The organism is Peptococcaceae bacterium 1198_IL3148, from assembly GCA_036763105.1.
Lineage (GTDB): Bacteria > Bacillota > Desulfotomaculia > Desulfotomaculales > Desulfohalotomaculaceae > JBAIYS01.
The window spans coordinates 1-102,734 of sequence record JBAIYS010000013.1; the positions used below are offsets into that span (position 1 = coordinate 1).

General features: G+C 44.6%; 109 protein-coding genes, 6 tRNA genes, 1 rRNA gene, 1 other RNA gene and 2 other annotated features. Of the genes, 110 read left to right on the top strand and 7 right to left on the bottom strand.

Translation table 11 applies throughout. The features are described from left to right. The first annotated feature begins 1 nt into the window (after position 1). The 24 genes from rrf (at position 2) to V6C27_11995 (ending at position 16,627) form a co-directional block, all read left to right on the top strand. Positions 2-115 (top strand): 5S ribosomal RNA (gene rrf, locus V6C27_11880). Between the two features lie 179 nt (positions 116-294). After that, positions 295-518: a binding site (T-box leader), on the top strand. Between the two features lie 72 nt (positions 519-590). Further along, complete coding sequence (locus tag V6C27_11885; GenBank protein MEG6617114.1) at positions 591-1,742, top strand: alanine--glyoxylate aminotransferase family protein; 1,152 nt, start codon at positions 591-593, stop codon at positions 1,740-1,742. Next, positions 1,742-3,325 (top strand): phosphoglycerate dehydrogenase, encoded by a 1,584-nt coding sequence (gene serA / locus V6C27_11890; protein MEG6617115.1) that lies wholly within the window; start codon positions 1,742-1,744, stop codon positions 3,323-3,325. Before V6C27_11885 ends, serA begins: the two co-directional genes overlap by 1 nt. 92 nt (positions 3,326-3,417) lie before the next feature. Continuing rightward, a complete protein-coding gene (gene serS / locus V6C27_11895; protein MEG6617116.1) occupies positions 3,418-4,698 on the top strand; it encodes a serine--tRNA ligase in 1,281 nt (426 codons plus the stop codon). A gap of 101 nt (positions 4,699-4,799) precedes the next feature. After that, positions 4,800-4,889, top strand: a tRNA-Ser gene (locus V6C27_11900). A 7-nt stretch (positions 4,890-4,896) separates the two neighbouring features. Then, positions 4,897-4,991, top strand: a tRNA-Ser gene (locus V6C27_11905). 62 nt (positions 4,992-5,053) lie between these two features. Continuing rightward, a tRNA-Arg gene (locus tag V6C27_11910) sits at positions 5,054-5,130 on the top strand. Between the two features lie 55 nt (positions 5,131-5,185). Then, positions 5,186-5,261: transfer RNA gene (locus V6C27_11915), tRNA-Arg, on the top strand. Between the two features lie 29 nt (positions 5,262-5,290). Beyond that, positions 5,291-5,743, top strand: a complete 453-nt coding sequence (gene tadA / locus V6C27_11920) for a tRNA adenosine(34) deaminase TadA (protein MEG6617117.1) — start codon at positions 5,291-5,293, stop codon at positions 5,741-5,743. A gap of 14 nt (positions 5,744-5,757) precedes the next feature. Then, positions 5,758-5,850, top strand: a tRNA-Ser gene (locus V6C27_11925). A 278-nt stretch (positions 5,851-6,128) separates the two neighbouring features. Continuing rightward, positions 6,129-6,644 (top strand): XRE family transcriptional regulator, encoded by a 516-nt coding sequence (locus V6C27_11930; GenBank protein ID MEG6617118.1) that lies wholly within the window; start codon positions 6,129-6,131, stop codon positions 6,642-6,644. 13 nt (positions 6,645-6,657) lie between these two features. Continuing rightward, the gene (locus V6C27_11935; protein ID MEG6617119.1) at positions 6,658-8,346 is read left to right on the top strand and encodes an AMP-binding protein; all 1,689 of its coding nucleotides are present in this window, start codon (positions 6,658-6,660) and stop codon (positions 8,344-8,346) included. 165 nt (positions 8,347-8,511) lie between these two features. Further along, positions 8,512-8,602 (top strand) — tRNA-Ser (locus tag V6C27_11940). Between the two features lie 18 nt (positions 8,603-8,620). Then, an RNA gene (gene ffs, locus V6C27_11945) (signal recognition particle sRNA large type) lies at positions 8,621-8,886 on the top strand. A gap of 133 nt (positions 8,887-9,019) precedes the next feature. Next, positions 9,020-10,681: a DNA polymerase III subunit gamma/tau gene (gene dnaX / locus V6C27_11950; protein MEG6617120.1), complete on the top strand. Its 1,662-nt coding sequence runs from the start codon at positions 9,020-9,022 to the stop codon at positions 10,679-10,681. A gap of 28 nt (positions 10,682-10,709) precedes the next feature. Next, positions 10,710-11,030 carry a YbaB/EbfC family nucleoid-associated protein gene (locus tag V6C27_11955; GenBank protein MEG6617121.1) on the top strand — a complete coding sequence of 107 codons (321 nt, stop codon included), beginning with the start codon at positions 10,710-10,712 and terminating at the stop codon, positions 11,028-11,030. A 655-nt stretch (positions 11,031-11,685) separates the two neighbouring features. Next, positions 11,686-12,288 (top strand): recombination mediator RecR, encoded by a 603-nt coding sequence (gene recR / locus V6C27_11960; protein MEG6617122.1) that lies wholly within the window; start codon positions 11,686-11,688, stop codon positions 12,286-12,288. A gap of 73 nt (positions 12,289-12,361) precedes the next feature. Next, positions 12,362-12,631: a pro-sigmaK processing inhibitor BofA family protein gene (locus V6C27_11965; protein MEG6617123.1), complete on the top strand. Its 270-nt coding sequence runs from the start codon at positions 12,362-12,364 to the stop codon at positions 12,629-12,631. Between the two features lie 209 nt (positions 12,632-12,840). Continuing rightward, on the top strand, positions 12,841-13,506 hold the full coding sequence (locus V6C27_11970; protein MEG6617124.1) for a hypothetical protein: 666 nt from the start codon (positions 12,841-12,843) through the stop codon (positions 13,504-13,506). Positions 13,507-13,560: 54 nt separating this feature from the next. After that, the gene (locus tag V6C27_11975; GenBank protein MEG6617125.1) at positions 13,561-14,646 is read left to right on the top strand and encodes a transketolase C-terminal domain-containing protein; all 1,086 of its coding nucleotides are present in this window, start codon (positions 13,561-13,563) and stop codon (positions 14,644-14,646) included. Between the two features lie 45 nt (positions 14,647-14,691). Further along, positions 14,692-15,453, top strand: a complete 762-nt coding sequence (locus tag V6C27_11980) for a thiamine pyrophosphate-dependent enzyme (GenBank protein MEG6617126.1) — start codon at positions 14,692-14,694, stop codon at positions 15,451-15,453. Beyond that, positions 15,454-16,014 (top strand): 2-oxoacid:acceptor oxidoreductase family protein, encoded by a 561-nt coding sequence (locus V6C27_11985; protein MEG6617127.1) that lies wholly within the window; start codon positions 15,454-15,456, stop codon positions 16,012-16,014. Positions 16,015-16,034: 20 nt separating this feature from the next. Then, on the top strand, positions 16,035-16,313 hold the full coding sequence (locus V6C27_11990; GenBank protein ID MEG6617128.1) for a ferredoxin family protein: 279 nt from the start codon (positions 16,035-16,037) through the stop codon (positions 16,311-16,313). A gap of 122 nt (positions 16,314-16,435) precedes the next feature. Then, positions 16,436-16,627: a sigma factor G inhibitor Gin gene (locus V6C27_11995; GenBank protein MEG6617129.1), complete on the top strand. Its 192-nt coding sequence runs from the start codon at positions 16,436-16,438 to the stop codon at positions 16,625-16,627. Here the strand turns inward: V6C27_11995 and V6C27_12000 are convergent. Beyond that, complete coding sequence (locus V6C27_12000) at positions 16,582-16,851, bottom strand: hypothetical protein (protein MEG6617130.1); 270 nt, start codon at positions 16,849-16,851, stop codon at positions 16,582-16,584. The genes V6C27_11995 and V6C27_12000 overlap by 46 nt on opposite strands. Before the next feature lie 160 nt (positions 16,852-17,011). Between V6C27_12000 and V6C27_12005 the strand changes: the two genes are divergently transcribed. The 6 genes from V6C27_12005 (at position 17,012) to rsmI (ending at position 22,108) form a co-directional block, all read left to right on the top strand. Further along, complete coding sequence (locus V6C27_12005) at positions 17,012-18,463, top strand: aminotransferase class I/II-fold pyridoxal phosphate-dependent enzyme (protein ID MEG6617131.1); 1,452 nt, start codon at positions 17,012-17,014, stop codon at positions 18,461-18,463. A 2-nt stretch (positions 18,464-18,465) separates the two neighbouring features. Further along, complete coding sequence (tmk, locus tag V6C27_12010) at positions 18,466-19,089, top strand: dTMP kinase (protein MEG6617132.1); 624 nt, start codon at positions 18,466-18,468, stop codon at positions 19,087-19,089. Beyond that, the gene (gene holB, locus V6C27_12015) at positions 19,082-20,065 is read left to right on the top strand and encodes a DNA polymerase III subunit delta' (GenBank protein MEG6617133.1); all 984 of its coding nucleotides are present in this window, start codon (positions 19,082-19,084) and stop codon (positions 20,063-20,065) included. The genes tmk and holB overlap by 8 nt, the downstream gene beginning before the upstream one ends. 63 nt (positions 20,066-20,128) lie before the next feature. Further along, complete coding sequence (locus V6C27_12020; protein MEG6617134.1) at positions 20,129-20,974, top strand: stage 0 sporulation family protein; 846 nt, start codon at positions 20,129-20,131, stop codon at positions 20,972-20,974. Next, positions 20,937-21,269, top strand: coding sequence for an initiation control protein YabA (locus V6C27_12025; GenBank protein ID MEG6617135.1), 333 nt, complete (start codon positions 20,937-20,939; stop codon positions 21,267-21,269). The genes V6C27_12020 and V6C27_12025 overlap by 38 nt, the downstream gene beginning before the upstream one ends. Further along, complete coding sequence (gene rsmI / locus V6C27_12030) at positions 21,269-22,108, top strand: 16S rRNA (cytidine(1402)-2'-O)-methyltransferase (protein ID MEG6617136.1); 840 nt, start codon at positions 21,269-21,271, stop codon at positions 22,106-22,108. Before V6C27_12025 ends, rsmI begins: the two co-directional genes overlap by 1 nt. Positions 22,109-22,240: 132 nt before the next feature. Here rsmI and V6C27_12035 read toward each other — a convergent pair whose 3' ends face one another. Beyond that, positions 22,241-22,498, bottom strand: a complete 258-nt coding sequence (locus V6C27_12035) for an AbrB/MazE/SpoVT family DNA-binding domain-containing protein (protein ID MEG6617137.1) — start codon at positions 22,496-22,498, stop codon at positions 22,241-22,243. A 196-nt stretch (positions 22,499-22,694) separates the two neighbouring features. Then, positions 22,695-22,935: a binding site (T-box leader), on the top strand. 53 nt (positions 22,936-22,988) lie between these two features. Here V6C27_12035 and metG point away from each other — a divergent pair. From metG to V6C27_12080, 9 genes are all read left to right on the top strand, one after another. Next, positions 22,989-24,533 carry a methionine--tRNA ligase gene (gene metG / locus V6C27_12040; protein ID MEG6617138.1) on the top strand — a complete coding sequence of 515 codons (1,545 nt, stop codon included), beginning with the start codon at positions 22,989-22,991 and terminating at the stop codon, positions 24,531-24,533. A 53-nt stretch (positions 24,534-24,586) separates the two neighbouring features. Next, positions 24,587-25,375: a TatD family hydrolase gene (locus V6C27_12045; protein ID MEG6617139.1), complete on the top strand. Its 789-nt coding sequence runs from the start codon at positions 24,587-24,589 to the stop codon at positions 25,373-25,375. Beyond that, entirely contained in the window at positions 25,359-25,904 is a 546-nt protein-coding gene (cobO, locus tag V6C27_12050; GenBank protein ID MEG6617140.1) for a cob(I)yrinic acid a,c-diamide adenosyltransferase, read from the top strand. Before V6C27_12045 ends, cobO begins: the two co-directional genes overlap by 17 nt. A 145-nt stretch (positions 25,905-26,049) precedes the next feature. Continuing rightward, a complete protein-coding gene (locus tag V6C27_12055; protein MEG6617141.1) occupies positions 26,050-26,814 on the top strand; it encodes a 3D domain-containing protein in 765 nt (254 codons plus the stop codon). A 128-nt stretch (positions 26,815-26,942) separates the two neighbouring features. Continuing rightward, entirely contained in the window at positions 26,943-27,197 is a 255-nt protein-coding gene (locus V6C27_12060) for a hypothetical protein (protein ID MEG6617142.1), read from the top strand. Between the two features lie 113 nt (positions 27,198-27,310). After that, positions 27,311-28,195, top strand: a complete 885-nt coding sequence (gene rsmA, locus V6C27_12065; GenBank protein MEG6617143.1) for a 16S rRNA (adenine(1518)-N(6)/adenine(1519)-N(6))-dimethyltransferase RsmA — start codon at positions 27,311-27,313, stop codon at positions 28,193-28,195. A gap of 14 nt (positions 28,196-28,209) precedes the next feature. Then, on the top strand, positions 28,210-28,680 hold the full coding sequence (locus V6C27_12070) for a ribonuclease H-like YkuK family protein (protein MEG6617144.1): 471 nt from the start codon (positions 28,210-28,212) through the stop codon (positions 28,678-28,680). Between the two features lie 123 nt (positions 28,681-28,803). Beyond that, entirely contained in the window at positions 28,804-29,673 is an 870-nt protein-coding gene (gene yabG, locus V6C27_12075; protein ID MEG6617145.1) for a sporulation peptidase YabG, read from the top strand. Between the two features lie 502 nt (positions 29,674-30,175). Then, positions 30,176-30,484 carry a hypothetical protein gene (locus tag V6C27_12080; protein MEG6617146.1) on the top strand — a complete coding sequence of 103 codons (309 nt, stop codon included), beginning with the start codon at positions 30,176-30,178 and terminating at the stop codon, positions 30,482-30,484. A 4-nt stretch (positions 30,485-30,488) separates the two neighbouring features. On the opposite strand, the gene V6C27_12085 is transcribed toward V6C27_12080, so the two are convergent. Beyond that, a complete protein-coding gene (locus tag V6C27_12085) occupies positions 30,489-30,635 on the bottom strand; it encodes a hypothetical protein (protein ID MEG6617147.1) in 147 nt (48 codons plus the stop codon). A 68-nt stretch (positions 30,636-30,703) separates the two neighbouring features. On the opposite strand from V6C27_12085, the gene V6C27_12090 reads away from it, so the two are divergent. The 6 genes from V6C27_12090 to V6C27_12115 all read left to right on the top strand — a co-directional run bounded on the left by V6C27_12090 (position 30,704) and on the right by V6C27_12115 (position 37,539). Continuing rightward, a complete protein-coding gene (locus V6C27_12090) occupies positions 30,704-32,209 on the top strand; it encodes a recombinase family protein (GenBank protein ID MEG6617148.1) in 1,506 nt (501 codons plus the stop codon). A gap of 173 nt (positions 32,210-32,382) precedes the next feature. Beyond that, complete coding sequence (locus tag V6C27_12095; GenBank protein MEG6617149.1) at positions 32,383-33,393, top strand: hypothetical protein; 1,011 nt, start codon at positions 32,383-32,385, stop codon at positions 33,391-33,393. A gap of 610 nt (positions 33,394-34,003) precedes the next feature. Continuing rightward, entirely contained in the window at positions 34,004-34,933 is a 930-nt protein-coding gene (locus V6C27_12100) for a CAP domain-containing protein (GenBank protein MEG6617150.1), read from the top strand. Positions 34,934-35,095: 162 nt separating this feature from the next. Next, entirely contained in the window at positions 35,096-36,637 is a 1,542-nt protein-coding gene (locus tag V6C27_12105; GenBank protein MEG6617151.1) for an SPOCS domain-containing protein, read from the top strand. 37 nt (positions 36,638-36,674) lie between these two features. Further along, positions 36,675-37,220 carry a hypothetical protein gene (locus V6C27_12110; GenBank protein MEG6617152.1) on the top strand — a complete coding sequence of 182 codons (546 nt, stop codon included), beginning with the start codon at positions 36,675-36,677 and terminating at the stop codon, positions 37,218-37,220. Between the two features lie 16 nt (positions 37,221-37,236). Next, a complete protein-coding gene (locus V6C27_12115) occupies positions 37,237-37,539 on the top strand; it encodes a YbaB/EbfC family nucleoid-associated protein (protein ID MEG6617153.1) in 303 nt (100 codons plus the stop codon). Between the two features lie 62 nt (positions 37,540-37,601). Here V6C27_12115 and V6C27_12120 read toward each other — a convergent pair whose 3' ends face one another. After that, positions 37,602-37,799 (bottom strand): hypothetical protein, encoded by a 198-nt coding sequence (locus tag V6C27_12120; GenBank protein MEG6617154.1) that lies wholly within the window; start codon positions 37,797-37,799, stop codon positions 37,602-37,604. Positions 37,800-37,803: 4 nt separating this feature from the next. After that, complete coding sequence (locus V6C27_12125; protein ID MEG6617155.1) at positions 37,804-38,037, bottom strand: hypothetical protein; 234 nt, start codon at positions 38,035-38,037, stop codon at positions 37,804-37,806. Positions 38,038-38,183: 146 nt separating this feature from the next. Between V6C27_12125 and V6C27_12130 the strand changes: the two genes are divergently transcribed. The 6 genes from V6C27_12130 to V6C27_12155 all read left to right on the top strand — a co-directional run bounded on the left by V6C27_12130 (position 38,184) and on the right by V6C27_12155 (position 41,731). Beyond that, on the top strand, positions 38,184-38,486 hold the full coding sequence (locus V6C27_12130; protein ID MEG6617156.1) for a YbaB/EbfC family nucleoid-associated protein: 303 nt from the start codon (positions 38,184-38,186) through the stop codon (positions 38,484-38,486). Between the two features lie 394 nt (positions 38,487-38,880). Continuing rightward, positions 38,881-39,084, top strand: a complete 204-nt coding sequence (locus tag V6C27_12135) for a hypothetical protein (protein ID MEG6617157.1) — start codon at positions 38,881-38,883, stop codon at positions 39,082-39,084. Between the two features lie 111 nt (positions 39,085-39,195). Then, positions 39,196-39,768, top strand: coding sequence for a hypothetical protein (locus V6C27_12140; protein ID MEG6617158.1), 573 nt, complete (start codon positions 39,196-39,198; stop codon positions 39,766-39,768). Between the two features lie 16 nt (positions 39,769-39,784). Then, complete coding sequence (locus V6C27_12145; GenBank protein ID MEG6617159.1) at positions 39,785-40,888, top strand: S8 family peptidase; 1,104 nt, start codon at positions 39,785-39,787, stop codon at positions 40,886-40,888. Positions 40,889-41,021: 133 nt separating this feature from the next. Further along, the gene (locus tag V6C27_12150) at positions 41,022-41,237 is read left to right on the top strand and encodes a heavy-metal-associated domain-containing protein (protein MEG6617160.1); all 216 of its coding nucleotides are present in this window, start codon (positions 41,022-41,024) and stop codon (positions 41,235-41,237) included. A 41-nt stretch (positions 41,238-41,278) separates the two neighbouring features. Next, entirely contained in the window at positions 41,279-41,731 is a 453-nt protein-coding gene (locus V6C27_12155) for a DMT family transporter (protein ID MEG6617161.1), read from the top strand. 49 nt (positions 41,732-41,780) lie between these two features. On the opposite strand, the gene V6C27_12160 is transcribed toward V6C27_12155, so the two are convergent. Then, the gene (locus tag V6C27_12160) at positions 41,781-42,488 is read right to left on the bottom strand and encodes a L,D-transpeptidase family protein (GenBank protein ID MEG6617162.1); all 708 of its coding nucleotides are present in this window, start codon (positions 42,486-42,488) and stop codon (positions 41,781-41,783) included. A gap of 172 nt (positions 42,489-42,660) precedes the next feature. Between V6C27_12160 and ispE the strand changes: the two genes are divergently transcribed. The 6 genes from ispE to V6C27_12190 all read left to right on the top strand — a co-directional run bounded on the left by ispE (position 42,661) and on the right by V6C27_12190 (position 47,956). Then, complete coding sequence (gene ispE, locus V6C27_12165) at positions 42,661-43,506, top strand: 4-(cytidine 5'-diphospho)-2-C-methyl-D-erythritol kinase (protein ID MEG6617163.1); 846 nt, start codon at positions 42,661-42,663, stop codon at positions 43,504-43,506. Between the two features lie 82 nt (positions 43,507-43,588). Next, complete coding sequence (locus tag V6C27_12170) at positions 43,589-44,287, top strand: GntR family transcriptional regulator (GenBank protein MEG6617164.1); 699 nt, start codon at positions 43,589-43,591, stop codon at positions 44,285-44,287. Continuing rightward, complete coding sequence (locus tag V6C27_12175; GenBank protein MEG6617165.1) at positions 44,284-45,048, top strand: nucleotidyltransferase family protein; 765 nt, start codon at positions 44,284-44,286, stop codon at positions 45,046-45,048. The genes V6C27_12170 and V6C27_12175 overlap by 4 nt, the downstream gene beginning before the upstream one ends. A 130-nt stretch (positions 45,049-45,178) precedes the next feature. Beyond that, entirely contained in the window at positions 45,179-45,448 is a 270-nt protein-coding gene (gene spoVG, locus V6C27_12180; protein ID MEG6617166.1) for a septation regulator SpoVG, read from the top strand. 164 nt (positions 45,449-45,612) lie between these two features. Then, a complete protein-coding gene (gene glmU / locus V6C27_12185; GenBank protein ID MEG6617167.1) occupies positions 45,613-46,980 on the top strand; it encodes a bifunctional UDP-N-acetylglucosamine diphosphorylase/glucosamine-1-phosphate N-acetyltransferase GlmU in 1,368 nt (455 codons plus the stop codon). A gap of 22 nt (positions 46,981-47,002) precedes the next feature. Continuing rightward, positions 47,003-47,956 (top strand): ribose-phosphate diphosphokinase, encoded by a 954-nt coding sequence (locus V6C27_12190; GenBank protein MEG6617168.1) that lies wholly within the window; start codon positions 47,003-47,005, stop codon positions 47,954-47,956. Positions 47,957-47,998: 42 nt separating this feature from the next. On the opposite strand, the gene V6C27_12195 is transcribed toward V6C27_12190, so the two are convergent. Beyond that, complete coding sequence (locus V6C27_12195; protein MEG6617169.1) at positions 47,999-48,853, bottom strand: PRC-barrel domain-containing protein; 855 nt, start codon at positions 48,851-48,853, stop codon at positions 47,999-48,001. A 123-nt stretch (positions 48,854-48,976) separates the two neighbouring features. Between V6C27_12195 and V6C27_12200 the strand changes: the two genes are divergently transcribed. The 53 genes from V6C27_12200 to lysS all read left to right on the top strand — a co-directional run bounded on the left by V6C27_12200 (position 48,977) and on the right by lysS (position 102,364). Beyond that, the gene (locus tag V6C27_12200) at positions 48,977-49,648 is read left to right on the top strand and encodes a 50S ribosomal protein L25 (GenBank protein MEG6617170.1); all 672 of its coding nucleotides are present in this window, start codon (positions 48,977-48,979) and stop codon (positions 49,646-49,648) included. 81 nt (positions 49,649-49,729) lie between these two features. Then, the gene (pth, locus tag V6C27_12205; protein MEG6617171.1) at positions 49,730-50,284 is read left to right on the top strand and encodes an aminoacyl-tRNA hydrolase; all 555 of its coding nucleotides are present in this window, start codon (positions 49,730-49,732) and stop codon (positions 50,282-50,284) included. 18 nt (positions 50,285-50,302) lie between these two features. Continuing rightward, entirely contained in the window at positions 50,303-50,704 is a 402-nt protein-coding gene (locus V6C27_12210) for a hypothetical protein (protein MEG6617172.1), read from the top strand. Positions 50,705-50,840: 136 nt separating this feature from the next. Beyond that, entirely contained in the window at positions 50,841-54,368 is a 3,528-nt protein-coding gene (gene mfd, locus V6C27_12215) for a transcription-repair coupling factor (protein MEG6617173.1), read from the top strand. A 44-nt stretch (positions 54,369-54,412) separates the two neighbouring features. Next, a complete protein-coding gene (locus V6C27_12220; protein ID MEG6617174.1) occupies positions 54,413-55,435 on the top strand; it encodes a peptidylprolyl isomerase in 1,023 nt (340 codons plus the stop codon). 131 nt (positions 55,436-55,566) lie between these two features. Continuing rightward, positions 55,567-56,127: a stage V sporulation protein T gene (spoVT, locus tag V6C27_12225; GenBank protein ID MEG6617175.1), complete on the top strand. Its 561-nt coding sequence runs from the start codon at positions 55,567-55,569 to the stop codon at positions 56,125-56,127. 79 nt (positions 56,128-56,206) lie between these two features. Then, positions 56,207-57,022, top strand: coding sequence for a nucleoside triphosphate pyrophosphohydrolase (mazG, locus tag V6C27_12230; GenBank protein MEG6617176.1), 816 nt, complete (start codon positions 56,207-56,209; stop codon positions 57,020-57,022). Between the two features lie 89 nt (positions 57,023-57,111). After that, the gene (locus tag V6C27_12235; protein MEG6617177.1) at positions 57,112-57,390 is read left to right on the top strand and encodes an HU family DNA-binding protein; all 279 of its coding nucleotides are present in this window, start codon (positions 57,112-57,114) and stop codon (positions 57,388-57,390) included. Positions 57,391-57,449: 59 nt separating this feature from the next. Next, positions 57,450-57,722 (top strand): RNA-binding S4 domain-containing protein, encoded by a 273-nt coding sequence (locus tag V6C27_12240; GenBank protein MEG6617178.1) that lies wholly within the window; start codon positions 57,450-57,452, stop codon positions 57,720-57,722. A 73-nt stretch (positions 57,723-57,795) separates the two neighbouring features. Further along, on the top strand, positions 57,796-58,737 hold the full coding sequence (locus tag V6C27_12245) for a SpoIID/LytB domain-containing protein (GenBank protein ID MEG6617179.1): 942 nt from the start codon (positions 57,796-57,798) through the stop codon (positions 58,735-58,737). 130 nt (positions 58,738-58,867) lie between these two features. Beyond that, positions 58,868-59,014 (top strand): hypothetical protein, encoded by a 147-nt coding sequence (locus V6C27_12250; protein MEG6617180.1) that lies wholly within the window; start codon positions 58,868-58,870, stop codon positions 59,012-59,014. A gap of 14 nt (positions 59,015-59,028) precedes the next feature. After that, on the top strand, positions 59,029-59,322 hold the full coding sequence (locus V6C27_12255; GenBank protein MEG6617181.1) for a hypothetical protein: 294 nt from the start codon (positions 59,029-59,031) through the stop codon (positions 59,320-59,322). A 138-nt stretch (positions 59,323-59,460) separates the two neighbouring features. Next, positions 59,461-59,739 carry a sporulation protein YabP gene (gene yabP, locus V6C27_12260; protein ID MEG6617182.1) on the top strand — a complete coding sequence of 93 codons (279 nt, stop codon included), beginning with the start codon at positions 59,461-59,463 and terminating at the stop codon, positions 59,737-59,739. 44 nt (positions 59,740-59,783) lie between these two features. Continuing rightward, positions 59,784-60,275, top strand: coding sequence for a spore cortex biosynthesis protein YabQ (gene yabQ / locus V6C27_12265; GenBank protein MEG6617183.1), 492 nt, complete (start codon positions 59,784-59,786; stop codon positions 60,273-60,275). Between the two features lie 196 nt (positions 60,276-60,471). Further along, entirely contained in the window at positions 60,472-60,699 is a 228-nt protein-coding gene (locus V6C27_12270; protein ID MEG6617184.1) for a sigma factor-like helix-turn-helix DNA-binding protein, read from the top strand. A 3-nt stretch (positions 60,700-60,702) separates the two neighbouring features. Then, a complete protein-coding gene (locus V6C27_12275) occupies positions 60,703-61,110 on the top strand; it encodes a septum formation initiator family protein (protein MEG6617185.1) in 408 nt (135 codons plus the stop codon). A gap of 40 nt (positions 61,111-61,150) precedes the next feature. Continuing rightward, positions 61,151-62,059 carry a Ppx/GppA phosphatase family protein gene (locus V6C27_12280; protein ID MEG6617186.1) on the top strand — a complete coding sequence of 303 codons (909 nt, stop codon included), beginning with the start codon at positions 61,151-61,153 and terminating at the stop codon, positions 62,057-62,059. A gap of 73 nt (positions 62,060-62,132) precedes the next feature. Further along, complete coding sequence (gene spoIIE / locus V6C27_12285) at positions 62,133-64,601, top strand: stage II sporulation protein E (GenBank protein MEG6617187.1); 2,469 nt, start codon at positions 62,133-62,135, stop codon at positions 64,599-64,601. Positions 64,602-64,738: 137 nt separating this feature from the next. Further along, entirely contained in the window at positions 64,739-66,145 is a 1,407-nt protein-coding gene (gene tilS / locus V6C27_12290; GenBank protein MEG6617188.1) for a tRNA lysidine(34) synthetase TilS, read from the top strand. 85 nt (positions 66,146-66,230) lie between these two features. Continuing rightward, positions 66,231-68,120 (top strand): ATP-dependent zinc metalloprotease FtsH, encoded by a 1,890-nt coding sequence (gene ftsH, locus V6C27_12295; GenBank protein ID MEG6617189.1) that lies wholly within the window; start codon positions 66,231-66,233, stop codon positions 68,118-68,120. 2 nt (positions 68,121-68,122) lie between these two features. Further along, complete coding sequence (gene ndk / locus V6C27_12300; protein MEG6617190.1) at positions 68,123-68,572, top strand: nucleoside-diphosphate kinase; 450 nt, start codon at positions 68,123-68,125, stop codon at positions 68,570-68,572. A gap of 118 nt (positions 68,573-68,690) precedes the next feature. Further along, a complete protein-coding gene (locus tag V6C27_12305) occupies positions 68,691-68,900 on the top strand; it encodes a hypothetical protein (protein ID MEG6617191.1) in 210 nt (69 codons plus the stop codon). A gap of 556 nt (positions 68,901-69,456) precedes the next feature. Beyond that, on the top strand, positions 69,457-72,462 hold the full coding sequence (locus V6C27_12310; GenBank protein MEG6617192.1) for a CoB--CoM heterodisulfide reductase iron-sulfur subunit A family protein: 3,006 nt from the start codon (positions 69,457-69,459) through the stop codon (positions 72,460-72,462). A gap of 16 nt (positions 72,463-72,478) precedes the next feature. Beyond that, complete coding sequence (locus V6C27_12315; GenBank protein MEG6617193.1) at positions 72,479-72,904, top strand: hydrogenase iron-sulfur subunit; 426 nt, start codon at positions 72,479-72,481, stop codon at positions 72,902-72,904. A 3-nt stretch (positions 72,905-72,907) separates the two neighbouring features. After that, a complete protein-coding gene (locus tag V6C27_12320; GenBank protein MEG6617194.1) occupies positions 72,908-73,861 on the top strand; it encodes a 4Fe-4S dicluster domain-containing protein in 954 nt (317 codons plus the stop codon). A gap of 11 nt (positions 73,862-73,872) precedes the next feature. Next, on the top strand, positions 73,873-74,892 hold the full coding sequence (locus V6C27_12325; protein MEG6617195.1) for a 4Fe-4S dicluster domain-containing protein: 1,020 nt from the start codon (positions 73,873-73,875) through the stop codon (positions 74,890-74,892). A gap of 3 nt (positions 74,893-74,895) precedes the next feature. Next, on the top strand, positions 74,896-75,741 hold the full coding sequence (locus V6C27_12330; protein MEG6617196.1) for an FAD/NAD(P)-binding protein: 846 nt from the start codon (positions 74,896-74,898) through the stop codon (positions 75,739-75,741). Positions 75,742-75,805: 64 nt separating this feature from the next. After that, positions 75,806-77,044, top strand: a complete 1,239-nt coding sequence (locus V6C27_12335) for a (Fe-S)-binding protein (protein MEG6617197.1) — start codon at positions 75,806-75,808, stop codon at positions 77,042-77,044. 170 nt (positions 77,045-77,214) lie between these two features. Then, the gene (locus V6C27_12340; protein MEG6617198.1) at positions 77,215-80,220 is read left to right on the top strand and encodes a CoB--CoM heterodisulfide reductase iron-sulfur subunit A family protein; all 3,006 of its coding nucleotides are present in this window, start codon (positions 77,215-77,217) and stop codon (positions 80,218-80,220) included. A 16-nt stretch (positions 80,221-80,236) separates the two neighbouring features. After that, positions 80,237-80,662, top strand: a complete 426-nt coding sequence (locus tag V6C27_12345) for a hydrogenase iron-sulfur subunit (GenBank protein MEG6617199.1) — start codon at positions 80,237-80,239, stop codon at positions 80,660-80,662. A 3-nt stretch (positions 80,663-80,665) separates the two neighbouring features. Beyond that, positions 80,666-81,619, top strand: a complete 954-nt coding sequence (locus tag V6C27_12350; protein MEG6617200.1) for a 4Fe-4S dicluster domain-containing protein — start codon at positions 80,666-80,668, stop codon at positions 81,617-81,619. Between the two features lie 11 nt (positions 81,620-81,630). After that, positions 81,631-82,650: a 4Fe-4S dicluster domain-containing protein gene (locus tag V6C27_12355; GenBank protein ID MEG6617201.1), complete on the top strand. Its 1,020-nt coding sequence runs from the start codon at positions 81,631-81,633 to the stop codon at positions 82,648-82,650. 3 nt (positions 82,651-82,653) lie between these two features. Then, the gene (locus V6C27_12360) at positions 82,654-83,499 is read left to right on the top strand and encodes an FAD/NAD(P)-binding protein (GenBank protein MEG6617202.1); all 846 of its coding nucleotides are present in this window, start codon (positions 82,654-82,656) and stop codon (positions 83,497-83,499) included. 192 nt (positions 83,500-83,691) lie between these two features. Continuing rightward, the gene (gene folP / locus V6C27_12365) at positions 83,692-84,888 is read left to right on the top strand and encodes a dihydropteroate synthase (protein MEG6617203.1); all 1,197 of its coding nucleotides are present in this window, start codon (positions 83,692-83,694) and stop codon (positions 84,886-84,888) included. After that, on the top strand, positions 84,881-85,720 hold the full coding sequence (folK, locus tag V6C27_12370; GenBank protein MEG6617204.1) for a 2-amino-4-hydroxy-6-hydroxymethyldihydropteridine diphosphokinase: 840 nt from the start codon (positions 84,881-84,883) through the stop codon (positions 85,718-85,720). The genes folP and folK overlap by 8 nt, the downstream gene beginning before the upstream one ends. Before the next feature lie 234 nt (positions 85,721-85,954). After that, entirely contained in the window at positions 85,955-86,230 is a 276-nt protein-coding gene (locus tag V6C27_12375; protein MEG6617205.1) for a 50S ribosomal protein L7/L12, read from the top strand. A 110-nt stretch (positions 86,231-86,340) separates the two neighbouring features. Continuing rightward, positions 86,341-86,634 (top strand): CPCC family cysteine-rich protein, encoded by a 294-nt coding sequence (locus V6C27_12380; GenBank protein MEG6617206.1) that lies wholly within the window; start codon positions 86,341-86,343, stop codon positions 86,632-86,634. A 48-nt stretch (positions 86,635-86,682) separates the two neighbouring features. Then, the gene (locus V6C27_12385) at positions 86,683-88,122 is read left to right on the top strand and encodes a YcdB/YcdC domain-containing protein (protein MEG6617207.1); all 1,440 of its coding nucleotides are present in this window, start codon (positions 86,683-86,685) and stop codon (positions 88,120-88,122) included. A 136-nt stretch (positions 88,123-88,258) separates the two neighbouring features. Then, a complete protein-coding gene (locus V6C27_12390; GenBank protein MEG6617208.1) occupies positions 88,259-88,636 on the top strand; it encodes a VOC family protein in 378 nt (125 codons plus the stop codon). A 301-nt stretch (positions 88,637-88,937) separates the two neighbouring features. After that, the gene (locus V6C27_12395; protein ID MEG6617209.1) at positions 88,938-89,822 is read left to right on the top strand and encodes a Rossmann-like and DUF2520 domain-containing protein; all 885 of its coding nucleotides are present in this window, start codon (positions 88,938-88,940) and stop codon (positions 89,820-89,822) included. Next, a complete protein-coding gene (panB, locus tag V6C27_12400; protein MEG6617210.1) occupies positions 89,815-90,648 on the top strand; it encodes a 3-methyl-2-oxobutanoate hydroxymethyltransferase in 834 nt (277 codons plus the stop codon). The genes V6C27_12395 and panB overlap by 8 nt, the downstream gene beginning before the upstream one ends. A 19-nt stretch (positions 90,649-90,667) precedes the next feature. Beyond that, the gene (gene panC, locus V6C27_12405; GenBank protein ID MEG6617211.1) at positions 90,668-91,516 is read left to right on the top strand and encodes a pantoate--beta-alanine ligase; all 849 of its coding nucleotides are present in this window, start codon (positions 90,668-90,670) and stop codon (positions 91,514-91,516) included. Position 91,517: 1 nt separating this feature from the next. Continuing rightward, a complete protein-coding gene (gene panD / locus V6C27_12410; GenBank protein ID MEG6617212.1) occupies positions 91,518-91,901 on the top strand; it encodes an aspartate 1-decarboxylase in 384 nt (127 codons plus the stop codon). 83 nt (positions 91,902-91,984) lie between these two features. Continuing rightward, positions 91,985-92,908 carry a quinolinate synthase NadA gene (gene nadA / locus V6C27_12415; GenBank protein MEG6617213.1) on the top strand — a complete coding sequence of 308 codons (924 nt, stop codon included), beginning with the start codon at positions 91,985-91,987 and terminating at the stop codon, positions 92,906-92,908. A gap of 18 nt (positions 92,909-92,926) precedes the next feature. Continuing rightward, entirely contained in the window at positions 92,927-94,513 is a 1,587-nt protein-coding gene (gene nadB, locus V6C27_12420; GenBank protein MEG6617214.1) for an L-aspartate oxidase, read from the top strand. A gap of 11 nt (positions 94,514-94,524) precedes the next feature. Further along, positions 94,525-95,370, top strand: coding sequence for a carboxylating nicotinate-nucleotide diphosphorylase (gene nadC / locus V6C27_12425; GenBank protein MEG6617215.1), 846 nt, complete (start codon positions 94,525-94,527; stop codon positions 95,368-95,370). A gap of 114 nt (positions 95,371-95,484) precedes the next feature. Continuing rightward, positions 95,485-96,450 (top strand): biotin--[acetyl-CoA-carboxylase] ligase, encoded by a 966-nt coding sequence (locus V6C27_12430; GenBank protein MEG6617216.1) that lies wholly within the window; start codon positions 95,485-95,487, stop codon positions 96,448-96,450. Positions 96,451-96,555: 105 nt separating this feature from the next. Further along, the gene (locus V6C27_12435; protein ID MEG6617217.1) at positions 96,556-97,110 is read left to right on the top strand and encodes a biotin transporter BioY; all 555 of its coding nucleotides are present in this window, start codon (positions 96,556-96,558) and stop codon (positions 97,108-97,110) included. A gap of 88 nt (positions 97,111-97,198) precedes the next feature. Further along, a complete protein-coding gene (locus tag V6C27_12440) occupies positions 97,199-97,963 on the top strand; it encodes a type III pantothenate kinase (protein MEG6617218.1) in 765 nt (254 codons plus the stop codon). Between the two features lie 4 nt (positions 97,964-97,967). Further along, positions 97,968-98,921, top strand: a complete 954-nt coding sequence (dusB, locus tag V6C27_12445) for a tRNA dihydrouridine synthase DusB (protein ID MEG6617219.1) — start codon at positions 97,968-97,970, stop codon at positions 98,919-98,921. A 149-nt stretch (positions 98,922-99,070) separates the two neighbouring features. Continuing rightward, positions 99,071-100,144 carry a shikimate dehydrogenase gene (locus V6C27_12450; protein ID MEG6617220.1) on the top strand — a complete coding sequence of 358 codons (1,074 nt, stop codon included), beginning with the start codon at positions 99,071-99,073 and terminating at the stop codon, positions 100,142-100,144. Positions 100,145-100,362: 218 nt separating this feature from the next. Beyond that, positions 100,363-100,833: a transcription elongation factor GreA gene (gene greA, locus V6C27_12455; GenBank protein MEG6617221.1), complete on the top strand. Its 471-nt coding sequence runs from the start codon at positions 100,363-100,365 to the stop codon at positions 100,831-100,833. Positions 100,834-100,870: 37 nt separating this feature from the next. Continuing rightward, positions 100,871-102,364 carry a lysine--tRNA ligase gene (gene lysS / locus V6C27_12460; protein ID MEG6617222.1) on the top strand — a complete coding sequence of 498 codons (1,494 nt, stop codon included), beginning with the start codon at positions 100,871-100,873 and terminating at the stop codon, positions 102,362-102,364. The last annotated feature ends 370 nt before the right edge of the window (positions 102,365-102,734 follow it).

Genomic DNA, 102,734 nt, shown 5'->3' on the forward strand with positions numbered 1-102,734 from the left:
TTCTGGTGGCTTTGCCGCAGAGGGTACACCCGTTCCCATACCGAACACGGAAGTTAAGCTCTGCAGGGCCGATGGTACTTGGGTTTATCCCTGGGAGAGTAGGTCGCCGCCAGAATTAATTTTTAAAGCCTGAGGATATCCTCAGGCTTTTTTGCACTGTCAGAAAGCATAACAACCTTTAAGCTAAGGTTAGTACTGTATATTGTATATTTTTACTTTAATATAAAATTAATGCAAAAAAGGCTTGAAAAAAAATTGGGGTTGTTATACAATTCAAAACATACTTTGAATAATCAAAACCTGATGCTGGGGGCAAGTAATAGGTATCTTTTTTCAGAGAGCCGGTGGTTGCTGTGAATCGGTAAAAGCTATCTGTGAAATCCACCCCGAAGGGGACCTGCCGAAAGTTTAAGCAAGTAAGTGGGTACGGGTAATGCCCGTTATAGCGTGTTGAGAGGACTAAATTTTTTAGTCAATAAGGGTGGCAACGCGGGAGAAATATATCTCTCGTCCCTGATGGATAAACCGTCAGGGACGAGAGATTTTTTGTTTCCTGGCGGTAAATACAAAAAAATCTGGAGGGATATTGTATGAAAGACAAATTATTTTTGATGATTCCTGGACCAACTCCGGTCCCACCGCCTGTTGTTGCTGCTATGTCTAAACCGATTATTGGACACCGCAGTGCAGAATTTGCAGATTTAATTGGGCGGACCACAGAAAAATTAAAAAAGGTTTTTCAAACCCAAAATGACGTCTTTGTATTAGCTAGCTCGGGAACTGGTGGTTTGGAAGCTGCAGTGGCCAATACGGTAAACCCTGGGGATAAAATTTTAACCTTAAATACCGGTAAATTTGGTGAACGCTTTGGAGAACTGGGTAATAAGTATGGCGCCCAAGTGGATGAAATTAAATTTACCTGGGGCTATGACGTTGATTTAAAGGTGGTTGAAGAAAAACTAAATGCCGATCCAGATATTAAAGCGGTATTTGCAACCCATAACGAGACTTCAACGGCGGTTGTTAATAATATTCAGGGCCTAGGTGAAATAGTTGCTAAGCATCAAGCAATTTTAGTGGTGGATGCGGTAAGCAGCATGGGTGGCATGGACATAAAAACCGATGCATGGCAAGTTGACATTATGGTCACCGGTTCTCAAAAAGCATTGATGTTGCCTCCGGGTTTAGCCTTTATCAGTGTCAGTGAAAAAGCATGGCAGGTCATTGAGCAAAATCAAGCACCAAAATATTATTTTGATTTATTAAAGGCTAGAAAATCTTTAGCAAAAAACAACACGCCCTTTACATCGGCTGTTTCCCTTTACTACGGGCTGGAGGCAGCATTGGATATGATTTTGGAAGAAGGATTGGAAAATGTCTTTGCTAGACATCGCCTGCTGGCAAAGGCCACCAGAGCAGCAGTGATGGGCCTGGGGTTGGAATTGCTGCCTGCTCTTGAATATGCGTCAGATACCGTTACCGCTGTACAGTGCCCGATGACTGTAGATGTTAACAAGTTAAGAAAGGTACTGCTGGAAAAATATCGAGTGATGATTGCTGGCGGTCAAGGTGAGTTAAAGGGTAAAATTTTTAGAATCGCTCATATGGGATATGCCACTAAAGCTGATGTGCTACTGACCATTGGGGCGTTGGAAATGGCGTTAAATGAATGTGGTTATAAAGCTGAATTAGGTGCCGGTGTCCGGGAGGCACAATTAGTATTTTTGGGGGAGAGAGAGTAATGATGAAAGTATTAGCCACAGACGGCGTATCGGAAAAAGGATTAACCGCTTTATATAATAACCCTGAGATTAAAGTGGATCTTTTAAAAACAATGCCAGAGGATGAATTGCTAAAAATTATTGGCGACTATGATGGTATGATTGTGCGCAGTGCCACCAAAGTGACCGCGAGGGTTTTAGAACATGCCCATAAGCTCAAGGTGGTTGGCAGAGCCGGGGTGGGGGTTGATAACATCGACCTGAAGGCAGCCACCAATAGAGGGGTGATTGTGGTCAATGCCCCAGATGGCAACACAATTGCGGCGGCTGAACACACCATGGCGATGATGCTGGCGTTGGCCCGCAAAGTACCCGCTGCCACCGCTAAATTGAGAGCAGGGGTTTGGGATAAAAAAGCCTTCCTAGGGGTTGAGTTGCGCAACAAAATCTTAGGGGTAATTGGACTGGGACGGATTGGCTCAGCAGTTGCCAAGAGAGCAATGGCCATGGAAATGGAAATTTTAGCCTATGACCCCTACATTTCGGCAGAAAATGCAGCAAATTTGGGTGTTAAATTGGCAACACTGGAAGAAATATATAGAAATGCTGATTTTATTACCGTTCACATGCCCTTGACAAAAGAAACCCGACACATGATTAACCACGGGGCCATTGGGATAATGAAGGATGGCGTAAGAATCATCAACTGTGCCCGGGGCGGAATTGTTGATGAAGAAGCGCTGTATCAAGGCCTTAAATCGGGGAAAGTGGCCGGCGCGGCCTTAGATGTATTTGAAAAGGAACCCAACACCGAAAGTCCGTTATATGAGTTTGAAAACTTTATTGCCACTCCTCACTTAGGTGCATCAACCATCGAAGCGCAAATTAACGTGGCAGTAGACGTGGCCAAAGAAATTGCCGATTACTTACAAGGAAATATGGTTAGAAACTCGGTAAACATTCCATCCCTAAGTCCCAAGTCATATGCCAAGGTAAGACCGTTTCTGGATTTAGCAGAAAAATTGGGCCAGTTCCAAGCCCAGTTGTTATCCGGTCGCATTCAGCGGATTGAAGTGATCTATGGTGGAGAAGTGGCCAAATATGAAGTTAACCCCATAACCACCATTATTGTTAAAGGAATTCTGGATCCTATTTTGCAAGAGACCGTTAACTTTGTAAATGCCAATCTGGTGGCTAGAAATCGTGGTATTGAAGTGTTACAAACGACTCAGGACATTGATCAAAACTACAGCAATATTATTACCGTTAAAGTTGTAACCGACCAAGGGGAGCGGACATTGAGCGGCACATTATTTCTTGGCAATGACCCCAGGGTTATCAGCATAGATGGTTACCGCATCGATGCTAGACCCACTGGGCATATGCTGGTGGTGCCCCACACCGATAAACCGGGTATTATCGGTAAGGTGGGCACAATTTTAGGGGAACATAATATTAACATTGGTGGCATGCAAGTGGGACGCCAACAACAGGGTGGCGTAGCGGTAATGGTAATGTCTGTTGACACCGCAATGTGCCAAGATACCTTAGATAAAATCGGACAAATTGATGGTATCATTGAAGTTAAATTAGTGAGCCTTTAAGGGACCAATATTTTACAACGTTAGCCCACTGTAGTATAATACTAAAGGATTAAGTCTATAACTGGCAAACATTGTAACATGGGGGCGAAAAAATGTTAGATATAAAACTGGTAAGAAGTAATCCAGAATTGGTAAAAGAGGCGCTTAAAAATCGCGGTGTAAATGTTTCTTTGGATGAATTTTTAAAATTAGATGAAGAGCGCAGAAAAATATTGGTTGAGGTTGAACAGCTTAAAAATAAACGGAATGTGGTATCTGAAGAGGTTGGCCGGCTAAAAAAGGCTGGCCAACCGGCAGATGATATAGTGGTAGAAATGAGACAGGTTTCTCAGTCTATCAAAGAAATGGATGAAAAGGTTAAAGATATCGAAGAACAGTTACAAAAAATATTACTGACAATACCGAATATTCCCCATCAGTCGGTGCCGGTGGGCAAAGATGAAAGTGATAACCCAGAGGTAAGGAGATGGGGTAAAGTAAGGGAATTTACCTTTACGCCCAAGCCCCATTGGGATTTGGCAGAGGACTTGGATATCCTTGATTTTGAACGGGGCGGCAAGGTGTCTGGCACTAGATTTTCATTCTTTAAAGGTATGGGGGCGCGGTTAGAACGGGCGCTAATCAGCTTTATGATGGACCTACATAGCACAGAGCACGGCTACACAGAAATATTGCCACCCTATATCGTTAACGATGAGAGCATGATTGGCACTGGACAATTACCTAAATTCGCCGAAGATATGTTTAAAATTGAGAATACTAACTATTATTTAATTCCCACCGCCGAAGTACCGGTTACCAACTTGTATCGAGGGGAAATCCTTAAGGGAGAAGATCTGCCAATTTATCATTGTGCCTACAGCGGTTGTTTTAGAGCAGAGGCAGGGGCAGCGGGCAGAGACACCCGGGGGTTAATCAGACAGCATCAATTTGATAAAGTAGAGTTGGTTAAATTTGTAAACCCCGATAATTCCTATGAAGAGTTAGAAAAGTTATTGCAAAATGCGGAAAAAGTATTGCAATTGTTGGGTATACCCTATCGGGTAATTAACCTTTGCACCGGTGACATTGGTTTTTCTGCCGCCAAAACATACGATATTGAAGTGTGGTTACCAAGTGCCAATACCTACCGCGAAATATCTTCCTGTAGTAATTTTGAAGATTTTCAAGCCAGAAGGGCCAATATTAAATTTAGACGGGCACCCAAAGCCAAGGCTGAATTTGTGCATACACTTAATGGCTCTGGATTGGCCGTTGGCCGTACATTTGCTGCCATTTTAGAAAATTTTCAAGAGGAGGACGGCAGTATTTCCATTCCTCCGGTATTGCAACAATATATGGGTGGCGTGAAAAAAATTACTGCCAACAAATAGGCATAAATTAAATTGACTCGATAAAAAATGTATGTTATAGTATTACTTGCGTCGGGGGTACGCCCTTCGACGCCGGTAATAATTTAAGCATGATTTAAAACGGAGGGGTGTCCGAGCGGTTTAAGGAGGCGGTCTTGAAAACCGTTGAACTCTTGCGGGTTCCGTGGGTTCGAATCCCACCCCCTCCGCCATGGATGTGGAGAGTTGGCCGAGTCGGCTGAAGGCGCTCGCCTGCTAAGCGAGTATACGGGCTTAAACCTGTATCGAGGGTTCGAATCCCTCACTCTCCGCCATTCAAAATAATTATTGACATATTTCGTTCAGTATAGTATAATTATTTTTGTGTTAAATACATGTGCCTGTGGCTCAATTGGATAGAGCACCTGACTACGGATCAGGAGGTTAGGGGTTCGAGTCCCTTCAGGCACGCCACTGAAATTGTTAGCTTAATATTTTGAGCTAACAATTTTTTATATGCTAACCAGTTGCCCCCGTAGCTCAGAGGATAGAGCAGCGGTTTCCTAAACCGTGTGTCAGAGGTTCGATTCCTCTCGGGGGCACCATTATCATTAATAAAGGGGATTTCAGTCCTTTGGATCATAATTACTATATGGGTCTGGCTTTAGAAGAAGCTAAAAAGGCCTATCAAATAGGCGAAGTACCCATTGGTGCGGTGGTGGTGGTTGACAATCAAGTGGTGGCTGCTGGGCATGATTTGCGTGAACTTTTAAACGATGCCAGTGCCCATGCAGAGATGTTGGTGATGAGGGAGGCGGCCCAAAGTTTAGGGGATTGGCGCCTGAGTAACGCCACCATGTATGTAACGGTAGAACCCTGTGCCATGTGTGCCGGGGCGATAGTTCAATACCGTTTAAGACGGTTAGTTTACGGTGCTCCAAATAGTAAGTCTGGTTCCATTGATAGTATTTTGAATATTGTGCAAGAGGCGCGATTTAACCACCGGGTTGATGTTATCGCCGGTGTATTGGAGAATGAATGCAAACAAATAATGAGAATGTTTTTTAAAGAACTGCGTAAAAAGTAAATTGGAATAGATGTGGAGAGGTGGCCGAGTTGGTCGAAGGCGCTCGACTCGAAATCGAGTAGACGCCAACAAGCGTCTCGTGGGTTCGAATCCCACTCTCTCCGCCATAGACATATAACCAAGGGATTCTTGCTGTTGAAGGTGAGAATCCCTTGGTTTTTTAACGTAAATGCTATTAACTCTGGGTTAAATAATTAAATTTTACTTAAATAATTCATAATTTTCTATAAAATTAAAGGTGATTTATTTAATTAGTAGAATATTTAGATTATTTGGCTGTGACAGTGTTTTTGAGGCACGGTGATTATAAAGTAGGACGATTATCAAGGAAGGGGAGATTGTTATTTTAACCGAGCAATTAAAAGATATGGGAGCGCGTTTGTCCTTGCTGCGTGAATCTATGGGCGTGACAGCGGAAAAAATTGCCCAACAGCTTGATGTTTCGCTGGCAGATTACTTGCTTTATGAAGCAGGGGAAAAGGATTTTTCATTCAGTTTTTTGTATAATGTGGCGGGTGTTTTAGGGGTAGATGTGTTGGATATTATTAGCGGTGAAACACCCAAGCTTTCGTTGTGCTGTGTGGTCAGAGCCGGAGGTGGTTATGACATTGACCGCAGAGAGGCCTATAATTACAAACACCTTGCTTACACATTTCGCAATAAAAAGGCGGAACCCTTTTTAGTAACGGTGGAGCCAAACGGCGACACCATACCAGAGCGTCATTCCCACGACGGCCAGGAGTTTAATTATATGGTTTCCGGGTGTATGAAATTTTTTATCGGTGATATGGTTTATACCCTGGCCAAGGGCGATAGCGTCTACTTTGACTCGTCAGTTCCTCACGCCATGAAGACCCACGGCGACAGCCCTGCTAAATTTTTGGCTGTTGTCATCAAATAAAGGAGGAGCCGCGATGATAATTTATGAAAAGTTTATCGGCAGACATCGGGATGAGTTTGTAACACTGGAGGATTTATACAGAAACTATTCTATAAATTGCCCGGAGGATTTTAATTTTGCCTATGATGTGTTGGACAGATTGGCGGAGGAAAAACCTGACCAGCTGGCGATGCTGTGGGTGGGCAATAACGGTGAAGAAAAGAGAATTACCTTTTTAGAAATGAAACGCTGGTCGGACAAAACGGCCAATTACTTTAAATCACTGGGGATAAAAAAGGGCGATTTTGTGCTACTGGTTTTGAAAAGAAGCTATTTGTTTTGGTACGCCATGTTGGCCCTGCACAAAATTGGTGCGGTGGCGGTCCAGGCTACCCACCTGCTAACTGCCAAGGATTACCTTTACCGCTGTCAGGCGGGGGGGATAAAAATGGCGGTTATTACCGGTGATGGAGATTGCACCGACCACTTTGACCAAGCCGCTCCGCAATGTGACACTGTCCAGTTGAAAGCTGTTACTGGTCATAAAGCAGCGGGGGAGGGCTGGCTGGATTTTGAAGCGGGGATTGAAGCGGCCTCTGATGATTGGCAGCGGCCAACGGGAGAAGAAGCAACAAAGGCTACTGATATAATGATTATGGCTTTTTCTTCTGGCACCACCGGCTACCCGAAGATGGTGGCCCATGACTTTTCCTATCCCTTAGGGCATATTATCACCGGGGTCTTTTGGCATAGAGCTGAGCCAGGCGGTTTACATTTTACCATATCCGACACCGGTTGGTTGAAGTCGCTATGGGGTAAATTATATGGTCAATGGTTTGCCGAATCGGCAGTTTTCACATATGATTTTGATAGTTTTAACGGGGCTGACATTCTGGATAAGTTGTCAAAGTATAAGGTTACCACCTTCTGTTGTCCACCCACTATGTACAGATTTATGCTCAAGGAAGATGTGAGTCAATATGATTTATCGGCTTTAAAACACTGTTGCACAGCGGGCGAGGCATTAAACCCCGATGTTTATAATCAGTGGAAGAAAGCCACCGGGTTGCGCATATTTGAGGGCTTTGGACAGTCGGAAACAACCCTTTCCTGCTCCACCTTATATCCGTGGGTGCAACCAAGGCCAGGCTCCATGGGGCTTCCCACCCCGGGTTATGACTTGGTAATTGTGGATGAAAATGGCCATGAGGTTGACCCAGGCGTCACTGGGGAAATTTGTATCAAGGCCGAGAGTATGGAGACCAAAACCAAAGGTCTGTTTATGGGTTACTATCAGGATGAAATCAGTACCCAAAGGGCATGGCATGACGGATTGTATCACACTGGAGACACGGCCTATCGTGATGAACTGGGATTTTTGTGGTATGTGGGCAGGAACGATGACATTATCAAATCTTCTGGCTATCGGATTGGACCCTTTGAGGTGGAGTCGGCATTGGCAGAACACCCCGCTGTTTTGGAATCAGCGGTGACCGGTGTTCCCCACCCCATCAGAGGAGTGGTGGTGAAGGCCACAATTGTGTTGGCCGAGGGTTATCAGCCCAGTGAACAACTGATTAAGGAATTACAGGATCATGTCAAAAGAACCACTGCACCCTACAAATATCCTAGGGTGATTGAGTTTGTGCCAGATTTGCCAAAAACCATCAGCGGCAAAATCCGCCGGGTGGCAATTAGACAAAGGGATATGCGCCAATTATAAATAATAGAAAGAAGTTTTATATAAGTAAAGCACCGCCCCAGTGGTGCTTTACTTATTTTTGTAAATGTGATACTCTTTTTTATGAATCAGAATTGCATTTAAGCTAGTAATTACCTGTTGAGATTGTTAAATTAATATGCTATAATAACAATTGTCTTACGACGCGGAGAGGTGGCCGAGCTGGCTTAAGGCGCACGCCTGGAAAGCGTGTGGGCGGGTAACTGCCTCGCGAGTTCGAATCTCGCTCTCTCCGCCATTTTGTCTTAAATAATGGTCGTGCTAGATGGGGAGGTAGCGGTGCCCTGTACCCGCAATCCGCTATAGCGGGGTCGAATGCCTACTCCCGGGTGTAACTTGTGAAGCCTGTCTGTTGTAAGGGACGTTGAGGACCGGGTCTTGCGCGACGTAAGCTCCCGAACCGTGTCAGGTCCTGGCGGAAGCAGCACTAAGAGATGTCTTGCGGGTGCCGCAAGGGTGCCTAGTCTGAGTTACCTGCAACAGCAACGTTCGGAAGTTATTATTCAAAAGTAAGCTGCACGGCCAGCAAATTTTCAGGGATGATTCTTATTAATAAGAGTCATCCCTTTTATTGTATGATTAATTTACAACTATAAAGGGAAACAGGTATTAAATAGCGAAATTTATAGTAAACTATTTCTGGAGGTTAATAATAATGGGTTATCGTGCCCTTTATCGGGAATACCGACCCCAGAGGTTTGCAGACATTGCCGGACAGGAACATATTACCCGTACGTTACAAAATGCCATTTGTTCAGGTCGGGTTAGCCACGCCTATCTTTTTTGTGGACCTAGGGGGACTGGTAAAACATCAACGGCAAAGGTATTAGCTAAAACTCTAAACTGTGTCAATGCACCGGTTGAAGAGCCCTGTAACCATTGTCAAAACTGTATAGCCACCACTGAGGGCACTTCAGTGGATGTAATTGAAATAGATGCTGCGTCCAATCGCGGTATTGAAGACATTCGCGACTTGAGGGAAAAGGTTAAATATTCGCCAGCCCACGGCAAGTATCGTATTTATATTATTGATGAAGTGCATATGTTGACAACCGAAGCCTTTAATGCGCTATTGAAAACGTTAGAGGAACCCCCCGGCCATGTTATTTTTGTTTTAGCCACCACAGAGCCCCATAAAGTGCCAGTGACAATACTATCCCGTTGCCAACGGTTTGACTTTAGAAGGATTTCTGTGGATGTAATGGTGGCCAGGTTAAAACAAGTGGCGGATAGTGCTGGCTTAACGGTGGAAGAAGAGGCTTTAATGTTAATTGCTGGTGTAGCGGAGGGTGGATTAAGGGATGCCTTGAGTATACTAGATCAAGGGGCGGTATATGGCAACAACAAAATCACGGTGGCCGATGTACATAATTTGTTAGGCACGGTGGGGGAAGAGGTTTTAACCCAGATGGCTGATCACCTGGCCAGTGCCAACACAGCAGCCACTTTAACGCTAATCAACAATCTGTATCAACAAGGTAAAGATTTACGTTTATTTGTTAAAGAACTAAGTACTTATTTAAGATCCTTGATGCTGTACTTGGTATCCAACGGCTTACCAGATACAAATCAGCAATCCATTAAATTGACGGCCAGCAAGTTTAAACCCAAGCAAATTTCCAATTATCTAGAGATATTAACCAAATTGGAATACGATATGAAATGGAGTTCTCAACCCAAGGTGTTGTTGGAATTGGCTTTGGTAAAAATGACGGTTGTGGAAGAGGAAGCAGATAGTCATTATTTACTGGAAAAGTTAAAAATTCTGGAGCAACACTTGCATCAAATCTCAGCAACTGGTAATCTAAATAGCAACAAAGCAAACAGCGCTGCTGAGCAGCGGCCTGGGCTAAATGATGCCACCACCATAGATGGCGCTGCCCGGCATAGGCCAAATTTAAAGCAGCAATCGGAGCCGGTCAAGCAAATTCAGCCCACAGGTTCAGCCAAGAAAATTAAACCGTCATGGAATAAGGTGTTGGAGCGAGTAAAAAAATTAAAACCTTCGCTCTACGGGGTGTTTTGTGAAGCAGAGATTATCGATGCCGAGGAGCAACTTCTGACCATTGGTTTTAAGCCACAGCATAGTTCTTTTCACAAGGTTCGCGCTGAACAAAGTGATAATAAGGCAGTACTAGAACAGGCTTTAAATGATGAATTAGGTGGTAATTGGGGCGTCAAGGTGATAGCCATTGAAAAATTGACGGAACTAGATAATGAAGTAAAAAAAAACGCTGAAATAGAGCACCCGTTGGTTAAAAGGGCTATTGAAATGTTTGGCAGAGATAAAGTAGTGGTTAGTAATCATCATCAATAAATAAGATTGTTAAGGGGGATTTACCGATATGTTAGGTGGCGCAAATATGAATAAAATGATGAAACAGGTACAAAAAATGCAACAGGATATGGCTAAGATGCAAGAGGAACTGGCCAATAGAACTGTGGAAGCCACTGCCGGTGGCGGCGTGGTAAAAGTTGTGGCCAATGGGCGCAATGAGCTGGTGTCGATTGAAATTAATCCAGAGGCTGTGGATCCAGGGGATGTGGAAATGCTGCAGGACTTGGTGCTGGCTGCTGTCAACGAGTCCTTGCGCAAGAGCCAAGAACTGGTTTCCTCCGAAATGTCTAAAATCACTGGTGGGTTGAAGATACCGGGTTTATTCTAAGTTAATTTTGTAGCTGTTTAAGGGCATGGATATTATCTGTGCCTTTAATTTTTTTTGCGCTAGATCTATCTATATATTATTCTAAAACTGTTTTTAGTGATTATGCAAGCCAGTTTTTAGCATCTGTTTGCGTAAAAAGCCGGTGCTTTTGCACCGTTCGCTCCGATTCCTTCGCAGGCCAACACTTAGCGCTCAGTCTGCTGGCTCCGGCGGGTCCCTGGCAAATTCGTCATCCTAACTCAGTTGCCAGCCGCGCACGTCCTATGCGCGGCCCGCCTCCGCCAGCAGCCTTCGCTTAGTTTGGCACTGCTCATCCATATGTCGCTCACTATTGCAAAAGCGCCCGCTTTTTAAAGTACTTTTGGTCGTTATGACTTTTCGCCCCGCGGTGATAACCAACCTTTGCAACATAAAAAAACACAGGTGGCTTTTGCCCTGCTTCCAAAATAAAGGTTACTTTAAATACCCGGTTGCTGCGTAAGTCAAGCGAACGACATATAGTTGAGCAGCGAACCGAACTTAGCGAAGTAGGCGGTCGGAGGCAGGGTGGCGCATAGGACGTGCGCCACCGGTATTATAACGATAATTGACTAAACCCCCAAACTGTTCTACAATTTTTAAGAAGCGATAATTGAACCGATAGGGAGATAAAATAATGAAGTATTTTGCTGGGCCAGTGGCCCGTTTAGTTGAAGAATTGGCTAAGTTACCTGGTATTGGACCTAAGTCGGCACAACGGCTGGCATTTTATATCTTAGGCGCACCGGCCCAGGTGGCCCATGACTTGGCAGATGCTTTAACGGAAGTGCGGGATAAAATTAAACGTTGTAGTGTTTGTGGCAACTTAACGGATGAAGATCCCTGTGCCATTTGTTCTGATGACAATCGCAATCCATCAATAATATGTGTGGTGGAACACCCCCGGGATGTAATGGCCATTGAAAAAACAGGGAAATTCAGTGGTGTGTATCATGTGTTGCATGGGGCGTTGGCACCGATGGAGGGCATTGGGGTGGAGGAATTAAACATAAAAAGTTTACTGCCGCGGCTGGAAGCACACGATGTACAGGAAGTTATTTTGGCCACTAACCCCAGCATCGAAGGGGACACCACCGCCATGTACTTATCTCGGTTATTAAAGCCGTTGGAAATAAAGGTCACTAGGTTAGCCCACGGTTTGCCAGTGGGGGCAGATTTAGAATATACCGATGAATACACTTTAATTAAAGCGTTGCAGGGTAGACACGAAATTAATTAATAACTATAATATCTAGGAATAACAGCGTTGGGACAGCCATATATTTAATGCAAAGGGCTGCGGAGGTGCTGTTATGGAATTGGAATGGACGACCATTCTATTGTGTTTTATTGGTCTATTTGGTTTATATTTAGTGGGTGTATTTGTGGTCAAGCCGCTGAGATTTATCTTTAAATTGGCAATGTATTTAGTTTTAGGCGGCGTATTGATTACGCTGGTAAACATTATCAGCGCCAATTTTGGATTACATATTGCTTTAAACCCCTTTACATTGGTAACCGCCGGGGTGTTACAGGTACCCGGTTTAATATTATTGCTGTTAATGGCATATATGTTGGTTTAAATGTTAATTTTTAGCGGCTAATGTTCTTGACGTGGCTGATTAATTAGGTTTATACTTGTAGCAATGGAAACAACTTAACGCAATAGTTTTTTTTGACATAAGCGGGACAATTTTGTCCCGATTATTCTTTATTAGGGGTAAGTAAGAATTTTCCTAATTGGATAAACTATTGTAAATATACTGACAATAATTAGAGGGGGTGGCGCCTTATAACAAGTCGTATTGTTGAAGCTTATGTTGGAGAATATGCCAGTGGCAAAAGTGAAGTGGCGGTTAACCGTGCATTGGAACTGGGTAAAAAGCAGCACAAGGTTCACTTAGTGGACTTTGACATTGTGGAACCCTGTTATACACTGCGGCCAATAAAAAAACAACTGATGGAACAGGGCATTGAAGTGGTGGCTTGGGAAACCAGGGATACTGTTGGCTTAGGTGAAGCGGGTAATGTAATAAAGCCTGCCGCAAGATGGGTATTACTACGAGAGGGAGACATTATTCTCGATATAGGTTATGGAGTGGAAGGTTCCAAAACCCTTAATTTGTTAGAAGGCGTAGATAAAGAACCTAATTTAAAAATATATGCAGTGGTTAATATCTCACGTCCAATGACATCAAATGTTAAAGAAATTGTAGAATATGTAAGAGATTTGGGTCCCATTCATGGGCTCATTAACAATACTCACTTAGGTGACGAAACCACACCAGAAATTGTACAGCGAGGAGCCCGAGTGGTTACCGAAGCAGCCAAAGAACTTGGCATACCCTTAGTGGCTACCTATGCAGTGCGGGATGTGGCCGCAGCCATGGGAGAACATGATTGTATGGGGAACGTGGTCAGACCTTTAGACCGATATATGCCCTGTACGTTATGGTAAATTAAGTTTCCCCTTTTAAGGGAGTTACATATCATAGGAGGTGCAGTTTTTTCTATGCCAGAGAAGCTTATTACTGAAGAAAAGCGCGTCTTTATGACGGGCAATGAGGTGTGTGCATGGGCAGCAATTGCTGCAGGGGCACAAATTATGTATGGTTACCCCATTACTCCTCAGAACGAAATTATGCACTATTGGACAAGATTAGCTCCAAAGCATGGTCTCAAGTTCTTACAAACTGAGGATGAACTGTCTGCAGGTTTTACCACCTGTGGTGGTGTAATGGCTGGTCTAAAAGCATTTACTGCTACCGCAGGCCCTGGTAACGTTTTAATGCAAGAGCCATTTTCCATGGCTGAGGCGATGAGACTACCAATCGTTTCCATTATTCAACAACGTGGAGGCCCGTCCACCGCTACCGTTATTTACTCACAACAAGAGGTATCACTGACCACCTTTGGTGGCAATGGTGAAGGTTTGCGTATTGTTTACTCAACCGCCACTCACCAAGAATTGTTTGACTACACCATTAAGGCTTTCCAAGTATCATGGAAATACCGCTTCCCAACCTTCGTTTTGGGTGATGGTTATCAAGCAAAAATGCGTGAATCCTTAACTATTTATGATCCAGAACAAAAGGGTATTAAATTTGAGCCTGCCACTAAGTATGTAGGTCAGCCTGGCACACCCGGTGTAGACCGTGAGCCTGGTCACTACCGCAATACCTATAACGTAGAAGAAGAACTGTATGAGGTTCTGCAGGGCTACTTTGCAGATTACGCTAAGATGGCTGAAGAAGTGGCTGAATATCAAGCCTTTGACACCGAAGATGCAGATGTGGTTGTTCTTTCCCATGGGGTTGTTTCCCGCGGTGCTAAAGAAGCAGTTGAAATGCTGCGCAAAGAGGGTAAAAAGGTTGGTTACTTCCGTCCAATTACCCTGCGTCCACTGCCAGAAAAGCAACTGAAGGAATTGGCAGCGAAGGCTAAAAAATTAGTAATTGTTGAATCAGCCCAAGGTCAATTTGCTAAACTGATTAAAGATGTAATCTTTGGTGCCACCTGTGAGATCGTTCCTTTCTTCAAGCCAGGTGTGGGTATCACCACTGATGAAATCTATGCTAAAGTAAACGAAGTTCTCTAATTATAAATTTATTTTCCCCTAATTTGAAAGGAGGCCAATTGATTTATGTCTGTAGTACAACCAGCTATGCCAAAGAGTTGGCGGCCTGAATCAAAACCACATAAATTCTGCCCCGGTTGTGGCCATGGTCTAGTATTAAAGGCACTGGGCGAGGCCATTGATGAACTGGGAATCCAAGATAGAGTTGTATTTGGTTGTGACATTGGTTGTTCCTTGTTGTCATGGGACTTCTTTAATGTTGACAGCGTACAAACTCACCACGGTCGCACCACCCCGGTGATGACCGGAATTAAAAGAGCCAATCCTGATTTAATCACCATTGCTTACATGGGTGATGGCGGCGGTTACGCCATTGGTTCTCAACACTTGGTAAACGCTGCTGCCCGTAACGAAAGAATCACTGTAATATTAGCCCTCAACTGTGTATATGCCATGACCGGTGGTCAAATGGCCCCCACCACACTGCCTGGCATGAAGGCGGAAACTGCGCCTTACGGCCGTGATGTGGAACTAACCGGTGCTCCTACCCAAGGTCCCGAAATGGTGGCAGCCATTGCCGGTGAAGGTGCATACGTTGCCCGTGGTACCACCGCTAACCTGAGACAGTTGAAGGGTTACATTAAAAAGGCCCTACAAAACCAAATGGATGGCAAAGGTTTCTCCTTTGTAGAGGCATTATCAGCTTGTCCTACCAACTGGCGTACCAACGCTGAGAAGACTTGGGCATTTGTGGAAAAAGAAATGCCAAAATACTTCAAAGTGGGCGAAAAGAAAGTTCCTGGTGCTGAGCAGAAGGAGGGACAATAAATGGCTGAATTGACCAAAATTATGTTGGCAGGTGAAGGTGGCCAAGGGGTTCAATCTGTAGCGCAAATTTTGGCCGAGGCTGCTGACAACGAAGGTAAAGAAGCATTATATATTCCTAACTTTGGTGTTGAGCAACGGGGCGGTGTATCCATTGCCTATCTGCAAATCAGCAATGAACGCATTGGTGCTCCTAAATTTAACATCGGTGACATTGTGGTGGCCGTAAGTGAACGGGCTATTTTACGCACCAAGCAATATGTTGGCGAAAATACTATTTTCATATACGATTCCAGCGTTGATATTGCTGAAGAAGAACTGCCCCAAAATGCAGCTAAAATATTAGCTATTCCTGCCTTGGACATTGCTAAGAATGAACTGCATCCACGGGTGTTTAACATAATTATTCTCGGTGTCATTGTGGCAGCAACCAAAGTGGTTTCTCAAGAAGATGCCAAAAAGGCCATTGAGAAAAAATTGGGTTATAAATTTGAGCAAAATCCAAAACTGCGTGAACTGAACTTTAAAGCCATCGATAGAGGTGCTGAACTGGTTTCACAATAGTATAAAGGAGGGAAAATCCAGTGGCTGTAGAATTTAAGCCCCGTACCCTTGAACTAGAGAAAGCTCAGTGGAGTGTTTTTCCCGGCCTGTGCAAAGGCTGTGGTTTGTGTATTGAAAAATGTCCCAAAAAATGCATTAGTTGGTCTAAAGTGCTGGGTGTATATGGTACACCTTCGGTAGAAGCTAATGATGACTGCATTGCCTGTGGTATTTGTCAAATGGTTTGTCCCGATACCGCCATCAATGTGGTGCGTAAAGGCAAAGAAAAAGCAAACAGTGAGTCTGCTCTAGCTGAATAATTTAAAGGGAGCCAATGGAATGCAACCAGCATTTTATTGGCTCCTTTGCTTTTGCTGTTAATATCACCCTTTCAGCCAATGGAGCATATGCTAAATTAGCACAAAACAAAGGGGTGATAGTGATGACAGAGTTTATACCCATTTGCATTTATTGCAATTGGCCTTGGAACCAAGATAACAAAGGTCTTTTTATTAAGGGTAAATATATTTGTGCCACCTGTGAGCAGAAACTAATACAAAGTAATTGTAGTCAACCGGAATATCAGTATTATATCAGTGGCCTAAAAAAGATTTGGCGTTGCTTTGAGGCTTGATCAAGCTCCAGTGACGCTTTTTTTTGTTCCAACCGCTGTCTGCGGTGGGCAATTTCAATTTCCGATTTTATTTTCTTTAGCGTTAACAAATCTATACCGGTGGCAGTGGCAATTTCCACATCGGATTTACCATTTTTCCACCATCTAATTAAACTGGACACGTTGGTGCGATATTTTTTAGATAACTTTTTTTCATCCACCGGCGATTTTTTATTTTTAAGCAAGAAAAGTCCCCCCTTATTATTTTTAAAAAATCAGTGCTAAAATTATTGTTTCTTTTTTACCTCGAGAAATGTTAAACAAAGGTTGGAAAAACTCATGCGCTATGAAAGGATAATAATCTGTGATAAAATTATATATTGGCATAATATATTCAAATTAGGATTGATTAAGTTGAACCAAAAAGAAACACCACTGATCAGCGCTTTGCTAAATTATGTAAAAAAAGGCCATGTTGGCTTGCATGTGCCGGGGCATAGGCAGGGTGTGGCGATACCGGAAGAAATGGCCAATTTAAAAAATGAAATTTTTCAATATGATTTAACGGAATTGCCCGGCCTCGATGACTTGCACCACCCAGAGGAGGCCATTGCCAAAGCCCAAACTTTGGCTGCTCAGTTATATGGGTGCCGAAACAGTTACTTTATGGTCAACGGTACCTCCGGTGGCTTAGCGGCTTTAGTGTTGGCCTGTTGTGGCCCCAATGATGAAATTATTATACCCAGAAATGTCCACCGGTCCATTTTGACCGGGCTGATTTTAAGTGGAGCAAAGCCAGTATATATATACCCGCCCGCTTTAACGGGTTTTGGTTTTACCACCGTGCCCAGTGGTCAACAGTTGAATCATTGTATTTGCCAACACCCCGGGGCCCGGGCAGTGCTGATGGTGCATCCCACCTATTATGGTGTAACCGGGAACCTAAGTGAAATTGCCGACATAACTCACCGAGCGGGTCTACCCCTATTGGTGGATGAGGCCCACGGGGCACATTTGCGTTTTTTTGATCAGTTGCCGGCGGATGCTCTGCAGTGTGGTGCCGATGCGGTGGTACAAAGCACCCATAAAGTTGGTGGAGCGCTGACCCAGGCATCCATGCTGCATTTGAATTCTGACCGGGTGGATCAAACCAGGCTGGAGGCTTGTTTGAAAATGATGCAAACAACCAGCCCTTCTTATCTATTGATGGCTTCATTGGATGCAGCACGGCGTCAGTTGGCGGAAAGTGGCCAGCGGTTAATAAAGCAGTCCTATGAAACAGCCCGCTACCTGCGGGCTAAGTTGAAAGCATTGCCGGGGATTGAAGTGTTGGAGAAACATCACTTAAATGATACCCTAGCAATGGATGAAACTAGATTGGTTATCAACACCAGTAAAATCGGCTTGACTGGTTACCAAGTTTTTGACCTACTATCTGCCGCCGGTGTGCAGGTTGAAATGGCCGATTACCACAACATTGTGGCGGTGCTGGGTCTTAACGCCGACAAGGGTGCGGGGCAGAGCTTGTACAACGGGTTATTAAAGATCGTTAAAAAATACAGTGGCCAAAAGTTGCTCGATGCAACATTAAATCCGCCGGAAGCGGTGGTGATGGTTACCCCCAGAGAGGCATGGTTAGCCAAAACCTTACGAATTCCCTTAGAACAAGCAGTGGGCAAAGTTTGTGGTGACAGTATTTCTGTTTACCCGCCGGGCATACCGGCAGTTTGCCCGGGAGAATTAATTACCCAGGAACTATTGGAGTATCTCTTGGCAGTGCGTACCCATAAACTGCACATCCAATGCTCGGGGGATGCAACTTTAAAAACAATAACTGTAGTTGATTGCGGGGTTTGATTATGTCTGGTAAATTTATCGTATTTGAGGGCATCGATGGCAGTGGCAAAAGTACTCAATTGGCTTTATTGCAACAATATTTAATTCAAAGGGGATATAATGTATTGACCACCAGAGAGCCGGGAGGAACCAAAATCAGCGAAGAAATTCGCAGTCTGCTGCTCAATCCGGCCTACAAAGATTTAGATTATCGAACCGAAGCCTTTTTATACTCGTCCGCCCGGGCTCAGTTGGTATATACTAAGATTAAACCTGCTTTGGCGGCAGGTAAAATAGTGCTTTGTGATCGCTTTGTTGATTCCACCTTGGCCTATCAAGGCTATGGTCGGAGTTTACCCCTTGAATTTTTGCACAGTTTAAACCAATTGGCCACCGGTGGGCTCAGTCCCGATAAAGTGTTGGTTTTTGATTTGCCGTTGGAACAAAGTTTTAGTCGAGTAAAAAATCGCAGTGCCCAGGATCGACTGGAGAGTGAACCTTCACAATTCCATCGTCAGGTAAGGGAAGGATATCTAAAAATAGCCCGGCAGCATGGAGAAACCCATGTGGTTTTAAATGCTACCCTGTCGATAGACGAGCTTCATCAGCAAGTGGTCACAGCGGTGGAGGCGCTGCTAAATGTATAGCTTTCAAGATATAATTGGGCATACTGAAAATATAAACACTTTAATTAAAGCCATTGTTAATAACCGGGTGGCCCATGCTTATTTATTTGTTGGCACTCCCGGGGTTGGCAAAGGTACCATTGCCCATGGCTTTGCCAAAGCTTTATTATGTGAAAACCCGGTGGCGGGAGAAGCCTGTAACCGCTGTCGGCACTGTGGCCAAGTGGAGGGAAACAACCACCCAGATTTGCATGTAACCACCCCAACGGGCGCCACCATCAAGCTCGAACAAATACATTATGTTCAAAAAAATGTAAATTATCGCTCCTATCAAGGTGGTAGACAGGTATACATTATCGAAGATTGTGATGTGATGACGGCGGAGGCAGCCAATTCTTTGCTAAAGACGTTAGAGGAACCACCGGTAAACACCGTCTTTATTTTGATATCTTCCCGGCCATACGCCTTGTTGCCCACCATTTTATCAAGGTGCCAACAATTTTGGTTTAAACCGATGTCGGTGGACCAAATAGTGGAAGGGTTAAACCGACAAACCAATTTAACGGCCGTTGAACAGCAGATGATCGCTGCCATGGCCGGAGGCAGTTTAGGTAGGGCGATATCGCTGGTGAAGGAGAATATTCATACCGTTAGAAATAGCGTACTCAACACCCTGGATAAAATAAAGGCTGGCGATATGGTGCCACTGTTGCAGCAGGCAGCAACTTTAGCCAGTGAAAGAACAGATGCCGTTGAGTGGGTAGAAATGTTACAGCTTTGGATTAGAGATGTGCTAGTTTGGTCCCAAACAGAGGATAAAACGTTGATTATAAATGTAGATTTATTGGACGAGGTTGCTCAGTGGTCCGGCAGGTATAGGCCGGAGCAACTGTTGGCAATGATGGCAGAGGTGGAACAGGCCCGCTGGCGCCTGGAATCCAAGGGTAACACCCGCTTGGTTATAGATGCATTGCTACTTAACTTAGCTCACAATTAGAAAAGCTGGGCTAGCGCCAAGTTTGCTAATTGTTTGTTTGCATAGAAGGAGGACATATTAATGATGTCATATGATGTGGTGGGAATTAGATTTAAAAAAGCTGGCAAAATATATTATTTTGATCCAGATCAGATAGATTTACAGGTTGGCGACGATGCCATTGTGGAGACCACCAGAGGTATTGAATTTGGTAAAGTGGTGCAAGGGCCCAAGGTGGTTAATGAAGAAGAAGTGGTGGCGCCATTGAAAAAAGTAATTCGTAAGGCTACCGAAGAGGACAAACTAAAACTACGGCAGAATAAAATAAAGGAAAAGGAAGCCCATAAAATTTGTTTAGAAAAAATTAAACAGCATGGTCTGCCCATGAAGTTAATTGATGTGGAACAGACCTTTGATGATAACAAAATAATTTTCTACTTTACTGCCGATGGCCGGGTGGATTTTAGAGAATTGGTCAAAGATTTGGCGGCGGTGTTCCGCACTAGAATTGAGCTAAGGCAAATTGGTGTGCGGGATGAAGCTAAAATGTGTGGTGGCTTGGGATGCTGTGGTAGGGAGTTGTGCTGTGGTTCTTGGCTAGGTGAATTTGCCCCGGTTTCCATCCGCATGGCTAAGGATCAAAATTTATCCCTCAATCCCACCAAAATATCCGGTATTTGCGGCCGGTTGATGTGTTGTTTGAAATACGAAAATGATGTTTACGAAGAGGCCAAAGTTAATTTCCCAGAGGTTGGCACCACCGTCAATACCATGCTGGGAGTGGCCAAAGTAATAGGATACAATATTTTTAAAAATACCGTAACTTTAGAAACCAAGGAAAACAAGGATGTGCTAGAACTGCCATTGGCTGAAATTAATAAAGAGATAAAGGGTGAAAAAAGTGGGCCCTCTACCAGGACGGATAGCTAGATTGGAGTATATGGTTAAAGAGTTACTGGCGGAACTGGATGATATAAAAAAAATAGCTCGCTCTTTAGAAGAAGAAAATGATAAATTGCGACGTCAGTTAACCGCTGTTATTAACCAGCCGCCAACAAATAACAAAAAAGAGTTAAGCAGCAAGCCAGACGAACCGACTTTGCTGCGCTTATATAATGAAGGATTTCATATTTGTAATGTTAGGTTTGCCCAAGGCCGAGAAGATGAATGTTTGTTTTGCCTAAGCCTGTTGCGGCGGCAGGATGGTGAGGTGACAGATCAGTAGTGGCGGATATAAAAAAAGGCACGTTATATTTATGTGCAACGCCAATAGGAAATTTAGAAGATATCACCCAGCGGGCGTTACGGTTGCTGAAGGAATGTGATTTAATAGCGGCGGAGGATACCCGGCATACTAGAAAGCTGCTGGCCAACTATGACATTCACACTCCGCTAACCAGTTACCACGCCCATAATGAAAAAAGCAAGGGCGAAAGGCTAATTGAAAAATTAAACCAGGGGCTAAATATTGTGGTGGTTTCCGATGCCGGCATGCCGGGCATCTCGGACCCCGGGGCTGAAATTGTTCAATTGGCGTTGGCCCAGGATATTACCGTGGTGCCCATCCCCGGACCCAGTGCTGGCATTGCCGCATTGGTTGTTTCTGGATTGCCCACCGCCCGCTTTTGCTTTGAAGGTTTTTTGCCGTCAAATAAAAAGGGCCGTCGACGTCAATTGGAGAAGTTGGTCAATGAAAATAGAACGCTAATATTTTATGAAGGCCCCCATCGCCTGCTGGAAACGCTAAGGGATATGTTAAAAATTTTTAGCGATAGAAAACTGGCGGTGGCCCGGGAATTAACTAAAAAACATGAAGAAATCTTTCGGGGTAAAATATCACAGGCCCTAGAGCATTTTGAGATCAATCCCCCCCGGGGGGAGTTTTGCCTAGTGGTTGCCGGATCTGACCAAGATATGAAAACAAATGACTGGGAACATTTGCCGTTGGACCAACATGTCCAGCAAGTGATGGCATCGGGAATGGATAAAAAGGAAGCCATTAAAGAAGTGGCCAAATTGCGTGGTTTGCCCAAAAGAGAAGTATATGCAGCGGTAAATAATTAATCAGGGGACTGTTGCGCAACCTACCGTAGGGGTTGGTTTTCCAGCCCACCCGCCTAAGCAACATAGGTTTGTGCTGGCGGGCAGGTATGGAACCCTGCCCCTACAATTATTTTGCAATAACCCCTTTGCTAGTTAGATAGCCTTTGTGGTTTCGAACATATCCCGGGCACAATCTTTACAAACTTGTTTGCCTTTGAATAATTGGACATCGGCGGCATTGCCACAAAAAACACAGGCTGGCTCATATTTTTTAAGAATAATCTTTTCGCTGTCAACATAAATCTCCAGAGCGTCTTTTTCTTCAATACCCAAGGTGCGCCGCAATTCAATGGGGATAACTACACGGCCCAGCTCGTCCACTTTACGCACAATACCTGTAGATTTCAACATTCTTTCCCTCCCTTGCGTATAACATCTTAGTCGACAGTAAATACTAATATATTACAAGTAAAGAGTACCAACCATTCCATTAAAAGTCAATAACTTTGATAAAATATACCAATTATTTTACATCTTACCAATTGCATAAAAATATCTTAAACTTGACAAAATAAAGTATGTGGGCTAAAATTCCATATTATATAGGCTAATGGTGCTGAAAGAGCGGAGTAAATTACTGGGGGCTGTCCAGAGAGCGGGGATGGTGGGAACCCGTCAGCAAATGGTAATTGAAGATGGCTCTGGAACTGCAGGTCGAATTCCCGTTGGATAGTAGGCTGAGCCGGGGGGTCCCGTTACAGACTATGGTGAATTATACACCTACCGAGGCTTTGGCCGTAAGGCAAAGTGAATCAGGGTGGTAACACGGAACTAAATCCGTCCCTACTGGGGGCGGATTTTTTATTTTACTATCAGTATAAAATTATAGGGGGCAGTTGAATTGAGTAAACCAACATTTTATATTACTACACCAATTTATTATCCCAGTGATAAACTGCATATTGGCCATGCCTATACCACAGTGGCGGCCGATGCCATTGCGCGGTATAAAAAAATCACTGGACATGACGTTTACTTTTTAACCGGTTCAGATGAACACGGTCAAAAAATTGAACGGAAAGCAAAGGAAAATGGGCAAACACCAAAGGAATATGTGGATAAAATAGTGGCCAGCTTTCAGCACCTTTGGCAAAAGCTGGACGTAAACTATGATGACTTTATCCGCACCACCGACGATCGCCACCAGCGGGTGGTGCAGATGATATTTGAGCAACTACACAAGCAAGGGGATATTTATAAATCCTCCTATGAGGGCAAGTACTGCACCCCTTGTGAAACATTTTTTACCGATTACCAGCTGGTGGATGGTAAGTGCCCCGACTGTGGCCGAGAGGTGGAACTGCTGCGGGAAGAGAGTTATTTCTTTAAAATGTCCAAATATGCCGATCGCTGGTTAAAATATATTGAGGATCATCCTGATTTCATTCAACCCACCAGTCGGCGCAATGAGATGATCAGCTTTGTTAAACAGGGGCTGGAGGATCTTTGTGTTTCCCGGACCACCTTTGATTGGGGTATCAAAGTGCCCTTTGATGCTAAACATGTGGTTTATGTGTGGGTTGATGCCTTAACCAACTATATTTCTGCCTTGGGTTATGGCAGTGCAGATGATAGTCTATATCAAAAGTATTGGCCGGCCAATGTGCACTTGGTGGGTAAAGATATTGTACGTTTTCACACCATCATTTGGCCCATTATGCTGATGGCCCTTGATTTACCTTTACCGCAAAAGGTAATGGGTCATGGCTGGTTACTTTTGGAAGGGGGTAAAATGTCTAAATCCAAAGGTAACGTGGTGGATCCGCTGGTTTTAATAGATAAATATGGCGTGGATGCGGTGAGATACTACCTGTTAAGGGAGTTGCCCTTTGGCTCCGACGGTTATTATTCTGAGGAAGCCTTGGCAAAGCGCATTAATATTGATTTGGCCAACGATTACGGCAACCTATTATCCCGCACCGCCACCATGACTGGCAAATATCAACAGGGAGTGCTGCAAAAACCTCAGCCCCAAGGGGAACTGGATGAAGAATTGATTGCTTTGGCCACCGAAACACCTAAATTAGTGGCCGAGGCCATGGAAAAATTAGAAATCTCAACAGCGTTGGCGGCAATTTGGAAATTGATTGCCAGAGCCAATAAATATTTAGAAGAAACCTCACCTTGGTCGGTGGCCAAGGATGAAAGCCAAAGGGCGAGGTTAAATACAATACTGTATAATGTTATTGAAGTGATGAGGTTTGCCACCGTCATGATTACCCCCTTTATGCCTAACATACCGCAAAAGGTATGGCCCCAGTTGGGAATCGCTGATCGGCCAGAACTGCATACTTGGGAAAGTTTGCGCTGGGGTGAGCTACCGGAGGGCACAGTGGTGCAAAAGGGAGATGTATTATTCCCCCGGATTGATCTGAATACGCTGTAAAATTAGGGCGCAATTTAATTTATTGCGCCCTAAATTACTACGGAGGTGTAAGTATGAATTTTATTGATACCCATGCCCATTTAAACGACCAGCGCTTTGCGGCGGATCGGGAACAGTTAATTAATGACGCCATGAAGAGTGGTCTGACAATAATAAATGCCGGTAATGATCTGGAAACATCATCCACTGCGCTGGCACTGGCTAAAAAGTATCCTTTTATATATGCCACCGTGGGAGTGCATCCCCACGATGCTAAAGACGTGCCGGACGATTACCTAAGGCAACTAAAAAATTTGGCCGCTGACCAAAGGGTGGTGGCCATTGGTGAAATTGGTTTGGATTATTATTATGATCTGTCTCCCCGGGATGTCCAAAGACAAGTGTTTGTGGCCCAGTTAAATTTAGCTAAAGAACTTAATTTACCGGTGGTTATTCATTTGCGGGACGCCTATGGTGACTTTTTAGAAATTATGCGCCAAGAAAAGTTAGCACCCATTGGCGGGGTAATGCACTGTTATTCCGGCAGCATGGAGGTGGCCCAAGAGTGCTTAAATATGGGCTTTTACATTTCCTTTGCCGGACCGGTGACCTTTAAAAATGCAGCCAACCTAAAAGAAGTGGCAGCCCAGGTGCCGCTGGAAAAAATACTGGTGGAAACAGATAGCCCCTATCTAACCCCGGTACCCCATCGGGGTAAAAGAAACCAACCGGATTATGTTAAATATGTGGCGGAGCAAATAGCTGAATTAAAACAGATGCCGGTGTCAGAGCTATGGCCGGCAATAATTGCCAATGCCAGCGCATTATTTAAATTGCCAAGGGGTGGTGAAAAAATTGAGTAATGACACCACCGGCTTGGTGCTGGTCTTTACCGGAGAGGGTAAAGGAAAAACCACTGCGGCGCTGGGCACCGCCCTAAGGGCTTGGGGCCAGGGCATGAAGGTTTTATTTCTACAATTTATAAAGGGCAGTTGGCACACCGGAGAACAAAAGGCCTTTGCTAAATTGGGAAATAATATTGAAATTCATCAACTGGGCCTGGGCTTTATAGACTTTAATGATGAAAACCAAATGTTACAACATCGACAGGCGGCACAACAGGGTATAAAGATGGCCCAAGCTGCCATCGCCTCGGGGGAATATCAAATGATTGTATTGGACGAAATAAATTATGCCATTGCCTACCGTCTGGTGGAGGCAACGGCTGTGGTGGAACTAATAAAAACTAAACCCCAGCATTTGCATATCATACTGACCGGCAGGGAAGCCTCGGCAGAAATAATTGATTTGGCAGATTTGGTGACTAAAATGGAAATGATTAAGCACCCCTATCAAAAGGGAATAACGGCCCAAAAGGGGATAGAATTTTAGCCTGTAAATTTTTTCAAATTTTATTCATATTTTCCAAAACAACCGCATATATTTATAAAAGTAATTTGTGCGGGGAGGTGTAGTTATCAGTTTTAGCAAGCCAGAGTTTTTTTGGCAGGATAAATCTTGGCGGTTACTATTTTTAATGATAGTGCTAGCCTTAGCTTTGCTGTTGCTATTAAACTTTTTTGGCAAACAGGTTACCATAGTGGTGGACAACGATACCTACGAAGTTTATACCTTTAAAGCAACAATTGCCCAAGTGATGGCTGAGCAAAATATTACATTGGATGCCAACGACATAGTGGTGCCACAATTGCAAGCTGCCATTAAGGATGGGCAAACAATTAAAGTTGTCAAAGTGGACAAAAAACAGATGACTATACAACAGCAAGTACCCTTTGAAGTTGTACGCCAGGCCGATGACAGGTTGCCTCAAGGTGTGGAAAAAATTCGTCAACAGGGCAGCAATGGAATAAAACAAATGGTTTATAGCGTGGTGTTACATAATGGAATTGAGGTATCCCGTGATCTAATTAAAACCGAAGTGATAAAGGAACCCCAATCTAAAATAGTTGCTGTTGGCAAAAGGCCTGTGGTACCAGTGGTGAGCCGTTCGGCGGTTAATCGGTCAATGGCAGAGGGCCGGTTAACGGCAGTGGCCACCGCCTATACCTTTACCGGTCATAATACCGCCACCGGCATTATACCCCAGCATGGGGTGGTGGCGGTGGACCCAGAGGTGATACCCTTAGGTACAAGATTATATGTAGAAGGCTATGGGGAAGCGGTGGCCCTTGATGTTGGTGGTGATATTAAAGGTAACCGCATAGATGTGTTTTTCCCCAGCAACCAAGAGGCTATAAATTGGGGTAGAAGAACGGTAAATGTGGATATTTTAGGTAAATAACCATAAGGGTGGCGATATGCCATCCTTATTGTTGCTTATAGCAATTATTTGATGTAATTTTTTGGCAGGGAAATTGCGGGTTTAGTAGAATGTTGATATTACTAAAAATATTTTAAGGGGGAGGGCAAATGGGTTGGTCAACCGTTGAATGGCCCCCAAAAAATGGTTCCAATATTAAACCTACACCTAAACTACACCAAAAACTAAAAAAAATAATATTTATTTGTCTAGGGGTAATTGTTATGTTTGCTGTACTATTGGGGCTGGGAGCGCTTTATACCAGTAATAACTTATCCTTTGATAAGGTGACAGAAAAAATAGAACTGATGCAGAAAAATATTTATCATTATTATCAAACTTTGTTTGGTAATTTAATGGAATAAATAATAGGCTGAAATAGGTGCCAGCGGGCACCTATTTATATTTTTCTGGAAGTATTATACCTACTCAGGTTATAATATAAAAAATAACATCAATTGGAAAAGAGAGATGGTTGTTGAAAGATTTATCATCCCCTGCAAAGGTAAGGGAAATATTAGCGCGACATAATTTTAGCACCCGCAAGGCGCTGGGACAAAATTTTCTTATTGACGGTAACATCATCAATAAAATTGTCCAGGCGGCAGAGGTTACCGCTAACGACTTAGTGGTGGAAATTGGCACTGGCATCGGTGTGTTAACCAGTGCCTTGGCAGAAAAAGCCAGCCAAGTGGTGGCTGTGGAGATAGACCAGAAATTAAAACCGATATTAACCGAAACCCTCGGGGATTATCATAATACCGCAGTGGTTTTTGCCGATGCCATGGAAGTGGATTTTGATCAACTGGTGGCAGAAAAGAGTGCCGGCCGGTACGGCAGTAAAGCCCAAAGTTACAAACTGGTGGCCAACCTGCCCTACTACATCACCACCCCGTTAATTATGCACATGTTGACCAACAGATTTAATCTCAATCGGTTAGTTTTAATGACTCAAAAGGAAGTGGCCCAAAGGATGGTTGCCAAACCTGGTCATAAGGATTACGGCGCTTTGACGGTGGCTGTTCAGTATTACACCGAGGCGGACATCGCCTTTAAAGTGCCAAAGACAGTGTTTCATCCTAAACCAGAAGTGGATTCAGCGGTGATATGCCTCAAGGTTAGGGAAAAACCAGCGGTGAAAGTATTGAACGAAAAATTATTTTTTAATGTGATGCGGGCAGCCTTTGGTATGCGGCGAAAAACTTTGCTCAATGCTTTGACTGGGTCAACATTGAATATCGGTAAAGAACAGTGGACAAATATTTTGCATAAAATAAGTATTGATCCCAAACGTAGAGGAGAAACCCTATCGATAGAGGAATTTGCTTTAATAGCTAATGAATTAGCACCGTATAAAAATTAACTAGGAGTCGCCATATGGAGTTTACCAGCCCAACTAAAGGAACCATGACCTTTGAACAAATGATGGAAGATATAATTAAATACATTAGAGGGTTACCTCACTCCAGCTATAAAATAATTATTGGCTCTGATTCACAGGTAAAACATGATACTTGTTATATCACAGCGGTGGTGGTTCACCGCTTAGGTAAAGGGGCCAAATACTATTATCGCAAACAATTGGAACAACGGGTGCGCAGTTTAAGGCAAAAAATTTATTTTGAGACATCATTGAGTTTGGAAGTGGGCGGTTTAGTTACTGGTTATCTGGCGGAAACCGGTTATGATGATTTAGATTTGGAAATCCATATAGATGTGGGTAAAAATGGAGAAACCAAAGATTTAATTAGAGAAGTGGTGGGTATGGTTACCGGCAGTGGCTTTAGAGCAAAAATAAAACCCGACGCCTATGGGGCCTCCAGTGTCGCCGATAAACACAGTAAATAAGAACACATTGGTTTATTTAACCGGTGTGTTCTTATTTTTTACCCGTTGACATACATAGCGGCACCTTTTGGTAATTAACAACATATCATAAAAAAATTGTAATCTGTGTAAGGAGGCAATTTGATGGCGGGATTAAAAAAAGGGGATATCGTTGCCCGTAAATCCTATTCCCGAGATATATTTTTTAAAGTGGTTGATATTTTTGTTAATGATAACAATCAAGAATTTTGCATATTAAAGGGATTGGATGTCCGGCTAACGGCCAGCGCCCCGGTGAATGATTTAGAACGGGTGGATGCTAAGGAAGTGGCCAATCATTGGAAAAATGTAATGAAAAAAAATAATGAGCAAATGAAAAGGGTTTTTCAGCGCCGACTGAAAGATCGGCAGCAATGCTTTAATCGGGCATTAAATACCGGTGCTGATGGGGAAAAAAAAATTGAAGCCTTCGATGTTCCTGGCAGTGTTTTACATCTTGATGGCGATGCCGATTATTTAAATTTATGCTTGACCACCTATAATCAAATGGGTATTCCGGCCCACGGTTATCATGTGGCCGAAGATAAACAGCATCAAGTTGTAATTCAATATCTGGAAGAACATCGGCCGGATATTGTGGTGTTAACAGGCCACGACGGTTTGGTTAAGGGGGCTAAGGATCAGCGCAATGTCAACAATTACTACAATTCCGATAACTTTATTAAATCGGTAAAGGCCGCCCGCAAATATGAAAAAAATATGGACGATTTAATTATTTTTGCCGGCGCTTGTCAATCCTGTTATGAGGCCATTTTAGAGGCCGGTGCCAACTTTGCCAGTTCTCCAAAACGGGTACTGATACACGCCTTTGATCCAGTTTTTGTGGTGGAGAAAATTGCCTTTACTTCAATTTACGATCCGGTGCCATTAAAGGAAGTCATTTCAGGCACCATCACAGGTTTTGACGGCATTGGCGGACTTGATACACCGAATATACAATCCAAAAAACGATAGGTACCTTTGTAAAACTAAGCATTTGGTAATATATGGTGGTGCATGAAAGATAATTTAATTAAACTGCCAAATATAACAGCAAACGGTATTTGGAATTATTTGTTAGCATGATAATTGTTAAGGGGCAAGCCACTTAGTGCCCAAGCTTTGAACAATAACCCAAACAACCAAAATATTAAAAGTAAAAATCAGCAAATACTGATTAGTGGAGGGTTGAGTAAGGGTTATTTTTCAGACAGCTTATCACATAGATTAGTTATAACCAAGTATCTACCATGCCGCTAACACTACTTGAATAATTAAGATGGGATGGGAACTTCCCTTAGGGGTGCACTGGTGGCATGATCAAATAACCACAACTGAATAGAGATTTATGAAAGCATGATTAAACAGAGCATCAAATTAAAAATTACATAGGGTTGGGCTGGATATGAATTAGGCAAGCATTAGGGCAGCAGCCAGCTTGATTTTTGGGCTGTTGCCTTAGAAGGAGTGGTGTGTGATGTTGGCTGTTTTTAATGATATACGGGGTAAAAAGGCGCGACGGGAGCAGAGCATTGTCAAAGGAGTGGCGCGCTTAGGGCAGGACAAAAAAGTCTTTGCTGGTGAAAAGGATGTCGGTGGCAGGGCCAGTTATTTTAGCGATAATATAATGGCGGTGGCCAGGAACAAAAAAAATTATATAAAGGCTGAGCCACAGGGCGGGCGGTGGCGTGGTGGTGCCCGGTTGGGGCCGCCAGCAGGAGGACGCTCCATGGTGAGGGCTGGTCCCATAATGGCAAATAATTTGGGAGGGGGGATGGAATGGTAAATTTTTAATCGGTGTTTTTGTCGTCACTGGGTTGGTCTGGGTTGTTTAATTTAGGTAATGGATCACTTCCGGAAGTGAGTATTTTATATAAAACAGACAGTAATTGTTGTTGGTTTAATTTATCTTGACTAAAGGATTTATGAATAATCATCAGCAATCACCCCGTTAACATTACATTATGCGGGTAAAATAACAACAGACCCTGGGAGGCTTGGTTATTTGAAGGTTGCCATTTATTGCCGGGTGTCCACCGAGGATCAGGCGGAAGCTAAAACAATTGAAAACCAGGTAGAATTTGCCCAAAGGTACTGTCAGTTACACAACCTAGAGATTTATGAATTCTATCTGGACGATGGGGTAAGTGGAACCATTCCACTGCTTAAAAGGCCGGCCGGAAAGAGGATGTTTAAAGATGGAAAAGAGGGGCATTTTAAGGCCGTGTATGTTTACCGCTTAGATCGCTTGGCCAGAACGACGTTGGACATTTTAAATACCCACGATAAATTGGATAAGCTGGGAATAGCATTAAAAAGTATGACCGAGAGTTTCGATACATCAACCCCCAGTGGTAAGTTTTTTATGACTACTTTGGGCGGCATAGCGGAGATAGAAAGATCCACCATCGCAGAAAGGATGCGCTTAGGTAAGGAGCGGGCAATAAAAGAGGGGAGGTGGCCAGGGGGGCCACCTCCATATGGATATGTCATTAAGGATAAGCGGTTAACCGTTAGTCAGCAGGAAGCGGAAATCATTAAACTAATTTTTAAGCTTTATACCGAAGCCGGTATGGACACCGTGGCAATTGCAGATTATTTGACTGCCACCGGCTACGATACCCCCACCGTTAGTCGCAATAAAGATAGTAAAACAGTGAATGTTTGGTATAGTAGCAAAGTATGGGCCATTCTGCAGAACACAGTTTATCGAGGTGAATTTTGTTATGGCAAAAACCGGCCCAAAGAAAAACAGCTAAAATTCACCTGTCCCGCAATTATCGACCAAGACCAGTGGGATCAAGCGCAAAAAAAATTGAAAAGCAATTATTTTAATGCTAAACGCAACGCCAAGCATCAGTACTTGCTGCGGGGATTGATCAAGTGTGGTACTTGCGGGCGGAACTACTGTGGGGATGGTAGCCACAGTAAAGGCAGGTATCACTATTATCGGTGCACCGGTAACTCTTCCTTTCGCGGCAAACTGGTGACTAAATGTCAGTCAAGATCTGTACGGGCAGACCTGTTGGAAAAGGTTGTTTGGCAGGATATTTGGCAATATTTGACCAATAACCAAACTCTGATCAACGAACTGTTGGGACTTCTCAATGCCGATAGAGGGCGCTCAGCAACAGCTGCGGGCATTGAGGAATTGGCACTATTAAACAAACGGATCAGTGATAAAGAGCGGGAAAAGGTTAAAATACTATCCCTTTTTCGTAAATCCCTGATAAATGAAAGGGATATCGAAATCCAGTTGCGGGCAATAAATCATGATTTGGCAATTTTAAACCAACGACAGCGGACGATACAAAATAGGCAGCAGCAAGTCACAGGGCCACCGGTGGAGAGCTTTAGCATGGTAAAGCTACTGCAAGAAAAATTACTTGCTGCGGATATTGGGTTAAAGAGGGAATTGATGGCCATATTGGTAAAAGACATCATTGTTTTTAGTAATGATATGCCAGAGAAACCCCAAGTAACGATAAACTACTGTTTTCCTTTTAAATAATCAAACAGGCAGTGGGTGGCCATTGGGCCTGTCCGTTGTTTGGAATGTACTGCTGTTGTGGAAACCCGTGGTAAGCACCGCTTAGGAATTCCTAAATCTTCATATTAAGAAAGACACCCCTCCAGGGAAGTTTGCATAACATGAAATAGGATTTTCCTGGGAGGGGTTTTTTTATGGATAGATATTTTAACGTGTTGGCAAAATTTCGCAATAAAGCATTGCGACAAAAGAATGTTGTCGGTGTAGGTGTGGGCCATAAAGAAGTGGGCAATATGCGAACCAAACAGTTGTCAGTGGTGGTGTTTGTGGAAAAGAAACTGCCAGCCAGTGAATTAAAAAGGAGTCATGTGGTTCCGAGAAAAATTGATGGGGTAGATACTGACGTTATTGAGGTGGGGCGCATTAAAATGTTGGGTGTCCGCACCCAAAGGATTCGGCCCGCTATGCCTGGGTGCAGTATTGGCCATTATCGCGTCACGGCCGGCACTTTGGGGGCAGTGGTTAAGGATCGCAGCACCGGTGCCCCGCTGATTTTATCCAATAACCACATTTTAGCAAATGGCTCCAACGGCTATGACGGTCGGGCCGTTGTGGGTGATCCCATCCTGCAACCGGGCAAGTATGATGGCGGCAATGAAAATGACCGCATTGGCAGTCTGTTGAGATTTGTCCCCATCAGTCGGGGCTCCGCTGAACAACAATCCTCTTGCCCCTATGCCAGCGGCTTTTCTGCGGTGACCAACGCCATGCTGCATCTGATTAGACCTAACTATGAAATTAAGGTGTTCAAAAAATTGCAACAGAATAATATTGTGGACTGTGCGCTGGCAGCACCGGATAACCCCGAACTAATCAGCGGGGAAATATTGGATTTTGGTTTAATTCAAGGTGTCACCGAGGCTAGGCCTGGTATGCCGGTGAGAAAAAGCGGGCGCACCACCGGGGTTACGTCGGGAACAGTGACCACAGTGGGGACATCACTGAAGGTGGAAATGGATGGTAACGAAATGGTGATGTTTAACGATCAGGTTACCACCAACATGAGTTCCCAAGGTGGCGACAGCGGTTCATTGGTGTTAACGCCCGATAATCAAGTGGTGGGGCTGCTGTTTGCCGGTTCCGACAAAATCACTGTTTTTAATAAAATACAGCACGTTATGGATGCGCTGAACATTGAATTTTAGTATCTATATAAATAAGGGGCAGGTTTCCATGCCTGCCCGTATTACATTCATTATTACATGAAAAATGCTTTTTGTAGGGGCTCAATTCATTGAGCCCACCAAAACGTAACATTTGCACTATCACAAATTTTAATTTGAATACAGCTTTTGTTCGTTCTCAGCTGGTGTCTTTTGCTTGGTTTGATTTTTGTTTACCTGTTGAGATAGGGGTTGCGGTAAACCCAGCGCCTGCTGCACCGCTCACTTTAGGGATAGTTTCGCAGACCGAACTAAGCTCATCCGGCTGTCTCCGGCAGCGTACCCGGCAAATTCGCCGTCCATAGCTCAGTTGCCGGTGGCGCACGTCCTATGCGCCACCCTGCCTCCGACAACCCCTTCGCTAACTTCGGTTCGCTGCGCTACTATATGTCGTTCGCTACCTGCAGCAGGCGCCGGGTTTTGCAATTAACCTTTTATCCAAAAAGCAAAGGCAAAAGGCACCTGGAATTTGGTTATTAAAAATACACCAAGGGGCAATGGTTAGATCTTCCACTATTAATTAAATTTGTACTTTGTTATAGTATTAAGTGGACAACCCTTTTTAAGGGAAAAAAGGAAAGGAGCGAGAATTTTGACGTTACGGAACAAAGCATTGGTCTCCATTCTGGTTACCCTGTTTGTGTTTGCGATGTTGGTTCCCATGGCATCGGCCGAAGCGGCCGATAATACCACCCTGGAACAGCAAGTCGTAGACCAGATCAATCAAGCAAGAGTAGAAAAAGGGGTGGCAAAACTACAGGTGGATCCAGCGATATCCGCCGCTGCCCAAAAGCAAGCCCAAGCGTTGGCCAACAGTTATAGCGGTAGCTATGGTGAAGTCTATAAGCTGATGAACAGTGGCCAATATCAAACCGTTGGGGCAAGTGTATTGCGGTCCTCAAATGTTAGCTACTTAGTTAATTACCAACTGAGGACGGCCAACTTTGCGGGATTGAGTGACAAGTACAATTTGGCCGGGATTGGCATCGCAGACAGCAAGTATTTTGGCAAGGTTTGCGTGGAGATATTTGCCAAGGGTAAAGCCGTTGCTCAACCACAACCGCAACAACCCGAGCAACCAAAACCGAAACAACCAAAACCACAACAGCCACAACAACCTGAGCAACCAGCAGCAAATGTTACCTTGAGTGAGTTTCAACAGCAGGTGGTTGACTTAGTAAACCAAGAGCGGGCTAAAGTAGGGTTAAAGCCTTTGGTTGCCAAGGCAGATTTAACTAAGGTGGCCCAAGTAAAGGCCGAAGATATGGCTACTAACAAATATTTCAGTCATACATCCCCTACTTACGGTTCACCCTTTGATATGATGAAACAGTTTGGCATTAAGTATAGCTATGCAGGCGAAAATATCGCCATGGGTTATCGCAGTCCGGAACAAGTTATGGAAGGCTGGATGAACAGTGAAGGCCATAAGAAAAATATATTAAATCCTAACTTCACCGAGATTGGCGTAGGGTTTACATCAAATGGGTATTATTGGGTACAAGAGTTTGCAAAACGTTAATTAAAAATAAAGAGAAAAATTTATTCACAGAAGAAGGGGGCAACCCCTTCTTTTTAGTTTTTCTGGCGGATTTTCTCGGTGGGTTTTATGTTGTTTTTCGCACAAATAAAGATATAACTCATATATTAGGTAAGAGACAACATTTTTGAAAGGAGATGACCAATGACACCAGTAACGGTAAACAGTCGCGGTGATCCAGAAACCAAAACTGTTCGGGTGAAGAAGTTAATTGGCAGTAATAGAGAACGACTAATTGCCCGCTACGATATGATCTTGCCCCAGCGGCATCCCACCATAGATAAAGTAATCTGCATCAAGGATTTGATGCACAATCACTATGCAGAAACCATTGCGGGACGGGTGTTGATAAAGGGCAGTATCACCTTTGAAATAACCTATCTGGCGGCGGGAAAAAATCAGCACAATTGTTTTTGGACCAGCATAACATATTATGATTTTATAGATATTCCAGAAACAACCCCAGAAATGGTGGCCGAGATAAATGCTAGCATTGATAGCGTTACCCTGATTGGCTTTAATAAAGAAACCAGAATGCTCACCGTTGAAGTGGCCATAGATAATCAAGGGCTGGTTTATGATATTGAAGAAATAAGTTTAATCACCCATTTGCCCGCCGATTACAGTGGTGACTTTGAAGAAATAACCATCAATGACATTGTGTCTGTGGGCAAGGGTTATTTAACCGGGGTAGAGGAAATCTGTATTCCATTAAACAAGCCCCCGATAAAAAAGATAGTTAACTGTAACAGTATGCCGCTACTGCAAAAATACCAAGTTGATTTAGGATCTGTTACGGTATATGGTTGGCTTAACCTATCCCTAACCTACTTAGACCACCATGATCAAAGACGATATTTAGAAAAACTTATCCCCTTTAAAAAGATTTTAGCCACTCCCCAAGCTAACGATCAGCTATTGGCGGAGACTTTTATTATCAGCCATCAGATGGAATACAACTTGCTGTCAGATAAATGCGTGCAGTTGAAACATAACAGTGCTTTTAAGGCCTGTGTGTATGCAGCCCAAACATTGAGGGTGTTAACAGAAAGTAACGGTATGCACACTAAAAAATCAAGTTTGACCTGTGAAGCGTTAGCTGATCTGCAGCGGGTGGACATCATAATTAAAGAGAGCAGCCCCGTTAACCAGGGTCTAGCGGATGGGGAAATTAAGGATCTAAAGCTAGGTCCAATTAATTTTTTAGTCAAACAATTAGTTAATAATAAAGTGTTGATTCGAGGCTATGTGGAGTTTCTGGTGGGGTATACTGAGCCGAAGTTGGCCGGTCATAAGTATTTTTATAGGAAGGGATTTTTTAAGGCGGTGGCTGAGGTTGGCGATGTGCCGTCCGATGCCAGGGTAGAGTTAATACCCACTGTAAATTTTACCAAAGCATATTTTAACTCAGACAAGTTAACAATTAACTGCCAATTGAATATTATTGTTAAAGTTTTAAATTTAAAGCAAATGGAGATAGTTACTGAGATCAGTGGTCCCGATGCAAAGGTTGCCGAGGAGGTATCTTTTACATACGTTATGCAACCAGGGGATGAGGTTGAAACATTGGCCAACCGTTTTGGGACCACAGTGGAAGCCATATATAAATTAAACCAGCAATTAACCCCGCCCTTTGAAAATAAAAAAATACAAATACCTTGCCAAATTAAAAAGGATTCAATCTAACAAACAAACAGAACAGCAGCTCAAAGGAGGTTGTTTAGTGGAAGATAATTCTAAAAAAGGTGGATTGGAACAGACGGTGGTGGATTTGTTACAAGCCCATGCCCAGCATGGCGTAGACCAGACCAATATGTTGCTGATGTTAAGTCTGGTAAATTTAATGGGCATAGTGGATATTTTACAGCACTCCACCGCTGGTGTAGGGTCTAATGTTGCTTTACAGCGAGGTGAAATGTTGCCAGCAGCCAATGGCGTCACTGATAACCCAGATTTAATGAAAGTGGTACAACAGGCAGCGTCTGGGGAAATAGATCCATTACAGCTATTATCCTTATTAAACCAGCCCGGTGGGCAAATGCCAAACACCGCCGCTTTGATGGGCATGTTGTCGCAAATGATGCCTCCACCACCGCCCCGGCGGGATATTAAGCCACCTCCGTCCAATCAACCGCCCCGAGAAAATATTAAACCCCAGCCAGCCGCTGCGAAAGAGTATAAAAATAATCAAGAAAAGGATCAGAAAGAAAGCGAAAATACAACCACCAATAACAAGAGTTACCTTAAGTGGGATCCAAGATTGGGATAAATAAGGGAGGAATATTATGTTCAATAATCTTGGTCAAATGATGTCTCAAATGCAAAAGATTCAAGATGAAATCCAACAACTAACGGTTGAAGTGACCTCTGTCAATGGGGCAATAACTGTGGTGATGTCTGGCAGACAAGATTTGGTTTCGGTGAAGCTTGATGAAGCAATTATTCAAAATATGGACGTCACCAGTGTGGAGGATGAATTTGTACAGGTGTTAAACGAGGCCATTGCTAGGTCAAGGGCGGAAGTTAAAGAAAGGCTATCCCAAGCCACCGGCTTGAACATCAGCGGCCTAATGAACATGTTTACCTAAATGTAAAAAAGCAAATAAAAATGGGCGTGCATATGGCGCGCCCATTTTTTGTTTAACGAAAATTATGTTATGGCTAAGCATCTCTGCTCTCCTACAAACACAGGTGGCTTTTGCCTGTTTTTAAAGAGCAAAATATTAAGAAAACCGCCACCTGCTGCAATAGCGAACGACATATAGTTGAGCAGTGAACCACTAGTGAAGTAGGCCGGCGGAGGCAGGGTGGCGCATTGGACGTGCGCCACCGTTGTTTCAACAGACACAGACTTATTGCCCCCTAGTATTATCGTTTAAAACGCTGGCATGGAATTCATTCATGCCAGAACGCATCATGCGCACTGCATTATGACTGGCTTTCAGTACGTTGGTGATATAACCTAAACGATCATCAAAATCCCTATTTGTACCCAGTACCAATAAAATAAAGATTAAAAATAAAGTATAAGCATTGGGTTCTAACTGGTTTTGCTGATAACCGTCATTGGGGGGTGGGTAATACATATTTTCCCTCCTTCCTGTGATCAATGTGTTTTTATAGTTTACGTGGGGGGGTTAATATTGTTACTTTTTAAAGTCCACAACTGAACAATTTGTCAGGGCGCTACATATAGTAAGGTAGTGTGATGTAAAAATTTGGAGGGATTAAAGTGAGTGGGTTCGATATGACTAAACTAGCCGGCCAGTTAAACCAAATACAAGGGGTTCTCCAAAAAATAAGGGTGGAGGGCAACTCCAATGGCGGTGGGCTTAAAGTTGTGCTAAATGGCCAACAAGATGTATTGGCCGTGAGGATTATGCCGCCGTTACTTGCGCCGGCAAATAAATCCCGCTTAGAAACAGAGTTGTTAATGGCCTTTAACCAAGGTCTCAAAAAATCCAAAGAAAGAGCAACAAGGGAGATTAACCAGCTTGTGGGCATAGACATTAGCCAGCTAAATCAATTTTTTTAGAAACTTTATCTGCATATGTAACAAAAAGGGGTGCTGGTACGTATTTTAGCAGTAACATATTTGTATCGTACCAAGTGAAAGGAGGATAAATAATGCCCCTTGAGGTTGTAAAACAAAAATCTTGCTCGGGTTATTTTAATGTATATACAGTCTGCATTTGTTTGGCGCTGGTTATTCTGGCTGCAATTTTATTGGGTTTAGGGATAGTGGGAGTTGGAATATTTAGCTTTTTAGTGCTAATTGCCATATTACTGTTTATATTTTTCTAAATTACAACCAAAAAAGTTTTACTCAGTTTGTAACAGATTTTGGTACACTCTCATATTGTATGATTAGAACTAATCCCGGGATTTAGTTCTATGGATTAAGCATATTAAGTAAGGAGGAATTTAGAATGGCTAACGTAGTAGACGCCTTTAAGGATTTTGGAGCAAAAGATTGGAGCCCTGGTTTTCTTACTAGATGCTGCTGCTTATTACTGGCTGGATTCATCATCGGTATCGCCCTCTTCTTCTGCGGCCTACTGGATTTCAAACTGTTAGGTGTATGGCTCTTCTTAATGCTGGCAATAGCCTGCTGCTGCATGTGCTGGTGCTAAATGATTGTTAAGTGATGTGTTAGTCTAACCACTAAGGGCTGCACACTGTGTGGCCCTTACAACAACTTAATTAGTTAAGCTAATTCAATCCTTGGGAAAGGAGTGACACTGGTGGATGCTAATCAAAGAAAACTTAATGAAACGTTAGAAAAGTTGATGGATAGAATTGAATCCTATCATCGGGAAAAAGACAGTAATGTCAAACAGGCAGCGGCAGTGTTTGCCAAACTGGATACTTTAGTGCAAAGTGTATCTAGATTAGAGGCCCAGGAAAGTGCTGAGGCAAAGCTGGCCAGTAAAATAGATGAAATGACCAGACATATTGACACCATTATCAAACAACAACAAAAACAAGAAAAACAGGTGGAGTTTGAAGATACTTTGCGCCGAGTTTTGCACGGAGCTAAAATAACCGGTAAAGTCATTGAAAGTGTTGCCAGCAGTGCCGATGTGTTATTTGATAGTGTATCAAGAATGCTCAAGGACGGTTCCAATAACACACCGGGTTACAGACGGGCTGACACAACCGGTGAAAACTTTGATTTATCATCCTTTTTAAAACCACTTAATTCGTTAATTCAAGGATTTGCTTCAGTGGGTGCAAGTAGCGCCAGCAGCGGTTATAGTGCCGGCAGCAGAGAAAAAGAGGTAGAAAAAAAATCCCCTGATGCCGAACTGGAATAGCTAGAGGTGTAATCAGGTGGAGAAAATTATTGTTTTCAAGGCGCCGGTCTTTAACCGACACGGAATGGTTCCAGCACTGTCCCGCTTATTGAGTAGGTCTGGAGCAGAGCGTATACAGTCACTACCATTGATTAACGGTATCCTTTGCCATCTGCCCCAACAATTCAATGAAAAGACAATCAAAGATGCCCCCGAAGTGTTAGCGCTGGAAGATAATGTGCGTGTCAAGCTGAGACCTTTTACGCTGGAGAGAAGGTGGCCGTTTTTTGCAAATCCCTGGAAAAAAGATCAGGTTATACCCTGGGGGGTCGATAGAATTGGTGCCAACAAAGTTTGGAATTACTCCAGGGGTGAAAACGTCAGGGTGGCAGTGCTGGACAGTGGAATAGATTTAGACCACCCAGACCTGGTTAAAAACATAAAGGGTGGGATCAATATATTGAATCAAACCCCAATCCCAGAGGATGATAACGGCCATGGAACCCATGTTGCCGGAACTATAGCCGCTGAAGACAATGCCACCGGTGTGGTGGGCGTTGCGCCGGCGGTTGATATATATGCCGTAAAGATAATTGACAATAACGGCGATGGAACATTGGCCGATATTATTAAGGGCATAGATTGGTGTATTAGAAATAGAATGCAAATTGCTAATTTGAGTGTGGGCACAGATCGCCAGCTAGTCAGTTTAAAAGTTGCCGTGACAAATGCCTATCGGGCAGGTTTAATTATGGTAAGTGCCGCAGGCAACGATGGTATTAATAACTCAGTTGATTTCCCCGGTGCTTATCCAGAGGTAATTTCGGTTGGTGCGGTGGACCAACATAACCAACTGGCACCCTTTTCCAGTCGTGGTCCGGAAGTGACGGTGATAGCTCCTGGCTCGGGTATCTATTCAACATCTTTAAATGGCACTTTTTTAAGATTAAGCGGCACATCGATGGCCACCCCCCATGTTACTGGTTTAATAGCGTTGGCATTAAAAATGAATCCACGCATTACCACCAATAAATTAATTGAAATGTTTAAGCAAACCTGTGACAAGTTGCAGCTTACTAGTAGCGAACAGGGCTTTGGCTTAATTAATGCAGAAAGATTTTTACAGGCGGTGCTTAAGTAATGTGTTTGTAAATTTCTAAGTGGCTTCAACTAAGGAGAACTTAGGAATTTTTGTTTATTGGCATTTGTTTAGAATAATTCTTGCTCCAACGGAAAAAATAGCTATGTAAAAATATATTAGGAGGTGACAAATTTTGCCTCAAGAAACTTTCAAAGTAGGCGGGTTATTTAACCAAGAAGAGAAAGAAGAAATTGAGTCTTACCTAAGTCAGGTTGATGGCGTTAAAAACGTCCAAGCTAGCCTGGCAGATAAAAGTGTCACTATAGACTATGACTCTTCAGTGGTGGAGATGAATTGGTTAAAAAGAACTTTACAGTCTTTAGGACACGATACTAACGTGATCAATTAAGGCAGGCTGTCAAGCCTGCTTTCAGTTTTAGGGGGAAACTTATGGATGGTAAAATACTTGCTCTAATCGTTGCTGCTGTGTCGGGAATGGCCATGGCCTTGCAGGGCACGTTAAACTCGGCCCTAGGCAAAGTGATTGGTTTATGGGAAACCACGCTGGTGGTGCACTTTATAGGTGCTGGCATAGTGGCGGTGTTAATTTTTGGATTTAAAGGGGGCGCCAGCGATTTAGATAAGTGGTTACAGGCACCTTGGTATACATATTTGGGGGCGGTGCTCAGTATTGTGATTATTTATGCCGTTGCCCGTAGCATGCCAGTGGTCGGTGTGGCACCGGCAACAACGGCCATCATCCTAGGGCAAGTGCTTACCGCCAGTATAATTGACCATTTGGGTTTGTTTGGCGTCAGCCGCATTCCCTTTAGTTGGCATCGCATTGCCGGCACATTATTGATGGCTGGTGGAGCTTGGTTATTGCTTTTTAAAGGAAAATAAAGTGGGGCATCCCTGGCAGCAGCTGGGGGTGCCCATTTATTATCAGCCTTTAAAAACTAAATTTTCCTTGGGGTATAAAAATTTTTTGCCCCGGGTAAATTTGGTTTGGGTTTTCCAGCGAGTTGCTATTGATTAATAGTTGTACTGGCATTCCAAAACGCCGAGCTATCGTCCAGAGGGTGTCACCGGGGATAACTTGATAATAAAATCCCCGTGGTGATGCCGCTGGTGGGTCCGGTTCCGGCTGCAGTTCCGGTCCCACCAACTCTTCCATTAATGGTTCTGCCGCTGCCATTGGTTCCGCCATCAAATCCTCAGGTAAATCTTCAGTGCCTTGATCAACGTCATTGGTAATTGCCAAAGGTTGCTCCTGGGTGATAGGTTGATCATCAATGGCCTTTGGTTTCTCCGCCACCACAAAAACCGGAGTATTGATGTTGACTAAAGAAAAAATTTGTTCGATGTCCCCATTGGCCATTTTAATACAGCCAATTGCGCTGCCCAGGGCCGATGGAACATTGGTACCATGAATTCCATAATTATTTTGGGCCACCGACAGACCCAGCCAGCGGGTTCCCCAAACTCCTCCGGGATTGACAATTTTATTAACTATTTTATATTTTCCGGTGGGAGCTGCCCCTTTGCCCAAAGCAATGTTATATGTTTTAACCAGTCGGCTACCCCGATATAAGGCTAAGGTTTTACTGAAAGTGTTAACTAAAATATATTTTCCGGCCTTTATACCAACATCGTTCAATTGCATCCTCCCCCTATATATTTTGGATAAACATGGTTATATTAAGAATATATGTGCGTCATAGTAAAAAATTACTTTTTATTATGAATTCTGTTGTAATCTGTGTTTAGTGCAGGAAATTAGTTGTCCGCCAGCCAATTATTGCATGTAGACTACGGTAGGGGGGAAATAATTGAACATAAGCGTCAAAGCACATGCTAAGATAAACCTTACGCTAAAGGTAATGGGCAAAAGAGCAGATGGTTATCATGAGTTGGAAACCATTATGCAAACCATTGCCTTGCATGATGTATTAACTTTTTCCGCACACCAACACCAAATAAAGCTATCTGTGGCCGGCATGGCGCCGCTGGGTGAAGACAATTTGGTTTATCGGGCTGCTGAGTTAGTTCGAGAATACAGCGGCTGCCAAAGCGGAGTGGAAATTGAGTTGGTCAAAAATATCCCCATGGCTGCTGGTTTGGCCGGGGGATCCACTGACGCGGCGGCCACGTTATTGGGTTTAAACAAACTTTGGCATTTAAACTTGGATTTTAAGCAATTATTATATTTAGCTGAAAAATTAGGGGCCGATGTACCCTTTTGTCTGCTGGGGGGTACAGCTTTAGCTAAAGGCAAGGGAGAAAGGCTTACACCTTTGGGGACGCCTGCCCCCATGGGAGTGGTATTGGTTAAACCTCCCTTTGGGGTTTCCACTGCCGATGTTTTTCAACGGTTTTCCGGTGCCCAACTGGGTAACAGACCCGACACCCAGGCCATGATTGCTGCCTTAAACAAAGGGATGTTGGCAGATATAACTAGACATTTAGCTAATGATTTGGAGTATGTGACGTTGGAAATGTATCCGCAACTGAGGGAGATTAAAGAACAACTGACACTGGCAGGGGCCAGCGGGGTATTAATGTCAGGCAGTGGCCCCACCATATTTGCCCTCACTGGCGATAGGCAACGGGCGGAACAGGTGGCCGCCAAGTTAAAGCTACCGGAGACGCAGATTATTGTTACCACCACCGGGTGATGTATTTCCATTTAAAAAAATGCAGGAATTACAATAATAATAGCTAATTATTACCAAATAATAGTATATAGGAGGTCAATGCATGAGTAATGAACCTAGGTTGGTACCGATAAAGTTAGATAACTATAAACCTTTAAGGGAAATTGTCTTTGAGACGCTGAGGGACGCCATTATTACTGGTAAACTTCGTCCCGGCGAAAGATTAATGGAAATTCAACTGGCAGAGGAAATGGGCGTTAGCCGGACTCCAGTCAGGGAAGCTATCCGCAAGTTGGAGTTGGAAGACTTTGTGGTGATGGTACCCCGTAAAGGGGCTTATGTGGCGGGGGTGTCGTTGAAAGACATTGCCGATGTGTTTGAAGTGCGGGCGGCATTGGAAGGATTGGCCGCCAGTCTGGCTGCCGAGAGAATTACTGATGAAGAACTGGATATGATGGAGCGGTCAATTGTATCTATCAATGAAGTTTCCCAGGGTGAAAATATAGATAAAGTGGTGGAAAGTGACATTGATTTTCACGATTTATTATATCGGGCTGCCCGCAACGAAAAACTGATTAGCATTATTACCAACCTTAAGGAACAATTACAAAGGTTTAGGGCCACTTCGCTGGCCGTTACCGGTCGTACCAAAATTGCGGTGGAAGAACACAAGCAAATCGTAGAGGCATTATCGGAGCGGAACGCAGAATTGGCCAGGGAATTGGCTCAGCAACATATCGAAAATGCAGAGAATGTATTTTTGGCATCTTTAGAAGAGGCGAAGGGATCTGTTGAGGAATGATTGATGCGCTGGTTCTGGCCGGCAGTCCCAATGATGGACGGCTAAAGAGTTGCAGCACTGCTGAATATGAAGCATTAATTCCCATTGGCAACAAAGCCATGGTGGAATATGTGGTATCGGCATTGATAAAATCCCGAAATATCAATCGCATAGTTATTGTAGGCCCGAAAGAACTGGCGTCTGTTTTTAGTGGTTTACCGATTAAAATAGTTGAGTCCCAGGGCAAAATGATGGACAATTTATATTCTGGGTTAACGAACTTGTCAGATAGTGAGCGGACTTTGGTGGTCACCGCGGACATCCCCCTGGTGACTGCCAAAATACTGGATGACTTTTTGTCACTATGCGGAGACAAAAAAAGTGATCTATACTACCCGGTGGTGCCTAAAGCCACAGTTAGTGAAAAGTTTCCTTCGGTAACGCGAACCTATGTCAAATTAAAGGACGGCGTGTTTACCGGAGGCAATGTGTTTTTAGTCAACCCATCGGTGGTACCTAAGTGTCTGGAAAAGGGACAGCAATTTGTTGACCTGAGAAAAAGTCCGGTAAAACTGTGCAAAATGTTGGGGCTGGGGTTTTTAATTAAGTTTCTTAGTCGACGCTTGTCGCTAAAGGAAGTTGAACGGAAGGCCTCATTGTTATTTGGCATTAAAGGCCAGGCAGTGATTTGTCATCATCCAGAGGTGGGGCTAGATATAGATAAGCCCAGTGACCTAACGATGGCGGTGGAAAGCTTGGGTGCTAATGTCAATGTTAATTAGTAATAGCGATGTTAATAAATATAGGAATATTTTTCTAAAAAAAATGGAAAAAAGCAGGAGTTTTTACTTTAATGAAGAAAAGGAAAAATAGCACAAAACATCGGCATATAGAAGGTGGTGAATAAAGAGCATGCATGTAACAGATGTTCGCATTCGTAAGATTCTTCCCGACGGCAAAATGAAGGCCATTGTGTCCGTTACATTAAATGACATGTTTGTCATTCATAATGTTAAGGTGGTGGAAGGTCAAAACGGTCTATTTGTTGCTATGCCCAGCAGTAAAACTCCCAGCGGAGAATATCGTGACATAGCACACCCAATTAATGCTGAGGCTAGAGAGATTATTCAATCAGCAGTCCTGGATGCATATCATTCAGTGAACAATTCGCAAGCAATTTAGATATTTTTAACCTTGAGGGAGCAGATATGCTCCCTTTTGCGTTTTTTACGGATTATATTCCATAATAATGTCAAAATATAAAGGAATATGTTACAATTATGTTGAATTTATTATGGTCTTATTGAAATATTATTATTTTAAAGTAAACTAAAGGAGGATCCCGAATGCGGCTTGCAACTGTTGTTTTGGCAGCAGGTAAAGGTACACGAATGAAATCTGCTTTGCCAAAGGTTTTACACCCAGTGGGCGGTAAGCCGATGTTAGGACATGTGCTCGATGCTGTTGTTAAGGCTGGTTCGGAGAAAACAGTGGTGGTGGCAGGTTTTGGTGCCCAGCAGGTGGAGGAGTATTTAAACGGAGCGGCTGAAGTGGTATATCAACAAGAACAGCTGGGAACGGCCCATGCACTAATGCAGGCTGCGGACACATTGAAGGATTTCCCGGGACATGTGTTGGTGGTTTGTGGGGATACACCGCTAATAACAGCCGAAACCTTGGCGCAACTGGTGAAACAACATCTGGATAACCAAGCAGCGGCCACGGTGTTAACCGCTATGATGGAAGACCCCACCGGCTATGGACGGGTGATTAGAGATGACCAGGGTAGAGTTGACCGGATTGTGGAACAAAGGGATGGTTCGCCCGAAGAGTTGGCAGTTAAGGAGATCAACACTGGTTTCTACTGCTTTGCGGTGCCGGGTTTGTTTGAAACTTTGTCCCAAATTTCATCTAAAAATGCCCAAGGGGAGTACTACCTGACAGATATTATTGAAATATATAACCGTCAAAGTAAGCTGATTACCGCCAGTGTCTGTAATGACCCCGATGAAGTGATGGGTATCAATAGCCGGCGGCAGTTGGCCGTTGCGGAGAATATATTGCGGGCCCAAGTGCTGGGGCGGTTGATGGATGATGGGGTGACAATTATTGATCCCGCCACCACCTATGTGGACAGCACCGTTGCGGTGGAACCGGATACCATCCTATATCCCGGCACAATAATAGAGGGCACCACCGTCATTGGCCAAGGTTCACTGATTGGTCCCCATAGCAGAATAGTTAATACCACCATTGGGGAACACTGCCAAGTACAATACTCAGTGTTGCTGGACAGTGAAGTGGATGCCAGTTGTAACATCGGTCCCTTTGCTTATATTCGTCCCGGCACCAAAATTGGTGTAGGGGTTAAAGTCGGTGACTTTGTGGAGATTAAGAAATCAATTGTGGGCAATAACAGCAAAGTGCCACATTTATCATATATAGGCGACACCATTATTGGAAAAAATGTTAATATAGGTGCTGGTACCATTACTTGTAACTATGACGGAACCAATAAGCACCAGACCATTATTGAGGATGGAGCATTTATTGGTAGCAATGCCAATCTGGTGGCACCGGTTAAGGTTGGAGGCGGAGCCATAGTGGCGGCTGGGTCAACCATTACCCAAGACGTGCCCGGTGGTGCGTTGGCAGTGGCCAGAGAGCGGCAAGTTAACAAGCAAGATTGGGTAAATAATAAAAATAATAAATAAAGCATTTTGGGGGTATTTTTTAATGTCTTCGGGAAACAAACGACTTAAAATCTTTAGTGGCAATGCCAACCAACAATTAGCCAAGGAAATCTGCCAATACCTAGGTGTTGCCCTAGGGGATTCTAATGTGACCCGCTTTAGCGATGGCGAAATTAGGGTTAAAATAAATGAAAGCGTGCGGGGGGCAGATGTATTTATTATTCAGCCCACCAGCAGCCCGGTAAATGAGCACCTGATGGAGCTGTTGGTGATGATAGATGCCATTAGACGGGCTTCGGCCAGACGGATAACCGCGGTAATTCCATACTATGGTTATGCCCGGCAGGACCGAAAGGCCAGGGCCAGAGACCCCATCACAGCAAAATTAACTGCCAATTTGTTACATGCGGCCGGTGCTAGACGGGTAATCACCATGGACTTGCATGCTGGACAAATCCAAGGTTTTTTTGACATTCCAGTGGATCATTTGCCCGGGGTGCCCATTTTAGCGGAGTATTTTATGCAAAACCAAATCGAAGATCTGGTGGTGGTTTCTCCGGATATTGGTGGGGTTACCAGAGCGCGGGATTTGGCCGAGCGTCTAGGGGTGCCATTGGCAATTATTGACAAGCGCCGTCCAGAGCCTAACGTTGCTGAGGTAACCAATGTGATTGGTAAGATTAAAGATAAGCGGGTCATTATGATTGACGATATCATCGACACTGCCGGTACCATTACCAAGGGGGCCACTGCTTTGCTGGAGCGGGGCGCCAAAGAGATCTATGCCTGCTGTACCCATGCAGTGCTATCGGGACCGGCTGTGGAACGCTTGCAAAACTCGGTCATCAAAGAACTGGTGGTTACCAATACCATCCCCCTTACCGAAGAAAAGATGTTTGATCGGGTAAAAGTGCTTTCGGTGGCGCCAATATTGGGAGAAGCAATTATCAGAATTCATGAGGATTTATCGGTAAGTAAACTTTTTGATCATATGTAAGTTAGCAAACAAAGCCAGTAACTGCGGTTACTGGCTTTGTTGTTATTGACGAGGGGCGTCATCTTTGTCCTCTGGCCCAGTGTCTTCCTTGGTGGCATTTTTGTTTTCTGGGGCAACGTCGTCAACTGGTTGTTCATTATTTAGCTGATCAATTGGGGCTTCTGCTGCAACGCTTTTTTGCTGTTCACCATTGTCCTCTGGCAGAACTTTGTTGGGGGTACATTCACCACATTGACAAGGGCTGTCTTTATCTTTATTTTTATCCTTTTCGTTCTTTAAGTTAATCAGTTTTTTGTTAATGGTGCTGGTCAATTCTTTGGTTTTAGATATGGTACTTTCCCAAAGATTGTCACCGGTACATTTAAGGGATTTTACCGTTTCTTTGAATCCACCATTAATTTTTACCAGGTTATCCGGCGCATCATTACTGGTGACAATTAATTCTTTGCCAATGGTACGCACCAATGCCATATCTAAAAAGGCCCGCCCGCTCATTAAACTATTGATAAAGCTGCCCGATACCTCTAAACCGGCAATGTCACCGGTGAAAATATCCACATAATATTCCTCCACCATGCCGATTACCTTGCCGTTCTCGGTCACCACCTTTTCGTTTAACAGTTGGTATTTATCCTTAGTCAATTGAAGTATTTCCGGCAGGCTGGCTCCCTTTTGGATATTGGCGCTTTGCTCAATGGTGATGGCATCATCGCCGACACTGCAGACCTTGCCATAGGGGATAAATTTTTGGTCTTTGAACCAACCCTTTTGCTCAATTAATAATGCGGCAACAGATTTGCTGTGGGGGTCCACAACCAATTCTTTAATTTTGCCAATTTGTTGTCCTTCGGACAAGCTGATTACCGGCATGCCAATAAATTTTTTACTCTTAATCATTATAATAACCCTCCTGAATTCATGGGTTTGTTATCTACTTCATGTTATGCTTGAGAAAAGTTTGATATGACCATTTTCCGGCAATAATATAAATATCTTGAAGTTTTGTTAGGAGGGTTATTGATGACCGAAATTAATTTGGAAGTAGATAATCGGCCGGAGAAGGGTAAACATGCCCGCAATATATTAGCCAAGGAAGGCAAAATTCCGGGCGTGGTTTATGGCAAAGAATTGGGTAATATGTCTATCGCCGTTGATTTAAGTGACATTAAAAAAATTGTCCGGGACTTTGGCACCAGCAAAATCATTGACTTGAGAGTTAAGGGCAGCAAGGGTGGTGATAACCAAACAGTGATGGTAAAAGACATTCAATATGACCCGGTAAGGCGAGAGCTGATCCATGTAGATTTTCAAAAGATAGACATGGCGCACAAAGTTAAAACCAACGTGCGGGTGAAACTGGTGGGTAAACCCGTTGGTGCTAACCGCGGGGGCGCTTTGCAGCAGCAAATGAGGACGGTGGAAGTTGAGTGCCTGCCGGCAGCCATTCCGGAAAGTATTACCGTGGATGTTTCTGCGCTGGAACTGGGAGAGAGTTTACATGTGTTTGATTTATCACTGCCCGAAGGGGTGAAAGTCACCAGCGATCCCGATGCTTTGCTGGCAGTGGTGGCAATCCCCAGAGCATCGGTAACTGAACCGGAGGTAACACCGGCGGAGGTTAAAGAGGCAACGGTGGATAAAGAAACCGTCAAAAAAGAAGCTGCCGATGGAGCAGAACCCATAGAAAGCTAACCCAGCTTACCCCGTTGTTGTATTTGTAGGTCAAAAGGGTTAAAATTGACAGGAAAGCGGCAACAACGGAGGTAACGCAAGATGAAAATGATTGTGGGGTTGGGAAACCCTGGACCTGAATATGCTAAAACTCGCCATAACGTCGGCTTTATGTTGGTGGATAAGCTGGCGGAAAGCTTAAAGGTAACGGTAAACAAGAGTAAAAACAAAGCACTGATTGGCGAAACCCAAATGGGTCAAGAAAAGATATTATTGGTTAAACCGCAGACCTATATGAACCTCAGCGGAGAAGCGGTGGGGGCGCTAGCCCGGTGGTATAAACTAACTGCCACCGACATTATAGTCATCTATGATGATATGGATTTACCCTTAGGTAAATTGCGGATTAGGCCAGCGGGCGGTTCCGGCGGGCACAATGGCATGAAATCAATTATTGCTGCCTTGGGAACCGAAGCATTCCCCCGCATGCGCATCGGCATCGGCAAAAACCAGGCCAATTCCATTAACCATGTATTGGGAAAGTTTAATGCCGAAGAAATGGCCACCATCGATGCCACCATTGAGCAGACGATGCAAGCAGTGCAAACTTGGGTGCGGCAGGATATTAATGCATCCATGAATAAATATAATCGTTAGTTTTAGGGGGCGTATGGCTTGCAGGCCCTGGCAGCACTGGCTGGTTTAGTGGCAGCGGTGGTATCGTGGTTAATTAACGGCAAATTAATCGCTGCCTTTGGCAAAGAGAAAACGGTGATATTTACTGGACCGGCCGTTGAGGAGTTGTTAAAAACGGGATTTGCCTTGGCGCTGGCGTCACCGGTAATTATCAGCCACATCGCCTTTGGTGTGGCAGAAGCAATTTGGGAGCTGTACGCCTATAAAAGAGGTGTGGTGGCGGGATTTTTCGCTGTGCTAACCCATGCCCTTTACGGCGTGGTGACAGTGCTGGCCATTGAAAGGGTGGGGGCCTATGCTGCCCCGCTACTGGCGTATATTGTGCATATGTTCTGGAATTATGGGGTAATTTATTACCAAAAATTAGTTGGCCAAAATTGATTTGTTCCGGCCAACCAACTTGACGGTGGCGCAATAACTGGTCTATAATTAACCTATTATACAGGTGAAATATAAGTTGCCAAGAAGGAGTAAAGGGCTTTAGCCATTGGCTAAAGCTCTTTTTGTGATGGGTATAATGAGCAAAATGGAGTTACAAGGGTTATTACAACCATTAAATGAGACAACTGAATTTGCATCGATAACCAACGGTTTAACCAGGGGCTTTAACCAGCAAATGGTCTTTGGACTGGCTGGTTCCCAGCGGGCATTGGTGATGGCCGGCCTAATTGCCATGGTGTCAGGACCGGTGCTGATTGTCACAGCGGGTGAAGGTGAGGCAACGGCTTTAGCCGATGATTTGAGCGGTCTGCATTTAGGTAGGGAAGTGATGGTTTTTCCTGTCTGGCAGTCGATGCCGTTAGAAGTTTTTTCCCACAGCAATGATCTAGTGGTTCAGCGGTTAAAGGTATTGGAGGCATTGACCGCCGGTGAATCGCCAGTGGTTATCGCTCCCATCGAGGCGCTGATCAGACGATTGGTGCCCGTTGACATATTTAAGGCTGCCCGACGCAATATTCAAGTGGGCCAGCAATTGGACCTGGAAGACTTGCAAAGTTTTTTAGTTAGACATGGTTACGAAAGATTTGATCTCATTGAAGGTGCGGGCCAATTTTCCATTCGGGGTGGAATTATAGATATTTATCCCATGACCGCCCCAAACCCGGTGCGGATAGAATTATGGGATGATGAAGTGGATTCCATCAGGACCTTTGACCCGGTTTCGCAGCGATCGGTGGAGAACATTAAAGAAATTGACATTAAGCCAGCCCGGGAAATAGTGATTGGTGAAGCTGATTGGTCTGCTGGCAGAGAACGTCTTAGCGAAGAGTATAAAAATCACAGCAAGAAACTATATAAAACGGCCAGCGTTGATGCGCAACACCAGTTGACGGGGCAGGTGGAAACCTGGCTCACTAAGTTGGAAAAACCTGTTTACTATGAAGGATTAGAACAATTGCTACCATTTTTTTACCCTCGGACAGTAAACCTACTGGATTACCTTTTGCCGGGGGTACCCGTGTTGGTGGACGACCCATTGCGTATAAAAGAAATGGTGGACAATATTCAAAAGGAGCGCGCAGCAACCCACGCAGATTTATTGGCAAAGGGCAAAGTGTTGCCATCGCAATATGAAATCTATTTAGACTGGCGGCAAACGTTGTCTAAAATGGAAGGGCGCCAAGGCATATATTTTTCATTCCTGCCCCGCAATCCGCAATTTCTTAAGCCCCACAACGTGGTTAATTTTAACGCCAAACCAATGCACTCGTTTTTGGGTAATACCGAAGTGCTGGTGGATGAAATTAGGCAATGGAAAAGGAAAAATCACGCTGTGGTGTTGATGGTGGGCAATGGTCAAAGGGCCAGGAACCTATTGGAGACATTAAAGGAATATAAAGTGGATGCCTTTTACATGTCCAATTTGACCAAAGAAGTGGCGCCGGGAAATGTGGTGATTACCGAAGGTTCTTTGTCGGCGGGATTTGAAATATTGGCCGCCCGTTTAGTGGTTATTACCGAAAAGGAAATATTTGGCCAGCGCAAAAAGGTTAAAACTAATCAGACCCGTTCCGAGCGACGCATGGCCACCAAAGACGATTTAAATGTGGACGACTATGTGGTCCATGTTAATCACGGTATTGGCCGCTACTTAGGGATAACCACTTTAGATATTGGCGATATCCAACGGGATTACTTAATTATCAAGTACAGTGGTGATGATAAGGTCTATGTGCCCACCGACCAAGTGGGAATGTTGCAGCGTTATATGGGTAACGAAGGGGTGGTGCCCAAACTTTCTAAGCTTGGCGGTAACGAGTGGAACCGAGCCAAAAACAGGGTTAGAAATGCAGTAAAAGAAATTGCCCAAGATTTAATCAAACTTTATGCCCAGCGCGAAACACTAAAGGGTCATGCCTATGGACCGGATACCGTGTGGCAAAAAGAGTTTGAAATGTCCTTCCCCTATGAAGAAACGCCGGATCAACTGCGCTCAATTGAAGAAGTAAAACGGGATTTAGAACGCCCGCGACCGATGGATCGATTGCTCTGCGGCGATGTGGGTTATGGCAAAACAGAGGTGGCTTTAAGGGCGGCCTTTAAAGTGGTCAATGAAGGCAAACAGGTGGCGGTGTTGGTGCCAACCACCATTTTGGCTCAACAACATTACAACACCTTTAGAGAAAGATTTGCCCAATATCCTATCAATATTGAAATGTTGTCCAGATTTCGCACCCCTAAGGAGCAACGTCAGATAATAAAGGGTTTAGAAAGTGGCACGGTGGATATAGTGATTGGCACCCATCGATTGGTGTCCAATGATGTCAAGTTTAAAGATCTGGGACTGCTGGTGGTGGATGAAGAACAGCGCTTTGGGGTAACCCATAAAGAAAGGTTGAAACAATTGCGCACCACGGTGGATGTGCTGACCCTTACCGCCACACCAATACCGCGGACACTCCACATGTCATTGGTGGGGGTTAGGGATACCAGTCTGTTGGAAACGCCACCGGAGGATCGTTTTCCCATTCAAACCTATGTGTTGGAGGAAGACCCGGTGATGATTAGAGAGGCCATCAGGCGGGAAATCAGTCGGGGGGGCCAGGTGTTTTATGTCCACAACCGCATAGCGGAGTTGGATGACTTGGCCAATTGGATTGCTGCCTTGGTGCCGGAGGCAAAACTGGTGGTGGCCCATGGGCAGATGAAGGAAGATGAACTGGAAAAAACAATGCTGGAGTTTATGGATGGGGCCTATGATGTTTTGATTTGCACCACCATAATTGAAACTGGCTTAGATATCTCCAATGCCAATACACTAATCATTAAAGATGCAGATAAATTTGGCCTGGCCCAATTATACCAACTGCGGGGGAGGGTAGGAAGAACCAACCGTTTGGCCTATGCCTACTTTACTTTTCGGCGTGATAAAGTATTAACGGAAGAGGCAGAAAAAAGGTTACATGCCATCCGGGAATTTACCGAACTGGGTTCCGGTTATAAAATAGCGCTGCGGGACTTAGAAATTAGAGGGGCCGGTAATATTTTAGGGGCCGAGCAGCATGGGCACATAGCAGAAGTGGGTTTTGATTTATACTGCAAAATGTTGGAAGAGGAGATTAGAGCAGCTAAAGGAGAAACCAAAGAAGCTAGCATAGAAACCATGGTGGAATTGCCTGTTGATGCCTATATACCGGATAAATACATCAGTGATTCCAGTCAAAAGGTGGAGTTGTACAGGCGCATAGCCGCTGTTAAGGATTTGGAACAAATTGCAGATTTAGAAGAGGAATTGATAGACCGTTATGGCGATTTGCCTAGCCCGGTGGAACGATTGCTAATGGTGGCAAGAATTAAAGTGCTGGGCAGTGATTTAAGGCTAAAAAGCATTAACAGACAGAGGGGCATGTTTAACTTTGTATTTGATGCCCAACCCCCTTTGGATGCGGCACAACTGGTGGCTTTGGGAGAAACCTATAGAAACCGGATTAAGTTTAATAATACCGAAGATGGTTTTGAAATTAAGTATAAGGCCAGAGAAGTTTCGCAACTAGACATCAGATTATTGCAAGATCTGTATAAACTATTGGAAAAATTGCGTTAGAACAATTAAAATTTAATGTTAAATGAGGAAGGAGATTTTAAAATATGCCCAAAAAAATTTTTGCAGCACTGATGGGACTACTGCTGCTGATGGCAGTGGTTGCTGGCTGCGGACAAAGGGATGTTGCGGCCACTGTTAACGGTGAGGAAATTTCTTTAGAGAAATACAACAAGCGGGTGGCGGATGTTAAAAAGAACTTTGAACAACAGGGAATTGATCTTTCGTCAGAGCAAGGTAAAGAGATGGAGCAAACCATTAAAGCACGGGTATTGGATAGCATGATCGAAGAGGTTTTAATTTTACAACAGGCCGAAGAAAAGGGTGTTATGCCAGAGAATAAAGAGATCGATGATCAACTGCAACAAATAAAAGACACCTATCAAACCGACGAAGAATATCAGAAGGCATTGAAAGAATTAAATACCACAGAAGAAGAACTGCGGGAAGTTATCACCATAAACTTGGCGGGCAATAATCTTTACCAAAAAGTTACCGCAGATGTAAAAGAGATTAATATTGAGCAAGCCAGGGAATACTACCAGCAAAATAAGGAACAGTTTAGTGAACCTGAACAATTAAATGTACGTCATATCCTGTTTTTTGTCAATGAAGGTGATAATCCAAGTATACCGGTAAAAAGAAGTGGCGCTGACGCTAAAAAACTAGCAGAACAAGTGATAGCTGATCTTAACCAAGGGGCAGATTTTGCTGAATTGGCTAAGGAAAAATCGGAAGATACTGGTTCTAAAGGGGAAGGGGGGACTTATATATTTGCACCAGAGGCAGGATTAACTGATCCAGATTTTACAAAGGCCGCAGAGGCCCTGGCGGTGGGACAATACACAAAGGAACCAGTTAAAAGCCAATTTGGGTATCATGTAATTAAGCTAGAACAACAGATTCCAGCAAAACAAAGTGCCTTTGAAGAAGTTAAAGAAAGTATTGTGCTAGAACAGACCCAAAAGGCCAAGGATGAGCGCTTTATGGAATTTATTAATGGGGTTAAGGAAAAGGCTAAGATAGAGAAAAAAGTTGAAGTATCCCAGGATGATTCGGCAAAAAAATAGACAAACCCCTAAAAGCCGAAATTAATTTTTCTTCTTTTGGTAAAATATGAATAATTGCTAACCTCCTGCTATATACTATCACAGAAAGTTATTTCGCGTAATCATGCAGACTAAAGGAGGGAAGGAAATCCATGAAAGCAACGGGTATTGTACGTCGGATAGATGATTTGGGAAGAGTTGTAATACCAAAAGAGATTCGTAGAACATTGCGTATAAGAGAAGGCGATCCACTGGAGATTTTTGTTGATAGAGAAGGCGAGGTTATACTTAAGAAATATTCCCCCATCGGCGAATTGGGTGATTTTGCTAAGGAATATGCGGATTCATTGCACGAGGCGCTGGGGCATATTTCTTGCATTGCAGACAGGGACACCATTATAGCAGTTTCCGGTGCACCAAAGAAAGAATTATTAAATAAGCCCATAGGACCGGTTGTGGAAAAAGTCATGGAAGAGCGCAAAGTGATTATTATTAATAATCCAGCAGAAGACCCCAACTGCAAGGATGGTTCGATTATTGCGGATAGTGAATGCAAATATACCAGTGAAGTCATTGCTCCCATAATTTCCGAAGGGGACCCAATCGGAGCGGTGATTTTGGCATCTAAAGAAAGTGACATTAAAATGGGTGAACTGGAATTAAAATTGGCTGAAACCGCGGCAGGTTTTTTGGCAAAACAAATGGAACAGTAATAAGGAGGCCAGAGGGCCTCCTTGATTTTATATATACTGGGACAAGCCACTGTTGCGAAGTGGTAAGCGAGGTGAAATTGTGGCTAATTACGAGAACTGTCGTTATCCGTTGGACCCCTTGGTGGATGTGATGGCAAAACTTAGGGCAGATGATGGTTGCCCTTGGGACAAGGAGCAAACCCACGATACGTTAAGACAGTATTTGGTCGAAGAAACCTATGAGGTAATGGAGGCCCTAGACACAAAAGATAAGTATAAAATTTGTGATGAATTGGGAGACTTACTGTTACAAATAGTATTTCATGCCCAAATAGCTGCTGAAGAGCAACGATTTACCATTAACGATGTCATTAATGCCATTACCCAAAAAATGATCCGGCGCCATCCCCATGTTTTTGGTGATACTAAGGTGCAAAATAGCGATGAAGTATTGGTGAATTGGGACAAAATAAAGTCAATGGAGCGGGGCCACCAGCAGGGGCAGAAGTCTTTACTGGCCAACATACCAAAGGGATTGCCTGCGTTAAATCGGGCTACAAAACTGCAGGCTAGAGCTGCCAGGGTGGGTTTTGACTGGCCGGATTACCAAGGGGCGTTAGAGAAGGTGGTTGAAGAGACCAATGAGCTGCGTGGGGCTATTCAGGGTGGCAATTACAATGAAATTTATGACGAGTTAGGAGATTTACTATTTGCGGTGGTTAACGTGGGACGATTGCTGGATATAGATGCGGAGGGGGCGTTGACTAAAACCAACAATAAATTTACCAACCGCTTTCAGTACATAGAAAACCAAGCCGGTGCCCAGCTATCTGAAATGTCTTTGGCAGAAATGGATAGGCTTTGGGATGAGGCAAAATGTTTGGAAATTAAAAAAGATGGTAAAAATAATAAATAAAATGCGGAAAAATTTGCAAACAAGCAGGAAAATTACTGGTTTTATCGAATTTAACAGAGAAGTTTTTAGAAAACAGAGGAGGTATTCGGGTGAATAAAGCAGAGTTAATTACCAGCGTTTCAGAAAAGTCAGAGTTAACTAAGAAAGATGCGGAAAAGGCAGTAAATGCTTTGTTGGAGACAGTTAGTGAAGCGCTGGCTGCTGGGGATAAAATTCAGCTGGTTGGATTTGGCACTTTCGAAACAAGAGAGCGCTCTGCCCGTAAAGGTCGCAATCCCCAAACTGGTGCAGAAATTGAAATTGCTGCCACCAAAGTTCCCGTTTTCAAAGCCGGTAAGGCACTGAAAGATGCAGTAGCTAAAAAATAAGAAATAATCAGACCTTAGGGTCTGATTATTTTTTATATAATTGGATTGGGGTTGTTAACATGAGGTTAGATAAATTTATTAAAGTTTCTCGGATTATAAAAAGAAGGACGGTGGCCAAAGAAGTATGTGACAGTGGCAAGGTTTTATTGAACCAACGGGTGGCCAAGGCTGGCAGTGAAGTTAAACCGGGGGATGTTTTGGAAATCCAATTTGGCAATAAAACTTTAAAAGTAAAAATTCTAGAGGTAAAAGAAAATGCCCCGGCCAAGGAGGCAGCATCGCTATACCAGGTGTTAGAAGAGACCTTTCACCCGCAACAACCGCTTTTTTAGTGATTAATTTTGGTTAGGTGTTATATTAAGTTACCCCACTGCGAAAAATAATGAAAAATAGTGGGGTGGTATAATGAAAAAAACACTAAAGTTACTTTTGCCAGTGGTTATCGCCTTGGCGGTGCTAACTGCCTGTGGAGGCAACGAAGAGAAGAAACCTGAGCAGCAAGAATTTAAAGGGGAGCCAACCATAAGTTTGTTCATCAATGACACCGGTGAAAAGAAGCAAATTAAATTGGAAGAATATTTGGTTGGGGTGGTGGCGGCAGAAATGGAACCCACTTGGCCAGAAAATGCTTTGGCGGCACAGGCCATATTGGCGCGAACATTTACCATGGAAAACATCGCCAGTGGACGGGTAAAAAAGCTACATGGCGCCGATGCCTCCACCAGTGTGGAAGAGTTTCAAGCCTATGACCCGTCCCGTATTAACGATAACGTGAGAAAGGCCGTTGAAAGTACCCGGGGGCAAGTGATTAAATACAACGGTGATTATGTTAAGGGCTGGTTTGCAGCCTGCTGCGGTGGGGTAACGGCCAATGCCGTCGAGGGGTTAGACTGGCGAAAAACCCAAACCCCATATATTAAAGCGGGCCTGCAGGACGGTTGTTTAGAAGTTACCACACCTGAAAACAAAAAGTGGGTGGCCACCATTCCTTTAGATCAAGTGAGGGCCGCAGTGCAAAAAACTGTGGGCCAAGATCCAGGAAACATCACAACTGTAGAAGTTGCCCAATGGGGTCCTTCCGGTAGAGCCCAACAAATTAAAGTGGGCAATGTGCAGCTGAGCGGCCCTGGATTTAGATTGGCGGTGGGCAGTGAGGTAATGCGTTCCACACTGATCAAGGATATCAGGGTGGAAGGTAACAACTTGGTGATCACCGGCCAAGGCTTTGGTCATGGAGTGGGCATGTGTCAATGGGGAGCTAACAAAATGGCCACCGAAGGCAAGTCACCGGAGGAAATCGTTAAATTTTATTATCAAGATGTGACCATTGATAAATTGTGGCAATAAAGTTCAAAACAAAGGGATGCGCAAGCATTCCTTTTTTCTTTAGCAGTCAAACTAGTTATTAGAAGGTGTGTTAAACGCTTAAAAGTTAATTAAAAAAGTTGGCGATTTTGCAATAGTGAGCGACATATGGATGAGCAGTGCCAAACTAAGCGGAGCCAGCAGACTGAGCGCTAAGTTTGCGCCTGCGAAGGAATCGGAGCGAACGGTGCAAAATCACCAGCTTTTTTATACTAACAGTTGGTCAGAGCTGGCTTGCATAATTTCTTATTTACTTTGAAATGCCGGTGGCTTTTGCCGTGGTTTGATGTTTGTTTATCTGTTGAGATTGATGTTACTTTTAAAAACCCGTCACCTGTTGCACCGCTCACTTTTGGAATAGTTTCGCAGACCGAACTAAAGCTCATCCGGCTGTCTCTGGCAGGGTCCCTAGCAAATTCGCCGTCCTTGGCTCAGTTGCCGGTGGCGCACGTCCTGTGCGCCACCCTGCCTCCGACAGCCTTCTTCGCTAAGTTCGGTTCGCTGCTCAACTATATGTCGTTCGCTACTGCAGCAGGAGCCGGGTTTTTTAATCAACCTTTATTTTGAAAGCAGGGGCAGTAGCCACCTGTGTTGTTTGTATTTCAGAGTTTTACCTTGGAACAGTCAAGATCAAATTGATTACTTGTCATAAATAAACACCAATGGAATAAATATTAAAAATGAATAATGATTGGAGGGTGTCAAGTGGAAGAACGGGGTAAACATAGATTGGAAATGATAGATCGAAAGCAGTTGTCCCTTAAAGGGGTTCAGCACGTGGGCACCTTTGATGAAAATGAAATTACTCTGGATACCAACATGGGTTTTGTCTCATTAAAGGGAGAAGGGATGCATATTACACAGTTGAACCTAGACGATGGAGATTTAACAATAGAAGGCTATATCAATAGCATCGAGTATATCGAAGGCAAAACCGCCAAGGGTGGGAAAGGCAAAGGAATATTGAACCGATTGTTGAAATAGGCCGCTGAAAGGGGTGCCGTTCACTGATACCATTAGAGGACCAACTGTTTGCATTTATTATGACTATCATTATTGGGGTGTTGGCGGGTTTGCTTTTTGACCTATACCGCGTAATAGCCCAATTGTTTAATTTAAAAAAATGGGGACTAATGATCGGGGACATTCTCTACTGGCTAATATTAACGCCAGTGGTGTTTATAATTTTATTATGGGGCAACGGTGGTGAGGTGAGGTTTTACGTTGTCATTGGCCTAGCCATTGGGGCGATACTATACTTACAACTGCTCAGTCAGCCAATAACACCGCTAATCAAAGGATTTTTCAATATAGTTAAACAAAGCATTAATCTGGCGGTTAAGCTGTTTAAACTTATTTGGAAAGCCCTTTGTCTGCCCTTTAAAGTGGTATTTGTGGTGGTGACAGCACCGGTGGGGTTTGTTTTTAAATTATTAAAAAAACTGGGGGTGGGCATAAATAAGCCGGTCAATAGATTAATCGGTAAGTTAAGGTTGTGGATAAAACCCAAACAAGAATAAACAAAACTCTGCGTTGGCGGCAGAGTTTTGCTGTTTGCAAATAAAATATTTAAAACCGGCAGGATTTTCTTACAAAATGTAGTAATCATGTAATTACATTGTAATTAATTTGTAAACAGATTGTGGATAAACTAGTGGATAAGCAGTGGATAAATTGTAGATAATGTGATACTGCTATCACCAGAGGTGGCTAGAATTGCAACTGGAAATTAGGGGAGCGGAAAAATTAAGTTTCCGTGAACGGCAAGTGGTAACCCTAAAGGAAATGGGTTATAGTAATGAAAAAATTGCTAACAAATTAAATCTTTCAGCCAGTACGGTGGCCACCTTGTTTGCCCGCGCTAAAAATAAAGGTTACCAAGTGGTAATTGTAATACCAGGTGATACCATGGGATTGTTTACACCTGATGATGGGGAGGAGTAGCATTTGATTTCATCAACCAACGGCCGAGGCAAGACGATTCCCTTTAGAAAAAAAACTGAGGTAAAAATTAAAAAACAACCGGGGAAAGCTAAATTAAAGTTTAAATTTCCCTTTATAGTAATGACATTGGTGGTAATTTATATGGCGGTATCCCTTGCTGGCGAAATGCAAAAACTAAATGTGATGCGCCAAAATGTACAAGCCATCGAGCAGCAAGTGGAGCAACTGCAAAATAAAAATGCTGAGTTACACAAAACCTTAGAGCTGATGCAATCAAAGGATTATGTGGAACGGGTGGCCCGGGAAAACCTGGGGCTGGTTAAACCCGGCGAGAGTTTAATTGTGCCGGTGGAACAACCAGAACAGCCCTCCGCCAATACCAATATAATTGATCCAACAATAAAGGATTAAAAAGCGCCAATGGGCGCTTTTTTTGACATGGGAGTGAGCGATGATGAAGGTTGCCGCAATAGATGTGGGCACTAATTCCACCAGACTATTAATTGCCGAGGTCAGTCGAGACTTTAAATTAAGGGTTATTCATAGCGATTTAGTCACCACGCGGCTCGGAGAGGGCATCAGTGCCGGTTGTCTGATGGAGACTGCCATGGTGAGAACGGTGGCAGCCATTAAAACATTTTTTCAATATGCCCAGAAAATGCAGGTGGAACGGGTAATCATTGCTGCCACCAGTGCGGTAAGGGATGCGGTAAACCGCGATGTATTTAGCGATATGGTGTACCAGAAAACCGGCATTAAACCGTTAGTGCTGTCTGGGGAGCAGGAAGCGGCCATTGGTTATCGCGGGGTGCAAGGGGGCATGGTTGGTGCTGCCGATGGCTTGGTTGTTTTGGATGTGGGCGGTGGCAGCACAGAAATATGCTGGCAGCAAAATGAAACTGTGTATTTTGCCAGTGTTAACGTTGGGGCGGTGCGCATGACCGAAGGGGGTCACAGTGATGAAGAAATAACTGGTTTGCTGCGCCCGCTGCTAAAACAGATTGACCTAAAGCAAGTTGACAATTTGGTTGCCGTTGGGGGCACAGCCACCACACTGGCAGCAATAATCCAACAATTGGCAGTCTATGACCCCCGAAAGGTACATGGTTTTATAATTACCCAGCAGCAGATTGAACGGGTGTTACAGCGGCTAAGTTCATTGTCCATTGATGAACGAAAAAACATTCCCGGCTTACAACCCCAAAGGGCTGACATCATTGTGGCTGGGGTAAGAATTATCAAACAAATGTTGGATCTTTTGCAGGTAAATAAATTTATCGTTAGCGAAGCAGATATACTATGGGGTTTGGTCATCAATGCTGCAGCTAATGTCGATAAAAAACCCAACACAACCTACTAATAATGACATATATTTCCAGTCGGCTGTACTATAATTAACTTAGTGTTACATTGTAGTACAGAGGAGTGGACGTATGTATAACGATATCGATGTTTATCCCTACCGCCGTAACAGTGAAGGTTCAAAGGAAGCGGGGCATAAGGGTGGTTTGGGTTATGATAAAAATAAAAAAGGCATCAAATCATTCTTTAAAAAATGGTCTACACTGGGACGAGCTTTCACTGGGCGGTGGCTACTATTGTATCTTACCGCCTTTTTTCTTGGCAGAGCAGTACTGATGGGGGAATTGATGCCCTTTGGTGTAGCCTTTGTGGCAGCCTTTATAAGGGTGGCCGGAAGCGATAACCTTGGGCCGTTAATATGTACCTGCTTGGGACTGGCTACAGTGATCAATGGACCGCCACTGGCCAGCGGCATTTTAGCCATTATCGCCACTTACCTATTGCTCAGGTTTGGGCCGGATATGGAAAGCCGCCAGTGGTATGTCATTCCGGGAGTGGTTTTAATTACCGAGCTGATTGTCAAGTGTTCCTTTGTGGCCTATGGTGGTGGTTTGCTATACGGCTATATCAGCGTGCTGTTTGAAGCGGTATTTGCTTGCATTTTGACCATTGCCTTCCTCCACGCCTTACCGCCGCTGTGGCGAAGTACCGTCCCCGGCAGGATTAGTGGTGAAGCAGTGTTTTGCATGTTGCTGTTGTTTGGGGGAGTAATAGCCGGCACTGGCGAAATGGGGATAGGTAATGTTAGCCTGCGGGGGATAATCAGCAACTACGTTATTTTACTGGCGGCGTTAGTTGGTGGGGTTGGCCTGGGGGCAGCGGCCGGTGCGGTGGTGGGAGTGATTCCCGGACTATCCTATGTGGTGGCGCCGGTAATCATTGGGGCCTATTCCTTTGCCGGCTTAATAGCGGGTATGTTAAGAAGTTTTGGGCGCATTGGCGTATCAATGGGCTTTATGCTAGGTAATATTTTACTTTCCATTTACATCACTAATTATGGTTCAATGGTGGAGGTGCTGCTGGAGACCGGGCTGGCCACATTAATGTTTTGTTTGATGCCCCACAGGTGGATTGAAACCGTTACCAAGATTTTGCCAACCCACCAGGGAATTAAAATGCATCGTCTACCGTTAGCCCAAACAAGAATTAAGGAAATCACCGCTGACCGGATACGGGATTGGTCCGGTGTTTTTGATGAGCTGGCCAATAGCTTTCAACAAGTGTCCACCACGGTGGAGCAATCCCAGGAAGAACAGGGGCTGGAAAAATTATTTATCGAAGTGGGGCAAAAGGTTTGCGACGGATGTGCCCTCTATCGCACCTGTTGGGAACGGGAATTTTATAGTACCTATCAACAAATACTTGATTTGTTAGCCAATGTAGAAACCTACGGCAATTTAAAAATAGATGATTTACCCAATGCCATGAAAAAGCGGTGTGCGCGATTAAAGGAAATGACCATCACTTTAAATTGTTTGTACGACAATTTCAAACTAAATAACTACTGGCAGGAAAAGTTGTTGGAAAGCCGGCAGTTGGTGTCAGAACAATTGAAGGGCGTATCCAATATTTTGGTGAATATGTCCCGGGAATTAGAAAAGGACGCCGAACAATTTGGAGAAATAGAGACCGCCATCATTAAACGCTTAAAGAAAGAAGGGCTGCCGGTATTAGATATCTTTACTTTTCATCATGCCAATGGGGCGGTGGAAGTGGGCATCACCAGACCCGCCTGTGGCGGTAAACTTGAATGTCAGCATAAAATTGCACCGTTGGTTTCGGCCATAACCGGTCAAGACTTAATTGTGGCCAGCAGCGGTTGCAGTTTGCAGCAAAACAATGCAGATATCTGTACATTTAAACTGTACTCTTCTTTGCCCTTTAGGGTTTCGGTGGGCACCGCCGGTATTGCCAAAGGTGGTGGTAAGCTATCGGGGGACTGTTTTAAGATGCTGCAATTGCGGGATGGCAAATACGCTGTCATTATTTCCGATGGCATGGGGGTTGGGCATCAAGCCCATAAAGAAAGCTCCGCTGTGGTAAATTTATTGGAAAAACTATTGGCCACCGGCTTTGAAAAAAACATGGCGGTGAAAACCGTCAATTCAATTATGGCTTTGCGAGCGCCCAATGAAACCTTTGCCACTGTGGATTTGGCGGTGGTGGATCTATATACTGGTCGGGTGGACTTTATTAAGGTTTGCGCCGCCCCCTGTTTTATAGTAAAAAAAGATAGCATTGCCATTGTCCAGGCCAACACTTTACCGGTGGGTATTTTAGAAAACATTGAGGTAATTTCTCAAAGCCGCACCATGTCAGATGGCGACCTACTGGTGATGGTAAGTGATGGGGTGTTAGATAGTTATCAGAGCAATTTAGCCCCGGAGGAATGGTTTGCCAACATACTGGAGGATTTAGCGCCGTTGGAGCCCCAGGAAATTGCAGAGGTTATTATTCAAATTATTGCCAGCAGTTTAGGGGGAGAGGAAAAAATCCCCGACGATATGACGGTAATGGCGATAAAACTAGAGCGGGTCTAAAAGTAACCCTGTATAGAAATAATAAAGCCAGTGTAGTTTAATACACTGGCTTTACTATTTCTTTAAATTTTCAGCAGGAAATCAGTGGTCTGTGTGGAAAAATAGCACTATTGCTTAACTTTTGACTGGAGGTAGTAATGGATATTGCAGAACGGGTATACAACTATATATTGAGTCATCGACTGATAGTACCCGGAGATGTTGTATTGGTGGCAGTATCTGGCGGAGCTGATTCACTAACCCTGCTACATATTTTAGTGGTCTTAAAAGAAAAGCTTAATATATCGTTGCATGTGGCCCATTTAGACCACATGCTTCGGGGGCAAGAATCCCAAAGGGATGCCGAATTTGTGAGAATGTTCTGCAACCAGCGGCAGATTCCATGCACCGTTGAGGCCCGAAATGTCAGCTTGTATCAACAACAAAACCGATTGTCCAGCGAAACCGCTGCCAGAGAAGTGCGTTATCGGTTTTTAAATGAGGTGGCTCAAAGTTGTCATGCCAATCGCATTGCCCTGGGTCATCACGCTGATGATCAAGCAGAAACGGTGTTGCTGAACCTATTAAGGGGTGCGGGAATAACAGGAATGGCGGGCATTGCCCCCCAAAGGGATAATAAATATATTAGGCCACTTTTGACAATTCGGCGTTATGAAATTGAACAATATTGCCAGAAAAACGAACTAAATTTTTGCACCGACAGCACCAATAAATCAACAATATATTTACGCAACAAATTGCGTTTATCACTAATTCCATTGTTACAAAGGGAATATAATGAAGAAATTGTTGCTATATTAGGCAGGCTGGCGGAGTTAAGTCGGGCAGAGGATGACTTTATTGCTTTACAGGCCAGAGAAATATTTAGTTCAATAATTTGTTGTCCGCAAAAAGGGGTTATAGAGGTCGCCGTTGAAGAATTTAATAGGCAGCATATTGCTTTACAGCGCAGACTGATTAGAATGATTTGGGCTCAATTAACCGGTGGTTACCGTGATTTGGCCTATCATCATGTGGAATCAATTTTACGTCAATGTCAAAAGTCCAAGCCCGGTGGAATTGAGTTGCCAGGTGGGATGGTGTGTAGAATTGCCTATGGCAAAATGATTTTTTCACCGGTTTCGGGAGAATTAACTGTCCCGTCTGTTAATTATCCCTTAACTATACCTGGACAAACCGAAGTGCAGGAATTGGGCATTACAATAGAGGCCCAAATTTATAATGTTCAAGAGAAAGCTATAGATCCCCGGAAACTGCCCAGTAATGAAGCTGTTTTTGACTACGGGGAAACTGGCAATGATCTTTATGTAAGAAACAGAAGGCCTGGCGATAAATTTAATCCCCAAGGTGCGGGGGGAATGGTAAAACTAAAAAAATTTTTAATTGATCAAAAGGTGCCCCGGGAAAAAAGACAGTTGGTGCCACTAATTTGCAGCAAAGATAAAATAATATGGGTAAGTGGCCTTAGGGTTGGGGAATACTGGAAGATAACAAAAAGAACAAAACAAATATTACATCTTAAAGTGAAGAATATAGTGGGCTAACCTTAAATTGAAATACAATTTAAATTATGGTAAAATTTCAATTATGGTTTAAGCTACAGCTTTTAATTAAAGGGGAGTGGCTTTATTGAATAAGGTCATAAAGAACCTTATGATTTATCTATTAATAGTGTTGGTAATTATTGCGTTAATTCAGTATACATCGCCAGCACAAACAGATGTAACGGAACTGAGTTACAACGAGGTCTCAACCAGCTTGGAACAAGGCAAAATAAAGAGCATTGTTTTTCAGGTGGAAGACAACACAAACTTCATATCGGGAACGCTAAAAAAGGATAACGTCAAATTCTCGTCGATGGGTCCATGGCCTGACGAAAAGCTACTGGAAACTGTTAGAAGCCAAGGCATAGAGTATTCACAAAGGCCACCGGATAAACCCGGTTGGTGGGTTAGCCTGTTGACTTCTTTGTTGCCAATTTTATTGTTTATTTTCCTATTCTTTTTCTTGATGCAACAAACCCAAGGTGGGGGTAGCAAAGTAATGCAGTTTGGTAAGAGTAAAGCCAAAATGCATACTGACGAAAAAACTAAAGTAACCTTTGAAGATGTGGCCGGGGCAGACGAAGAAAAGGAAGAACTGGAAGAAATCGTTGAGTTTCTCAAAAATCCAAAGAAATTTAGCGAATTAGGGGCTAAAATACCCAAGGGCGTGCTGCTCTTCGGACCCCCTGGAACCGGTAAAACCTTGCTGGCCAGAGCGGTGGCCGGTGAGGCGGGCGTACCATTTTTCAGTATCAGTGGTTCAGACTTTGTAGAAATGTTCGTCGGCGTTGGTGCCTCCAGGGTTAGAGATTTGTTTGATCAAGCCAAGAAGAATTCACCATGTATTGTATTTATTGATGAAATAGATGCGGTGGGCCGCCAGCGCGGGGCAGGATTAGGCGGCGGTCACGACGAACGGGAGCAAACCCTTAACCAACTGTTGGTTGAAATGGATGGATTCAACCCCAATGAAGGGATAATCATTGTGGCAGCCACCAACAGACCGGATATTTTGGATCCGGCGTTGTTGAGACCCGGTCGTTTTGACAGGCAAATTGTTGTTGGTGCCCCTGATGTCAGTGGGCGTAAAGAAATATTAAAAGTCCATACCAAAGGCAAGCCTTTGGAAGAAGATGTAAACCTAGATGTATTGGCCCGTCGCACTCCGGGATTCACCGGGGCGGATTTAGCTAACCTGGTAAACGAGGCTGCTCTTTTGGCTGCCCGCAACAACAAAAAGAAGGTTGGTCAGGAAGAATTAGAAGATAGCATCGAAAGAGTGATTGCCGGTCCAGAGAAAAAATCAAAGGCTATCAGTGATAAAGAAAAACGACTGGTATCTTACCATGAAGCCGGTCACGCTTTGGTAGGCTATTTGTTGCCAAACACCGATCCCGTTCATAAGGTATCAATCATCCCCCGGGGAAGGGCAGGGGGTTATACACTGTTGCTGCCTAAAGAAGACCGCTACTACATGACCAAATCAATGCTGCTGGATCAAATTACCATGTTGTTAGGGGGACGGGTGGCAGAGGATTTGGTGCTAAAGGAAATCAGTACCGGTGCCCAGAACGATTTGGAGCGAGCCACTGAGATTGCCCGTAAAATGATTATGGAATACGGCATGAGCGATAAATTGGGGCCATTAACATTGGGTCACAAACAGGATCAGGTATTTTTAGGTCGCGACATATCCAGAGATCGCAACTACAGTGAGGGAGTGGCCTCAGCCATTGATCAGGAAGTAAGAAAAATGATTGACGACAGTTATGCCACTTCTAAAAACTTGCTAAACCAGCACATTGATGCTTTACATGCCATTGCTCAAGCCCTAATGGAAAAGGAAACCATCGAAGCGGCCGAGTTTGCCGCATTAATGAAGGAACAAGGCCTGGCAGACGCTAAAGGCCAAGAACATAGTATAGATTTAGCTAAAGATGAGAAACAAGGAATAGATTTAAATAAAGAGGTGTAGTGATGGAGCGCACATTTTTAATGGTAAAGCCTGACGGTGTTCAGCGGGGACTGGCCGGAGAGATTATTACCCGTTTTGAGAAAAAGGGTTACAAGCTCATTGGTTTAAAACTAATGCAAATTAGCAAGGAACTGGCCGAGACCCACTATGGCGAACACAAAGAAAAACCCTTCTTTGCTTCTCTGGTGGATTACATCACATCGGCCCCAGTGGTGGCGATGGTTTGGGAAGGTAAAGATGTGGTTGCCACCGCCCGGGAAATGATGGGGGCAACTAACCCAGCAAAGGCAGCACCTGGCACCATTCGCGGGACATATGGTGTTGACCTTGGACGCAATATCATTCATGGCTCAGATTCGGTACAAAGTGCCGAACGGGAAGTCAACCTGTTCTTTAAACCGGAAGAATTAATTACCTATGACCGCACGTTAGACAATTGGATTTATGAGTAAACAACCAAAATTTCTCCAACCGATGGGCTGGAGAAATTTTTTTATGCCGAAATAATGAACATTAAAAGCTAAGATATGGGGAAGCTAGTGATATAAATTTTAAAGGGGGTGGACAATGATGTCATTGCATAAAAAGGAGCATCCACTGCAAACCAAAAGAGTACATGCCCAGGATGTGCATGCTAAAGGTGAATTGGTAACCCATGGATTAAATGAAGAGTTGTCAGCGAAGGAAATGGCACCCAGTTTAAAGCAGTTGGAAAATAATCCGATGAAAACACCGCCTAACAATTTGACAACCATTGATAAGATGCAAAGAAAAGGTTAATTTTGATTAAGGCTTGTGCAAATGTCCAAAAAAGTTTGCCACAAGCCTTCGCAGTTTTACGACAATAGTATAAAATAAGTTCGCCTTTTATAAAAAAATAGAAAAAGTGGCAGGTATTTTATCCTCGATAACGTATATTAAATAGTAAGAGCTTGTTTTTAACATCACAAGCACTGCCAATTTAATAAGTCATATGTCAGCTAGATAATTGACGGATATTTTAGAAAATATTATACTAGCTATAAGTCTTTAAGCTAGATGTAATATTCCTTCTATTATATTGCATAAATATACTTGAAGCTTTGTGCAATTTAAACCAATTAACCAATTAAACCCCGCAATTAAGTAGAAGGTCAAAAATCTATTGCTAAAAAATTTAAAACAAAGTTACAAAATATTTAAAATTTGAAGGTGAATTTTAAATATTTTAAACTTCTCTGTAGAAAAATGCAGAGCAATGAATTTTAGTTGGACAAAATGTCGACAAACCCACCTTCGTTAATGTAATTGAAATTCCCCAGGTTATATTTTTAGGAGGACGGATGGTGATGCAAAGATGAGTAAGAAAGTAGGAAGCGTACTGGTATTAGGAGCCGGTATAGCAGGGATTCAGGCATCATTAGACTTAGCGGAATCAGGCTACTATGTACACCTAGTAGAAAGCAGTCCCGCCATAGGCGGCACGATGCCAGCCCTAGACAAGACATTCCCCACCAACGACTGCTCGATGTGTATATTGTCACCGAAGCTGGTGGACTGTGGAAGACACCTAAACATCAACGTAATGACCACCAGTGAACTGGTGGATTTACAAGGGGAACCGGGGAACTACCAAGCCACAATCAGAACCCGTGCCCGTTACGTAGATCCCAACAAATGTACCGGTTGCGGTTCCTGTGCCGAAGAATGTCCGGTGAAAGTGGACGATATGTTTAACCAAGGGTTGTCCAAGCGGAAAGCAATCTACAAACAATATGCCCAAGCATTTCCCAATGCCTACGCCATAGACAGCGCCAAGTGCTTAAAATTTAAGAATGCCAAAGCCTGCGGCAAGTGCCTAAAGGCCTGTCAAGCGGGAGCAATCAACCACGACATGCAAGACACCGAAACGGTATTGGAAGTAGGTGCGGTGATACTGATGCCAGGCTTTGACGCCTTTGATGCAGCCAAATTGGACTACTACGGCTACGGCAAAGTGCCCAACGTGATCACCAGCTTAGAATTTGAGCGAATCCTATCGGCCTCTGGTCCCTTTGGCGGTCATCTAATTCGACCGTCAGACCACAAAGAGCCCCAGAAAATAGCTTGGATACAATGCGTAGGATCCCGCAACTGCAAACAAGACCACGGCTACTGTTCATCCGTATGCTGTATGTATGCCATCAAAGAAGCGGTAATCGCCAAAGAACACAGCAACAACGACCTAGACACCGCCATCTTCTACATGGACATGAGAACCTATGGCAAAGAATTTGAAAAATACTACGACAAAGCCAAAGCCAAGGACGGCGTAAGATTCATCCGGAACCGAGTTTACGAAGTACGTCCGGGAGAAGAAGGAGCAGTACAAATTCGCTATGCCCTAGAAGACGGCACAGTGTGCTACGAAGACTTTGACCTGGTGGTACTGTCAGTGGGCTTAGAACCGAAAAAAGAAGCGGTGGAATTGGCCCAAAAACTGGGGGTAAACCTAAACAAATACAACTTCTGCAGTGCCGAACCCCTAAGTGGAGTGGGCACCAACAAAGAAGGCATCTTTGTGGCCGGCGCCTTTTCCGGTCCCCGGGACATACCGGAGACAGTAATGCAAGCCAGTGCGGCAGCCGGAGAAGTACAAGGGCTGTTGGCCGAAGCCAAAGGGACGCTGACCAAGACCAAAGAATACCCACCGGAAGTAGACGTATCCGGAGAGATAGTGCGGACCGGAGTATTTGTCTGTCACTGCGGTATCAACATTGCCGGAGTGGTGGACGTACCCAGTGTAGTGGAATTTGCCCAAAAACTGCCGGGCGTAGCCTATGCCACCAACAAAATCTACGCCTGTTCCCAAGATGCCGCTGGACAAATCAAAGACGCCATCAAAGAACATGGCCTCAACCGCATAGTGGTGGCATCCTGTAGTCCCCGGACCCACGAGCCAATGTTCCAAGAGACATTAAAAGAAGCCGGTCTCAACCCACACCTGTTTGAACTGACCAACATTCGGGACCAGTGCTCCTGGGTACACATGAACGAGCCAGAAAAAGCCACCGCCAAAGCCAAAGACCTGGTAAAAATGGCAGTGAACAAAGTGAAGTTGGCTCAACCAGTGCACCCCATCAAACTGGACATGAACCACGATGTGCTGGTAATCGGTGGAGGCGTGGCCGGCATGACCAACGCGTTAAACCTGGCCAGCCAAGGCTACCAAGTATACCTAGTGGAAAAAGAAGCCCAACTGGGTGGCATCGCCCGTCGGATACAATACGGCTTAACTGGGGAAGACATTCCGGCCTTTTTAAACCAACTAATTGACAAAGTACAAACCAACGCCAAAATCAAAGTCTACACCCAAGCCGAAGTGGCCGATGTCCAAGGCTTTATGGGCAACTTCACCACCAAACTGACCAATGGCGAAGAACTAAACCATGGTGTGGCAGTAATCGCCACCGGTGGCGAAGAATACCAGCCCCAAGAATACCTATATGGCGAAAACCACCGAGTAAAAACCCTGTTAGAACTGGAAGGGGAAATCGCCCAAGGCAACCTGGACAAAGTAAACAACGTGGTACTGGTACAATGCGTTGGCTCCCGGGACAGCGAGCGGCCCTACTGCAGCCGAATTTGCTGTACCAAATCAATAAAACTGGCGTTAAAGATCAAAGAACGCCGTCCGGAAGCCAAAGTATTTATTCTCTATCGGGACATCAGAACCTACGGATTCTTTGAAGACCTATACACCGAAGCCCGTCAAAAAGGCGTAATCTTTATCCGCTACAGCGAAGACCATAAGCCAGTGGTGGAAAACCCCGGAGACGGACTAAGAGTAACAGTGACCGACCATGTGCTGGGAGACACCATCGTCATTAACGCTGACGTAATCGGGCTGGCGGCAGCCATCGTACCGCCGGTAGAATCCAACAAAAAACTATCCAAGTTCTTCAAAGTACCGATGAACGAAGACAACTTCTTCCTGGAGGCCCACCTAAAACTGCGTCCGGTGGACTTCAGCACCGACGGCGTGTTCATGTGTGGCTTAGCCCACGGACCGAAGAACATGGAAGAAAACATATCCCAGGCCAAAGCAGCAGCCGGCCGGGCAGCCACAGTATTGGCCAAAGACGACATCATCGTAGAAGGCAAATGTGCAATAGTGGACAAGAAGAAATGTGCAGCCTGCGGGGCCTGTGAAGCCGTCTGCCCAGCCCAAGCTGTGCAAGTAGATATGGAACAAAAAGTAGCAGTGGTAAACGAAGCACTGTGTAAGGGTTGTGGAGCCTGCTCATCATCCTGCCGGTGCGGAGCAATCAACATCAAAGGTTGCACCAACGAACAAATCATGTCAATGCTAAGTGCGCTTTAGGTTAGGAGGGTAGCAAATGACATACGAACCCAAGATAGTAGCATTTCTATGCAACTGGTGTAGTTACGCGGGAGCGGATTTGGCGGGTGTTGGACGGCTCCAATACCCCACCAACATCCGGGTGGTGCGGATACCGTGTTCCGGCAGAATCAACCCGCTGTTTATCTTTTCAGCCCTGAGGAACGGTGCCGACGGCATTCTAACCTCCGGCTGACACCCGGGCGACTGCCACTATGTTAGTGGCAATTACGTAGCCCGTCGTAAATTTGCCTTACTAAAAAGCATGCTGAACTACATGGGAGTAGAAGAAGACCGAGTAAACTTCACCTGGGTATCAGCGGCCGAAGGAGGCAGATTCGCGGACGTAGTGACCAAAGTGAGCGAACGTGTCAAAGAACTAGGCCCCCAACAGGGGATATTTAAAAAAGCGGATGAGGTGTAGCGGATGCAAGAACAAAGTAAATTAATACAAGAAGCCGCCAAGAAGCTGTTAGAAGAAAAGAAAGTTGACCTGGTAGTGGGGTTTGCCCAGGGAAGCTTACCGCTCCGCAGCACACCTTACTTTGCCCGGACAACAGCGGAAGCCGACAACCTGATCTGGGACGAATACTGCGAAAACAACCTGGCCAACTACCTAAGGAAACGGGAAGAAAAAGTGGCAGTGGTGGCCAAAGGTTGTGACGTGCGGGCCATCGTGGCGCTAATCAAAGAAAACCAGATCAACCGAGACAACCTATACATCATTGGCGTACCCTGCCAAGGGATGATAGACCGTAAAAAAGCCAAAAAGCAAGTGGGCGGCAAAGAAATACTGGCAGCAGAAATTAGTGGCGAAGAAGTGGTGCTAAAGGGCAAAGGCTTTGAAACCAAAGGAGCAAAGGCCGAGTTACTATACGACACCTGCCAACGGTGTGCATACGGCAACCCAGTAATCTACGACCAACTGATTGGCGAAGAACTGTCGGCCAAAGAAGTAAGCTTTGCCGAAGTGGAAGAATTTGCAGCCAAAAGTGCCGCAGAAAGATCAGCAATCCTGGCGGCCGAGATGGAAAAATGCATTAGATGTTACGCCTGCCGTAACGCCTGTCCCATGTGCTATTGCCAGGAATGCTTTGTGGACTGCTCCACTCCCCAGTGGATCAGCAAACGGGCCAACAGTGCCAAAGACAACCTGATATTCCAAGGGGTAAGGGTATTCCATCAGATGGGCCGCTGTGCCGACTGTGGAGCCTGTGAAAGGGCGTGCCCAATGGGCATCAAACTGTCCCTTCTGACCCGCAAAGGAGTAAAGGACGTCAAAGACATGTTCAACTATGAGGCTGGGCTAAACCCAGAGGACAAACCGGTACTAAACGACTTTACCACCGAGGACCCACAAGCGTTCTTGATGAAGGAATGAGGTGAACAAGGATGATCATAAAGAAAAGTGAACTAAAGGGACTACTGGACAAACTTACCCAACAATACCGAGTATATGCGCCGGTAGAAAAAGGCGACAACATACTTTTCGAACCCATCGGAGCCGGTGGCGAAGTAAAACTGGGAGCAACCACCAAAAAGCCGGTCAAAGAAATCCTTTTCCCTCAATCCGAAGAACTGTACAACTACAGCGTGAGTGAAGAGGGTCTAAAGATGAACAGCAACCTGGACGACACCAAAACAGTGGCCTTCGGCGTACGCCCCTGTGATGCCAGATCCATGATGCTGCTAGACAACGTATTTCATAACGACCAGTACCAAGACGTGTACTACCTAACCAAAAGAAAGAACACCATCATCGTCAGTCTAGGCTGTAGTGAACCGGAAAGCAGCTGTTTCTGCACCTCAGTGGGCGGCGGCCCCTTCAACAGCGATGGCTCCGACGTGCTATTGACAGACATTGGTGAAAGCTATCTGGCAGAGGCAGTTACCGACCAAGGGCAAGAACTGCTAGGGAAACTGGGCTTAGAAGCAGCCGATGCTGATACAAAAGCAGCGGCAGAAAAAACAAAGGCAGCAGCAGTACTGACCAGTGAAGTGGACATCACCGGCATCAAAGAAAAACTAGATGGCATGTTCAGCCATGCCTACTGGGATAAACTGCACGAAAAATGCCTGAGCTGTGGTGCTTGCACCTACCTGTGCCCCACCTGCCATTGCTTCGACATAGCAGACGAAGCCAAAGACTGCAATGGCTGTCGGGTAAGGAACTGGGACTCCTGCATGTTCCCACTCTTTACGTTACACGGCTCGGGACACAACCCGCGTACCAGTGGCAAAGAGCGCTGGAGACAGCGGTTAATGCACAAATTTAACTACTTCGTTGATAGATACAACGCCACCGCATGCGTAGGCTGTGGTCGGTGCATAAAAAACTGCCCTGTAAACCTAGACATCAGACAGGTACTGGCGGAAGTCAAGGTACAGGACACCGGAAGCGAGGTAAGTTAAGATATGAACAAAAACAACCCATATTTGCCAATACCAATGAGATTGGTAAAGAACTTCACAGAGACCGAAGACAAACTGATTCACACCTTTACCTTAGAATTTGTCAACCAAGAAGATGCCGAAAACTTCAAGTACCTGCCGGGGCAGTTTGCCGAACTGATGGTATATGGCAAGGGCGAAGCCCCCTTTGGCATCGCCTCATCCCCCAATGAGCCCGGGATACTGAAATTTTCGGTGGCCAAAGTGGGGGTGGTATCCACAGCGCTGCACCTGTTGGAAGAAGGCAGTATCGTGGGTGTTCGGGGGCCGTTGGGCAACTGGTACCCACTAGAAAACCTAAAGGGAAAAAACATCGTCATCATCGGCGGAGGCTTTGCCTTCACCACACTGCGTTCCACCATCCAGTATCTACTGGACCCGGTAAGGCGTGGAGACTATGGCGAATTAACAGTGATTTATGGAGCCCGGAACCCTGGATTATTACTATACAAAGACGAACTAAAAGAATGGGAAAGCCGGGACGACATCAACATGGTGACCACCATAGACCGCCCGGCGGAGGGTTGGACCGGACGCACCGGATTTGTACCCAACGTCACCAAAGAAGTGGCTCCCAGTGCTGAGAACACCGTGTGTATCATTTGCGGCCCACCGGTGATGATTAAGTTTACCCAACCGGTGCTGGTGGAACTGGGCTTTACCCCAGAACAGATCATCATGAGCTTAGAAATGCGGATGAAGTGCGGCATTGGCATGTGTGGTCGCTGCAATATTGGCAGTAAGTATGTGTGCAAAGATGGCCCGGTATTTACTTTGGCTCAATTGAACAACATGCCTAATGAATACTAAGGCGTCTAGATAGAATTAATGGTCGATACAAAAACCCGAAAGGTTTGAAGGGGGAGGAATAATAATGGCCGTTATTGAAGCTGCGAAGCTTGACCCTACTTTTACTGATGAGGTTGCCCAAAAACTGCAAAGTTATGACCTCACTAAATGTTTAACTTGTGGTATGTGTACAGCAGGTTGTGTTTACTCTGACGTACACCCTGACAATGACCCCCGCAAGTTTTTGCGCAAAATTGTATTGGGTATGCGTGACGAGGTGTTAAATGACCCGTTTGTATGGTTCTGCACCATGTGCGAACGCTGTACAGTGGAATGCCCAATGGGCATTAACATAGCCGCCATTACAAGAACTGTGCGTGGTCAGTTTGGTTTACCATTACCTGGTTTTATGCAGCAAGTTGTTGATGAAACCATTACCTCTGGTAACCAAATGAACGTTTCCCAGGAAGATTACCTAGATACATTGGAATGGATCGAGGAAGAACTACAGGAAGAGTTGGGAGACCCTAACTATAAAATTCCAATGGGCAAAAAGGATGCGGACTTTATTTTTGGCTTAAACGCCCGGGAAATTAAATATTACCCCCATGAACTGCAAGAAATCTTAAAGGTATTTTACTATGCCGGTGCTAATTACACCTTGGGCAGACCAGCAAAGTGGGATGCCACTAACCTAGCGCTGTTTAGTGGCAATAACCATGACTTCTGGAGAATAACTAAGCCGATGTTGGAAGAAGTGGTGGAGTTAAATGCTAAAGAGTTAATTGTTACCGAGTGTGGTCACGCCTTTAAATCGGTACGCATGGGTTACGATAAGTTCTGGGAAGGTCCTAAATTCCCCATTCGCAGTGTAGTTGAGCTTTATGCCGACTGGATTCGTGACGGGGTAATTAAAGTGGATAAGAATAAAAACCCAGAGCCAGCCACAGTGCATGACCCATGTAACCTGGTGCGTAAAGAGGGTGTATTTGAGGCCCACCGCTATGTAATGGAAAACATTTGTGCTGACTTTAGGGATATGAACCCCAACAAGAAATATAATTACTGCTGTGGTGCCGGTGGTGGTGCGCTGGCGATGCCAGAATTTAAAGAACAACGGATTAAGAAGGGTAAGCGTAAAGCAGACCAGATTGTAGCCACTGGTGCTGATGTGGTGGTAATTCCATGCCACAACTGTATGGACCAGTTCACCGATATCAACAAAGAATACTTTAACAACAAAAAGAACATGACGCACATTTCCCCACTGGTGGCCAATGCATTGGTGATACCAGGGGAAGAAGAGGCAGAAACGGAAGAATAAAAAATAAGTGTATTTAAAACCGGCCGTGGACAGCAATGTCCACGGCCTGTAGTCAATCCATGGGATTGTTACTAAAGTCACAATTATCGCAACATTTAGAAAACAATATATTTGGCGAAACAAAAATATAGTCACATCATACATCTTAGGAGAGGATGGATGTATAAAAGATGAGTAAGAAAGTAGGAAGCGTACTGGTATTAGGAGCCGGTATAGCAGGGATTCAGGCATCATTAGACTTAGCGGAATCAGGCTACTATGTACACCTAGTAGAAAGCAGTCCCGCCATAGGCGGCACGATGCCAGCCCTAGACAAGACATTCCCCACCAACGACTGCTCGATGTGTATATTGTCACCGAAGCTGGTGGACTGTGGAAGACACCTAAACATCAACGTAATGACCACCAGTGAACTGGTGGATTTACAAGGGGAACCGGGGAACTACCAAGCCACAATCAGAACCCGTGCCCGTTACGTAGATCCCAACAAATGTACCGGTTGCGGTTCCTGTGCCGAAGAATGTCCGGTGAAAGTGGACGATATGTTTAACCAAGGGTTGTCCAAGCGGAAAGCAATCTACAAACAATATGCCCAAGCATTTCCCAATGCCTACGCCATAGACAGCGCCAAGTGCTTAAAATTTAAGAATGCCAAAGCCTGCGGCAAGTGCCTAAAGGCCTGTCAAGCGGGAGCAATCAACCACGACATGCAAGACACCGAAACGGTATTGGAAGTAGGTGCGGTGATACTGATGCCAGGCTTTGACGCCTTTGATGCAGCCAAATTGGACTACTACGGCTACGGCAAAGTGCCCAACGTGATCACCAGCTTAGAATTTGAGCGAATCCTATCGGCCTCTGGTCCCTTTGGCGGTCATCTAATTCGACCGTCAGACCACAAAGAGCCCCAGAAAATAGCTTGGATACAATGCGTAGGATCCCGCAACTGCAAACAAGACCACGGCTACTGTTCATCCGTATGCTGTATGTATGCCATCAAAGAAGCGGTAATCGCCAAAGAACACAGCAACAACGACCTAGACACCGCCATCTTCTACATGGACATGAGAACCTATGGCAAAGAATTTGAAAAATACTACGACAAAGCCAAAGCCAAGGACGGCGTAAGATTCATCCGGAACCGAGTTTACGAAGTACGTCCGGGAGAAGAAGGAGCAGTACAAATTCGCTATGCCCTAGAAGACGGCACAGTGTGCTACGAAGACTTTGACCTGGTGGTACTGTCAGTGGGCTTAGAACCGAAAAAAGAAGCGGTGGAATTGGCCCAAAAACTGGGGGTAAACCTAAACAAATACAACTTCTGCAGTGCCGAACCCCTAAGTGGAGTGGGCACCAACAAAGAAGGCATCTTTGTGGCCGGCGCCTTTTCCGGTCCCCGGGACATACCGGAGACAGTAATGCAAGCCAGTGCGGCAGCCGGAGAAGTACAAGGGCTGTTGGCCGAAGCCAAAGGGACGCTGACCAAGACCAAAGAATACCCACCGGAAGTAGACGTATCCGGAGAGATAGTGCGGACCGGAGTATTTGTCTGTCACTGCGGTATCAACATTGCCGGAGTGGTGGACGTACCCAGTGTAGTGGAATTTGCCCAAAAACTGCCGGGCGTAGCCTATGCCACCAACAAAATCTACGCCTGTTCCCAAGATGCCGCTGGACAAATCAAAGACGCCATCAAAGAACATGGCCTCAACCGCATAGTGGTGGCATCCTGTAGTCCCCGGACCCACGAGCCAATGTTCCAAGAGACATTAAAAGAAGCCGGTCTCAACCCACACCTGTTTGAACTGACCAACATTCGGGACCAGTGCTCCTGGGTACACATGAACGAGCCAGAAAAAGCCACCGCCAAAGCCAAAGACCTGGTAAAAATGGCAGTGAACAAAGTGAAGTTGGCTCAACCAGTGCACCCCATCAAACTGGACATGAACCACGATGTGCTGGTAATCGGTGGAGGCGTGGCCGGCATGACCAACGCGTTAAACCTGGCCAGCCAAGGCTACCAAGTATACCTAGTGGAAAAAGAAGCCCAACTGGGTGGCATCGCCCGTCGGATACAATACGGCTTAACTGGGGAAGACATTCCGGCCTTTTTAAACCAACTAATTGACAAAGTACAAACCAACGCCAAAATCAAAGTCTACACCCAAGCCGAAGTGGCCGATGTCCAAGGCTTTATGGGCAACTTCACCACCAAACTGACCAATGGCGAAGAACTAAACCATGGTGTGGCAGTAATCGCCACCGGTGGCGAAGAATACCAGCCCCAAGAATACCTATATGGCGAAAACCACCGAGTAAAAACCCTGTTAGAACTGGAAGGGGAAATCGCCCAAGGCAACCTGGACAAAGTAAACAACGTGGTACTGGTACAATGCGTTGGCTCCCGGGACAGCGAGCGGCCCTACTGCAGCCGAATTTGCTGTACCAAATCAATAAAACTGGCGTTAAAGATCAAAGAACGCCGTCCGGAAGCCAAAGTATTTATTCTCTATCGGGACATCAGAACCTACGGATTCTTTGAAGACCTATACACCGAAGCCCGTCAAAAAGGCGTAATCTTTATCCGCTACAGCGAAGACCATAAGCCAGTGGTGGAAAACCCCGGAGACGGACTAAGAGTAACAGTGACCGACCATGTGCTGGGAGACACCATCGTCATTAACGCTGACGTAATCGGGCTGGCGGCAGCCATCGTACCGCCGGTAGAATCCAACAAAAAACTATCCAAGTTCTTCAAAGTACCGATGAACGAAGACAACTTCTTCCTGGAGGCCCACCTAAAACTGCGTCCGGTGGACTTCAGCACCGACGGCGTGTTCATGTGTGGCTTAGCCCACGGACCGAAGAACATGGAAGAAAACATATCCCAGGCCAAAGCAGCAGCCGGCCGGGCAGCCACAGTATTGGCCAAAGACGACATCATCGTAGAAGGCAAATGTGCAATAGTGGACAAGAAGAAATGTGCAGCCTGCGGGGCCTGTGAAGCCGTCTGCCCAGCCCAAGCTGTGCAAGTAGATATGGAACAAAAAGTAGCAGTGGTAAACGAAGCACTGTGTAAGGGTTGTGGAGCCTGCTCATCATCCTGCCGGTGCGGAGCAATCAACATCAAAGGTTGCACCAACGAACAAATCATGTCAATGCTAAGTGCGCTTTAGGTTAGGAGGGTAGCAAATGACATACGAACCCAAGATAGTAGCATTTCTATGCAACTGGTGTAGTTACGCGGGAGCGGATTTGGCGGGTGTTGGACGGCTCCAATACCCCACCAACATCCGGGTGGTGCGGATACCGTGTTCCGGCAGAATCAACCCGCTGTTTATCTTTTCAGCCCTGAGGAACGGTGCCGACGGCATTCTAACCTCCGGCTGACACCCGGGCGACTGCCACTATGTTAGTGGCAATTACGTAGCCCGTCGTAAATTTGCCTTACTAAAAAGCATGCTGAACTACATGGGAGTAGAAGAAGACCGAGTAAACTTCACCTGGGTATCAGCGGCCGAAGGAGGCAGATTCGCGGACGTAGTGACCAAAGTGAGCGAACGTGTCAAAGAACTAGGCCCCCAACAGGGGATATTTAAAAAAGCGGATGAGGTGTAGCGGATGCAAGAACAAAGTAAATTAATACAAGAAGCCGCCAAGAAGCTGTTAGAAGAAAAGAAAGTTGACCTGGTAGTGGGGTTTGCCCAGGGAAGCTTACCGCTCCGCAGCACACCTTACTTTGCCCGGACAACAGCGGAAGCCGACAACCTGATCTGGGACGAATACTGCGAAAACAACCTGGCCAACTACCTAAGGAAACGGGAAGAAAAAGTGGCAGTGGTGGCCAAAGGTTGTGACGTGCGGGCCATCGTGGCGCTAATCAAAGAAAACCAGATCAACCGAGACAACCTATACATCATTGGCGTACCCTGCCAAGGGATGATAGACCGTAAAAAAGCCAAAAAGCAAGTGGGCGGCAAAGAAATACTGGCAGCAGAAATTAGTGGCGAAGAAGTGGTGCTAAAGGGCAAAGGCTTTGAAACCAAAGGAGCAAAGGCCGAGTTACTATACGACACCTGCCAACGGTGTGCATACGGCAACCCAGTAATCTACGACCAACTGATTGGCGAAGAACTGTCGGCCAAAGAAGTAAGCTTTGCCGAAGTGGAAGAATTTGCAGCCAAAAGTGCCGCAGAAAGATCAGCAATCCTGGCGGCCGAGATGGAAAAATGCATTAGATGTTACGCCTGCCGTAACGCCTGTCCCATGTGCTATTGCCAGGAATGCTTTGTGGACTGCTCCACTCCCCAGTGGATCAGCAAACGGGCCAACAGTGCCAAAGACAACCTGATATTCCAAGGGGTAAGGGTATTCCATCAGATGGGCCGCTGTGCCGACTGTGGAGCCTGTGAAAGGGCGTGCCCAATGGGCATCAAACTGTCCCTTCTGACCCGCAAAGGAGTAAAGGACGTCAAAGACATGTTCAACTATGAGGCTGGGCTAAACCCAGAGGACAAACCGGTACTAAACGACTTTACCACCGAGGACCCACAAGCGTTCTTGATGAAGGAATGAGGTGAACAAGGATGATCATAAAGAAAAGTGAACTAAAGGGACTACTGGACAAACTTACCCAACAATACCGAGTATATGCGCCGGTAGAAAAAGGCGACAACATACTTTTCGAACCCATCGGAGCCGGTGGCGAAGTAAAACTGGGAGCAACCACCAAAAAGCCGGTCAAAGAAATCCTTTTCCCTCAATCCGAAGAACTGTACAACTACAGCGTGAGTGAAGAGGGTCTAAAGATGAACAGCAACCTGGACGACACCAAAACAGTGGCCTTCGGCGTACGCCCCTGTGATGCCAGATCCATGATGCTGCTAGACAACGTATTTCATAACGACCAGTACCAAGACGTGTACTACCTAACCAAAAGAAAGAACACCATCATCGTCAGTCTAGGCTGTAGTGAACCGGAAAGCAGCTGTTTCTGCACCTCAGTGGGCGGCGGCCCCTTCAACAGCGATGGCTCCGACGTGCTATTGACAGACATTGGTGAAAGCTATCTGGCAGAGGCAGTTACCGACCAAGGGCAAGAACTGCTAGGGAAACTGGGCTTAGAAGCAGCCGATGCTGATACAAAAGCAGCGGCAGAAAAAACAAAGGCAGCAGCAGTACTGACCAGTGAAGTGGACATCACCGGCATCAAAGAAAAACTAGATGGCATGTTCAGCCATGCCTACTGGGATAAACTGCACGAAAAATGCCTGAGCTGTGGTGCTTGCACCTACCTGTGCCCCACCTGCCATTGCTTCGACATAGCAGACGAAGCCAAAGACTGCAATGGCTGTCGGGTAAGGAACTGGGACTCCTGCATGTTCCCACTCTTTACGTTACACGGCTCGGGACACAACCCGCGTACCAGTGGCAAAGAGCGCTGGAGACAGCGGTTAATGCACAAATTTAACTACTTCGTTGATAGATACAACGCCACCGCATGCGTAGGCTGTGGTCGGTGCATAAAAAACTGCCCTGTAAACCTAGACATCAGACAGGTACTGGCGGAAGTCAAGGTACAGGACACCGGAAGCGAGGTAAGTTAAGATATGAACAAAAACAACCCATATTTGCCAATACCAATGAGATTGGTAAAGAACTTCACAGAGACCGAAGACAAACTGATTCACACCTTTACCTTAGAATTTGTCAACCAAGAAGATGCCGAAAACTTCAAGTACCTGCCGGGGCAGTTTGCCGAACTGATGGTATATGGCAAGGGCGAAGCCCCCTTTGGCATCGCCTCATCCCCCAATGAGCCCGGGATACTGAAATTTTCGGTGGCCAAAGTGGGGGTGGTATCCACAGCGCTGCACCTGTTGGAAGAAGGCAGTATCGTGGGTGTTCGGGGGCCGTTGGGCAACTGGTACCCACTAGAAAACCTAAAGGGAAAAAACATCGTCATCATCGGCGGAGGCTTTGCCTTCACCACACTGCGTTCCACCATCCAGTATCTACTGGACCCGGTAAGGCGTGGAGACTATGGCGAATTAACAGTGATTTATGGAGCCCGGAACCCTGGATTATTACTATACAAAGACGAACTAAAAGAATGGGAAAGCCGGGACGACATCAACATGGTGACCACCATAGACCGCCCGGCGGAGGGTTGGACCGGACGCACCGGATTTGTACCCAACGTCACCAAAGAAGTGGCTCCCAGTGCTGAGAACACCGTGTGTATCATTTGCGGCCCACCGGTGATGATTAAGTTTACCCAACCGGTGCTGGTGGAACTGGGCTTTACCCCAGAACAGATCATCATGAGCTTAGAAATGCGGATGAAGTGCGGCATTGGCATGTGTGGTCGCTGCAATATTGGCAGTAAGTATGTGTGCAAAGATGGCCCGGTATTTACTTTGGCTCAATTGAACAACATGCCTAATGAATACTAAGCTGTTTAAAAGTGTGCCTCTAAAATAAATAATTTTTGTTACCCCCTCTCAAAAGGGGGTATTTTTTTATTTATGACAATTGATACTTGGCCCTTTAGTATTTTTCTGTAAACGATATGCTGGAATCAGTGCTTTTCTTGAAATACTTGTTTGGCAACTATATACTAAGGTTGGATGTTTTAAAGGGGTGATATTCAGTTGAGTATTCGTTGTATCGAGATAAAGGATAGAGCACAGGCAATACAGCAATTGGCTGCCATTGGTTGTGACTGCTGGGGGGTACAGCATATGGCAGCAAAGGCGGTATTTCGCGTGTTGAAATTAAAGGACCTTACTCCTACCCAAGCCAACATTATCAAACAAGAAATGCTATCTGCCGGTGGTGAAGCAGCTGTAACCAGAGGGGTGGTGAATCATTCGGTGTCCCAAACAGATATGCTGATGATGGCCACCGAAATGCAATACAAAAGGGTATGTGACAAGTTAAGGGTGCAGCCCTTTAAGTTGAAACAACTGGCTGAAAGCATTGAATCGGTGTTGAATAACTTGAACCCAAATGGTACCAGAGAAATGGATTGTCGGGGAAAGACCCTTGCCTTTGGCCAGCGCACCTATGTAATGGGCATTTTAAATGTAACCCCGGATTCATTTTCTGACGGTGGTAATTTTAATCGGGTGGAACAGGCGTTGGATCACGCAGTGCAAATGGTAAATGATGGGGCAGATATCATTGACATTGGTGGGGAATCCACCAGACCTGGTTATACCAGTGTTAGTTTAGATGAGGAACTGGAGCGGGTTATCCCGGTGGTGGAGAGGATGGCAACCCAAATAAATGTGCCCATATCGGTAGATACCACTAAGGCGGAAGTGGCCAGGCAAGCGTTAGAGGCAGGGGCTCACATTATTAACGATATCTGGGCTGGGCAAGCTGACGCAAATATGTTTTCGGTGGCGGCACAATATAACGCGCCGATAATGTTGATGCATAATCAACAGGGAACAGCTTACAAAGATTTGATGTTTGATGTTATAGAATTTTTAGAGCGGGCAGCAGACCAAGCCCTTTTAGCCGGGGTGCCCCGGGATAAAATAATTATTGATCCCGGCATTGGCTTTGGTAAGACCCATCAACAAAACTTGGAAGTGATGAGGCGCCTGGATGAACTTAGGCCGTTGGGTTATCCGGTGTTACTGGGCACCAGCCGTAAATCCATCATTGCCAACACGCTGAATTTACCGGTGGACCAACGGGTGGAGGGCACTGCCGCCACAGTGGCATTGGGAATTGCCAAGGGTGTGGATATTGTGCGGGTACATGATGTTAAAGAAATGGTCCGGGTATGTCGGATGACCGATGCCATTGTGCGGGGTGATATGGATGGATAAAATTATTATGCAGGGGATGCAGTTTTATGGCTATCACGGAGCGTTGGCCGAGGAACAGCAGTTGGGCCAACGCTTTACAGTGGACTTACAACTGTATTTGGATTTACAACCGGCCGGAATCGCTGATGATTTAGCCAAAACGGTGAGCTATGCTGATGTGTACCGGTTGGTTAAAAACATTATAGAAAGTGCCAAATATAAACTGATAGAATCCTTGGCAGAAACCATTGCCTCACAGGTGTTGGACAATTTTGCTGTTAAAAAGGTAACGGTGCAAGTAAAGAAACCCCAAGCGCCGATACCGGGCATTTTTGATTATATGGCGGTGGAAATCACCAGGTCTAAGGCCGTTGCCTATATTGCCATTGGCAGTAATATCGGAGATAAAAAAGAGACTATCAACAGGGCCATTGCTTTAATAGATGCTACTATGGGGTTACGGGTTACCAAAGTGGCGCCTTATTATCAAACGGCACCGGTGGGTTATACCGAACAGGATTGGTTTTTAAACACCGTTATTGAGGTGGAAACCACCCTTTCGCCGCTGGAATTATTACATAGGCTGTTGAATATAGAAAGTCAGTTGGGGCGGGTGCGGACCATTCACTGGGGACCGCGAACCATTGACCTAGATTTGCTTATCTATGGGGATGAGGTGTTTAACAGCAGCGAGTTAACTTTGCCCCATCCCAGGATGACTGAACGGGCCTTTGTGATGGTGCCGTTGGCTGATATTAACGGGGACTTATTGGTGGCCAATGGAAAAACCGCTGCCGAAATTGCTACAGAGTTGAAGGAGCAACAGGAGATTGTACCCTATGATGAGCTCTAAGTTTCATCGGCTTTAGCACAAAGGGCGGCTGTTGCAAAACCAATTATACTAGGGGGCGGTTAAATAGATTTATATTTAACAGTTGATTAATAAAAAGTTTAAATAAGCAATCAATTCCCTTAGTTGGACATCGTCTTAGTATTTCTGCACATTAGATGGTGAATGTGCAGTAGTATGTTAAACTATTTATAGGCATTAGTAAATTTATATGAAGCTAATTGTGGAGGTGAAAAGATGGACAATACAATTGTTTGGATATTTATAATAGGAATACTACTATTTTTGGTAGCAATTATTAGTCAATTAAAAAGCGATATATCTCGTATGAATACAATTTTAAATAAAATTGCTCAACAAGTTGGATTCCCTAATACAATAGATAATGAACTAAAGAAACTTATTTCAGAAGGTAAAGAAGTTGAAGCGGTTAAAAGATATAGGATTGCTACTGGAGTAGGATTAATAGAAGCTAAAAAATATATTGATTCTTTAAATGAACAGGATAAATAGATGAACATTATTTATAAATTGTGTAAGAAGCGGGAGTAATGACTACTTCACATCATCTATAAAATGCGTATGTAGGCCGGTGAGATTATTGTCATAATGGGTGGTGGATAATGAACAGCAAAAAATATGAAGTAAATATGGTTGGCAATTCACCGTGCCCTTGCTGTGGATTTATAACAATTCCGAATAATGGCGATGCCCTTGCCTATGTCTGCCCAATATGTCTTTGGGAGATAGATTTATTTATTCAAAGTGATGATGAGGCAAGTGACCAAAATCATGGATTAACATTGATTGAAGCCAGAAAAAACTATCAACAGTTTGGGGCGGTATTGGCTAATTTGAAGAAGTATTGCCGGGAACCCCAAAAACATGAATATCCCATAACTAAGGATGAAGAATAACCAGGAAATATTTTTCTTTTGGAGAAAGAGAAAATTTAAACTGTGGGGGTGGCTTGCTTGCTAAGAGAAGAATTGAGGAAACGAGCATTATCGATGGTCCAAATTCCCAATCATTTTCAACCAGTCATTGAGGAATATACTGAGGGAGAGAATGGAGAAGGTGGGGCCATGTTTTCATGGACAAACAAAGAAAAAGATGAAGGTATTATGATAAGTCTAGATCTTGCGGGTAATTTGACTAGTTTACTAATTGATATGAACGATAAAAATTCCAATGCCATCCCTTTAAATGTAGCGGAAAGAAGAGAACGAGCGGAACAATTTTTACTAAGCCATTATCCCCAGGCATTAAAGGATTTAACTTTATATAACACAAAAAAACTTACTAATGGATATCGTTTTTACTATGAACAAATGGTAATGGACTTACCGCTAGATGATGCTGGTTGTTTTATTGATGTTGACGCTGCGGGGAGCATTGTTGAGTTTACATACAGAGGCGTGAAACAGACACCTGAAATACCAACGAAGTTGATTTCAAAAGAAGTGCTAATTGAACATGTACAAAACAGACTGGATTTTCAACTCAGGGTTACAAATCTTTATACTGATATTCATAATGTAGCGGAGGATGGGCTCCGCCTGGTGTACATACCGGAGCCATTTATGGAATATCAAGCAGACGTTTTGCAACCAACGTTAACCATTGTCCATCAAGAAGAGGATCTGCAAAGGTATGCTACAGTGCCTCCGCCATCGGGCACAATAGAACGCAAAGATTTATCCATTGAGGATATCGTTGGTATTTCTGAGGGGATGGAAGTAATTCGTGAAGTGGATATGGGGGAAGAAACCGGCATTGTGTGGCGTGATCGAGACTGGGAGACGAAGGAACAGGATTTATCCATGGTTGGCTTTTTCCAAAGACATTCGGGGGGTACCGTTAAAGCCTTCATTGCAAAGAAGACGGGTAAAGTCAGAAGTTTTATGTGGTTTAAAGAACGAAGCGGCGACCTTTGCCTTAGTCACCAAGCATGTTATCAAAAAGCCATAGACTTTCTACAAAGGGTTATTCCAGATTATTATCAGTATCTGCAATTGATTGTCCGGGAAAATGAAGAAGTGGATGGTACTGAAATGCAACAATCATTCCTTTTTCATATGTGTAACGAACATGGCATACCAATGGAGTTAGGATTAGTAACGGTTGTAGTTAACCGCAAAACCGGACAAATTGATCATTACAGTGGACCGCGTTTTGACGTGGAACAATTGAGCCAAATCCCTGCTGAACCAGCTATTTCTAAAAAAGAAGTCAGGGAAATATTTATCAATCATTTGGATTTTAAATTAGCATGGAGCAAAAATTATGATAGTGAAACAGAACCCTATACCCTTGTTTATCAAGCATGTGATCGGCATTCCAGAACCCCCATCCGGTACATAGATGCCATGACTGGGGCAGTTATTTCCGATAAAGATAAATGACGACAATAGGCGGTTTATCAACCTATGTCTTTAATCATTTATGGCATCTCTCATGTTCCATGGTTAAATAAATCTGCTTTGGGGAATGACATTGGTAGAAAGGGAAAAACCAACCTATTATCAGGAGGAATGAACTATGTTTAAACGCATCGAACATTTAGCATTTAATATTAAGGACAGAGCCAGGTCTATCCATTTTTACGAAGAACATTTTGGTTTCAAAAAATATTATGAACATGATGTTCCTGAACCCACAATAGAAAAAATAATTTATCTTAGACTAGGTGACACCATTATAGAGTTGATACATATGCCAACTGGCTCGCCAATTCAAGGATTTCATTTCTGCCTTGAGAGTGATAACTTTGAGGAAGACTATACCCGCCTAAAAGCTGCCGGTATTCCTGTTGATACCGAGCCTCAACCTGCTGGATCAAGGGAGCCAGGAGAAGAAGGTTGGCGTAGAACAGTATTTGTCGGTCCTGACGGAGAATTAATAGAAATTAGAGGATAAAAACTTACAGCATAAAACCCGTGTCAGCGGGCACGGGTTTTATAGCTAATTATCCCAATGGCATTGCCTCCATTAAATATATTATGCTAGAATAACCCTGTCGAGGGTGGTATCTTTATGAACTGCACCTCAAGGGTATGGCAATTATTAAAATATTAATACTGGGTATATACTCGCTTGGAACCGCTTGGACCGAGAAGGAAGGAATTGAAGGACGTCAAACGACCACCTGTGGTTTCAGGGGTCGTTTTTTTGTTTTTAGGTATCAGAATTAAAACCTAGATAGGTAGGGGGTGTGATATTGAGTAAACCAACTGTAACGGTGGTGGGTGCGGGTAAAGTTGGTTCGGCAATGGCGGTGGCTTTGCAAAGGTCAGGCTATCCAATAGTGGGCGTGGTCAGTGGTAGCGTATCCAGCGCTCAAGCCCTCGGTTTGCGCCTGGGAGTTAATTATTCTACCCAGTTAACGGCCTTTACCAATGGCGCGCAAATTGTCTTTATTACCACCCCCGATAGAGAAGTGGTGAATGTGGTGACCACAATTGCTAATAACGGCGGTTTTAAAGCGGGACAAATTATTGTACATACCAGCGGTTCAATACCCTCGACAGCCATTAACATTGCCCGACAGCATGGGGCGTTGGTGGCAGCTTTTCACCCATTGCAATCCTTTGCGGATGTGGAAACAGCCATTTTGAATTTGCCTGGCAGCTATTTTGCCATTGAAGGGGATGCCGACGCACTGCCGGTTTTAAATCAACTGCTGAATGACTTACATGGCCATGGCATTACCATTAACCCAGAGGATAAGCCTCTTTATCACGCGGCGGCAGTGGTGGCATCTAATTATTTAGTTGCCATTATTCACTTAGCCACAGAAATGCTGGCCAAATTGGGCCTAGAACGGCAGCAGTCTGTGCCGGCTTTATGGCCGCTCATAATGGGCACGTTGAACAATATTGAAAAGGACGGCACTATTAAGGCATTGACCGGTCCCGTTGAGCGTGGCGACAGCATTACACTGGACAAACACATCAAAGCCATTAATGAACTAGGCGCCGTTGAACAGCAAGTTTACCAATCCCTGGGCAAGCTGACGGTGGCGTTGGCATTGCAAAAGGAATCAATTAACCAAGCCACCGCCACAGAATTAATCAATATATTGGAGGGAAACAAGAATGAATAAACCCGTTACCACTTTAGAATTAATAAAGATGAAACAACAAAAACGACCCATTACCATGCTGACAGCCTATGATTATCCCACCGCCATGATGGTGGATGCGGCAGGGATAGACATGATTTTGGTGGGGGATTCAGTGGGTAACACAGTTTTGGGTTATGACACCACCATACCGGTTACTATAGAAGAAATGGTACACCATACCAAGGCCGTCACCCGGGGTGCTAAAAGGGCTTTAGTGGTGGCAGATATGCCTTTTTTAACCTGTCACATTTCCAAGGAAGATACCATGCGCAATGCCGGCCTGTTAATGCAACAAGGTGGTGCTAAAGCAGTTAAAATTGAGGGCGGCCAAGAGGTGGCCGAGGTAATTAAAGCGCTCACAAGCGGGGGTATACCTGTGGTGGGCCACTTGGGCCTCACTCCCCAATCGGTGCACCAACTGGGGGGGTATCGTGTGCAGGGTAAAACCGCCGATGCAGCCAGCAAGCTGATTGCCGATGCCAAAGCACTACAACAGGCCGGGGCCTTTGCGGTGGTGTTGGAATGTGTACCCACTTCATTGGCCAAACTGGTGACAGAGGCCATTGACATCCCCACCATTGGTATTGGGGCAGGCAATGTCTGTGACGGTCAGGTAATTGTGTTCCATGATTTGGTGGGAATCAATAACCAATTCAAGCCTAAATTTGTCAAGCGATATGCTAATCTGTACCAAGAGGTTGTCCAAGCGTTGGAGTGCTATCGGGATGATGTTCGGGAACGGAAATTCCCCGATGAGGAACATTCCTTTTCTATGCCCGACGAGGAACTGAAAAAAATTTACTAAAAATAAAGAGGTGTCTAGGTTGCAAGTTGTCAAAACAATTGCCGAAATACAAGAATTGGTGGCAGCTGCCAAGGGGCAAAATAAAACAGTGGGCTTGGTGCCCACCATGGGTTATCTACATCAAGGCCATTTATCTTTAATGCAGAGGGCAGTGGCTGAGTGCGACTATGTGGTTACCAGTATCTTTGTCAATCCACTGCAATTTGGCCCCACAGAGGATTTAGCATCGTACCCTAGGGATTTGGAACAGGATACTAAAAGGGCGGCAGAGGTTGGTGTGGATGTAGTTTTTGCGCCCACTGACGACGAAATGTATCCCGAAGGATTTGATACCGTGGTTATGGTGGGGGAAGCTTTAACCAATAAGCTCTGTGGTAACAAACGCCCCGGCCACTTTACCGGGGTGGCCACCGTGGTGACCAAGCTGTTTAACATTGTTAAGCCCCAGCGGGCATATTTTGGGCAAAAGGATGCCCAACAGGTGGCGGTAATTAAAAGAATGGTACAGGATTTAAATATGGGCATAGAAATCGTGGCGGTGCCCATAGTTAGGGAAGCCGATGGATTGGCCATGAGCTCTAGAAACACTTATCTGGAGCCCCCGCAAAGACAAGTTGCAACCATCCTTCACCAAAGCCTGCAGTTGGCAAAACAGCAAGTGCAGGCCGGAGAACGGGATGTTAACACCTTAACTAAATTGGTGGCTGATAAAATTAACAGTGAACCCTGTGCTCAACTGGATTATGTGGAGATCTATGCCTATCCAAGTCTAAAAGAGATCGATAAAATTGAGGGCCAGGTGCTGTTAGCTGTGGCGGCTAAATTTGGTAAGGCTAGATTAATAGATAACATAATGTTGGAGGCGTAGAATGTTATTAACACTATTTAAAAGCAAAATTCACCGGGCCACTGTTACCGAGGCCAACTTGAACTACATGGGTAGCATTACTGTGGATAGGGAATTGTTAAAGGCGGCGGGCATTTTGGTGCACGAAAGGGTGCAGGTGGTAAATTTAAACAACGGCAGCCGTTTAGAAACCTATGTAATTCCTGGAGAGGCCCATTCCGGGGTAGTATGTTTAAATGGAGCCGCCGCCCGGCTGGCACAACCAGGGGATAAAGTGATTATTATTTCCTACGCCCTGATGGAGAAAAAAGAAGCAGAAGAATTTAGGCCCCAAGTGGTGATGGTGGATGACAACAATCAGATTGTCAAAGTTATCAGCGAAGAGTCCCATGGTCAAGTGTGTTAACTTGATTGACAATTTAATCAATTTAGTACTACAATCAAGTTATTGTAGTCTAACGGAACTTTGATTAAAAGGAGCTGACAGCTTTGCAATTTGACGATAATGTTAAGCAATTATGGGACGATATTAAAAAATTAAAACAAGAGCGTAATGCGGTTATTTTAGCCCACTACTATCAACCACCTGAAATTCAGGAAGTGGCCGATTTTGTGGGGGACTCGCTGGAATTGTCCCGTAAAGCGGCTGATACAGATGCTGAAGTGATTGTATTTTGCGGTGTGCACTTCATGGCAGAAAGTGCAGCTATTTTATCTCCTGATAAAAAGGTTGTTTTGCCAGTTGAATCTGCAGGTTGTCCCATGGCCGATATGGTCACGGCCGATGCCCTGCGAGCCAAGAAAAAACAGCTGCCCAACACAGTGGTGGTGAGTTATGTAAATACTTCGGCAGAGGTTAAAGCCGAGAGCGATATTTGCTGTACATCAGCCAATGCAGTTAAAATTATTGAATCCATTCCCACAGATAAAGAGATTCTTTTTGTGCCAGATAAAAACCTGGGTGCTAATGTGGCTAGACAAGCCAATAGAAAATTGACAGTATGGGCCGGGGAATGCCCAATACATGATAACTTAACAGTGGAAGATGTATTGGCCGCTAAGGGTCAATATCCCGGGGCAAAGGTACTGATGCACCCAGAATGCAGACCGGAGGTTGTCGAACTAGCTGACTATGTATCTAGCACATCAGGTTTACTGCGTTACGCTGCTGAAAATGAGGCAGCGGAATTTATTGTGGGCACCGAAGAGGGGATTCTGCATCAAATGCGCAAACAAAACCCTGACAAAAAATTTTATTTAGTTCATTCAAAAATGGTATGTAAGGATATGAAATATACCACTTTACCAAAACTGAAGGAAGCTTTAGAGACCCTGATGCCTCAAATCACAGTGCCTGCAGACATTCGTGAGAAAGCCCTTGGCAGTTTGGAGCGCATGTTAGCGGTTAAATAGTAATTAGGGGATGAATTAATGGAAAGGCACTATCTGGTAAACTTTGACACTGACAGTTTACCCCAAGAAGAAACGGAGCTATTAATCATTGGTGGCGGTATTGCTGGGCTATATACAGCCTGGCATGCCGCCCAGGCTGGTCTAAAAGTGGTGTTACTAACCAAGCGAACAATGATTGATAGTAACTCTGACCGGGCCCAAGGTGGCATTGCTGCTGCCTTAGGCAAGACCGATTCGCCGGAACTGCACTATCAGGATACTTTGCTGGCTGGGGCTGGGCTGTGTGATCTCAAGGCGGTCAAAATATTGGTAACCGAGGGCCCTAAAAGGGTTCAAGAGTTAATTGATATGGGGGCTAATTTTGATCACTATGGCAAGGAATTATCCATGACCAAAGAGGGTGCCCATAGCAAACGCAGAATACTGCATGCTAAAGGAGACGCCACCGGTGCAGAGATAATGCGCACTTTAATGTACCAGGTAGAAGAACAGGGTAAGGCGCAAATATTAGAACAACACTTTGTGGTGGACCTATTGGTGAAAGACAATGTGTGTTATGGTGTGCTGGCCTTTGATGAAATATCCGGCAGTTACCGGGTTTTCTATGCCAAAGCAGTGGTGCTGGCAGCGGGTGGTGCAGGGCAACTGTACAGACATACCACCAACCCAGAGGTGGCCACAGGGGATGGCATTGCCCTTTGCTACCGGGCCGGGGCAGAGGTAATGGATATGGAGTTTGTGCAATTTCACCCCACTGCGCTGGTTTTGCCCGAGGCGCCGCGGTTTTTAATTTCCGAAGCCGTTCGGGGAGAGGGCGGAATTTTGCGCAATAGCAATGGTGAGCGCTTTATGCCACGCTACCATGGCATGGCGGAATTGGCACCCAGGGATATCGTTTCCCGGGCCATACTATCTGAAATGGCCAATACCGATAAAGACTGTGTTTATTTAGATTTAACCCATATGTCCGCAGACAAAATAACCGAGCGATTCCCCACCATTACTAACACTTGCTTGCGTTATGGTTTAGATATAACTAAAGAAATGATACCGGTTGCTCCAGCAGCCCATTACATCATGGGTGGTGTAAAAACTAACTTTAATGGTGAAACTTCTATTATGGGACTTTTTGCTTGTGGAGAGGTGGCCTGCTTAGGCGTACACGGCGCCAATCGCTTAGCCAGTAACTCGCTGCTGGATGGTTTGGTTTTTGGTCGACGCATTGTAGAATACATAAAAAAACACCTGGGCTATTATCACGCCAGTAGGTCTAAGATTAAATTTACCTGTGAAGGGTTGCTGGAACCAACCGGTGACTTTAATGCCATTAGAGATGCCGTTAAGGCGACCATGACCGAGAATGTGGGACCACTGCGTACCAGCCAAAGACTTAATCAAGCATTATCTTTTTTTGAACAATATAGTTGGCTGGACAAACATCGTTGTCGCAACCCCAGGGAAATGGAAATTCGCAACATGATAGAAGTAGGTAGATTAATTACCGAAGCCGCCCTAATGAGAACCGAGAGCAGGGGCGGGCACTTTAGGCTTGACTATCCAGAAACTATGTCTCGCTGGAAGAAACATGTCATTATGAGACGTTAGGAGAGAAACATATGGAACTGAATCCGCTATTATTAAATGACCTCATACATCGCAGTTTACTGGAAGATATGGGAACTGGCGATATTACCACCAACAGCACAGTGGCAGCAGATGCAACGGCCACTGGAATTATTCATGCCAAAGAAAGTGCTGTGATAGCTGGAATTACAGTGGCCGAAGCGGTGTTTAAACACCTTGATCCGAAAGTTACCTTTGAAGCCAAAGTAAAGGATGGTGACCGGGTTGAGGCCCGTACAGTGTTGGCTGAGGTGCAGGGCAATGCCCGAGCAATTTTAACCGGCGAAAGGTTAGCGTTAAATTTTCTGCAAAGGATGTCTGGTATTGCTACCAAAACCGCCGCTTTGGTAGATTTGGTATCCATGTATCCCACCCGGATTGTTGATACCAGAAAAACCACCCCTGGACTGCGGGTGCTGGAGAAGTACGCAGTAAAGGTTGGGGGTGGCCACAACCACAGATTTGGCCTTTATGATGCCATTTTAATTAAGGATAACCATATCAAGGTGGCCGGAGGGATCAGCCAAGCAATTAACCTGGCGCGGCGTCACAACCCCCACACCGTTAAGATTGAAGTGGAAGTTCAAGATCTGGAGGGTGTAGAAGAAGCGGTGGTGGCCAATGCAGATATTATTATGCTTGATAACATGGAGCCATCCATTATGCGCGAGGCGGTTGAAATGATTAAAGGGCGAGCGCTGGTGGAAGCCTCTGGCGGTGTTTCCGAAGAGACTGTGGTGACAGTGGCTAAAAGCGGTGTTGATTTAATATCTGTTGGTGCCCTTACCCATTCGGTAAGATCCATCGACATTAGCCTTGATATTGACCAAATTAAATAGAGCTAATATAATAGACTAAGTTACAGGGGGTGACTCTGTAACCTTTGTTTATGCTTATGGTTAACCGGCGTTATCACTTTGGTTAACCATAACAACTGTCAAAGAGGTGAGAGCTTGAAAGAGAGGGTATTACATATTCTCAAATCTGCCCAGCGGATATCCGGAGAAGAGATCTGTCGGCAATTAAATATTTCCCGCACTGCAGTTTGGAAACATATTAAAACATTGAAACAAGAGGGTTATCAAATTGATACCCAACCCAGACTAGGGTATCAGTTACTTAAAACTCCCGATTGCCTATACCCAGCAGAGGTCAAGGCTGGTTTAGAAACGACCTTTATTGGGCAAAAGCTATTTCATTTTGCCCAGTTGTCCTCTACCAATGACTACGCCAAGGAGCTGGCCAGGGATGGTGGAGCTGAAGGGGCGGTGGTGGTAACCGAGGCCCAGGTTGGCGGTAAGGGTCGGTTGGGGCGCCAATGGCATTCGGTGGCCGGTGAGGATGTGGCGTTATCGGTGCTACTTTACCCCAATATCAGCCCGATGGAAACGCCAAAATTTAGCATGTTGGCAGCGGTTGCTGTGGCCAAAGGCATTGAACAAACTTGCGGCATCAAAGCTGCAATCAAATGGCCCAATGATTTATTGATTAACGGTAAAAAGGTATGTGGCATACTGGTGGAGATGGGTGCTGAAATGGATCGGGTCAAGTATGTGGTGCTGGGCATTGGCATTAATGTTAATTCGACACCGGAGATGTGGTCGGAGGATATTAAATATAAAACCACATCTGTCAAGGAGCAAAATGGGCAACCAATAAATAGAGTAAAATTGGTCCAGAACCTGTTGGCACAATTGGAGGCATTATATCTATTATGTAGGGAAAGGGGATTTGCACCTATTTTAGAGGAATGGTGTAAATGGTGCGTGTCGTTAAATTGCCAGGCCAAGGTGGAAACCATTAATGGCAATTTCACCGGCTGGGTGGAGGGAATTGATGACAGCGGATCGTTGCTATTGCGTCTAAAGGATGGCAGTGTCAAAACCTTTACCTCCGGAGAGGTGTCTTTAAGATTGTAATCGGATAAATACACCGGAAAGCGCCAATGTTTTCCGGGGATTTTATAGCTATATGGTTAACCTGAACAAAGGTTCTAGTTAACTAATTTATTAAGGGGTGATCCAGTGAAATTTAAAACCAGAGAGTTAACTTTGATTGGTACCATGGCGGCGGTCACTGCGGTGGTGGCCATTGCATTTAGATTTTATCCCGTTGCCTTGGGTACAGTGCCCTTCAGTTTGTTGCCCTTTATGGCGGTATTGGCCGGCGGTATATTAGGTGGACGCCTGGGGGCCTGGAGTATGGTGACATATTTACTGATGGGGCTGGTGGGCTTTCAGGTATTTGCCACCGAACCCTACGGTGGACCACTGTACCTATTAAAACCAACCTTTGGTTTTTTGTTGGGTTATATACCGGCGGCCTATATTAGCGGGCATATTATTTGGAAAAACAAAGAGGCCAGTGTAGTGGTTTACATTATGGCCATGATGTTGGGCATAACCTCTATCTATTTGGTAGGTATACCATACCTGTATGTTATGACCAAGGTTTATTTGGGGCAAACAATTACCCTGGGGATAATTCTTGGCAGTATGTCAATACTGATGATACTGGATTTAGTAAAGGCGGTGGGGGCAGCGCTGGTGGCCCATGCAGTGTTAAAACGTTTAAAATGACAAAAATAGCATTCGGTATTTGCACCGATGGGTATGGTCTGTTAAAATTGTTTTGCATTATATATTTATCTTACTGGGGGAACAAGTGATGATACTGGTGTTTGACATCGGCAACACTAATATTGTACTGGGTGTATTTAATGAAGAGGAATTAATAGCCCACTGGCGCATTTCCACTGATCGTGAGCGTACAGCTGATGAATACGGTATGCTGTTAATTAATTTATTTAGCTACGCTAAACTAGACATGAACAAGGTTAATGCAGTGATAGTATCGTCGGTGGTGCCACCTTTAATGCACAACCTAGAGCGCATGAGCCAAAGGTACTTTAACTTGCCACTGATGGTTGTGGGGCCGGGAATCAAAACCGGGATGCCAATTAAAATGGATAATCCCCGTGAAGTGGGGGCTGACAGAATTGTTAATGCGGTGGCTGCCTATAGCTTATATGGGGGGCCAGTAATTATTGTAGATTTCGGTACCGCCACCACCTTTTGTGCCGTTAACAAAAAGGGAGAGTATATTGGCGGTGTAATTGCCCCGGGTATTGATATATCCACCGAGGCGTTGTTTGCTAAGGCGGCTAAATTGCCCCGGGTGGAATTGAAGCGGCCGGCCACTGTATTGGGCAAAAACACCGTCCACGGTATGCAATCGGGGATTGTATTTGGATATACCGGGTTGGTGGATGAAATTGTTAAACGGCTCAAACGGGAAGTGGGAGAGTGTCAAGTAATTGCCACCGGAGGCTTGGCAGATTTGATAGCCCATGAAAGCTCCACTATAAACAAAGTGGAACCATTTTTGACACTGATCGGTTTGAAGTTAATTTATCAGCGGAACAAGGAATGATGATATGAATATCGGATCGGTGAAACTGGTTAATAAAGTGGTATCTGCACCGATGGCTGGGGTTACTGATCGGGCCTTTCGGGTGTTGGCGCGGGAAATGGGCTGCGCACTGGTATGCACTGAAATGGTCAGTGACCAAGCGCTGTTATATCAAAATAAAAAAACACTACATATGATTGATTTTACCAACGAACCGGGACCGCTCAGTGTGCAAATTTTTGGTTCCAATGCCCAGTATATGGCCGATGCAGCGGCGATAATTGCTGCCCAGGGTGCGGATATCATTGATATTAATATGGGTTGCCCCGCACCTAAAATAGTTAGAAACAATGAAGGCTGTGCATTAATGAAAAACCCAGACTTGGCGGAAGAAATAGTGAGGGCGGTTACCGCCAGAGTAAAGGTGCCGGTTACCGTTAAGATGCGTAAAGGTTGGGACGAAGATAATATTAATGCGGTGGAAATGGCCCAAAGGGTGGTGCAGGCGGGGGCGGCGGCAGTGACCATTCATGGCCGGACCAGAGGTCAATTTTATAGTGGTGAGGCCGACTGGGATGTTATTCGCCAAGTGAAGGACGCGGTCAGCGTTCCAGTGATTGGCAACGGTGATATCTGGAAACCCCAAGATGCGGTGCGGTTACTGGAGGAGACCGGGTGCGATGCGGTAATGATCGGTCGTGGGGCGATGGGTAATCCTTGGCTTTTTAAACAAACAATCCATTATTTAGACACTGGGGAGCTGCTTCCGGAACCCACTGCCGAGGAGCGGATAAAAACGGCTATTCGGCACTTGGAGATGATTGTGGCGGACAAAGGCGAATGTAAGGGCGTCGCGGAGATGAGAAAACATGCTGCTTGGTACACCAAAGGATTTAGAGGGGCTGCCGGCTTACGCCAAAAAATTAATCAGGCTAAAACATTACCGGAATTAAAACAAGTGTTGTACTTGGCTGTCTAAGAGCGCATAGGCGCTCTTTTTTGATATAGAGGGTAGGATTAAATTGTGGTTGATGGCAAATTGGTATACATATTATTATCTACTTCTGGGTAATATGTAATATCTGGTATAATGGAGTTAAGTGGGGGAATAAAATAGGGGGAGTATCAATGGAAAAGTTTGCGTTCATCATTCATCCTTTAGATGTTTCGGACGTAGCACGCAAATTCAGCATTACTAGGTATATGCCAAATAGCGTAGTGGAAAAAGCATTAAGATTTTTACCACCCTTTACTACATCACATATTACCGGAATTAAATCGATACAGAATAAGGAAGCCGAAGGTTGGTTTATTAGTTGTCCGTTAACTGCCCAGCAAATGATGACGCTGCCACAGGAATTGGTACTTGAGAGAATAATTCAGGCCGGTAAAGTGGCCGAAAAACTGGGGGCTGGCATTGTTGGCTTGGGGGCCTTCACTTCGGTGGTGGGTGATGCCGGTGTGACCATTGCCAACAACCTAAATATTGCTGTGACCACCGGTAACAGTTATACCGTGGCAACGGCCATAGAAGGTACTAAAAGGGCTGCCCAGTTGATGGGACATAAGTTGTCAAATAGTCATTTGGTGGTGGTGGGAGCCACCGGTTCCATTGGTCAAGTTTGTTCCTTAATCATGGCCAGGGAGGTTAAGAATTTAACCTTGGTGGGTCGCAACACTACCGCCCTTAACAACTTAGCAGAAAAAATCCTCTATCAAACAGGATTAGCAGCTAAGGTAACTTCAAAAATAAAGAATGTTCTTCCCACAGCGGATATCATTATCACTGTCACCAATTCGGTAGATACTATTATTAAGCCAGAGGACTTAAAAAGTGGTGCGGTGGTATGTGACGTTGCCAGGCCCAGGGATGTTTCTAAAAGAGTGGCAGAGCAACGGGAGGATGTTTTAGTAATAGAAGGCGGGGTTGTGGAAGTACCTGGCAACGTGAATTTTAACTTTAACTTCGGTTTCCCAACAGGAATGGCCTATGCTTGCATGGCAGAAACAATGATGTTAGCTCTGGAAGGTCGATATGAGAACTACTCACTGGGTAGACAACTTACCGTTAAGCAGGTGGATCAGATTTCTAAAATCGCTGAAAAACACGGATTTGCATTGGCTGGGTTCCGTAGCTTTGAAAAGGCCATATCTAATGAGCAAATTAATGTGATTAGAAAAAAGGCTTTAACAATCGCCTAATAACAAAAAAATACTTAAAGGGATGATCTTGACAAATATCCTGAACTGTATTTATAATGTGTAAGACAATCAGGGAGGTTGTAAGCACTGCAAAGGTTGCCTTTGCAGTGCTTTCGGCGTACTTATGGGGGTTTTTGCCGTCGGTGAATAATATTACGCAAAAAACATATATTGTTTTTTAAGGCAAATCCCAATACATAGATAGGAGAAGTGGGATAATGAAAGAAAAAGAAATTATAGTAACAGCGGAAGGCTTAAAACAACTGGAAAAAGAATTGGAAACATTGAAATCTGTAAAGCGGAGAGAGGTTGCGCAACGGATTAAACAAGCCATTGAATTTGGCGACATCAGTGAGAATTCCGAATACGATGATGCTAAAAATGAACAGGCATTTATAGAGGGCAGAATTGCCACTCTAGAAAAAATGTTGAGAAATGCTAAGGTTATTGAAGACAGTAATTCCAAAGACATAGTGTCATTGGGGTCAACAGTAATGCTTAAGGATCTTGAGTTTGGTGATGAACTTAAATACACCATTGTGGGTTCTGTAGAGGCTGACCCTGATGCCAACAAGATTTCCAACGAATCGCCGGTGGGCAAAGCCATTTTGGGACGGAAAAAGGGCGATGTGGTTGATGTGGAAGTGCCCGTGGGAGTAATTCAGTATGAAATTTTAGAAATCTTATAATAAAGTCAAAGGTGCAGTAAAATTCGGAGGTTTGGTAATGCAAAATAAAAAAGATCAAGGCGTAGAAAGCCCAGAAGAACTTAGTGAATTAATGCGTGTGCGTAGGGAAAAGTTAACTGAGTTACAGCAAGAAGGTATTGAACCTTATGGCGGCAAATTTAACCGCACTCACTATGCTAAAGACATTGTAGATGATTTTGAAAGATTTGAAGGTCAAAGTGTAGTTTTAGCTGGTCGAATTATGGCAAAACGTGGCCATGGTAAGGCTAGCTTTGCTAATATTCAGGATATGTCAGGAAATATTCAGATATATGGACGGTTAAATGATCTGGGCGAAGATCACTATCGACTATATGAAAAACTGGATATCGGCGATATCATCGGTGTTGAGGGCACAGTATTTAAAACCCGTACCGGTGAAGTGACGGTTTCGCTGACTGGTTTTACAATGTTGGCCAAGTCACTGCGCCCTTTGCCAGAAAAATGGCATGGTTTAAAGGATGTAGATTTGCGCTATCGCCAGAGATATGTGGACTTAATTGTTAATCCTGAAGTGCGTCAAACCTTTGTTACCAGAAGTCGCATAGTTAGTCAAATCCGCGGTTATTTAGATAACCTGGGTTTCCTAGAGGTGGAAACTCCGATGATGCATCCCATTGCCGGTGGTGCTGCAGCGAAACCATTTGTTACTCATCACAACACCTTAGATATGCAATTGTATATGCGGATAGCACCGGAATTGTATCTTAAAAGACTGCTGGTGGGTGGATTTGATAAGGTTTATGAAATCAACCGCAATTTTAGAAACGAAGGTATTTCCACTAAACATAACCCTGAATTTACTTCATTAGAGTTATATCAAGCCTTTGGTGACCTAGAAGATATGATGGACATCACTGAAAAGCTAATTGTTTCAGTGGCCCAAAAGGTGTTGGGCACCACAATAATTCAGTACGAAGAACAGGAAATAGATTTAACGCCCTCTTGGAAGAGACTGCCAATGTTGGAGGCGGTGAAACAATACAGTGGTTTAGATTTTAACAACATTGCCACTGATGAAGAAGCCCGGGCAGCGGCGAAAGGATTAGGCCTAGAGATCAAAGGGGCTGAAACCCGCGGCGACGTATTAAACTTGGTATTTGAAGAGAAGGTTGAACCACAACTAATTCAACCAACCTTCATTCTAGATTATCCAGTGGAGATTTCTCCGCTGGCTAAACGTAAAAAAGACGATCCCCGTCTTACTCATCGTTTTGAACTATTTATATATGGTCGTGAAATGGCCAATGCCTTTTCGGAGTTAAATGATCCCATTGATCAAAAACAGCGGTTTGAAATGCAGTTAGAAAAAAGAGCCAGTGGTGATGACGAAGCCCATATGATGGACGAAGACTATATCCAAGCGTTAGAATATGGTATGCCACCGGCAGGGGGATTAGGTATTGGTATCGATCGTTTAATCATGCTGTTAACCAATTCTTCATCCATTAGAGATGTAATACTATTTCCATTAATGAGACCTCGGGATTAAACCCCGAGGTCCTAAAGCATTTAAACAGTCTTTTTAATTTTATGTTGACAAGCATTTAACGCTATGTTAACATATAAATCGTGGCTGGTTCGACAAATTGACCAAGCCTGTTGGCTCAAAAAACGACTTGACATAAAAAATAAGTTGTGGTAACATTTTTGAGGTAACAAAAACAGATCCTTGAAAACTAAACAGTAAGAGATGGATGTTGTAGAGGCTCAATTCATTGAGCCTGGATAAAATACATTCATTATTGCATGCAAGTGTTTTTGTAGGGGCCGATTTATCGCGCCCACAAAAAGAAACATTTGCGCATAGTGAAAACGCATGTTTCAAAAAATAACACATGATAAATGAGCTAAAATCAGCT

Coding starts and splice junctions, on each gene's coding strand:
- V6C27_11885 (MEG6617114.1), top strand. CDS start 591: ATGAAAGACAAATTATTTTTGATGATTCCTGGACCAACTCCGGTCCCA.
- serA (MEG6617115.1), top strand. CDS start 1,742: ATGATGAAAGTATTAGCCACAGACGGCGTATCGGAAAAAGGATTAACC.
- serS (MEG6617116.1), top strand. CDS start 3,418: ATGTTAGATATAAAACTGGTAAGAAGTAATCCAGAATTGGTAAAAGAG.
- V6C27_11935 (MEG6617119.1), top strand. CDS start 6,658: ATGATAATTTATGAAAAGTTTATCGGCAGACATCGGGATGAGTTTGTA.
- dnaX (MEG6617120.1), top strand. CDS start 9,020: ATGGGTTATCGTGCCCTTTATCGGGAATACCGACCCCAGAGGTTTGCA.
- V6C27_11955 (MEG6617121.1), top strand. CDS start 10,710: ATGTTAGGTGGCGCAAATATGAATAAAATGATGAAACAGGTACAAAAA.
- recR (MEG6617122.1), top strand. CDS start 11,686: ATGAAGTATTTTGCTGGGCCAGTGGCCCGTTTAGTTGAAGAATTGGCT.
- V6C27_11965 (MEG6617123.1), top strand. CDS start 12,362: ATGGAATTGGAATGGACGACCATTCTATTGTGTTTTATTGGTCTATTT.
- V6C27_11975 (MEG6617125.1), top strand. CDS start 13,561: ATGCCAGAGAAGCTTATTACTGAAGAAAAGCGCGTCTTTATGACGGGC.
- V6C27_11980 (MEG6617126.1), top strand. CDS start 14,692: ATGTCTGTAGTACAACCAGCTATGCCAAAGAGTTGGCGGCCTGAATCA.
- V6C27_11985 (MEG6617127.1), top strand. CDS start 15,454: ATGGCTGAATTGACCAAAATTATGTTGGCAGGTGAAGGTGGCCAAGGG.
- V6C27_11995 (MEG6617129.1), top strand. CDS start 16,436: ATGACAGAGTTTATACCCATTTGCATTTATTGCAATTGGCCTTGGAAC.
- tmk (MEG6617132.1), top strand. CDS start 18,466: ATGTCTGGTAAATTTATCGTATTTGAGGGCATCGATGGCAGTGGCAAA.
- holB (MEG6617133.1), top strand. CDS start 19,082: ATGTATAGCTTTCAAGATATAATTGGGCATACTGAAAATATAAACACT.
- V6C27_12020 (MEG6617134.1), top strand. CDS start 20,129: ATGTCATATGATGTGGTGGGAATTAGATTTAAAAAAGCTGGCAAAATA.
- V6C27_12035 (MEG6617137.1), bottom strand. CDS start 22,498: ATGTTGAAATCTACAGGTATTGTGCGTAAAGTGGACGAGCTGGGCCGT.
- V6C27_12045 (MEG6617139.1), top strand. CDS start 24,587: ATGAATTTTATTGATACCCATGCCCATTTAAACGACCAGCGCTTTGCG.
- V6C27_12055 (MEG6617141.1), top strand. CDS start 26,050: ATGATAGTGCTAGCCTTAGCTTTGCTGTTGCTATTAAACTTTTTTGGC.
- V6C27_12060 (MEG6617142.1), top strand. CDS start 26,943: ATGGGTTGGTCAACCGTTGAATGGCCCCCAAAAAATGGTTCCAATATT.
- V6C27_12070 (MEG6617144.1), top strand. CDS start 28,210: ATGGAGTTTACCAGCCCAACTAAAGGAACCATGACCTTTGAACAAATG.
- yabG (MEG6617145.1), top strand. CDS start 28,804: ATGGCGGGATTAAAAAAAGGGGATATCGTTGCCCGTAAATCCTATTCC.
- V6C27_12080 (MEG6617146.1), top strand. CDS start 30,176: ATGTTGGCTGTTTTTAATGATATACGGGGTAAAAAGGCGCGACGGGAG.
- V6C27_12085 (MEG6617147.1), bottom strand. CDS start 30,635: ATGATTATTCATAAATCCTTTAGTCAAGATAAATTAAACCAACAACAA.
- V6C27_12095 (MEG6617149.1), top strand. CDS start 32,383: ATGGATAGATATTTTAACGTGTTGGCAAAATTTCGCAATAAAGCATTG.
- V6C27_12105 (MEG6617151.1), top strand. CDS start 35,096: ATGACACCAGTAACGGTAAACAGTCGCGGTGATCCAGAAACCAAAACT.
- V6C27_12115 (MEG6617153.1), top strand. CDS start 37,237: ATGTTCAATAATCTTGGTCAAATGATGTCTCAAATGCAAAAGATTCAA.
- V6C27_12125 (MEG6617155.1), bottom strand. CDS start 38,037: ATGTATTACCCACCCCCCAATGACGGTTATCAGCAAAACCAGTTAGAA.
- V6C27_12135 (MEG6617157.1), top strand. CDS start 38,881: ATGGCTAACGTAGTAGACGCCTTTAAGGATTTTGGAGCAAAAGATTGG.
- V6C27_12155 (MEG6617161.1), top strand. CDS start 41,279: ATGGATGGTAAAATACTTGCTCTAATCGTTGCTGCTGTGTCGGGAATG.
- V6C27_12170 (MEG6617164.1), top strand. CDS start 43,589: ATGAGTAATGAACCTAGGTTGGTACCGATAAAGTTAGATAACTATAAA.
- V6C27_12175 (MEG6617165.1), top strand. CDS start 44,284: ATGATTGATGCGCTGGTTCTGGCCGGCAGTCCCAATGATGGACGGCTA.
- spoVG (MEG6617166.1), top strand. CDS start 45,179: ATGCATGTAACAGATGTTCGCATTCGTAAGATTCTTCCCGACGGCAAA.
- glmU (MEG6617167.1), top strand. CDS start 45,613: ATGCGGCTTGCAACTGTTGTTTTGGCAGCAGGTAAAGGTACACGAATG.
- V6C27_12190 (MEG6617168.1), top strand. CDS start 47,003: ATGTCTTCGGGAAACAAACGACTTAAAATCTTTAGTGGCAATGCCAAC.
- V6C27_12195 (MEG6617169.1), bottom strand. CDS start 48,853: ATGATTAAGAGTAAAAAATTTATTGGCATGCCGGTAATCAGCTTGTCC.
- V6C27_12200 (MEG6617170.1), top strand. CDS start 48,977: ATGACCGAAATTAATTTGGAAGTAGATAATCGGCCGGAGAAGGGTAAA.
- pth (MEG6617171.1), top strand. CDS start 49,730: ATGAAAATGATTGTGGGGTTGGGAAACCCTGGACCTGAATATGCTAAA.
- mfd (MEG6617173.1), top strand. CDS start 50,841: ATGAGCAAAATGGAGTTACAAGGGTTATTACAACCATTAAATGAGACA.
- V6C27_12220 (MEG6617174.1), top strand. CDS start 54,413: ATGCCCAAAAAAATTTTTGCAGCACTGATGGGACTACTGCTGCTGATG.
- spoVT (MEG6617175.1), top strand. CDS start 55,567: ATGAAAGCAACGGGTATTGTACGTCGGATAGATGATTTGGGAAGAGTT.
- V6C27_12240 (MEG6617178.1), top strand. CDS start 57,450: ATGAGGTTAGATAAATTTATTAAAGTTTCTCGGATTATAAAAAGAAGG.
- V6C27_12245 (MEG6617179.1), top strand. CDS start 57,796: ATGAAAAAAACACTAAAGTTACTTTTGCCAGTGGTTATCGCCTTGGCG.
- V6C27_12250 (MEG6617180.1), top strand. CDS start 58,868: ATGAGCAGTGCCAAACTAAGCGGAGCCAGCAGACTGAGCGCTAAGTTT.
- V6C27_12280 (MEG6617186.1), top strand. CDS start 61,151: ATGATGAAGGTTGCCGCAATAGATGTGGGCACTAATTCCACCAGACTA.
- spoIIE (MEG6617187.1), top strand. CDS start 62,133: ATGTATAACGATATCGATGTTTATCCCTACCGCCGTAACAGTGAAGGT.
- tilS (MEG6617188.1), top strand. CDS start 64,739: ATGGATATTGCAGAACGGGTATACAACTATATATTGAGTCATCGACTG.
- ndk (MEG6617190.1), top strand. CDS start 68,123: ATGGAGCGCACATTTTTAATGGTAAAGCCTGACGGTGTTCAGCGGGGA.
- V6C27_12305 (MEG6617191.1), top strand. CDS start 68,691: ATGTCATTGCATAAAAAGGAGCATCCACTGCAAACCAAAAGAGTACAT.
- V6C27_12310 (MEG6617192.1), top strand. CDS start 69,457: ATGAGTAAGAAAGTAGGAAGCGTACTGGTATTAGGAGCCGGTATAGCA.
- V6C27_12320 (MEG6617194.1), top strand. CDS start 72,908: ATGCAAGAACAAAGTAAATTAATACAAGAAGCCGCCAAGAAGCTGTTA.
- V6C27_12325 (MEG6617195.1), top strand. CDS start 73,873: ATGATCATAAAGAAAAGTGAACTAAAGGGACTACTGGACAAACTTACC.
- V6C27_12330 (MEG6617196.1), top strand. CDS start 74,896: ATGAACAAAAACAACCCATATTTGCCAATACCAATGAGATTGGTAAAG.
- V6C27_12335 (MEG6617197.1), top strand. CDS start 75,806: ATGGCCGTTATTGAAGCTGCGAAGCTTGACCCTACTTTTACTGATGAG.
- V6C27_12340 (MEG6617198.1), top strand. CDS start 77,215: ATGAGTAAGAAAGTAGGAAGCGTACTGGTATTAGGAGCCGGTATAGCA.
- V6C27_12350 (MEG6617200.1), top strand. CDS start 80,666: ATGCAAGAACAAAGTAAATTAATACAAGAAGCCGCCAAGAAGCTGTTA.
- V6C27_12355 (MEG6617201.1), top strand. CDS start 81,631: ATGATCATAAAGAAAAGTGAACTAAAGGGACTACTGGACAAACTTACC.
- V6C27_12360 (MEG6617202.1), top strand. CDS start 82,654: ATGAACAAAAACAACCCATATTTGCCAATACCAATGAGATTGGTAAAG.
- folK (MEG6617204.1), top strand. CDS start 84,881: ATGGATAAAATTATTATGCAGGGGATGCAGTTTTATGGCTATCACGGA.
- V6C27_12375 (MEG6617205.1), top strand. CDS start 85,955: ATGGACAATACAATTGTTTGGATATTTATAATAGGAATACTACTATTT.
- V6C27_12380 (MEG6617206.1), top strand. CDS start 86,341: ATGAACAGCAAAAAATATGAAGTAAATATGGTTGGCAATTCACCGTGC.
- V6C27_12390 (MEG6617208.1), top strand. CDS start 88,259: ATGTTTAAACGCATCGAACATTTAGCATTTAATATTAAGGACAGAGCC.
- panB (MEG6617210.1), top strand. CDS start 89,815: ATGAATAAACCCGTTACCACTTTAGAATTAATAAAGATGAAACAACAA.
- panD (MEG6617212.1), top strand. CDS start 91,518: ATGTTATTAACACTATTTAAAAGCAAAATTCACCGGGCCACTGTTACC.
- nadB (MEG6617214.1), top strand. CDS start 92,927: ATGGAAAGGCACTATCTGGTAAACTTTGACACTGACAGTTTACCCCAA.
- nadC (MEG6617215.1), top strand. CDS start 94,525: ATGGAACTGAATCCGCTATTATTAAATGACCTCATACATCGCAGTTTA.
- V6C27_12440 (MEG6617218.1), top strand. CDS start 97,199: ATGATACTGGTGTTTGACATCGGCAACACTAATATTGTACTGGGTGTA.
- dusB (MEG6617219.1), top strand. CDS start 97,968: ATGAATATCGGATCGGTGAAACTGGTTAATAAAGTGGTATCTGCACCG.
- V6C27_12450 (MEG6617220.1), top strand. CDS start 99,071: ATGGAAAAGTTTGCGTTCATCATTCATCCTTTAGATGTTTCGGACGTA.
- greA (MEG6617221.1), top strand. CDS start 100,363: ATGAAAGAAAAAGAAATTATAGTAACAGCGGAAGGCTTAAAACAACTG.
- lysS (MEG6617222.1), top strand. CDS start 100,871: ATGCAAAATAAAAAAGATCAAGGCGTAGAAAGCCCAGAAGAACTTAGT.